Here is an 88,235-nt window from a genome sequence, read left to right as displayed (position 1 = left end):
TGCATCCATACTCACTCCAATCCTTTTTTGCGCCACATTAAAGGTATCAAAAAGAGTGAGTAGGATGTTATTTTTTTGTGCATTTTTAGAAAGTTGTCAAAGTCTTGATTCTATTGACCACACCACCACATTTAGTATAGAGCCAAAACATTTAGTATGCTATTCAAATTTTTGAATAGCTAAAGGAATTATGTAATAAGACTGTTGAAAAATAAATAAGCCGAGAAACCAATTAAGATTTCCCGGCTTAGATTATTTGCGAGTTTAATAAATCATGATAGTGCGTGTTTAGAACGTAGGGATTGTCTAGGAATGGATATTACCACTTACGTTTACGTGCAGCTTCTGATTTCTTTTTGCGTTTTACGCTAGGTTTTTCATAAAATTCGCGTTTTCTTACCTCTTGAATAGTACCACTTTTAGAAACAGTACGTTTGAAGCGGCGAAGAGCATCTTCAAGCGATTCGTTTTTTCTAACGACAGTTTTTGTCATCTCTTTTTCCCTCCCTCCGAACACACGTCAAAACAGCAACATTACTTATTTACATAATAACGTTGTGTACTAAAGAATTATAACGTATATCTAGGCTTAGGTCAATACTATTGGGCGAATTAATAGTCTGTTTTTGAAATTTGTCCTTTTATAATTTTAACTCCAGAACTTGCACCGATACGAGTAGCTCCTGCTGCTACCATAGATTCTAAGTCTTCTAAACTTCTAACACCGCCTGATGCTTTAACTCCAATTTCAGGGCCAACAGTTTTACGCATTAATGCAACATCTTCTGCTTTAGCGCCTGCTGTTGAAAATCCAGTTGAAGTTTTAACAAAATCAGCTCCTGCTTTAACAGATAATTCACATGCTTTGATCTTTTCTTCATCTGAAAGAAGGCATGTTTCGATAATAACTTTCACTAAAGTACCGTTTGCAGCTTCAACAACAGCTTTAATATCATTTTCCACTACATCATACTGTTCGCTTTTTAATGCACCAATATTAATCACCATATCAATTTCTTCTGCGCCATTTGCGATTGCATCTTTTGTTTCAAATGCTTTTGTTGCGCTTGTAGAAGCTCCTAATGGGAATCCAATTACTGTACAAACTTTAGATGTTGCATCTTTTAGCTCTGATGCAGCTAAGCTAACCCAAGTGGGGTTTACACAAACTGAAGCAAAACCATATTCTTTTGCTTCTGCACAGATCTTTTTAATTTGTTCTTCAGTTGCTTCTGGTTTTAATAATGTGTGATCAATATATGAAGCATAATTTTTTGTCATTTTGTAAAACTCCTTTAATAACTAAGATGTACGTACATCTCAAGTCTAACATGAATAGCTATATCCTTTCCATTAAAACAAATATAAATAAATGATTTTCCAAGTATAGATTGCCCTTGATATATTCCGATAGTTCTGAAAACAATAAAAAGAAAAAGTGCACAATAAGAAGAACGTTCTTGTCTTTTGTGCACTAGCTTTTACTTTGTTTTATCTAAATATTCACTAACACCATCAGAAATTGATGTCGATAACTTATCAAGATAATGGCTGTTAGATAGATTTCTGTCTTCTTGTGGATTAGAGATATAACCTAACTCTACAAGAATAACGGGTACTTTAGACCAATTAAATCCTGCCAAATCGCTACGATAAATAAGGCCATTTTGGTAGAGTACAAAATCCTTTTCTACTTGTTTAACAATGGTTTGAGCAGCTATTTTACTCTCTCGGAATACTTTCTTCGTGTAAGGATTATCCTTTCCGGGGGCTATGATTGAGAACCCATGTACATTTGGATTTTCCGCACCATCAGCATGTATTCTGATGAATAACGATGACTGACGTTTGTTTGCGATTTTAGCGCGCTCAATATTCGATAAGTCTACTTCATTTGTATACCGAGTTAAAAAAACTTTATAACCCTTTTTCTGTAGTTTTTTTTGCAGCATTTTAGAAGCATCTAAAGTAATCGCATACTCACTCTTTTTTGTTATGGCACCTCTTGAACCGACAGTCGCTTTAAATTTGGTCATTTTAGATTTTGGTGCAACAGGTTCTTGTCCCAAATTTGCTTTTTCTTGATGACCTGGATCAATGGTAACCACAATATCCTTTTTAACCTTTTTGGGTCGTACTTGCTTTTTCTCTTTTATGTTAACTTTTGGTGCTTCTTTTGTTGTTCCCTTGGTTAAATCTTTCGATGGCTTTGTAGAAACAGTTGAATTCATATAATTACGATTACTATTTTTTAATAATCCTTGGTCTGTTTGATGATTGACGATTAACACAGCACTTGAGACAACGAGTGTCATAATGATTAATATAAGTGCCAACTTTTTCATCTGCATCGCCTCAATTCATTTTTCTACATTCAATAATATAACTATAACAAAAAAGCCCAGCTTTGGTCGCTAGGCTTTTTGACATATTCTAAAATTAGGCTTCAACAGTGTCCAATACGCGAACGAATTGTGCATGTGAATGTGGATATCCTGCCTTGTCAATTTTGACTTTGACTAGTTTACCAATCATATCTTCAGTGCCTTCAAATACAATTTTCAAATAGTTCGGAGTATAACCAGTCACTAATCCAGCTTCTTCGCCTTCTTTAATCACTTCTTCTGGAATGATTTCAAGAACTTCACCTTCAAATTTTGAAGCGTATTCTTTAGCTAATTGATCATTTAAAGTTAACAAACGATGTACACGTTCATTTTTAACTTCTTCATCAACTTGGTCTTCCATTCGAGCAGCAGGAGTACCTGTACGTTTTGAGAATGGGAATACATGAAGTTCTGCAAATTTATGTTTTGCGATGAAGTTATAAGTTTCCATAAATTCTTCTTCAGTTTCACCAGGGAAACCTACAATGACGTCTGAAGTTACAGCTAAGTCTGGTAATACTTCACGTAAGCGATCTAAACGTTCTCCGAAAAATTCCATCGTGTATTTACGACGCATCCGTTTTAAAACTGTGTCAGAACCAGATTGGATAGGAATGTGTAAATGATTGACAACAATTTTAGAATCACGTAACACTTCAATTACTTCATCTGTTAATTGACTTGCTTCAATTGAACTGATTCGTAGACGTTTTAAACCTTTAACATTTGCTTCAATATCTCGTAGAAGTTGTGCCAAATTATAGTCTTTTAAGTCTTGTCCATAACCACCTGTATGGATACCTGTTAAAACGATTTCTAAATAGCCAGCATCCACAAGTTGTTGTGCTTGACGTACAACTTCTTTTGGATCACGAGAACGCATTAAACCGCGTGCCCATGGGATAATACAGAAAGTACAGAAGTTATTGCACCCTTCTTGAATTTTCAAAGAAGCGCGTGTACGGTCAGTGAAATAAGGTACATCCAATTCTTCATATACTCTGTTTTTCATAATATTTTTTACTGCATTGATAGGTTGTCGTTCTTGCTTGTATTGTTCAATATATCCAAGCATTTTCGTACGGTCTTGTGTTCCGACTACTATATCAACACCTGGAATAGCCATAATCTCTGCAGGTGAAGTTTGTGCATAGCATCCTGTTACACAAATTACTGCATCTGGATTTTGACGTATCGCACGGCGAATGACTTGACGACTTTTTTTGTCCCCTGTATTCGTAACTGTACATGTATTAATCACATATACATCCGCTTGATGATCAAATTCTTTACGTTCATAACCTTCATCTTTGAACAGTTGCCAAATTGCTTCTGTTTCATAGTGATTCACTTTACATCCAAGTGTGTGAAAAGCCACTGAAGACAAGGCTGCTCACCTCTTTCATTCAAATTCATAAGAAATAGCAGAAAGCACATAGAAAGGTGCTGTTTCTGCTCGTAATATTCTAGGTCCTAGTGATATGCACTGACATCCTAATTGTTGTAGAGCTTGTGCCTCTTCGCGGGCAATTCCACCTTCTGGACCGAAGATAACAAGCATTGATTTATAATCATACACCTTTTTTAGTTGTTCGGCAAATCTCGTACGTACTTCTTGTTTCGCATCTTCTTCATCCGCAAGAAAGACTACATCATAGTTTTCTACTTCTTGTAAAAGTTTTTTAAAACTAATAGGTTCTTCAATTGTCGGAATATGTGTACGATGCGATTGTTCAGCTGCTTCTTTTGCAATCTTTTGCAAACGTTCTTGTTTCTTTTTGCCTTTTTTATAATCCCATTTTACAATTGAGCGTTCCGCCTCAAAAGGTATAAAAGAGTACATTCCAAGCTCTGTTGACTTTTGAACAATTAAATCTAGCTTATCACCTTTAGGTAAACCACAAGCAATCGTTACATGAATCGGAAGTTCTGGAGAACGGAGTGTACGTGTTGTTTTTTTCACATGCACTCCTTCTTCAGTTAGATTTGCAATTTCACAAATGGTTGCTTCACCATTATGTACGACGATAATTTCATCGCCAGCACGCATTCGCATGACTTTCGTTATATGGTGAGCGTCATCCCCGACGATGATGGCTAATTCATTGTCAAATGATTCGTTGATAAAATATCTTTGCATAAGTACACTCCATTAAATTTCAGCTTTGCGTGAAACAATTGTAACCCAGTCTTCCATCATCATAACCTCTTCAATCAAAAAGCCCGCTTTTTCAAGAGATGCTTTCACATCTTCTTTTTTTGCTTCGATAATACCTGATGTGATGAAATATCCACCTGGTTTAACAACCGTATATGCATCATCAGTAAAAGTCATAATAATTTCCGCTAATATGTTCGCGACAACAATTTCAGCAGGTTCTTTTACCGTATTCAATAAATTCCCTTGTACTACATCAATATGGTCTTGAACTTTGTTTAGCTTAACATTTAATTTAGCGGATTTCACAGCTACTTCATCCAAGTCAAGTGCATGAATATGTTTTGCACCTAACATAGCTGCTCCAATTGCTAACACACCAGAGCCAGTCCCTACATCAATAACTGTAGAATCTTTTGTAATATATTTTTCAAGTGCTTGCAAACTCATAACTGTAGTAGGATGAGTCCCTGTACCAAATGCCATTCCGGGATCTAATTCAATGATTAGTTCATCACTATCAACCGGTTCATACATTTCCCATGTCGGAACGATTGTAAAGCGATTGGAGATTTTCACTGGGTGGTAATATTTCTTCCAAGCAGTTGCCCATTCTTCTTCGTTCACTTCACTAATAGAAACTTCATTGGCACCTATATTAATATCAAAATTAATCAGATTAGTGATTGCAAGTTTGATTTCTTCTACTGTTTCTCCTAAAAAGCTTGTGACAGGTAAGTACGCCTTTATAATTACTCCATCTACTGGGAAATCGGATGGATCTAAATCATATATTTCACCAAATTCATTTTCATGAACTTTGATAAGATCTTCTGAATCTTCAATTACAACTCCACTTGCACCGGCCTCATGCAATATATTTGAGATAGGTTCAACAGCTTCATTTGTAGTATGGATGGATAATTCCGACCATTTCACTTACAATCACTCCTCTAATTATTCACCTTTAAATTTTTTCTTTAACTTATCAATTAATGAGCTACTTTGTTCCTCAGGAATATCACCTGAAACATTAGCGAACTCACGTAGTAATTCTTTTTGTTTTTCCGTAAGTTTTTTCGGAGTTTTAATTTGAACAATGACATGTTGGTCACCTGTACCATAACCATGAACGTTTTTGACACCCTTACCTTTCAAACGGAAACGATCACCTGATTGTGTACCTGCAGGTATTTTCATTTTCACTTTGCCATTGATTGTCGGCACTTCAATTTCATCACCAAGGGCAGCTTGAGGGAATGTGATTGGTAATTCTAAATAGATATCATCACCATCACGTTCAAATTTATCGCTAGCTCGGACATGGAATACAATGTATAAATCCCCTGCTGGACCACCGTTTATACCTGCTTCACCTTGACCACTTAAACGTAATTGTTGGCCGTCATCCACACCTGCTGGAATGTTGACTTTAATCTTCTTACGTTTTTTAACAGTACCTGCACCATGACATGTTGAACATTTATCTTTAATGATTTGACCTGTACCTTGACAGTGGCTACATGTGCGACGGTTAACCATTTGACCAAATGGTGTGTTAACTGTTTCTGATGTTTGACCAGATCCATTACAGTATGAACATGTTTCTTTTGAAGTTCCTGGTTTAGCACCAGTACCATGACAAGTTTCACAAGTTTCTTCTCGAGGAATTTCAATTTCTTTTTCTTTACCAAAGACAGCTTCTTCAAAGCTAATTGTCATTCGGTATTGAAGATCGTCGCCTTTACGTGGTGCATTCGGATCGCGGCGAGTTCTTCCGCCACCACCAAAGAATGAACTAAAGATATCTTCAAAGCCTCCAAAGCCTTCAGAACCACTAAAGCCTCCGAAACCTCCGAAGCCTTGATTTGGATCTTGATGTCCAAATTGATCATATCGAGCACGTTTTTGATCATCACTCAATACTTCATAGGCTTCTGCAATTTCTTTGAATTTTTCTTCTGCCCCTGGTTCCTTGTTTAAATCAGGATGGTATTTTTTTGATAGTTTACGATATGCTTTTTTAATTTCATCTTTAGATGCTGTTTTTGCAATACCTAAGACTTCGTAGTAATCGCGTTTTTCCATCTTCCACACTCCGCTCTATTCACATAATTATTATTGTATCATGTATCGATAATATGGCAAAAGTAATATTTTGCGAGTATCTTTTATTTTCTCATATTCGATTTTTCTAGAAGAACTTTAATTTAAAAAGCCAAAGCCCGAGAGCGGTCTTTGGCTTTTCAATATTTCTTTATTACGATGAATAGTCAGGCTTTCAGCACTCTTATTTGTCGTTTACTTCTGTGAAGTCTGCGTCAACTACACCATCGTCTTTTTTATCTGTTGCTTGGCCTTCAGCACCTGCTTGAGCTTGTTGAGCTTCTGCAGCTTTTTGGTAAACTTTCATCACTAATGGTTGAAGAACGCCTTCTAATTTTTCTTTAGCTGATTTAATTGTTTCGATTTCACCAGCTTCAAGAGCTTTTTGTAATTCTTCTTTTGCATCAGTTACTGATTTCTTTTCATCTTCAGTAATTTGATCTCCTAGGTCAGTGATTGTTTTGTCTACTTGGAAGACTAATTGATCTGCTTCGTTTTTAAGATCTACTTCTTCTTTACGTTTTTTATCAGCTTCAGCATTTGCTTCTGCTTCTTTAACCATACGTTCGATGTCTTCTTCTGATAGACCTGAATCAGATTGGATAGTAATATTTTGTTCTTTTTGTGTACCTAGATCTTTTGCTTTTACATTAACGATACCATTTTTATCAATATCGAATGTTACTTCGATTTGAGGTACACCACGTGGAGCTGGTGGAATATCAGTTAATTGGAAGCGACCTAAAGTTTTGTTATCAGCAGCCATTGAACGTTCACCTTGTAATACGTGAATGTCTACTGCAGGTTGGTTATCAGCAGCTGTTGAGAATACTTGAGATTTAGATGTTGGGATTGTTGTGTTACGATCGATTAATTTTGTGAACACACCACCCATTGTTTCAATACCAAGTGATAATGGAGTTACGTCAAGAAGTACTACATCTTTAACATCACCAGTTAGTACACCACCTTGAACAGCAGCACCCATTGCTACTACTTCATCAGGGTTTACACCTTTATGAGGTTCTTTACCTGTTGCTTTTTTAACTGCTTCTTGAACTGCAGGAATACGAGTTGAACCACCAACAAGAATTACTTGGTCAATATCTGAAGCAGAAAGGTTAGCATCTGATAATGCTTGACGAGTTGGAACCATTGTACGTTCTACTAAATCTGAAGTAATTTCGTTAAATTTAGCACGTGATAGAGATACTTCTAAGTGTAATGGACCAGCTTCACCAGCAGTGATGAATGGAAGTGAAATTTGTGTAGTTGTTACACCAGATAATTCTTTTTTCGCTTTTTCAGCTGCATCTTTTAAACGTTGTAGAGCCATTTTATCTTGTGATAAATCAATACCGTTTTCTTTTTTGAATTCTGCTACTAAATAGTCAATGATTTTTTGGTCAAAGTCATCGCCACCAAGACGGTTATCACCAGCAGTAGCTAATACTTCGAATACACCATCACCAAGTTCAAGGATTGATACGTCGAAAGTACCGCCACCAAGGTCAAATACTAAAACTTTTTGATCTTGATCCATTTTTTCTAAACCATATGCTAGTGCTGCAGCTGTTGGTTCGTTAATAATACGTTCAACTTCAAGTCCAGCAATTTTACCAGCATCTTTAGTAGCTTGACGTTGAGCATCATTGAAGTAAGCAGGAACAGTGATAACTGCTTTTGATACTTTTTCACCTAGATAATCTTCAGCGTATTCTTTTAAGTGTGTAAGAATCATTGCTGAAACTTCTTGAGGAGTGTATTCTTTATCTTCAACTTTAACTTTATAGTCAGTACCCATGTGACGTTTAATAGAGATAATAGTATTTGGGTTTGTAATTGATTGACGTTTAGCTACTTCACCAACTTGGCGTTCACCATTTTTGAATGCTACAACTGATGGAGTTGTACGAGCGCCTTCTTTGTTTGCGATTACTACAGGTTCGCCACCTTCTAATACAGATACGCAAGAGTTAGTTGTACCTAAGTCAATACCAATAATTTTACTCATTTGAATTTCCTCCTAGATTTCTATTCATCAAATTATGATGTGATTTATTCATTAACTTTAACCATTGCTGGTCGGAGTACACGATCTTTTAGCATATAACCTTTTTGCAATTCTTGTAACACAATTCCTGATTCTTTTGAGTCATCTTTTTCTTGCATTACTGCATGATGAATATTCGGATCAAATTGTGCATTTTCTGTTGCAACTGGTTCTAAGCCTTCTTTTTTTGTAGCTTCTATTAATGAACGGTAAACCATTTCGATTCCTTGTTTCATCGATTTGGCATCTTCCGTTGTTGCCTCTACTTGTAACGCACGTTCAAAATTATCTAGCACTGGTAATAAATCAGTTAATAAATTTTGAGCACGATACTTTTCTTGTGCTACACGGTCAATTTGGTTACGACGTTTTAAATTGTCGAAATCGGCGCGTAGACGTATATAACGCTCTTCTTCTTGTGCTAGCTTTTCTTTTAACAGCGCTAGTTCATCTGGTTGTTCTTGGGATACATTTTCTTCCGTTGTTTCTTCAGTAGTTGTTTCTTCGTTTTCTACTGTTTCATCTAATGAAGTTTCATCAGAACTTTCTACAGTTGACTTTTCTTCATTTTCAACTAATTGTTCTTTTTCTTCTCTTGTCTGAGACAATTGTCATCCTCCTCTAATGTCGATCGTTACCGGATTCTTTTCGTAATCTCATTTGACATAAAATCCAATATTGAAACTACTCTTTTGTAATCCATCCGTGTAGGACCGATGATAGCAATAGATCCTTTTTGCTCTGTACCAATTAAATAAGACGCAGTAATAACACTACAACCTTCCATAGCTAAGTGATTATTCTCAGAGCCTATTCGAATATGAATACCTTGTTCATCTAATGGGAAAATCGTTTGAATTTGACTTGTCTTCTCCATTAGTTCCATTAACATTCGGACTTTATTTAAGTCATGGAATTCTGGCTGGTTAAGCATGTTCGTCTTTCCACCATAGTATATTTTACCTTCTCCTTGATAGTTGTTAATATCAAAGATTGACGATAGCAGGCCATCATAAGTGCCTATATGTTGTTTAATCACTGCCGCTGCCTCTTGCTCAAGCTTTTTATGAAGCTGCTCAAGCGGAACACCGACAAGTCGATCATTTAAAATGTTCACGACTTTTTCAATATCCGAAGGTGAGAAATTCTTCGGTATTGAAATCAAGCGGTTTTCAACATGACCATTGTCAGTAACAATAATAGCCACGGCTGAGTCAGCTGTTAAAGGAACAATCGAAAATTGTTTCACTTTATGAAGCTGAACATCTGGACCCAAAATAATGGAAGTATATGTCGTCAAATCCGATAAAATAGCTGCAGATTTACGAATCACCTGTTCCGTTTCCATCATCCGATCTTGAAATAAAGATTGGATGGTTTTGATATCTTGAGTAGTAATAACTTGAGGCTTTAACAAATGATCTACATAAAATCTATAGCCTTTCTCTGAAGGTACTCGTCCGGAAGAAGTATGCGTTTTTTCCAAATAACCTAGATCCTCTAAATCAGCCATCTCATTTCGAATGGTAGCTGCGCTAAAGGTCATCCCATCCTTCTTCGCAATTTGGCGAGACCCTACTGGCTGTGCTGTCGCTATGAAGTCATCTATGATTACTTGCAAAATTTGCAACTGTCGATTTGTTAGCATGATCATCACCTCTCGTTGTTAGCACTCACGATAGAGGAGTGCTAATACAATTATTAATTTATCACCTCTATATTATGATGTCAACGGAAATGCATAGGTTTATAGCAAAAATTCTTCAAATACTTCATTTCCAACAAAGCGCCCTCTCCGGGTGAGTTTTAAATGATCCCCTTCGATTGCAATAAGTTCTTTTTCCAATAGATCCTGTATCTGTTTTTCATAAACACTTTCTATTGTGCAATTGAATTTTGTATAAAAGTGGTTTTTGCTTACACCTTCTGTTTTCCGTAAACCTAAAAACAACTCTTCTTCAATACGTTCTTGCTTTGTTTCAGTATGTGTTTCATGAATCGGCTTATCCCCGTTTGAAATAGCTTCCATATATTTTTTTAGTGGACCATGATTTGAATAACGGATTCCTTTACTATACCCATGTGCTCCGGCACCAATCCCAACGTATTCATCATTATCCCAATAAATGCGATTATGAAGAGAAGAATATCCATCCTTACTAAAATTACTAATTTCATATTGATGAAGCCCATGCTGTTCCATTTGTTGCATTAACACATCATACATTTCTGCTTCTAAGTCTTCACCTGGTAATCGTAATTTTCTTTTCGCCATGAGATTATAAAAGATAGTTTTTGGTTCCACAATTAACGAATACGCTGAGTAATGTGGCAAACAAAGTGAAAATGCTATATCTAAAGTTTCTTTCCACTGCTCCATTGTTTGACCAGGTAATCCATACATCAGGTCGATACTAATATTTTTAAAACCTATTTTCTTAGCTTCTTCTATTGTTTGAAAAACATGTTTATTTGAATGTGTTCTTCCTAGTTTTCTTAATAAGTCTTCTTGAAATGCTTGTACACCTAGACTTAACCGATTGACACCACCATTAAAGAGCACTTCTAGCTTTTCTTTAGTTAGTTCGTCCGGATTTGCTTCTGATGTAAATTCTGTGACATGTTCCATAGGTATATACATATGAATTAACGTCAATAATCTTTTCAATTGTTTAGGCGATAATGATGTTGGTGTACCTCCACCTAAAAATACCGTTTCAATGCTTTGAAAATCATTTTCTGACGTCCATAGTCGTAGTTCTTCGCCTAACGATTCTATATATTCATCGACTGGCTGATTTTTAAAAAACACCTTGTTGAAATCGCAATAGTTGCAAATCTGATGGCAAAATGGAATATGAATATAAATACCTCTAGCCAATCTAAAACCCTCTTTCAAATTATCTTTCCATAAACTTTTTATCAATTGACATTATGTATAGTGTAAAGGATTATACGCTATTATCAAAATTTCCCGTATTTTTTAGGAAACAACATCATTGCACCCTAAAAACGTTATCATAAAAGCCGTATGCTGAATTCACATACGGCTTACTTATGTATTACTTTAAATATTCAAATCGATTCAAATTATAGCATTCATCACATGCAACTTCTACTTCAATTGCGTCCTTGTCAGTAAAAGTAATTTTTGCGACGTTACCAGCCATTTCTCTTGAAGCACTTACCGTTTCAGAAGTGATGGGTGGGTTAAAATATACACCTTTCCATTCAAATACACGACCACAATTAAAACATTTATGAGTGTCTTTGATCTTTTCAATATTTTTCATAGCAATCGCCTCCAGCTATATTATTTCATAATTCCATTCAAATTAACCGAAAAAAAGTGACTATTTTAGGAAATTTTTTCATACAGTAAGAGGCAAAATAGGAGCGATTATTTGACCGCTATTTATTAGAAAGGAAGCATATATCTTTTTCAAATAAAAAAAGAAGCATTTGTTTTCGCTTCAGTAATTTGGCTAAATAGCAGTTTTAAGTTGCAAATGTTGTACATCATATATGTTATCTTGCTTTTTTATTTCATCTAATTTTTTTTGCATATGATCGATATGTCCTTCAAATGCATCTAGATTATTTTCAATCGTTTTCATTAAACGCTCTAGGTAATCTACTTCTTCATTTAATACCATTTTATCATTCCTTTATTTACATTTAACAATGTATTAATAGTGTAAAACTAATGTAGTAAATGAAAAATACCCATAAATAATCACTAAGTAATTTTTCAAAATACTACTATATTTTATATTACTTATTTTGAGAATTAATATCATTTCATTTGACCTAATACTATTTTACCCATAAAACCTATTTGCGTCTAGGGTTTTGACAATTCTTTTTGAAAAACTATAAAAAAATGATAAAAACCGTTGATTAACAAATGAAGTAGCTATGAAAGAACTATATTAATTTGTTAGTTATCTATTCACCTTAATCCCTAATATTTCTACACTTTTGTCGATGAAATCAGGTCTTCCATAGATTTCGTTACTAAATAGTCCTAAGTAATTTTCTCTTGAATGATCCTTCAAACTGACTAACTCTTTAGTTTCTAATTGTTCTAAATAGTTATCCAAGGTAGGTACTTTACGAAGATAACAATAAGTTTGAGGAGCAAAAAAATTCGGTTCTATTTTTCGCGCGTCATCTAATGAAACAAAGGTATTTAGAATTTCAATTTTTTCAATTGGAATAGCATATTTAGCTCCTTCCTCTTGATGAAGTTTTAATCTATCAACTGTTTTTCAATCACTTTTAACCTTATCATCTAATAGTAATCTATTGATTTCTTCTTTTTCAGAAAAAGTTATCTTTCCAACGATAGACTTCACTGGGCTAGAAAGATAAATATAAGCTTCTATCTTTCCATTGGGGAATTGTTTTCTATACTCAAATTGTTTCAGCCCACTACATAGAGCTGGAAATACACGTGGTTGGAAGCTCAATATTATTTTCATCATCATTTTCCTCCCAAAATAAAAAAGTATCTTCTTAATGAAGATACTTTCATATTTCACGAATAAATTCAATCAATGAGGATTCCAACGTAAGCGCCATAGTTCTCTATAGACGGTTTTAGTTAGCCCCTCTCACTGATGTATTACTTTTTCGGTTGGTCGTCGTCCATTTTTAATACTGCCATAAAGGCTTCTTGCGGAACTTCAACGGAACCAACTTGTTTCATACGTTTTTTACCTTCTTTTTGTTTTTCAAGAAGTTTACGTTTACGTGAGATATCCCCACCGTAACATTTCGCCAATACATTTTTACGCATTGCTTTAATCGTAGAACGTGCGACAATTTTTTGTCCGATAGCAGCTTGTACGGGTACTTCAAATTGTTGGCGTGGGATAAGCTCTTTTAGCTTTTCAACAATGACTTTACCACGTTCATAGGCAAAATCTTTGTGTACGATAAAGCTTAATGCATCGACTTGCTCTGCATTTAATAAGATATCCATTTTCACTAGATTAGATGGTTTATAGCCAATCAATTCATAGTCAAAAGAAGCATATCCTTTTGTGCTAGATTTCAGTTGATCGAAGAAATCGTAGACAATTTCAGATAACGGAATTTCATAAAAAATATTGACACGTGTTGTATCGATGTAATCCATTGTTAAGAAATTACCACGTTTTCGTTGGCAAATTTCCATAACAGCACCAACATAATCATTTGGCACCATGATGTTTGCTTTTACATATGGCTCTTCTACACGATCTATTTTTTGTGGTTCTGGCATCATAGATGGGTTGTCCACTTTTACTTCTTCCCCATCGGTCATGTGTACATGGTAAATAACACTAGGCGCAGTAGTAATCAAATCAATATTAAATTCACGTTCAATACGTTCTTGAATAATTTCCATGTGAAGTAGACCTAGGAATCCACAACGGAAACCAAAACCTAGTGCTTGAGATGTCTCTGGTTCGTACTGTAACGCAGAGTCATTTAGCTCTAATTTTTCAAGTGCATCACGTAAATCATTGTATCTTGCTGTGTCGATTGGATATAAACCGCAATATACCATTGGATTTAGTTTTCGATAACCTGGTAAGGCTTCAGAGGCTGGATTTTCTGCAAAAGTAATCGTATCCCCTACTCGTGTATCACCAACATTTTTGATAGAAGCCGTTAAATATCCAACATCTCCGACTGTTAAAAATTCAGTTGGTGTAATTTTAGGTGTATGAACACCAACTTCGATTACTTCGAATTCAGCACCAGTTGCCATCATACGAATTTTATCTCCTGGCTTCACTGTTCCTTCAACAATTCGAATGGATGTAATAACACCTCGATATGCATCGTAAACCGAGTCAAATATCAATGCTTGTAAAGGTGCTTCAGGATCACCAGTTGGCGCAGGAACTTTTTCTACAATCTGTTCCAGTATTTCCTCTATACCAATGCCAGCTTTTGCAGATGCTAAAACAGCTTCAGAGGCATCTAATCCTATGACATCTTCAACTTCTGTTCGAACACGTTCAGGGTCAGCTGAAGGAAGGTCAATTTTGTTGATGACAGGTAGTATTTCTAGGTCATTATCTAAAGCAAGATATACGTTTGCTAAAGTCTGTGCCTCAATCCCTTGTGCTGCATCTACAACTAAAATTGCACCTTCACAGGCAGCTAAGCTTCGTGACACTTCATATGTGAAATCGACATGTCCTGGTGTGTCGATTAGATGAAAAATATACGTCTCTCCATCTTTAGCAGTGTATTTTAATTGTACTGCATTTAATTTAATGGTAATTCCACGTTCTCTTTCAAGATCCATAGAATCTAGAAGTTGTTCTTTCATTTCACGTGCAGTAAGTGCATGTGTTTTCTCTAATATACGGTCTGCTAATGTAGATTTTCCGTGGTCAATATGCGCGATAATAGAGAAATTTCGTATATGTTCTTGTCGTTTAATCAGTTCTTCTCGATTCATGCGTTCCACTCCTATTTAAACTACTAGAATTATAGCAGTGATTCGCCTTATATTGCAATGTTAGGATGATGCTGGTTCAACAAATGCTTCTTGGATCGCTCTTCCCAAAATAGCAATTGAACGATTTAACTCTTCTTCATTGTTATTAACTCCACCAAGTTCGATTAAAATAATCTGTTTGGATAGATCTTGATTATAAATTCCATTAACCCCATCACCCGTTTTTCTCAATACACCTCTTGATATTCCCGGAACAAGGCTATTTAGCTTTTTCGATAATTGTTCAGCATAGGCTTCATTTGCCTGGTATTGCTGATTCTTTCCTCCAATAACAAGAGCCATTCGAGCATATGAAGAACCTTTATAAGTTGTTGTGGTTACTTTTTTACCAGCAGAATCTCTATGAATATCCATGATTAAATCATAATCTTTTTTTCCAATTTGATTTTTCACATAGGGACGGACTGCATCGTATGCCTGATAGAATGTCATATCTTGTTTTTTCATAACTTTCATCGCATCTACATTCAATAAATCCGTATTAATATTATTTTGTTTAAAGTGTTTGACAAATAAGTTTCCTAAGGATTGGACGTTTGTCGCATCATGATAGACTGTAATGGTTTGTTGCCGTTCTTTCAACATTGGATAGTATGCTTCATGAGAGTGGGTGAAATAAATTAATGTGTTAAAACTTTTTCCTTTTTTTGTTTCAGATACTTTTGTTGGAATTGTCTTGTTGGCTGCATAAGCAATTTTAGTGTCCTGTTTTGACGATTCAATAACATGTTGCTTTTCAGCCAAAAATGGTAACTTTGCTGCAAGAATCGGTAGTGAAAAAAAGATTGCTAAGAATAATAAAATAAATTTCCATCGATGTTGTTGTCTCCGCATCCAATATCCCTCCTCCAGTTACTTTATGGAGAAAAGATATGGATTAGAACTTTATGCGACGCTTAACCATCTTGTACAAACGCTTGCAAGCATTGATACATAAGCTGAAACCCAATCATCAATATTTTTTGGCGTAACAAATAATCGTTGTTGTCCGGTTAATGCTTCCTGAAACAGTTGTAACCTTTCTTGTCTTTCCCATTTTACCCATTCACCAAAAATCGGCAATAATGCTTCCGTCAAAATTTTAGTATTTTCATCTACAGAATAGGAAGAAACGGATAAAGCTGATGAAGGTCTTTTATCTTCGTCTATTTTTGCAGAAATATATTTAAATAACGATTCGACTGCATCTGTAATTAGAACAGGACCATCAACTACTGTCGGTAATCCAATAGCAGTTACTGGACATCCCATTGTCTCTTCGGAAATTTCTTTTCTAGAATTCCCAACTCCAGCACCAGGTTGAATACCTGTATTGGTAATCTGAACGGTTTTGCAAAGTCGATCACTAGAATTAGTAGCAAGGGCATCAATAATAACGATTAAAGAAGGTTTAATATTATCAGCAAGTGCTTTAACGAATTCACTTGTTTCATACCCTGTTTGCGCGGTAACTCCAGGTGCATAAATAATACAATTATCTTGGATTACTTCCGCTTGATTATGCAGATGGTCAATTGTTAAAGGTCCAATTGCATCCGGTGTAATTGTTCGATTCCCTAGACCAATGATTAGAACTTTTTTTAAGCTTGCTTTTGAATGAATCTTTTTTAAAGATTTGATAATAGTTTCTTCGAAAATTTTAAGTCCTTCAAGGTCATAAGCTTCTAACGATGGTACTGATAATGTTATATAGGTACCTTCTTTTTTCCCTATATGTTCTTCACCTTGTTTAGATACAGTTACTTCTGTGATCTTTACGATTTCATCCCAGTTTTCTTTAATATCAATTCCGTTAGAATTTCTTAACTTCGCTCTTTCTTCTTCTGTCTTATGTTTGATGTATGCTTCTGTTTCATCAACTAAATCTGTTGTTGACCATTGAAAATTTTCCATATTCTCACCTCGTTTCTATTCTGTACATTGTGTCAAGTAAATATTCTTTGCAATTCGCTCTTGATTTTTCTATTAGGATTTTGATATAATGATGCTTGTTGTATAGACACATGAAACAGTTGAGAATTTACTCATCTCGATCCTTTTTAGGAGGTGAATGTTAATGCCAAATATTAAATCTGCTATCAAACGCGTGAAAACTGCTTCTGAAGCAAACGCACAAAACGCACAAGCAAAATCTGCTATGCGTACTGCTGTTAAAAAAGCTGACGCTGCATTAGTCGCAAAAGATGAAAACGCAAAAGAATTAGTAAAAGTTGCTGTTAAAACTTTAGATAAAGCAGCTTCTAAAGGCTTAATCCACAAAAACGCAGCTTCTCGTCAAAAAGCTCGTTTAATGAAAAAAGCTTAATCCATTTGGATTCAAAAAGACTAGAGAATTATTCTCTAGTCTTTTTTTGTATACAAGTATTATAATGGGCGCATCAAGAACAATTCCAAAAATCGTTCCCGCTTACCACTCATAGATTTTAATTGTAAATCTACTTCACTTAATCCATACAAAGCTTTGAGTAAAGATTCTTCAGATACTTTCCGTCGATCTTCTACTATTCTTTTCACACGATACGGATTTACCTTTAATTGTTTTGAAATTTGTTGTGAATGATATCCTTTAGACAATAGATAATATACATTAGACATCAAGCGAATTTGAGATGCCAATAAAGCCACAAGCATTATAGGCTCTTGCTTCTGTCTTATTAAATCATGATAAATTGAAAGTGCCTCCGCAACATCGTTTCTCATATACGCATTGAGCATCTTAAAAGCATCTTGCTCTAATGTTTTCGATACTAATTCTTCCACTAATGCAACCGTTATATTCTTATCCTCACCAAGATATAAACAGATTTTCTCAATTTCAGAGCGTAAATGTAACATATCCATTCCAACTAATTCCATTAATTTTGCAATTGCTTCTTCATCAATTGTTTTAGCAAAGGATGAAATTTCGTTTTTAACCCATACTGATAAATCATTCTCTTTTGGAGTCTCTGCTAGCATGTATACCGCATGCTCTTTCATTTGCTTCGTTACTTTTTTACGTTCATCGAGCTTTTCATACGGTGCAATAAAAATAGTGATGGATGTATCTGAAGGAAACTCTAGCCATTTTGCAAGTCTCTTCAAATCATGATCAATTTTTTCTTTTGTTTTGTCTGTTGCTTTTAAGAATGATGCATTCTTAGCAATAATCAATTTTTTGCTAGAGAAAAAAGGAATCGTATCTGATTCATCAATCACAAAGTCTACTGGCTTTTCATCCAGATCAATTGTAATTGTCTCAATTTCTCCACTTTCTTCTAGCTTAGATTTAATACGATGGATTGTTTCGTCTATAAAATAGGATTCAAGCCCTGCTAAAAGATAAACAGGTGCTAGTTTTCCTTTTTGTATATCATTCCATAATTTTGAGAACATGGTCTTCCTCCTAGCACAACACTAACTCTAGTATACATTCATTTTGAGTAAAGGGAAACTCAGCAAGTTGTAGTTCAACTTCCTTGAAATATAGTTAAGCAATAGACATTTTACTGCTTATATACTCTCTAATTATTTTTTCTAAAGCACTTCAATTTAGGTGAGAGAATCTTTCTTCTTATGAAAACGGTTGAATATGTGAGTATGTCCAAATTGTGTCAAAGCCGATAGAACTATGTAATTTCGCCATTCAATATAGCTTTTTTGAATGCGTTACCGTATAATTAATAAGAATTAGGAGGGATATTAATGAATCCATTTGAAAAAGATGTACAAAGTAAAAGAAATGACGCTATTGATTCAGGTGTAGGCTTCGGCGTATCATTCGTATTCTTCGCACTTATGTTCATTATCGCTACTGTTATCGATTACGTAAATCTATAAGCGTCTACACAAAAAAGCTTTGTCACTTTGACAAAGCTTTTTTCATTTCTACTAATTGAGATGTTGTTGTAATCTCACAGTTTTCTTTTGTCATTTTCAGTTCAATCGAACCTACTTCCGCAGTGTTTAAAGTGGGTAATCCAAGTTTTTGAAATCGCTCAACTACTTCTTTGCTTGGATGTTTGTACCGATTATTTAACCCCGTTGAAAATATCGATAGTGAAGGTTTAGTATGTTTTAAAAACGCTTCTGCACTAGATGTTTTACTTCCATGATGTCCTACTTTCAATATACTTAAATGAGTAATTTTCTGCTCATTATTTTTAACAAGTTGCATCTCCCCATCTTCCTCGAGATCACCTGTTAATAATATTTTATGCTTACCAAAGCTAACTAATAATACAAGTGAATCATTATTTCCGTCGTACTGTGTGTCCGTTGGAGATAAATATTCGAAATAAGCATCTCCCACTCTCCATTTTTCATCTGCTATTTTCTCTTTTAGCGGTATTTTTTCTTTTTTTATATGAGCGATAATATCTTCCATCACTGACTTCTCCCATGAGTTGGGACTTACATGAATTTCTTTTACTTTTATTTCTTCCATCACTTCTTCTGCACCCTCTGCATGATCCGCATCCGCATGCGTAATAATCATTGTATCTACCGCTTTTATCCCTCGGCCTTTTAAGTATGGAACAACAATTCGCCTTCCAACTTCATATTCCGTCTTCGATTGCTTCCACTTTTCCTGCTCAAAACGTAATAATCCACCCGTATCAACTACATAAACCTTTTTACGATATGGTAACTCAATTACTATGCTATCTCCTTGTCCAACACTTAAAAACGTGATACGGATATCTTTATGCATTCTAGGAGCAAGATGAATAACAAGTGCAGGTATTAAAATACATATCAAAGCCATTTTAAATTTTCTTTTCTCTATATAAACGAAAGCACATAAAACACCTAAAAACGCTAGACTACACAAAAGCACACTTGGTCTTCCGGTAACCCACATTTGATATGGGATTGACTGGCACCACATAATTACCTTTGCGACAAATCCTCGAAGTGGCTCATAGATTAAAAATAGCACTTGTGCACCTGGTTTAAATAGTAGCGTTAAAACAAATAAAACAAGGTTTACCGGCAATATTATTAATGAAAATAACGGCACAAATACAATATTAGCTATAAATGATGATAGGCTTAATTCGAAAAAGTGATAAATTAGAAGTGGATAGACAAGTAATTGGCATACGCTCGTTATATAAAAAGATTGAAAAAGCGCACTTTGAGTTGATTGTAAAATCACGTTAGAAAATACGAGTGCTACCGTTGCCAAATAGGATAATTGAAAACCTATTTGAAATATTATACTCGGTTGATACAATACAAGAGCAATAAAACTTAAAGATAACGCATCATCAATCGATAACTTCTTAGAAAGGATTTTGCTAATCATTATCATTTCTACTACCGTAACAGAGCGCCAAACAGAGGGAGCACCACCTGCTATACATGCGTATAAAGGTAAGGCAATGATAATTATAATTGTTGCATGTTCTCTTCTTATATGAAGCCTTAATAACAGTTCAAATACTAACAGAGAGACAAGGGCTACATGAAGTCCTGAAATAGCAAATAGATGTGTGATTCCTAGTTTTTGATAGGCTCTATTTAACTCTTGGTCTACATTCTCTTGTTCTCCAATAATAAGTGCTTGCGCTTCTGCTATTAAACTGTTTGGAAATGTAGCTTCAATGTGCTTCTTTACACGAAATCTCTGCTCAGCTAGTAAAGATGAAAGAGAGTTTTTCTTTTCTTTATATGTCGATTGTTCGATTTCATATATTCCTTGTGCAGCATGACTTAAAATGTAATTTTCCATTGAAAAAGCAAATTGATGTGAGGGCAATGTTGGAGGGACTAAATTACCTTTTACCAGGAAAGTGTGACCACTTAAGGAAATTTGCTCGTAGTTCTGCTTTTCATGCTCAGATTGAAAGGTTTGAACCGCGTACACTTTTGCTCCATTTTCTAAATAAGCAAATCCTCGAAGTTTTGCTCCGTTAATTGTATAAGTGTCTGTCCAAGTTAAAGTTGTTTCTTTTGGAATATCCATTTCTCTATGTTGTAGTGTTTGTGAGATATAAATAAAGGCAGAAAAAGAGATGCCAACAAGGATTACAATTATCCAAGTGTTTTCTTTTTTCCACCTTAGAAAAAGACTAAAAGGGATTAACAACCCTAATAACCAAATGTTTATATGTGCCGCAAGTGAGGCTAGTAATATTACAAGTGCTACAAAAATTAGTTTATGTCTAATGTTGATAGACCAAATAATTCTTCCACCTTCTGTTCATATGGCTCCAATTCTTCAGCTGTTGCACCATGATTACGAAGTTTCGACAATAGATCAACATATAGTGCGATTTTTTCATTACTTAAAAAGTCAATTTTCCGTTCGTCAAATGGGACATGTACGACTTCTACTCCTGCTTGTTCCAAAAGTTCTAATGCATATGGGTTATTTTTATAATCTGTTGCATAATATAAGCTTTTAATACCTGCTTGAATAATAGATTTTGTACATGGTAAACAAGGAAAATGTGTGACATATAAATCTGCACCATCAGTTGGTGTACCGTATTTCGCACATTGTAACAAAGCATTTACTTCCGCATGTACTGTTCGAACGCAATGATTGTCTATTACATAACAACCTTTATCAATACAATGGTCATCACCAGAAATTGAACCATTATACCCACCTGCAATAATTCTTTTATCTCGAACAATCGTAGCTCCGACTGATAATCTTGTGCAAGTACTTCTTAATGCTAATAAATGGCTTTGTGCCATGAAAAATTGGTTCCATGTAATACGCTCCATATGAATGCCTCCTGATTAGTTGTACTACTATTAGTTTAGTTTTAGAAACTAGCTTTTTCAACAGTCAATATTTTGCTTCAGTTTACAGTCAGATAATCTTTCAACGATTCGAAAGTCTTATCACCAATTCCAGTTACATTTTTTAATTCTTCGATAGTCTTGAAAGGGCCATTTTCTGTGCGATAAGCAATAATAGCTTGAGCTTTAGCAGGTCCAACTCCATTTAATGTTGTTAATCCTGCTTCATCGGCTGTATTAATATTCACTAAATTCGAATTTTCTCCATGTGCTGTGCTTCCTTGTGTTGACGGTGCAGATGTAGACGTTTGCTGTGATGCAATAGCCAGAACCTCTTCTGTATCTTCACCTTTTTGAGGTACATAAATGACCATTTCATCTTGTAATTTTTGCGCATGGTTAATCTGACGCGACTGTGCATTCTTCGCATAACCGCCAGCAAGTAAAATGGCGTCAATGACACGACTATCTGCATCTAACTGATAAACACCAGGATTTTTGACCGCTCCCTTAACATCTACCATGATTGAAGTAGTGGCTACAATACCTTGTTTTTGGGCGTCTTGTTGATTCTTTTTCTCCTTTGGTTCTGTTTTTTCTGTACTTGCTTGTTGATCATCCTGAATAGTTGAGAATAGCTCGTCCTGTGGGGGTGTGGACGATTGTTTGGAGATATAAAATATGACTAAACATACTAATAATACAGCAATGGGGGTGCCGTACTTTTTAGCATTTTTCTTCAAAAAAGAAGGAATTAGCTCACACATCCTTTCTTCTCAGAAGGCAATTGATATGGAACTAATTCCAATATAAATGATTTTACAATATTTGAAAAGTCTATTTTATAGCACGGAAGAAAATTCTTTCTGATTCTTCAGTAGGTGACGTATCAGTAAAGTCTGCTGTAACAAAAATTTCATGAAAGCCCGCATGACGTAACATTTCGATATATATTTCTATCGGGAAAGTTCGTTGATAATGGTATTCTTCAAACCGTTCGTATAAACCGTTTTGCTGTTGCACATAGAAAACCATATCATGATGAACGGAATGCGGTGCTTCTCCTGGTTCTGTTACCCATAAATACGTAATTTCACCATCGTCATATGTAAATGGAGAATCCATGAAGATCTCGTCCATTTTAAACAATGAATGTACATCAAAGAATAATTGTCCTCCCTGTTTTAGGGATTGATAAATACGCGAAAAAGTTTCTTGAACAGCCTCGCGCTCTTGTACATAATTTAAAGAATCTATTGCAATTGTTACAATATCCAATTCTTCAAAACCTTCGAGCTCATCCATTGACATACAATATAAAGGAACATTATAACTTTGCGCTATGAGTCGCTGAGATGCTATCATCAGCATCTCTTCAGATAAATCCAATCCACTTACTTCATAACCATTTGAAGCAAATTTTGCAGTCAGTGTCCCTGTACCACATCCTATATCTAATAACTTTTTATGTTGTGCTGAAGGTGCATATTTTTCAACCCAACGGACATAGTCGTCGTACGGAACATCTGTCATTAATGCATCATAAACTTCTGCAAATCGACCGTAGCTACTCATTCTGGCTCAACTGCTACAAATTTTTCGGGTGCATCTCCCCATAGACGTTCTAAATTGTAGTATTGTCGTTCATCCTTATGGAAAACGTGACATACTACATCACCTAGGTCTACAAGTATCCATCTAGCTGAATCAAAGCCTTCCATGCGTTTTACTTGGTATCCAGCTTTGTGTGCTGCATCTGCAATTTCACGTGCAATAGCTTGCGTTTGACGATCAGAATTACCGTGGCAAATTAAAAAATAATCTGCTAGTAAAGAAATCCCTTGCATATTTAGTATGACAATATCTTCTGCGCGTTTGTCATCTGCTGCTTTAAAGGCAATATCTAATAATGTACTTTTTGTCATTCTTTCACTTATCCTTTCTTTTGCAATAACAAATCGTTATAGCATTCAAATGAATCAGGGAATACAGGTTGATGTTTGCTAATTAAAAATGATATTGAATGCGCTAAGCATTTTATCATCAAATCGTGTAATGCCAAATCTTCAGATGCTTTTCTTAATTCATCTACACCTGGAAATTTACGATTTGGTTCAATCATATCTGCTATATAGACAATCTTTTCTAAATTGCTTTGTGCCACTCGTCCCGTAGTATGGAAACGAATCGCATTTAATACATCATCATCTGTAACATTAAATTCTGTTTTTGCAACATACGCACCTACTGGACCATGCCACAATTCATGATGATATTGAAGTAATGTCGGATCCATCTTTTGATCAATAATGGTTTGTCTCATCCAATCACGGTCAGCATATTTACATGAATCATGTAAAATAGCTGCTAACTCAGCTTTTTTAGGATCTTCTCCAAAACGTTTTGCAAGTTTTATGGCTGTATCCGTCACACCTATTGTATGGATATAACGTTTTTCCGGCATACGGTCTTTCATAGCTACTAATAGTTCATCGCGTTCCATATAGACCTTCCTCTCGTATATACTGTTCAACGGCTGTCGGCACTAAAAATGTCACAGTTCGTCCTTCTTGTAATCGATTGCGAATCATCGTTGAAGATAAATCCATAAGTGGTGCTTCTATTAGCTGTACCGGCAAATTTGTAACACCAGAAGTACCTGGTCGATGAACACCAACAAAATGAACTAACTTTGTCAGTTCTTTTATATGGTACCATTCATCCAGCATATCTATCATATCGCCACCAATGATAAAATAGAATTCTGTATCAGGCTCACGTTCTGTCAAACCTTTCAAAGTATCATAAGAATAAGATACTCCTCCACGTTCAATTTCATACAGTTCTATGTTAAAGTATGGAATCGATTGAATAGCAAGTTCCGTCATATGCAACCTGTCTTCTGTAGTGGCATCTTCCGGTTTTACTTTATGGGGTGGTACAGCATTTGGCATAAAACGGACTTCATCCAATCCAAGAACATCATAAGCCTCATTGGCCATCAATAAATGTGCCATGTGAGGAGGATTAAAAGTGCCACCTAGAAGACCAACTTTTTTCATCTCATCAAATCCTTATTTTACTTTTGGTAATTCGATTTTACGATGTTCGCGTTTTGATGCTTGTTTATATAAAACAACTGTTAAACCAATTAGTTGAACAAGTTCTGCATTTGTTCCTTCAGCTAATTGCTCAGCTACTTCATGTTTGTCGACTTCACAATTATCTAAAATACGGACTTTTAATAATTCGCGTACTTCTAATGCTTGTTTAATCTGAACAAGCATTGCTTCATTTACTCCACCTTTCCCAACTTGAAAAATGGGTTGTAAATGATGTGCTTCCGCACGTAAAAAACGTTTTTGTTTACCTGTTAACATGTGATTATTTTCCTCCTAATTGCTCAAGCAAAAGACTACGTACGACTTTTGCTTCAGGATACGAATCTGTCCAATAACTATAAGCAAGCGCACCCTGATGGATGAACATACCGAGTCCAGTTACGACAGTCGCTCCTTTTTTCTTTGCTTCAATTAAAAATGGTGTCATTAAAGGATTATACACAATATCTGCAACAATTGCAGTGCTTGATAATCGGTCCATTGAAATAGGTAATGCAAATTCACTATGATTTAATCCAGCTGATGTTGTTTGAATAAGAATTTCAAACTTGTTCAGTTGTTCAGATGCCGTTTCCAATGATAGAGCATTCGCATCAACATCTAACTCATCACAAATAGCTTCCGCTTTGGAAACAGTACGATTAGCAATCGTAATATGCGTATATCCTGTAGCAACCAAAGCAAATGCAATACCACGCGCTGCTCCACCTGCTCCAATGATTAATACCTGCTGATTACGATGATTATCTCCTATCTCATCTTCTAAAGAACGGACAAAACCTAAACCATCGGTATTATAGCCTTTATACGTACCATCTGATTGTCTAACTACAGTATTCACTGCTCCCATTTTTCGTGCCATTTCATCGAGATCATCTAAAAACGGAATAATTTTCTCTTTATGAGGAATTGTAATATTCCACCCACTGCACCCCAGTAGTTTTAAAGATGCAACAGCTTGTTCTAAATTCTCTGGCTTCACATGTAATGGAATATAACTAGCATCTCTACCTTCTTCTGCCATCCAAGCGTTGTGCATAAGTGGCGACATTGAATGTTCAATCGGGTCGCCAATTACTGAATACCATTTTCTCAAAATTAATTCCCCCTAGATTAAAGAAGGACGAACTTGAACTTCTACACCTTCTGGGGCATATGCTGCAACTACTACGTTTGGATCTTGAATTGTTATCCAGCCTAGGCCTGAGAAAACAATATCAGTTTTTGCTTCTTTAATCGAAAATTCATGACGTACTAATTCTGGTAGTTGATCAATATACTTTTCAGATGGCGGAGCAAGTAATTCGCCTTTATGATTTTTATATAGTTCATCTGCATTCTCTAATTTTGTACGATGAATATTTAAATCATTTGCAATATACACCGTGAACGCTGATCGTTTTCCTTTTATAAAGTCAAAACGTGCCAAAGCACCAACAAATAATGATTGTTCTTCATTCAGCTGGAATATTTTCGGCTTAATCTCTTTTTTAGGCATTATATATTTCAACTCTGTTGGATCAATATAATGTGCCATTTGATGGTGATTGATAATTCCTGGTGTATCATAAATCGCATGACCGTCATCCAGTGGGATTTCAATCATGTCGAGTGTTGTACCTGGGAAGTATGAAGTAGTAATAATATCGCCAGCACCGGTAGCTTGTTTAATAATTCGGTTAATGAAAGTAGATTTCCCTACATTCGTACATCCAACAACATAGACATCTTGCCCATTTCGATATTCATCGATAGCATCCATGGCTTCTTGCATACCTTTTCCTTTATGTGCACTAACTAATAAAACATCGATTGGTTTTAAACCAAGTGCTTTAGCTTCTCTCTTAATCCAATTAATCACCTTATTCTTTTTCACGGATTTAGGAAGCAAATCTGCCTTATTTGCAATTAGTAGTACAGGATTGTTTCCTACGAATCGATGTAGGCCTGGTAACCAACTTCCATTGAAATCGAATATATCTACAATTTTCACGATCAACCCTTTATGTTTTCCTAAGCCATTTAAAATACGTAAGAAATCATCATCTGTTAAAGATACTGGTTGAAGCTCATTGTAGTTTTTCAAACGGAAGCAGCGTTGGCAAATCACATCTTCTTTTTCTAAAGTAGATGCAGGTGCGTATCCTGGTGCATTTTTGTCTTCTGTTTGGATTTGTGTACCACAACCGATACAATGTGGCATTTCGTTCATTATTTTTCCTCCCAAGTTTTAATACCTTTTTTGCTTAAATATTTGTAAACACGTCTTTCGATAAAACGATTAAAACGAGTTACAAGTCCATCCGATTGAGCTACTGGTTTTACTAAGATGGTATGTAATTTTTTACGGTTTGCACCCATCATATCTGTAAGCATTTGGTCGCCCAACATTAAGACTTCTTCTGGTCTCATTTTTAATAGCTCAAGTGCTCGTTTAAACCCACTAGAAAGTGGTTTTCGTGCTTTATATATATAAGGAATTCCCAATGGATCAGCAAATTTTTTGACACGAGGTTCTTTATTGTTTGATAATATGACGATTTGAATTCCAGCATCATGCATTTTCTTGAACCACTCTATTAGTTCCTCTGTTGCATCTGCTCGATTCCATTCAATTAGTGTATTATCAAGGTCTGTAATAATCCCTCTTATGCCCGTTTTCTTTAGCTTTTCAGGCGTAATGTCAAATACTGAAAAGACAAATTCCTTTGGCATGATCAATTTATACAAATTTCTTTCTCCTATTCTTATAAGTACTTCAGTTTTTTCGCACTGCAACTAACTTCTAAAATTATAACATATGTGCGAACGCTTGACCCACCTGTATGTGCGTTCCTTGTACAACATTCTCTAAAAATTGAATGCTGTTTTCATTAAATAACATTACAACCGTTGAACCAAACCCAAAAAAACCAACTTCTTCCCCTTTATTCCATTCTTCTTTTGTATTAGTAATATGAATCGAATTGACAAACATCGCTCCAACTTTAATAAAAGCACAACGCGATCCGTTATTCGTGACCAGTTCTGTAATTTGACGATAGTTTTTTGAAATTGGTTGATTTCCATATGTTAATCCTAGACTGTTAACAGGGTACGATTTTCTCCCAAGTGTGAATTGGTTAACTACCTTTCCGTCAATTGGGCTATGGAACCGGTGGTAATCAGCCGGGCTAAGGTAAAAGACAATATATTTTCCATTTACATACTGGTCAACAATTTCTTCTTTAGCTAATAAGTCCTTTAAATCATATGATTTTCCTTTGACATAAAATATAGTGTTTTTTTGAATATCACCAAATGATTCAATTTTTGCATCTACAGGACTTGTATAAACATGCTTACCAACTTCAATAAGTCTTGCATCTTCTTTTAAATGTCTAATAAAGAATTCTTGAAGATTTTGAAATTCTTCCTTTTTTTCTGAAACCTCATCTAGTTTTATTCCGTATATATTTATGTAGGATGAAATCAATCTTTTACTAATTCTTGATGTTGTAAATCGCTTAAGTAAAAAAGATGACCATCTTCCATTCGTTAACTCGACTATTGATTGGTATATTTTTTCTCTTAACAATTCAATACCTCTTTCTGAAATAGTTTTACAGTAACACTTAAAAAGCAGTATAATATTATAATACTGAACAAATAAAGGAGTGCTGTCCATTGTTTCTTATTCATAAAGTGGATACCACAATTAAAAAAATGAAATCACATATTGCTAATTTAATTACAATCGGAAATATCTCATTTGGTGGAGCCTCAATAATGGCGACTATACATGAATCATATAATTTCGCAGTTTTATTTATTTTTATCGCTGCGTTTTTAGATCGTTATGATGGTAAAGTAGCTAGAAAATTTAACCAAGAGTCTGAACTAGGTAAACAACTGGATTCCATGAGTGATATTATATCATTTGGAGTAGCTCCTGCGATATTAATGTACGAAATGACTCTGATGCAATTTGGTACAATCGGGATGATTGTAGCTGTATTATACATCGCTTGTGGAGCATTCCGTCTCGCTAGGTTTAATATTACTGAATCGAACGGTTACTTTTGTGGTTTACCTATAACAGCAGCAGGCGCTATTTTAACGGTATCATTTTTCTTTATACCTCTATTTTCAACTGTTTTTTATATGTTTTTGTTCCCAATCTTATCTATTTTGATGATTAGTACATTTTCTTTAAAAAAAGTATAAAAATTATTTTTTAATGATCTACCAATGTAGGTCATTTTTTTGTTGTAAAAAAGAGGTTCATGTCATATGTTGTATTAAACACTTACGAAAGGATGACGATCATAAGTACCCTTTTAACAGCCATCCTACAGCTTTGGGTTGATCTCCCCGTATTACTTGGCTATTTAAAAGGGCAATCATTTCCTCAGCCCTTTACGAAGGAAGAAGAAGCAGAATGTCTTGAACGCTATTTAAATGGTGATGAATCAGCCAAAATGGAACTAATCGAAAGAAACATGCGCTTAGTCGCGCATGTAGTTAAAAAATTCCATCCAAAACATGAACAATTAGATGATTATATTTCAATAGGAACAATTGGTTTGATGAAAGCCGTTGCCAGTTTTACACCTCAGAAGAAAACCCGATTAGCCACATATGCTGCACGATGTATTGAAAATGAAATTCTTATGCATTTAAGAAGCCAAAAAAAGGTACAAAAGGATGTTTCCCTTTTTGAAACAATTGGTTCCGACAAAGATGGAAACCCTCTTGAAATCGCTGATTTTCTTCAAAGTGATGCACCCTCTACTGAACAACAAATTGAACGCCTTGAAGAAGAACAAAAACTGTATGAACACCTAGATTTACTTGATGAAAGAGAATTATCTATTATTCAACAACGGTATGGACTTGGGCAACAGGAGGCCAAAACACAAAAAGAAATTGCTCAGGAGATGAATATCTCAAGAAGTTATGTGAGTAGAATTGAGAAAAGGGCATTGATCAAACTTTATCAGCACTTTAAGCGTAAAAACTCCTGATTTATAGCTCATTAATTGTTCCGAAAGGTTCCTTACATCTTACTAATCTAAGAAGGATGAGGTTGCCAAAAATATGACGTAAAAAAGGAGTTGCCCAAATTGTCTGGGAAACTCCTTTTAACGTGTAATTTAGAACATTAGTCTAAGCAACTTCTGAAACCATAATTAGGCTTAAAATTGCAGTTATAGCCATAGAGCCAATCATGATGAATGTCATATTAACCCCTCCAAACATCCCTAGAATGTAGTAACTTATTTACCTATATCTTATCACTCTCGAGATGTCTTACTAGGGGGTGTTTTTGAACATATAAGGTCAAATAGATGACAGAATTGTGACACCTTATAACTTAGAAATAACTTTTAATACAATTTGTGTTGAATGTTTTGCAGCAACTGGTAAAAACTCATCAAAGCTTATATTTGATTGTTTACCTGCTATATCTGATAAAGCACGAATCACTACAAATGGAGTACCAAATTGATAACAAACTTGTGCAACTGCTGCTGCTTCCATCTCAACTGCTTTCATAGTTGGGAAATAACCTCTTACTTTTTCAACTCGAACTGGATCATTCATAAACGAATCACCTGTTGTGATTAAACCAACTGCAAATTGATGTTCTCCTATTTCTGCTACTGCTTCTTCTGCAAGTTTCATCAATTGCTCATCAGATTTAAAAGATGCTGGCATTTGTGGGACTTGTCCCATTTCATATCCAAAAATAGTTGCATCTACATCATGGTGACGCACTTCATCGGAAATAACGATTGCACCTACTTCTAGATTTTCATCATAACCACCAGCAGAACCAGTGTTAATCACAACATCTGGTTTATATTCGTTTAACAAGATAGATGTGGACATCGCAGCATTTACTTTACCGATACCACTTTTTAATAACACTACATCTTTTCCAGCGTATGTACCTTCTGTATATTCACTATTAGCAATAGTTTTAGTTGATGTATTTTGAAGTGTGCTTCTTAATAATTCTACTTCTTCTTCCATTGCGCCAATTACAGCAATTTTCATTTGATAAATCTTCCTCTCTTATACGGTGCTTTTCTATCAAGCTTTAGTAAAAACTTTGAATCAGTCAAGTTTTCAGTTCAAATGATCCATATAATCTATCTTCAAAATTATTGAAATACCTTCACAATAACTGATACTTTGGCGTGACAAGCAACCTTCTCTTTTTAATCTAAAGCAAAAAACGGTTATCCGTCAAGAACCGGATAACCGTCTTATATATTAATATGCACCTTTATACGTTTTAAGTACTTCTAATTTTGTTGGTTTCCAACCTTCTTCAGGAACCCATTTCAACGATACGCGATAACTTTTTTCCTTATCTTTTGATGAAACAATCCCAACAGATGTATCTGGACTGCCTCCATTTTTTACATACCATACAATCATATCTTTTTCATCTAGACCAGCTGTATTTGCAATGGTTGTAATTTTTTCGTTCCAATCGACAGATCCTTTAGTATAGCTAGATACATGGGAACTGCCCTTATCTTTTTGAGAAGTTTTTGTAGGTTTCCAATTTGAGTCAGTAACGACTTTTAATACATTAGCATCCCCAGATGTTTCAGTAGTAGCTGTTTCACTTTCTTCATAGTTATAACTACTAGAGTTGGAATTAGTTGCTGTAGAATTGCTTTCTTCATCAGTTGCTAGATTACTATTATTTTCTTCACTTGTATTTTCTGCTGCAGAATTTACATCATTCGTATCTTCTGTCTGAGTTTGATCTTGTTCATCCTTTTTCTGAGATTCCTCAGCTTGTTTAGCTTTCTCTTTTTCTAGCTCTTTTGAATTATCTTTTTCTACTATCTTTTCATCTTGCTTATCATTGTCTTGTTCAACTGTTTTTGCCACTTTATCATTTGCAGTATCTTTGCTATCTGATCCGCCAATCACGATAAAACCAGCAACTATTAATATTAGGACAACTACTACTCCGATTAAAACATTTAGAATTTTGTCCATTTTTTTCTTACCTGTATTTTTAGGCTTTTTTTCTTTTGGTTTATATCGACGTCCAATTTCAGCCATATGTACTCCCCCTGTTCATCTTTAAATTTGGTTCTAGGTTGAAGCTAACAAAGGTTGCCTATATCATAATTATCATAGCATAGAATGGAATATATCTTCTAGCAAATACCAAAAACGCAACTAATGACATCTATATGAACCATTGTTAGGAAATATTCTAACTGATGCATAATGTAATAACTTTTTTGAATGAAAGAATTCTGAAATCCATAGCTTTAAGTGAAAAAGCGAGTATGAGAAGGATTCATCCGTTCTCATACTCGCTATAAAAGTCTTTTTAGTAAATCAAAAATAAATTATTTGATTTCGATAATTTGAACGTCCATATCTCCACCAGGAGTGACGATTTTAACTTTATCGCCGACCTTGTTACCTAATAGACCTTTGGCAATTGGTGAATCATTTGAAATACGTCCTTCAAATGGGTCTGCTTCTGCTGAACCAACGATTGTATAAGTTTCTGGATCTTCATCTGGAAGCTCTTTGAATGTTACAGTACGGCCGATTGTAACAATGTCAGAAGCACTTGTACCTTCTTCAATAATCATTGCGTTACGAATCATAGTTTGAAGAAGTGTAATACGTCCTTCTACGAAACCTTGTTCGTCTTTTGCTGCATCATACTCTGAGTTTTCAGAAAGGTCACCGAAACCACGAGCTATTTTAATACGTTCTACTACTTCTTTACGTTTTGTAGTGATTAAGTATTCTAATTCTTCTTCCAATTTTTTCTTACCAGCGGCAGTCATTGGATATTGTTTTTCAGTTGACATTTACATTCACTCCTTAACTTACATCTTAGCTTAATGGCTCTGTTAATCGATATTTATATATGTGAAGAATCCGCTTTATATAGACCAAAAGAAGTAAAGCCCTTCCACTAGTGGACACTCGATTGAATCGTTTATATGCATGATATGCTCACAATAAAATTCATATGAAATAAACATAGCCTAACTTAATAAAAATACTATGTCGCGATTTCAATAAGAATGCGACATAGTTTTTAAAAAGAATATTTGTTCATCATTTACCATGATATTACACAATACTATCAGATTCAAGGATTGTTTTAATTTTTGTGACCATTAAATCAATCGCTACCTCATTTTGTCCGCCTTCTGGAATAATGATATCTGCATATCTTTTTGTTGGTTCTATGAATTGGTTATGCATTGGACGAACAACTGAAAGATATTGTTCAATAACCGAATCCATTGAACGTCCTCGTTCATTAATATCCCTTAAAATACGGCGAATAATACGTAAATCTGCATCTGTATCTACAAATAATTTAATATCCATTAAATCCCGTAGACTTGGGTCACTTAAAACAAGGATTCCTTCCAAAATAATGACATCTTGTGGATCAATATGAATCGTTTCCTTTGAACGAGTATGAAGTGCATAATCGTATACTGGTTTCTCAATTGCTTCACGATTTAAAAGACGTTTTATATCTTCAATTAATAAATCAGTATCAAATGCATCTGGATGATCGTAATTCGTTTCCAGACGTTGTTCAAACTCTAAGTGACTTTGATCTTTATAATAATAATCTTGTTCAATTACAACTACTGAATGCTCTTTAAATACATCATGGATGGCATGGGTAACACTTGTTTTACCTGAACCAGAACCTCCAGCAATTCCAATTAGGACTGGACGTTTTTTTCCCATTATCGCATCTCCTTGCGCATCATATTATGCGGATATAATTTATGTTCACATTTAAAGCGAACGATTTGTAATGGGTGTCGTGCAGCATCTAAAGATTCTCCATCTTCATCCCAAACTTCATTAATTACAACTGTAAAGTTTTCAATTTCAGGGCCAAAGAATTCTACTTCATCTCCTGGTTTGAAGTAATTACGTTGTTGTAATGTTACCATTTTTGTTTCTTCATCGTAATCTAAAACCATACCTACGAAGTCGAATTTTGTTTGTTTACCATGTACACCAAACATTTGTTGTTCGTATCCTGGTTCTCCTTCAAAGTATGAAGAAGCAGTTTCACGGTTTGCACATTTATCTAATTCTTCAAGCCATTCACGTTTAATCTTGAAGTGATCTGGGTCTGCACAATAAGCATCGATTACTTTACGATAAACGCTGACTACTGTTGCAACATAATGGATAGATTTCATACGTCCTTCAACTTTTAACGAATCGATACCTAATTCAATAATTTTCGGAATTGATTCGATAAGTTTTAAGTCTTTAGGGCTCATAGCAAATGCTTCATCACCTTTATCAAATAAAGGTTTTGACTCACCATCTTCTACTGCATACAAATCATAATCCCAACGACATGATTGACAGCAACCTCCACGGTTTGAATCACGTGCAGTCATATGATTAGATAATACGCATCGACCTGAATAAGCGATACACATTGCGCCATGAACGAAAGATTCGATTTCGATATCTACCTTTTCTTTCATCAATTTAATCTCTTCTGCACCTGTTTCTCTGGCAAGAACAACACGTTGTAAACCTTCTTCTTTCCAATATTGAACAGCTTTCCAGTTTGAAAGAGATTGTTGTGTACTTAAGTGAATTTCAAGTTTTGGTGCAACTTTTTTACTTGTTTCAATGATTAACGGGTCAGCTACAATAATTCCTGCTGCTCCAGCATTTTCAAGTGCACGTAGATAATCTTCGAGTCCATCCATATTGTCATTATGAGCAAAAATATTTGTAGTTACATAAATTCTTGCTCCATATTTTTTGGCAAACTCTACACCTTCATGAATTTCCTCGATTGAGAAATTCCCTGCATTTGAACGAAGTCCAAACTCTTGTCCACCTATAAACACTGCATCTGCGCCGTAGTGAACAGCAATTTTCAATTTTTCTAAGTTACCAGCTGGTGCTAATAACTCTGGTTTTTTGACGATAACTCTTTTACCGTCACGTATTTCACTAATATGATCATTTTGTAATAATGTCACAGGATCTCCTCCTTCCTAATAGACAGTTTCTTTAAAGAAGAAGCCGGTATCAAGTGGGCGTAGTTCAGGTTGAATTTCTTCAATTTTCGCTAATAATTCTTCTTTAATATCAAAATAAGTATCTGGTGATTCTGCATAGGCATCGATTGCTTTACGATAACATTCTGTTACTGTTACAACATATTCTTCAGATTGCAAGACACCTTCAATTTTAAAAGCGTCAATCTCTGCTTCAAATAATTCATCTAGTTCATCAATGATACACATATCATTTGGACTATATATGTGTGTTCCATTTAAATCTTCATAGATCGGATATCTACTATTACGTTCTTTATCATATAAGTACATATTTCGTGCACTTTTACGATTTTCAACTTCCATAGCTTTTCCTTCATACATGAAATAATGGCCTAGTAGTGGGCGTTTTGACTGGAACATACATGTCATACCATGTACTTGTACTTGAATTTCAACTTCAGCATTTTCTTTAATCTCAATAATTTCTTCCATGCTCAATTCACGTGCTAGTACTGCACGAGTTGCGCCACGTTTTCCCCAGTAATTTGCTTGGAACCAGTTAGTGGCAATTGTTTCAGGACTCCAATGTAATGGAATGTCCACTTCTGCTTCTCGTTTTGCAATAATTACAGCAGGATCGCCAAAGACAATCCCATCAACGCCTATTTTCGCTAATTTTCGCATATATGGCGCAAGCCCATCTACACGATCGTTATGGAAAATGGCATTCATAGCAACATAAACTTTTTTCCCTGCATCATGTATTAAAGTTGTAGCTTCTGCTACTTGTTCAATAGTAAATTCTCCTGCTAAACGCAAACCAAATTGTTGTTCACCTATTAAAAAAGCATCTGCTCCGGCTTGGATAAGTGCTTTAACGTGGGCAATAGATTGTGGTGTCACGAGTAATTCAGGTTTTTTCATCAATGGTCACCTCTTTATACAAATCAATAACCCATCACCAACTGGGAAGAATGAGGATTGATAGTCCGGATTGGCAATAATCCATTCAGCAAATTGGTGTAGATTTCGAATCATTGTTCTTTTTCGCTTTGGCACGTCTTTCATATCTAAATCTGAAAGGCCATGCATATACATATTATCGATGTATAGTATTCCGCCTTTTTTCACAAGTGGGCTATACTTTTCAAAAAACTTTTTATATTGCCCTTTTGCAGCATCAATAAAAACAGCATCAAAAGATGGATAGGTACTTTCTACATCCACTTCTAACGCGTCTCCTTCAAGTAATACAATATGATCTTTCACATCGGACTTTGATAGGAATTGCTTCGCTTGTTCAATCCTTGTTTCATCACGTTCGATTGTAACAATTTTGGCATCCTTAACGGTTTCAGCCATACGAATTGCTGAGTAACCAATAGCACTTCCGATTTCTAGAATTGTGGCGGGATTTTGTATACGAAGCATTTGAAGTAAGATTTCAATTGCTGGTAATTGCATAATAGGAACATAGTTTTCTTCTGCAAATTGTTCCATTTCCATTAGTAATGCATTACGTGGTTGAATGAAGGATTTTGTATATGCATCCGAAATAGCCATTCAACACTCACTCCTTCATTTCTGATCCAGTAGCTAAATGAGCTACTTTTGTTATTAGATTGGTTGTTTATGAATACTGTTAAATCATATGATTCGTAAAAAACACTATCATAATCAAAACCTTATTATAAAAATACACTTTATCTTATCATGAAAATAGAAGAAAAGCGAGAGTCGCCTTTCTTCTATCTGGTTATTTAATATGTTGATCGACTTTATTTAAATGCTCATTGTATGTTTTAGAGAAATGGTTGTTTCCTTTTTCATCTGCTACAAAGTATAGATAGTCGGTTTCAGCTGGATTAATAGCTGCTTCTAACGACTCTTTACCTGCATTAGAAATTGGACCTGGTGGTAATCCTGCGTTCTTATATGTGTTGTATGGATTATCGACTTCTAAATCTTTGTACAATACACGAGATTTATGTTTTCCTAAAGCATAGAGAACAGTTGGGTCTGTTTGTAATGGCATTTTTTTATCAATACGATTGTAAAATACGCTTGCAATTGTTTCACGATCTGCTTTAGCTGTAGCTTCTCGTTCGAGCAATGAGGCAAAAGTCAAAAATTTATGAACAGACATGCGTTTTTCTTTCAATTGTACTGCGTATGATCCTACAACTTCATCTGTTTGAGCAACCATTTGTTCAGCTATCTCTTCAAGTTTAGGTTTTTCTTCAAAGAATGGATATGTTGATGGGTATAAATATCCTTCTAGTGCATAACGAATATTCTTGTTGTATACAGCCTTAGTGACCGTTTTAGGATATTTTTTTCTCATATCCTTTACAAATTCTTTACTTGTCACTAAATCCATAAATTCCTTCTTAGAGTAGTCGGTACTTTTAGATACTCGTTCAGCTATTTGGTCAAGAGTCAATCCTTCAGGAACGGTTATCGTAAATTCAGGTTGGCGATAAACTTTTCCTGTTTTTAAACTTTTAATAATTTCATCAATGGTCATTGATTGTGTTAATTCATATGTACCAGCTTGAAAGGCTGATTCATTTTTGAATTTTGCATAGTATTTAAATACTTTAGCATTTTTGATAATTCCTTTTTCTTCTAAAGTTTGCGAGATTGAATCTAAAGAAGAACCAATTGGAAATTCTATTTTTACTGATTTGTTAGCACTTTCGTTTACAGGTTTCAATGCACCTTTTATATAGAAATACATACTAATCCCTACAACAAGTACTAGTGCTACAATTATAGTCGAAATGATTAATACAATTTTTCGAACAAGCTTTTTTTCTGCTTGTCTTTCTTTTAACATATTGATTTGATCTTTTTTTGATGAATTTGTACTCAATTGCAAGTCCTCCTTTGAAAAGAGTATATCTCGCTTATTGTAAACTTATCCAGCCTGATGATTGGACTCACTTTCAATAAAAAAAGCGGAATGCTAAGTACTCATTCCGCTTGGGCGATTTTACTCGTTACTCTTCACCAAATTCAGCATCAAGAGTGTTTAATACTTCTTCAACCATATCCCATTCTTCGTCTGTTTCGATAGGAACAAGTTCTCCACCTTCACCATCTTCAGCAGGGTTGATTGCAGATGCAAAAATTTCTACTTCTTCGCCTTCTTCTGCGCCTTCTTTATAATACAGTACATATGATTTACCGAAGTCGTCTGAATCGAAAGTGTATAGTACAGCGTATACTTGTTCATTTCCTTCATCGTCTACTGCAATAATATGTTCGTGATTGTGTTCGTGTTCTTGTGTCATTTCCAGTCACCTCTTCTGATTATTTGAGTTACTTATTCTTGCTCAATTCCTTCATCTAATTCTTCAATAACAGATTCAATATAATCCCATTCTTCTTCGGTTTCGATTGGTGATAATTCACCATCTGTACCATCATCAGAAGGAATAAAAGATGATGCGAAAATTTCAACAGTACCATCTTCATCTTCAGAACCAATTACAGAATAAAGGACATAAGATTTTCCAAATTCTGCGGAGTCAAATGTATGAAGCACTTCACAAAGTTGCTCATTACCATCTTCATCAACGACTGTGATATGACGTTGTTCTAATTCTTCTTCCATTTTTTCACCTCATAATTGTTTTCGGTCTAAAAATCCTTGTAGGATCATGACCGCAGCCATCTTATCAATGACTTTTTTACGATTTTTGCGTCGAACATCTGCTTCAATAAGCAATCGTTCTGCTGCCATCGTAGTTAAACGCTCGTCCCAAAGTGTGACAGGCATTGAAAAAGTATCTTCTAAAAGCTTTGCATAAGCTTGTGATGCTTCTCCTCTGGGACCAATTGTATTATTCATATTTTTCGGGAATCCAACAACGAATTCCGTTACTCCATATTGTTGGACGAGTTCACTGATTCTTTCGATACCGAATTCACCATTTTCCTCATCAATTTTAACAGTTTCAACGCCTTGAGCTGTCCACCCAAGGGCGTCGCTAACTGCTACTCCAACAGTTTTGGAGCCTACATCTAAACCCATTATTCTCATCATTTTGCTCCGTTATTCTTCTTAATATAGAACTTAACTAGTTCTTCTAAAATTTCGTCACGTTCAAGCTTACGAATTTTGTTACGAGCATCTTGATGACGAGGAATATAAGCGGGATCTCCCGATAATAGGTATCCAACTATTTGGTTAATCGGGTTGTACCCTTTTTCTTCTAGTGCTGCATGAACATGAAGCATGGTTTCTCTTACTTCTTGTTCCATAGATTCTTCTGGGAAATTAAATTTCATCGTTTGATCAAACTTACTCATGCTCAGCACCTCACTTTAAAGTTGTTGGAAATTAAAACATCTTATAATTTTTAGTATACCTGATTCTTAATGCCTTTTAAATAGATTTTACATAATTATACACAGAATCCAACGCTTCTGCCAATTTTGAGCCATCTTTTGCTCCAGCCATTGCCATGTCAGGGCGACCGCCGCCTTTACCACCGCATTGTTCTGCTACATGTTTGACGATATTACCAGCGTGATAATTTCCACCTGCTATATCTTTTGTTACACCTGCACATAACATAACTTTTTCACCAGCTGTTGCTCCAAGAACAATTATGCTGTTATCCATTTTACCTTTTAAATCATCCATTAATTGGCGTAATTGATTATTATCTTTTGCATCTACTTTTGTAGAAAGAACTGTAACATTACCAATTTGTTGAGCTGCAGAAAGAATATTAGATGCTTGAGCTCCAGCAATTTTAGCTGAAAGTGATGCATTTTCACGTTGTTGTTCTTTTAACTCATGTTGTAATCCTTCTACACGAGCAACCAAATCTTTTGGATTTGCTTTTAGAAGTCCCGCAGCTTGTTCTAGAATATGTTGTTCTTCTTTTGCGGCAATATATGCTGCTTGTCCTGTAACTGCCTCGATACGTCGAGTACCTGCCCCGATACCACCTTCGGAAATAATTTTGAAGAAGCCAATTTCAGAAGTATTTTTCACATGAATACCACCACATAATTCAATTGAGTAGTCAGATACTTGAACAACTCGAACAACATCACCATATTTTTCTCCGAACAATGCCATTGCTCCCATTGCTTTTGCGTCTGCAATCGGCATTTCTTCGATAACGACTTGAATGCCTTCCCAAACTTTTCCATTGACAATTTGTTCGATTTTTTCTAATTCTTCTTTTGTCACAGCACCAAAGTGAGAGAAGTCGAAACGTAAACGATCTGGCCCTACATATGAACCTGCTTGGTTTACATGTTCGCCAAGAGTATCTTTTAATGCGCGTTGTAAAAGGTGAGTTGCAGTATGGTTTTTCACAATTAAGTTTCGTTCAGCGCGATCGACTTTTGCGAACACTTCATCTTCTACATGCATTTCACCAGATTCAATAAGTACAGTGTGTAACGGTTGACCATTTGGTGCTTTTTGTACATCTTTGACAGATGCAGTGAATGAATCGTTTGAAATTGTACCATGGTCTGCGATTTGTCCACCCATTTCTGCATAAAATGGTGTTTCAGCTAAAATAACTAATACTTCGTCACCTTCAGATGCTGTTTTTGCTTCTTGTCCGCCAACAACCATTGCAGCAACTCTTGTATTTGTTTCTAATGTATCGTAACCAACAAAAGTACTTTCTTGTTTTAAGTTTGCTAACACTTCTGATTGTACATGCATAGAGTCAACATCTTGACGAGCATTACGAGCACGCTCACGTTGTGCTTCCATTTCAGCTTCAAAACCAGCTTCATCTACTGTCATACCTACTTCTTCAGCATATTCTTCAGTAAGTTCTACTGGGAAACCATACGTATCATACAAACGGAATGCATCAGCGCCTGGAATAACTGTTTCACCTTTTGCTTTTTGTGATTCTACAACTTCATTGAAAATAGCTAAACCATCGTGTAGTGTTTCATGGAAACGAACTTCTTCGTTTTTAATAACACGTGAAATAAATTCTGCCTTTTCTTGTACTTGTGGATAAAAATCAGCCATAATTGCACCAACAGTTGAAACTAATTCGAACATAAATGGCTTTTCAATACCAATTTGTTTTGCATAACGAACAGCACGACGCAATAAACGACGTAATACATAGCCTCGGCCTTCATTTGAAGGTAGAGCACCATCACCAATAGCAAATGCTACAGTACGAATATGGTCTGCGATTACTTTGAATGGTGTGTTTATATCTTCTTCACTACCGAAAATTTCATTGAAATCTATTTCGTTAGGGCGTTTATATTTGCGATTTGCAAATTCTTCAATTTTTTCAATGATTGGCATAAATAAATCTGTATCAAAGTTTGTAGGTACATTTTGGACAACTGAAGCCATACGTTCAAGTCCCATACCTGTATCAATATTTTGCTTTGGTAGTGGAGTGTAAGTACCATCTGGATTATGGTTGAATTGTGAGAACACAAGGTTCCAGATTTCTAGATAACGTTCATTTTCCCCACCTGGATATAATTCAGGGTCTTTTGGGTTATTGCCATATTCTTCGCCACGATCATAGAAGATTTCTGAGTTTGGACCACTTGGACCTTCACCAATATCCCAGAAGTTACCTTCTAAACGGATTAGGCGTTCTTCAGGCACACCGATTTCATCTTTCCAAATATTATATGCTTCTTGGTCTTCAGGGTGAATTGTAATGGATAATTTAGCACCATCGAATCCCATCCATTTTGGATCAGTTAAAAATTCCCAAGCAAAATGAATAGCTTCTTTTTTAAAGTAATCACCGATAGAAAAGTTACCAAGCATTTCAAAGAAAGTATGGTGTCTTGCTGTTTTACCAACATTTTCGATATCGTTTGTACGAATTGCTTTTTGAGCATTTGTTATACGTGGATTTTCAGGTATAACGGAACCATCAAAGTATTTTTTTAATGTTGCTACACCAGAGTTAATCCAAAGTAATGATGCGTCATTAATTGGAACAAGTGGCATACTTGGCTCTTGTTTATGATTTTTTTCTTCGAAGAATTGAATGAATTTACGACGAATTTCTGCAGATGTTTGCATAGAAATTATTTCCTCCTTTAATACAATAAAAAAAACCCCATCCTCTTAAAAGGGACGAAGGTTATATTCGCGGTACCACCCTAATTATAATAATTTACACTATTATCTCTTACTTTACCTTAACGCGGTTAACGACAGTTTTTAACTGCACTCAGGACGAGCTTTTCCAAATTGGAAGTTGAAGATTCTCGCAGCCAAGGAATCTCTTTCTGAACACTTTCCAATAAGTACTTTTTTCCTTCAACGATTTCTAAATATAGGGTTTAAAAATAGTACATTTGCGTTATATGACTAGTTGTATCCATTTTTTCTCTTTCTTATTTTAAAAAATGCCTGTCATTATGTCAATTCTCATTATTCATAAAGTCATATGGACTAATACCATTCATGCCGATCATGGGATGGATGCTATATACATTCTCCATAGTCAGCTTAGCAGGTTCTCCATTCGTTTCTGCTAAATCTGATTCTATAGGGGCTTCTTCTACATTTATCGTTTCTGATGATGAGTCAACATTTTCTATAGGACTTTTCACTTTTTTTTCAACAGGTGTATCACTCATTAACCGATCTGCCAGACTAGTATGCCTTTTTGAATCATCAGTTCTTTGGAAACCATAGATAAAAGTATCAGGTTCTCCACAAAGGATAAGAAAGTTTTTAGCTCTTGTAATACCCGTATAGAGTAAATTCTTCCGAAGCATTTTAGAATAGCTTCTAACAATCGGCATAATTACCATTGGAAATTCGCTACCTTGGGATTTATGAATCGAGCAACAATACGCTAGTGTTAGTTGATTTAAATCACCTTTTTGATATGTTACTTCAATACCATCGAAAGAAACTATTAATAAGTCTGTTTTTTCAACCGTTTCTTTCGCTTTTATAATGGAAATTACTTCCCCCATATCTCCATTGAATACATTATTATTTGGTTGGTTGACGAGTTGCAATACCTTATCACCAATTCGATAAATCGTATCTCCAAAAGCAATTTCTTTTGTTTTTTCGCTTTTCTTAGGATTCAAAAGTTCTTGCAACAATTTGTTCAAAGCATCAATACCAGCAGTTCCCCGATACATCGGTGCTAATACTTGTATGTCATGAATAGAAAATCCTTTTTTTATGGCACTTTTCACTACTTGACCAACTACATCTGCAATTTGCTCTTGACCAACTCGGATAAATGATCGATCACTTGTTTTAACTGTTAAGTCTTGAGGAATTTCGCCTTGTTTCATCTGATGTGCCAGTTCAATAATTGAAGAACCTTCTGATTGACGATAAACATCGGTAAGTTCAACAGTTGGAATTGACTTCGAGGCAAGTAAGTCTTTTAGTACTTGCCCTGGCCCAACTGGTGGTAGTTGGTCTTGGTCCCCAACAAAAATCACTTGGCAATCATCGTTCAATGCTTTTAATAATTGGTGAGCTAACCAAGTATCTACCATCGACATTTCATCCACGATTATAAGTCTACCCGCGACTTCGCGATCTGAATCTTCATCTTTTTCTTGACCTGTAAATCCTAATAATCGGTGAATAGTCATCGCAGGGAGTTCAGTAGATTCGCTAAGTCGTTTTGCTGCACGACCTGTTGGAGCAACTAAAACAATTGGAAAATCTTCATCTTTTTCGGCATACTCCTTTGGATTCAATGACAACCCATGCAATTCTGCATAGACATCTACAATTCCTTTGACAACAGTTGTTTTCCCAGTACCTGGACCACCTGTTAAGATCATTACAGCGGAATTAATGGCGGTTTCAATTGCTTCGATTTGCGTTTCTGCGTAACTAACACCAAACCTTTCCTCAGCATCCCCTATTCGCTTACGAATTTCTGATGCTGGAAAAGCAGAATGTTCTTTGTTTTTTTTGACTAGTTCAGTTATTTTCGATGCAATACCAATTTCCGAATAATAGAGTGAGGGCATATAGATTCTTGTTTCTTCGCCACATACTTTACCATCTTCACCTAATTCGATAATACATTTTGAGATATCATCGTATTCTATCGCACATCGTTGGCTTGTTTCTAGAAGTCGTTTAGCTTCAGGTATTATTTCACTAGCATCAAGAAAAACATGTCCTTCTGATAGTGCAGCTACATTCAAAAGATGTAAAATCGCAGCTTTAATCCGATCTGGATGGTTTCCTGTTATATGTAATCTTGCACCAAGTTCATCTGCACGTTGGAAACCAATTCCTTCAATATCTTCAATTAATCGATAAGGATTTTTTTGCAACACTTGCAATGTTTCACCTTCGTACATTTGGTAAATCTTCACTGCAATTTGTGCGCCAAATCCCCATTCATTGAGTTGAATCATAATGCGATCGAGTCCAAGATTTTGTTCCAAAACTGAACGTAGTGTTTGCTTTTTTTCTTCAGTTAATCGAGGAATTTCATCTAATGCATCTGGGTTTTCAATAATCACTTTGATAGCATTTGCCCCTAGTTTTTTGACGATAATATCAGCAGTACGACGACCGATTCCAGGGAATAAATCACTAGCTAAATATTGAACGACCCCAGTTTCAGTTGCTGGAATCTCTTTTTCAAAAGTAGCAGCTTGAAACTGTAGGCCGTATTTAGGATGTTGCTTCAGTTGACCTGTATAGCGGTATATAGCATCCTCGACAACTTTAGGAAAATAACCTGTGACGATTATTTCCTTTTCTTTATAGTCCGTATTTGTTTCTTGAATTTTCAACTTTACAATTGAAAACAAATTTTGTGCATTATGAAAAATGGTAACGACAGGTCGACCGACGATAAAAAGCTGCTCGTCTGTAAATAATGTTAAATTCCCAGTCAACTCTGTCCCCTTCTTTCAAATTAGTTCTTTTTCATCGCAAGCATGTCATGAATATATCGTGCTTGTTCAAATTCAGGTTGTAATGTATAAGCTTGTTTTAAATGATACATTGCATCATCAATTTGGTCGGTAGAAACAGCATATAATACTCCTAAATTATAGTGAGCATCTGCATTATTCCAATCTTCATCGATGACAAACTTTAGTTCTTTCTCTGCTTGTTCAAATAATTCTAATGTACATAGCATAATGCCATAAGATAGTCTTATTTGTAAATCTTGCGGTGCAAGTTCAGCTGCTCGTTGCATATAAGGCAGGCCAAGCTTATGTTGTCCTTCATGTTCAAAACTTTTACCTAACATATAATAGGCATCAGCACCTTCAATTCCATGACGAATTGATTTCTCATATAATTTTGCAGCTTCTAAATATCTTTCTGAATTATAATATAAATTCGCTAAACCGTAGTATGCTGTTGCCGTATTTTCATCTAATGTTATTGCTTTTTGGAAAAAACGTTCTGCTCGTTCTATATCATCCATTGATGCTAGTAGATTACCGAAGTTAATATAACCCACTGGATCATTAGGATTTTCGTCTATTGCTTGAGTAAATGCTTTAGCTGCATCTTCATAACGTTTTTCTTGAATAGCTTTTACGCCTTCTTCATTAAAATCCATTTCTATCACCTCTATATTACCCAACGTAAGTTAGTTTTTCGCCATTTTTAAATACTTCATCAATCGTAGCGCCACCTAGACATTCATCTCCATCGTATAAAACAACAGATTGTCCTGGTGTGATAGCACGCGTTGGTTCACTAAAGGTAACTTGCCATTTATCTTCGCCTAAAATTTCTACTTCTACAGGTACGTCCTTTTGACGATAACGGAATTTAGCTGTAGCTTTGAACTTTTTAGGCATTTCGCGATGTGTTGTAAAACTTGTTTTCACTGCAGTTAAGCTAGTAGAAAATAGTTTATCGTTATAGAAGTTTTGACCAACTAATAAGACATTTCTTTCTAAATCTTTTCCTAGTACAAACCATGGATCACCATCTCCGCCGATTCCAAGGCCATGACGTTGTCCAATTGTGTAATACATTAATCCATCGTGTTTGCCCATCACTTGACCATCAAATGTTTCCATATTGCCTGGTTGCGCAGGTAAGTATTGACTTAAGAACTCTTTGAAATTACGTTCTCCGATAAAACAGATACCTGTTGAGTCTTTTTTCTTGGCAGTTGCTAAACCTGCTTCAGCTGCGATTTCACGGACACGAGGTTTTTCTAATTCTCCAATTGGGAACATAACTTTCGACAATTGTTCTTGAGATAATTGGTTTAAGAAATACGTTTGGTCTTTGTTTTGATCGACGCCGCGTAACATTCTTGTTTCACCGTCTCGTACTTCTACTCGTGCATAATGCCCTGTTGCCACATAATCAGCACCAAGTTTTAAAGCATGTTCTAGGAATGCCTTAAATTTGATTTCTTTGTTGCACATAACATCAGGATTTGGTGTACGACCTGCTTTATATTCCTCTAAGAAATAAGTAAATACTTTATCCCAATATTGTTTTTCAAAGTTTACTGCATAATAAGGAATTCCGATTTGATTGCAAACTTTAATGACATCTTCATAATCTTCTGTAGCTGTACAAACACCATTTTCGTCTGTATCATCCCAGTTTTTCATAAAAATACCGATGACGTCATAGCCTTGTTTCTTTAATAAGTAAGCCGTCACAGAAGAATCGACTCCTCCAGACATTCCGACGACAACCCGGGTTTGTGAGGGGTCTTTCGTTACGTTCATATTGTTTCACCTTTTTCTATTATTTCACTAGACGTTTTACGATCTCGATTGTTTTAACTGCAGCTGTTTCAATGTCCTCCAGTGTTAAGCCATAGCCAAAGCTAAAGCGAATAGAGTTGCGGAGTTCATCGGCATCTTTTCCGTACATAGCAACTAGTACATGTGAAGGATCGATAGAACCAGCTGTACATGCAGAACCACTTGAAGCTGCTATACCTGCGATATCCAAATTAACTAAAAAAGATTCTACATCCATTCCTTTAAAGCTAATATTTAAAACATGAGGTAAATAGTCAACTTCATCACCATTTACATGATAAGTGATACCTGCTTGATCTAATTTATCTAAAAATGTTTTGCGGAATTGTTTAAATAATTGTTGTTTTTCTTCAAAACTATCTTGTGCAATTTTTGTAGCTTCTGCTAAACCAACAACTGCCGGTACATTTTCAGTTCCTGCACGACGTTTGCGCTCCTGTTCTCCCCCGAAAATAATTGGTTGAATTTTTGCGTTATCACGTTGATATAAAAAGCCTAAGCCTTTCGGGCCGTTCAATTTATGAGAAGAAACAGATAGTAAATCTACTTGTAATTCATTGACATCAATCTTTTGAATACCAAATGCTTGAACTGCATCCGTATGGAAACTCGCTTGATGATCCTTTAATAAGGCACCGATTTCTTTAATCGGTTGTAATGTACCGACTTCGTTGTTACCAAACATAACTGTTACCAAAATGGTATCGTCTCGAAGAGCTTTTTTTAGATCATCAAGTGAGATCATTCCTTTTTCGTTGACTGGAAGATATGTCACTTCAAAGCCTTCTCTTTCTAGTTGTTGGCAAGTATGAAGTACTGCATGATGCTCGATTTGTGTTGTAATAATATGGCGACCTTCTGCACGTCTTGCATGTGCTGTACCAGTAATCGCTAAATTATCAGCTTCACTACCACCACTGGTAAAGATGATTTCGCGGTCTTTTGCACCAATAGATTTTGCAATTACTGTTCTTGCTTCGTCCAAATATTTGCGAGCATATCGACCAATGCCATGAATACTAGAGGGATTGCCAAAAACTACTCCCATAGTTTCTGCCATCTTCTCAATTACAGCTGGATGCATAGGAGAAGTTGCAGCATGGTCAAGATAAATTTCTTTCATGATAAAAAACTCCTTTTAAATATAAAACATATAGCCATCGTCATTATGTTCTTCTGTATAAGTTGCTAAATCATCAAGTGTTGTTGTTTCAAGTACGTCTTTTACAGCATCTCGAACACGTAACCAAAGCTCTCGTTGTGGTGGAGCTTCTTCTTCAATACCTTCAACAGGTTGAATTGGACCTTCTAAAACTTTAATCACATCTGCTGAAGAGATTAAATGGGGTGCTTTTGACAGCATATAACCACCGTATGCACCACGAACACTTTTTACAAGGCCTGAGTTTCTTAAAGGAGAAACAAGTTGTTCTAAATAAGCTTCTGATAAGTTGTTCTCAGATGCAATTTGTCTAAGTGGGATTGGTCCTTGACCATATTCTTTAGCCAACTCAATCATAATAGTTAGGCCATAACGACCTTTTGTTGATATTTTCATATATACACCTCTAAAATTAGCTATTTGTCTAGATTAAAGTATAGCATATTTCCTTTCATTCTACTCGGGAATGATTTATGATTATTGTTACGAGTTATCGAAACTTGTCTAATTATCAAAACAAGTAATTTTATCTACTACTTTATCACTTATAACATAAATTTTTCTTAGTAAAGATACATTAAATTTACAACAACTTACTGGATACAAATAAATGAAGGAGGTGTCTGCATGCCGAACGAACCACTTGCTTTTCGTATGCGACCACGTAACCTTGATGAAGTTGTTGGTCATCAAGAAATTATTGGACAAAATACTACATTATATAAAATGATAAAAAATGGGCATATACCTTCTATGTTACTTTACGGTGAACCTGGTATTGGAAAAACATCGATTGCCTTTGCAATAGCTGGTTCTTCTAAATTACCATTTTTCGCCTTGAATGCTACACGTGCAGGAAAAAAAGATGTGGAGGATGTTGTAGGCGAAGCAAAATTATCAGGACAAGTCATCTTATTTTTAGATGAAATTCATCGTTTCAATAAATTGCAACAAGATACTCTACTTCCACATGTTGAAAACGGTTCAATTGTATTAATAGGGGCAACAACCGAAAATCCATTTCACGATGTCAATCCTGCCATTCGATCCCGCTGTGGAGAGATTAAGCAACTTAAGAGATTGACAGATGATGATATTGATACATTGATACTTCGAGCTTTAGAAGATAAAGAACGCGGACTAGGTCGTTATAAAATCCGCATGACAGATGATCAACGTACACTCATCGTACAAGCTGCACATGGAGATGCCCGAAAAGCACTAACTCTTTTGGAGTCTGTCTACTATTCTTCAGATGAAGAAAACGATGAGACGATTGTACAAGATTCAATCGTCAAAAATCTAGCAGAACGCATCGGAGTTTATGGGGATAAAAAAGGAAGTCACTTCTATAATCTTATTTCAGCATTACAAAAATCTATTCGTGGAAGTGATGTAAACGCAGCAATCTACTATTTAGCGAACTGTTTGGAAAATGGTGATTTGGTTGCGGTCAGTCGACGATTGCTTGTAATCAGTTATGAAGATATAGGTTTAGCTGCTCCTGAAGTAGGTTCACATGTTCTTGCAGCAGTACAGGCTGCTGAACGCCTTGGAATGCCGGAAGCACGTATTCCGCTTGCACATGCTGTTATTGAAATGTGTCTAGCAGAAAAATCCAATTCAGCTATTGCTGCTATTGATGCAGCAACAGCAGCTATTCACGCTGGTAAAACAGGAGACATCCCGATGCATTTACGAGATGCTCACTATGCAGGTGCAAAAGTACTCGGCGTAGAAGGATATCAATATCCGCATAATACACCTATTGGTACATTTGGTGGCTGGGTAGATCAGCAATATTTACCCGATGAACTAGAAGGCACGGAATTCTACAAACCAGTCATTGCAGGACAAGAAAAACGCATGGCAGGAATCTATGATCATTTGAATAGTTTAAAAAAGAATAGAAAAAAATAGCCTATTTATTAGTAATCTAAGACTATGGACGACCCTAACAAATTTAGAGTTTGTCTATAGTCTTTTTATAGTTTATTTTATCCAAATAAGTAGAACAATAATCATCTTGAATCCATTAGTTATATAAGGATATTACCGACAAACACTTTTTAAGACTATTTCGAAGAGGAATTAAGTCACGATTGGATTCAACTTTAATATAAAAACTTTTTAAGAATGTCTTACAGTTTGAATATAAAAACCAATACTGTTCTTCCTCTATCTGTTCTTTTTGATTTTTTAGTTGTATCGGTATATTTTGCACTAATGTTTCGATCTCTTTTTGCTCCAATCCTCTATTTAACATTTCTAATATGGGAATCAAAATTCTTTCGTCTTCATCATGTATATAAACACTTGTAGAAACGAAAATCTTATTCCATAGCATTTTAAGTATTTCTATAAAGGATTCCTGATTTATTTTTGGATTCTTTATAAGTTCTTCAAAAGCATCAGCTACATGAGCTATACTGTGTGCCCATCCTTTTACTGAAACATAGCCCCTTAAATCATTCTCTAAATTTATATAATCGATTAACCTGTCCTTAATTTTATAAACTGTACTTTTGGAAAGAAAATTATCTTCGTTATCTCTATAAAGAATAAGTGCCACTAAAAGTGAAGTAAAAGATCTTATGAAAACTGTATCCGTTCCATTTTCCTCAATTCCTTTAAATAACAATTCATTTATACTCAAGTCTAAGAGTTTTTTTAACATGTTATGTTCGAGAATATTTTTCTCTATTATTAATTGACAAAATGAGCCATATATCAAGTTGTCCCTTAACTCACTATCAATTGAACCGATATGGTTAATCATTGATTGAACTATAAGCGACTTATTCTTTTCATCCCAGTCGTTTTGTCCATTTTGAATATCCTTTAAAACCATTCTTAGTTCATCTTCATCTAATAAAATTGTGTTTGTAAGTAGATTCAATATTAATCACCTTTGCAGATATGTTTTTTTACAATACTTTTTACTTATCATAATTCAACTTTCGCAGTTGAAATTTCATTTGTCTCTATCCTACATATTTTTTGAATGAAATGTGGTACTTTTGATTGTTAGAAATCTGTTCTTTCTTGACAGATTTATTTATATTTATAAATTTGTATGTTGATTGGAGTGGATGGCGGTGACNTTCTTTCTTGACAGATTTATTTATATTTATAAATTTGTATGTTGATTGGAGTGGATGGCGGTGACTCCTCGAAAATGTATTCACATTTTCTTCGTGCGGTGTAAATTTCGAGGAAGCTAATTCAATGTCCTGCGGGAAAGCGAGACAGGTGAGACCCCGGAACGAAGTGAGGAGGCTCACCGCTCGCCCGCGGAAAGCGTCCGCCAGTAACGGAAATCAACAGATTATCATAGAAAAAAACAAGGCCATCAAGAGTTAAATTCTATGCACCCTGATTTTTCCATTTTAAAAGTTTGGATTTAAGATATTACGTAGTCACTTTCAACACTGTTTTAATCTTTTGAATAACCCCACCAGAACTATAAGTTAGTACGCTTCGTTTATAGAATGAAAAACTAATATAGAACAGTACGATAACTGTAACGATTAAAACAATTAATGCAATAAGTGGTTCTGCAGGTGACAAGTCCGTCGCACCTATTCGAAGCGGCATAACCATCACTGTCGTAAATGGGATAAAAGAAAAGACTTTTACAAGCAATGTATCTGGATTGGATAAACCTGATAACAATACGTAAAAACCCGCCATACCAACGAACATAGCTGGCATCATCGTTTGGCCCGCTTCCTCTACTTTAGAAACAAGTGAACCAAAGAGGGCACCCATAATTAAGAAAAGGAAAATAGATAACAATAAGTATGCAAGAGTGTATAGAACATAACTTATCGATAAATGATCAACAATATCCGCAACTTTCCCCCACTTTTCTCCTCCGTTTACTATTAACAATAGAATAATTTGTACACCAAATATCAATATGACTTGCGTAAATGCCAATAAATAAGTACCCGTAATCTTTGCCAAAAAGTGGGTTGAAGGTTTAACACTTGCAAGTAATACTTCTAACACTCGTGAACCTTTTTCGGAAGCAACATCTGTCGTAATAATAGATAAAAACGAAATAACGATTGAGTAGACTATTGAACCTACTAAAATAGAAGCTCCAATGCCTGCCGCTTTTTCATCCTCGCTCTTTCCACTTTCTTTTTCAGTATTTAAATTTTTCATATTAATCGGCGTTTCAGATTCAATAATTTGAGCTGCTTGTTCAGCCGATAAATTGAGTTGTTGCACCGAATAGATTTTTCCAGCATACTGAATCATCGAAGATAATTTCGTTTGATCATTGAATTCAAGTGGTGTATATGTGGCAATTTCAGCGTTTAACTTACCGTCTTTTTCATTTAGAAAGACTGCCGCATCTAATTTCTCATCTTTGACCTGTTTTTCAATTTTTGCTGAATCATCATTAGAAAAAGAAAATTTCAAATCGTTATCTGATTGAAATACTTCTTTAAAATCCTGTTTTGTATTGTTAATCATAGCAATCTTAAGTGGTTCTTCGGAAAAAAGAGCAGCTTTAATATCAGACCAAAATATAATCCCACTGATAATTGCAACATATAATAATGTCCCAAAAATAAATGATTTTGCTTTAATCTTTTGCTTATAAAGCTGAGTTACTAATATCCAAAATTTAGACATGCTCTCCACCTACCAAGTCTTTGAAGATTTCATCCAGCGATAAATAATCCATACTAAACTTCTCCATATATTTTCCTTTTCCAAGAGTATCAAATAATTGTTCTCCGTACGATTCATCTTCCAATAATAAGGTGAAACCATCTTTTGTTTCTTTAACATTCCCAACACCAGGAAGGGCAAATAGTTGTGATTTATCCAGATCTGTACGGATACTTAGTTTAATCTTGCCGTATTGCTCCTTTAAATCTACTAAACTACCAGTAAATAAAGACTCACCTTTTTTTAATATACAAAGATGATCACAAAGCTCTTCCACATTATCCATTTGATGACTTGAGAAAAGAATCGTTGTACCTTTTTCTTTTAGATATAAAATTGCATCCATTAATAATTGCCGATTAACAGGATCAAGACCACTAAAAGGCTCATCTAATATAAGAAACTCTGGTTGGTGAATAAAACTTGCGATTAACTGTACTTTTTGCTGATTTCCTTTTGACAGTGTTTCAGCCTTTGCTTTTCGTTTATCATCCAATTCAAATCGAGTAATCCAGTAATCTACTTCTTGTTTCAAATCCGTCCTAGTCCACCCTCGTAATACACCAAAAAAATAAAGTTGTTCTTCTACTGTCATAGTAGGGAAAATACCACGTTCTTCTGGCAAATAGCCAAGTACATCTCGATTGACTCTATTCATCGGTTGACCATTCCAAGATATATTCCCCTCAGTCGTATCCTGTAAATCTAAAATCATACGAAATGTTGTAGTTTTTCCAGCTCCATTCTGTCCTATTAATCCAAAGATTTCTCCTTTTTCAATAGTAAAAGATAGCTGGTTCACTGCTTTAAAATCATGATACCTTTTTGTAACTTGCTCGATTACTAGTGCCATAAACCTTCTCCTTTTTTAAAAATTCTGAACATAATACTTATACGTTTCTAACCACGATATGTATTCACCTTAATTGAAATTAAATAGATATGGTTATCATAAATAAAATGTTTGTCTCTTTTGTAAGACAAAATAGAAAAATCACAACAAAAGAACTTGATGCTACAGTTAAAATTATATATCAATTTAACTAATAATGGTAAAAAATAAAATTTCATATTACCATATTTAACTAATATTCCTATTACATAATAAAAACCGTATTCACAGATTAATGTGTAAATACGGTTTTGGTAAATATATATTAGCCTTGTACTCGATTAATTTTAATATCTTTCAAAATATCACGTACTACCCAGCTTGCAGCTATTAAACCTGCTGTAGAAGGGGCAAAAGCATTTGATGATGGTGGCATTTTAGCTTTTCTAATTTCAGCATCCGGTTTACCAACTGTTTCGGCAACATCTGGTCGAATAACAATTGGACTTTCATCAGAGAAAATAACAGGAACACCTTTTTTAATGCCATCCTTACGTAATTTTAAACGAATGACTTTAGCAAGTGGGTCTGTATGCGTTTTTGATATATCTGCGATTTTAAAACGAGTTGGGTCCATTTTGTTGGCAGCACCCATACTAGAGATAATTTTAATCTTTCTTTTTAGACATTCTTTAATAATATGAATTTTGTATTTCACAGTATCTGAAGCATCAATGACATAATCAGGTTGATAGCTAAAGAATTTTTCATATGTTTCTTCTGTATAGAACATATGTAAATCGATTACTTCACATTCCGGATTAATATCCGCAATTCTTTCTTTCATAACTGCTGATTTTGATTTACCGATTGTAGATATATAAGCAACTAATTGACGGTTAATATTCGTAATATCAACATCATCCTTATCTACTAAAATAATTCGACCAACACCACTTCTTGCGCATGCTTCAGCAGCAAATGAACCAACACCACCAACGCCTAGAATGGCAACGGTCGTATTTTTTAGTTTATCTAAACCTTCTTGTCCAATTGCAAGCTCATTTCTTGAAAATTGATGTAACATGAACGTCTCTCCTATTAATAAAGTAATCCTATTCTTTTACTTATATAATTGCTCCATCAAAAATATAAACCTAAAGTATGTAACAATGCAAGTAAAGTATAGAAAAAACTCTAGTTTACATCTTTCCTAAATTGACACCGCAATACTTTTGAGTTCTAACATTCAACATCAATACCCTCTGAAAAAATTACTTCGGATAATTTTGCAAGAGCTTCTTCTACATCTGATCCTTCTGCAGAAATTGTAATTTCTGCCCCTGATAGTTACTTTCCCTATTCGTTTATGTTAGTTTTTCAATTAAGCATATAATGTTGCTTCATTTTATTTCATCTAAATCAGACAATATCTTTAGATTTTGCTATTAATTACTTATAGACTGTTGTCGAATACAATTTTGCCTTGGCGAATTGTTTTTTGCACATATAATTTTTGATCAAGTAGCACAAAATCCGCATCTAATCCCTCAGCAATATGACCTTTTGACGTAATACCCATTTGTTTACATGCATTTGTAGAAGACATAGCAACTAATTCTTGGAGTGTGCAATTTGTAGCTTTTCGCATGTTTCGAACTGCTAAATCCATCGTTAATACACTTCCAGCTAAGGAGCCATTTGGTAAATATGCTCCTTTTGGTGTTAGATGAACTAGTTGTCCACCTAAATCGTAATGACCGTTTGGTTCACCTTTTGCTCTCATTGCATCCGTAATAAGAATAATATTATTTGCCCCTTTGACACGGTAAGTAAAGTCAACTGCTCTTGGATGAACATGGATAAAATCAACAATCAACTCTACCTTCACATTTTCAGATAGCAATACGCCTCCCACTACTCCTAATTCACGATGATGGAAAGGTCGCAAATTCAAAACCACCATTTACTTCTGGTGCAACTGTGATTTCTTTTATTTTATAGCCACTTAATCTTTGCCATTGTGTGAATTGATCAATAGATGGGGGAATAATATGTTCTACTGGTTGTGCGCCAGCACATTTTTTTGAAATATATGGACCTTCAACATGAATACCAATAACTTCTGCTTCATTTTCTGCACTTTCAAAGTTAGCTATATTCTTTAAAGCCGATTCAATTGCTTGTTGTTCTTGTGTCATAGTAGTAGCTAAAAAGCTAGTTGTCCCCTCTTTAACTAATGATCTTGCTATTATATGAAGTGACTCTGTTGTTGCATCCATCGTATCTTTTCCTGCTGATCCATGAATATGCATATCAATATAGCCTGGAAAAAGTATTTTGCCACTACCATCAATTTCTTTATCCGCTTTTAATCGAAGTGAAGATCCAATTTTTTTGATTTTCCCGTCTTCAACAAGAATATCTGCAATGTACTCTTTTTCGTTTGCATTAATAATCTTAACTCCAGATATAAACAGTGTTTGCACCAATATCATACCCCCTTTTTTACAGGCTATAGAAATACTTATTATCTATTTAATGTATTTTATTAATGTATTCTGACGTTATGAATTTAGCATCTAACTATATAAAACGATTTTCGTATTTTGAATAATCCGTATCCTTATATTAATAATGATGCACCAAAAAAACTCCAATCCTATTAGAATTGGAGGTTAATGGTCTCTTTAAATAGCAAATCCCAATTATGCCGTTGTTTTTACAAATCGCTTTGAACCCGCACTCTTTGCAGGTGGGTGTCGTATTTGAAACTTTAAAAGTCCCATTACAGGCATGTTTGCCATTCCAAAATGACAACTCCCAACGATATTATGTTCGGTCAAAACTGATTAAGTTTCAACAAACATATCAGGATTTGCTGTTGATTTAATACTAACATTAATGTTCAGAAAAATCAAAATAAATAATGATAATTATCTGTTAAATTTGAAAATAAATCTCCCTTTTCTATACATAAAAAGAGGATATCCCATAAGTGTGATTACACGCTTATAAAGATATCCCCTTATTTAAAAGCTTTTAGATGAGTCTAGTCTTCGTCGGCTAAAGTTTTAGTACGAATGTGTAAGTCATCTAATTGAGCGGTTGCAACAGAACTTGGAGCATCTGTTAGTAAGCAACTTGCTGAAGCTGTTTTAGGGAATGCGATTGTGTCACGTAAATTATCGCGACCAGCTAATAGCATGATGAAACGGTCAAGACCGAATGCTAAACCACCATGTGGAGGAACGCCGTATTCAAATGCATCCATTAAGAAACCAAATTGTTCTTGTGCTTGTTCTTGAGTGAAACCAAGTACTTTGAACATTTTTTCTTGTAATTCTTTTTCATAGATACGAAGTGAACCACCACCAAGTTCGTAACCATTTAATACGATATCGTATGCTTGAGCACGAACTTCGCCAGGAGCTGTTTCCATTTTATCAAGATCTTCATCAAATGGACGTGTGAATGGGTGGTGAGCTGCAGTATAGCGTCCTTCTTCTTCTGAGTATTCAAGTAATGGCCAATCAGTAATCCATAAGAATGCGAATTGTGATTCGTCAATTAAGTTTAATTCTTTACCTAGTTTTTTACGAAGTGCACCTAGAGCATCAGCAACAACAGATTTTTTATCTGCTACGAATACTAATGTATCTCCTGGTTCTGCTTTCATGCGTTCAACTAATTTTTGACCATATTCATCTTGGAAGAACTTACCGATAGGACCTGTAAGACCATCTTCAGTGACTTTAATCCATGCAAGACCTTTTGCACCATAACGGCCAACGAATTTTGTTAATTCATCTAAGTCTTTACGAGAATATTTGTCGTTTGCACCTTTAATGTTAAGACCTTTAACTTGGTTACCTGCTTCAACTGTTTGAGCAAATACTTTAAAGTTACATCCATCAACAACATCTGTTAAATCGATTAACTCTAAACCAAAACGAACATCTGGTTTATCTGAACCATAGCGAGACATTGCTTCGTCATATTTCATACGTTGGAATGGACGTGGAATATCGATTCCTTTAATTTCTTTCATCACTTTTTGGATTAAGCGTTCGTTAATATCAAGAATTTCTTCTTGTGTTAAGAAACTCATTTCCATATCGATTTGAGTGAATTCTGGTTGACGATCAGCACGTAAGTCTTCATCACGGAAACAACGAGCGATTTGGAAGTATTTTTCAAATCCAGATACCATCAATAATTGTTTAAATAATTGTGGTGATTGTGGAAGTGCATAAAATTCACCTTCGTGAACACGTGATGGAACAAGATAATCACGAGCACCTTCAGGAGTTGATTTTGTTAAGATAGGTGTTTCCACTTCTAGGAAGCCTTCATCTTGTAAGAAGTTACGTACAACTTTTGTTACGTCAGAACGTAATTTAAATGTTTTATACATTACAGGACGACGTAAATCTATATAACGGTATTTTAAACGTAAATCTTCGTTTACTTGGATACGATCTTCAATTTGGAATGGTGGTGTTTTTGATTTGTTGATTAATGTTACTTTATCAACATAAACTTCAATCATACCAGTATCTAAGTTAGGGTTAACCATATCTGGTGTACGTGGACGTACTTCACCTTCTACTTCGATAATATATTCACTACGGAATGTATCTGCAAGATCTAGTGCCTCTTGAGAGTTTTCTGGTGTGAACACAACTTGTGTTAAACCAGTACGGTCACGTAAATCGATGAAGATTAAACCACCGAAGTCACGACGATATTGTACCCAACCTTTTAATACGACGCGCTCGCCAATATTTTCAGCGCGCAAAACTCCACATTCATGTGTGCGTGTTGCCATGTATGATTCCTCCAATTAATGTGTTTGTAAATAGTTTACCAAGTCATGGAATGGTACTTTTTCTTGGTTGCCTGATTCCATATTTTTCACACTTGCAGCATTTTCTTCTAGCTCTTGTTCGCCAAGTACAATCACCCATTTAGCACCTTGACGATCAGCTGCTTTCATTTGTGCTTTCATTTTACGACCTGCGTAATCTAGTTCTGTCGCAATACCTTTTGTACGGAAAGTACTTGCAAGCTCTACAGCCTTTTCCTTTGCTGCATCGTCCATTGCGACGATGAATAGATCAAGTGAAGAATCTGTATCAAGACTCTTTTCTTCAGCTTCAAGAGCTAGTAATAAGCGTTCAATACTCATCGCAAAACCGATACCAGCCACATCAGGACCGCCAACTTCTTCAACTAGTCCGTGATAACGACCACCACCACAAAGTGTTGTAATTGAACCAAAACCTTTTGATGTACTCATAATTTCAAATGCTGTGTGGTTATAGTAGTCAAGACCACGTACAAGGTTAGGATCCACTTCATATTCGATTCCTAAAACATCTAAATAATGTTTTACTTGCTCAAAGTAAGTTGCTGATTCTTCGTTCAAGAAATCTGTTAAAGCAGACGCAGTAGCCATTAATGGGTTGTCGTGATCTACTTTACAGTCCAAAATACGAAGAGGGTTTTTCTCTAAGCGATTTTGGCAATCAGAGCAAAATTCATGAATATGCGGTTGGAAGTGATTAATAAGTGCTTCACGGTGCGCATCACGAACCTCCTTGTCACCTAGTGAGTTAATGACTAATTTTAAGTCTGTTAAACCAACAGCACGATAGACATTCATCGCTAGTGAAATAACTTCTGCATCAATAGCAGGGTCTTTACTGCCAATAGCCTCAACGCCAAACTGTACGAATTGGCGATAGCGACCTGCTTGTTGGCGCTCATAGCGGAACATTGGACCAATATAAGATAATTTAACTGGTTGGTCAGGTTGACCGAACATTTTATGTTCTACATAAGCACGAACAGCACCGGCTGTACCTTCTGGGCGAAGTGTTAAAGAACGACCACCACGGTCTTCAAATGTGTACATTTCTTTTTGAACGATATCTGTTGTATCGCCTACACCACGTTGGAATAATTCAGTAGACTCGAACATTGGCGTACGAATTTCTTCATAACGATACGTATGGCATAAATGACGAATAATTCCCTCAACTTTTTGCCATTTTTCTGATTGACCAGGCAGAATATCTTGTGTGCCTCTAGGTACTTTAAAACTCATAACAGTCTCCTTTCTATATTTAATAGCTCAACCAACTAAGCTGCCAACTCAATTTCGGATAGTTTGAATAATTGAGATTGTCTAAAATCCCAAAGAAAAATAAAAAAGCCCTCATCCCCTGCATTACGCAAGGGACGAGAGCTATTAAGCTTCCGCGGTTCCACCCTAGTTGATCTAGCTAATACTAAATCCTCTCAAATCGGATAACGGCCGATACCGTTTTCCCCTACTAGATAAATCGTTCGAAGAAAAGCCTCTCAAGTGTTTTTCACTAATCAGTACTATAGAAAAGCTTTCAGCCACGTCTTTTCCTCTCTAAAAAGTACTTTTTGATCGTTACTTTCTTGGTCATAGGCATACATTTTTTCTTAAAGATTACTTCATATGATAACATTTCAGCGAAATATGTCAACTGTTTGAAAAAACTTATAGTTTTTTATCTCTTTTCATCTTACAATGGAAGAAAGGAGGAAGAAAATGAATACTATTAAACTAAATACAGCGACTATTGTCTCAATTTGTCTAGTTTTAATCTTTTCAATGTTCGCAGTAGTTCCCAATGCAAATGCCGCTTATACGAAGTTAAAGGTTACTGCAACTTCGCTTAATATTCGAACTGCTCCTAACACTAGTTCAAAAGTCATGACGACTGTAAAGAAGAATACTACTTTGCTAAAGGTAAAGAAAAGTGGAAATTGGTATCAAGTGAAGTATAAAAACAAAACGGGTTGGGCTTCTGCCAAATATTTAAAAACTGTCAAAACAACGGTTTCAACCGCATCAACTACTTCAAAAATTGTTACTTCTAAGACGGACAACCTTAATATTCGAAAATCCAATTCCATTAACTCTAAATCATTAGGAAAATTAAACAAAGGAAAAACTGCTACATATATCCAACAAAAAAATGGTTGGGTAAAGATTAAAACTTCAAGTATTACTGGTTGGGTTAGCGCTACATATGTAACAATTTCTAACAAAGCTAAAACTACAAGTCCTAAAATCACAAATGCAAAAAAGAATTTATACTTTGTCGTTACAGCTAACTCTTTAACTGTAAGATCAAAACCAGATTCGTCTTCAAAATTTTTAGCTTATGTAAAGAAAAACGAATCTCTATTAGTTTCTCGTATTGCTAGTAATAATTGGGTTGAAGTAACATACCAAACAGGAAAAAAAGGTTGGGTTTCTGCAAAGTATGGTACTCAAAAAGTTAAAGAACCTACTACAAGTTCTATCACTGTTGTTGTACCAGAAGAAACTACCTACTATTATGTTACAGAACCAACCGGTCTAACAATAAGAGATAATTATAGTGCAAGTGCTAAATCTCTTGGACAAGAAGTACCATTTGAGACAAAGGTCCAAATTTTAAAACAAGCAAGTAACGGATGGATTTATGTCAATTACGATGATATTGAAGGTTGGATTAACGGTAGTACTTACTATGGATTTGCTTCCACAAAGAACATAACATTTACTGCTGAAAAACCATCTAAAACAAAATACTTTGTGATGAAATCTGGTACTTTAAATGTTCGCTCTTTACCAACTACTGCAGCTCCTTCTCTTGGTAAAGTTTCGAAAGGAAACTACTTTAAAGTTTTACGAGTGTCTAATAATAATTGGGTTGAAGTTCAATATACATCAAAACAAAAAGGTTGGATTTCAGCGAATACCGCAAGTAGTAATATCACTACTAAGAAACCAACAACAACCGTTTCTGACAGTGTTAAAGGCTCTCTAAAAGGGATCAAAATCGTCATTGATGCAGGCCACGGTAAACAAGATAACGGCGCTTCTGGTAATAAGGTTGTAGAAAAAACATTAAATTTAAAAGCCGCAAAAGAAATTCAGGCTGCGATTGAAAAAGTTGGCGGAACAGTGTACATGACACGTACTAATGATGATCAGTTCTTAACACTTGATCAGCGTGCTGCCTATGCAAAACAAAAAGGTGCAAATGCCTTTATTAGTGTTCATCACAATTCTGCTAGTCCATCTGCTACTGGCTATGAAAGTTATTATTCAAGTTCAGCTAAAGTAAGTAGTAAAAAATTTGCAGAAGCCATTCACAACGGTATTAAAGATGCTGTTGAAGAAGAATACCCTCATTACAACGATCGTAAATTAAGAGCAATGGACTTTTACGTTGTAAGATATAATTCTGTTGTTTCTGTACTATTAGAACTAGGCTTTGTGTCAAATTCTTCAGACGCTAAATTAGTAAATACGAATGCATATCGTGAAACTGTAGCAAAAGGTGTTGTAAACGGTCTTTTATCTTATTATGGTCGTGATTAACATCTAATGAAATGCCAACAAAAAACACCTGATTTATAATCAGGTGTTTTTTGTTTACTTAGATTCAAGAATAATTGTAACAGGTCCATCATTTGTTAGTTTTACATCCATCATTGCACCAAAGACACCTGTTTCAACATGAAGTCCCAGTGCACACAGAGTACTATTAAAGTATTCCCATAGACCAAACGCTTCTTCAGGGCGGGCTGCATCTGTAAAACTTGGCCGATTCCCTTTTCTTGTATCAGCATATAAAGTGAATTGGGAAACGGATAAAATGTCTCCCCCATGTTCTTTAATAGAGTGATTCATCTTACCTTCATCATCTTCCCAAATACGCATTTTAACAATTTTCTTTGCTAAGTAATCTGCATCATCTTTTGTATCTCCATGTGTAATTCCAACTAATAACACATATCCTTGATCAATTTTCCCTGTTACTTTTCCATCCACTGTAACAGATGCTTCTTTACTTCGTTGCAAAACGACTCTCATTAAAATATCTCCAATCTTAGTGCATTACACGTTGAACAGAATAAACATCTGGAATTTGTTTCACGCGATCTACTACTTTATATAGATGTTGAATATGTTTGATTTGCAAAGTTAGACTAATGGTAGCAATTTTATCACGATCAGTTCGGGCACTAATACCGCTAATCGAAGTTTTCGTTTCTGTAACGACTTGTATCACTTCGTTTAACAAGCCTACTCTGTCAAAGCCTGAAATTTCAATATCTACATTGAATAATTTATGTTGTTCTAAATTGTGTCCCCATTCAACATCGATTAATCGTTCACGATCTTCTGATGTTTGGATATTCGAACAATCTGCACGGTGTACAGAAACACCACGGCCTTTTGTGATAAAGCCAACTATGTTATCACCTGGTACCGGATTACAACAACGAGATAAGCGAATGAGTAAATTATCCAATCCCTTAACAATTACACCTGTTTCAGTAACCTTTTCTTTTGAAGGTGCTTTCATCTCTTTTGTAATTTTCTCTAAAGTTTCCTCTTGACTACGTTGTTTTCTGACACGCTCAGCAAGGCGATTAACGACTTGAAGAGCCGTCATACCATTAAATCCTACAGCTGCAACTAAATCATCTTCGTTGGCATAATTCATTTTCTCACATACACGTTTAAAGTTTTCAGATGTAAGAATTTCTTTTGGATCAAACCCTTGTTCAATGATTTCCTTTTCAATCATTTCTCGACCTTTGTTGACATTATCTTCACGCAATTGCTTTTTAAAGAATTGCTTAATCTTATGCTTTGCTTGTGACGATTGTGCAATATTCAACCAATCTCGGCTCGGTCCAAATGATTGTTTAGAAGTCATAATTTCTATAATGTCACCTGTTTTTAAAGGTGTATCAAGAGGCACCATTTTCCCATTTACTTTGGCACCAATTGTTTTGTTACCGATTTCTGAGTGTACACGATAAGCAAAATCAATTGGTACTGAACCTGATGGTAATTCAATAACATCACCTTTTGGAGAAAATACATAAACCATATCAGAAAACAAATCGAATTTAAGAGATTCCATAAATTCTTCTGCATTAGAAGACTCATTTTGGAATTCTAAAATTTCACGGAACCAAGTTAACTTATTATCAATATTCGATTTATTATTATCTACTGTTTTGCCTTCTTTATATGCCCAATGCGCAGCAACCCCGTATTCAGCAATTTTATGCATATCTTTAGTACGAATTTGGACTTCTAGAGGATCTCCATATGGCCCTATTACAGTTGTATGAAGTGATTGATAAAGGTTTTGCTTTGGCATTGCAATATAGTCTTTGAAACGACCCGGCATTGGCTTCCAAAGCGTATGGATAATTCCTAGTACTGCGTAGCAATCTTTAATACTATCCACAATGACTCGTACAGCTAGCAAGTCGTAGATTTCGTTAAATTGCTTGTTTTGCAATACCATTTTGCGATAAATACTATAAATATGTTTCGGACGTCCTGATAAATCCGCATTAATGCTGATATCATCTAGTTGAACATGAATTTCATCCATTACAGATTTTAAATAGTCCTCACGTTCAACTCGTTTACGTTTCATCAGATTGACAATGCGGTAATATTGCTGAGGATTTAAATAACGAAGAGCAGTATCTTCTAACTCCCACTTAATAGCTGAAATTCCTAGACGGTGAGCTAATGGAGCAAAGATTTCAAGTGTTTCTTTTGAGATACGGCGTTGTTTTTCGACTGGTAAATGTTTTAACGTTCTCATATTATGTAATCTGTCTGCTAATTTAATGAGAATGACACGTATATCTTGCGCCATTGCTACGAACATTTTGCGATGATTCTCGGCTTGTTGTTCTGCTTTTGACTTATATTTAATTTTCCCTAATTTTGTAACACCATCTACAAGCATTGCGACTTCTTCACTAAATTGTTCAACCAGGTCTTCTCGTGTGACAGGTGTATCCTCAACGACATCATGCAAAAAACCTGCTGCAACTGTTTCTGGATCCATTTGTAAATTCGCCAAAATACCTGCAACTTGTACAGGATGTAAGATATATGGCTCACCTGAACTTCTGAACTGTTCTTTATGTGCATCCTTTGCCAGTTCATATGCTTTTTTTACGAATGCAACGTGTTCTTCATTCATATATGATGTTAGAATTGAGAAAACTTCTTCTACTGTCATCACTTGATCTTTCGCCATGTTAGCCCACCCTATTTCATAATTTTTCCGATTAGGTATAAAGTTAATTGTATAAAAAAAATAGCCTATTTGTAAAGGCTATTTCCTCGAAAAAATTGATAATTCGACAAATTTCACATAGTTTTGAAGCAATATCTTCAAGGATTCACAATATGTATTAAAAATCATAAAAGAAAACCCTCATGCAAATGCAATGAGGGCTAAAAGATTAGTATTTCATAAGTGTAAAGACATCATAATTTTGAATTTTATCGCGGCCATGTAATTCTTCTAATTCGATTAAGAAAGCACATCCGACAACTTCCCCACCAAGTTGTTCAACTAAGCGAATTGCCGCATCTACTGTACCACCAGTAGCTAGTAAATCATCTACGATTAATACTTTTTGACCTGGTTTTACTGCGTCTTTATGCATTGTCAATGTATCTTTACCGTATTCAAGGCCATAATCTGCAGTAATGACTTCACGTGGTAATTTACCTGGTTTACGTACTGGTGCAAAACCTATTTCAAGTGCATAAGCAACCGGACATCCTGTGATAAATCCACGTGCTTCTGGACCTACGATCAATTCTGCTCCAACTTTTTTTGCATATTCTACAATTTGGTCGGTTGCATATTTATATGCTTTACCATTATCCATAATTGTTGTGATATCTTTAAAAGAAATACCTTCTTTAGGCCAATCTTCTACGATTGTCACATATTGTTTTAAATCCATTATTATTGTTCCTCCTCAGAAACTGATTGACCATTTAAACGAAGGTCAAACCACTCTCTTAAATCCTTATAGGGTGCATACAATAGGGTTTGTTCTAAATCCATTTGTTGCGCGCGTTGTTGATAGATTTTCGCACTTGTTAACTCTTTTTTCGGTGGATGATCTACAACTTTCGCGAGTCCATTCTCTATTGTAACAAATCCAAGTTCAAAAAACACCTGTGTCATAAAAATAAGCATATCTCGGCTCCAACCTTTATGCTTTGCCAACTCATTTAAATGTTGTCGTAATTGAAATACTTGTCTTTTTCTTAAAAAAGTATAATACCAGACAAACTGCTCTCTTGTAGGCATTCCATCAAAATAATGAGAATCTGGGATGTAAAAATGTGCATAAATTCTGCTTGGTTTTACATTTTCTAAAAGCTGCTCTAACATTTGAACATTTTGTGGCAAATCTAAAACTACAATATATTTCATACAACTTTCTTCTGATATATCATCCGAATAACTTTGAATTTTTTTAGGTATTAAAGATTCATAATAGTTTAAAGTTTCTTCCCTGAAAGCTATAAAAGTTGCACTTTCAAGTGGGATTGTTTGGAGCCACCTAGCAACTTGTCTAATTCCTCTAAGATCAAATAATTGCCATTCATCAGTATGAACATCTTGTAACATCAATTGTGGCTTCTTTTTGCCATTCCATTCATTAATTTGTAAATCGCCTGCAAAGTATACTTTGATACCATATGTTAACTCGTCAGCAAGATACCCTTTATGGAATCCTACAGCATCAAGTTCATAATTATTTGAAACTATTTGTATTTTTATATGATCTTCGTTAGCACCAATTTTTCGCATTGATTGGATTGAAGCATCTTCAATTCCATAGACAGGTTTAGCAAAGCTAGTGCCAAACGGTCCAAGCATACGTACATCTTCGATTGCATGTATATCAATTTCCTCAAGAGTAAGCGGTATATCAATATCTAAAACAGGTGTTAAATCCTCTTCTGTTAAACATTCTCTAGCTTGCTTGTCTAATCGATAGCGCAGTTCGTCAACATCTTCCATTGCGAGTGTCATCCCTGCAGCCATAGGGTGCCCCCCAAAAGCCGGTAAGATATCTCTATTTTTTGCAAGCTCTTTATACATATGGAATCCTTCTATAGAACGTGCAGAACCTTTGGCAATCCCTTTTTCCACATCAACTGAAAGTATAATAGTTGGTCTGTAATATTTTTCTACTAATCTTGATGCAACTATTCCAACTACTCCAGGGTTCCATCCTTCTTCTGCAATGACTAATACTTGTGAATTTCCAATTTCTTCATCATTTTCAACCATTGTAATAGCTTGTTCAGTTATATTTTTAACCATTTCTTGCCGTTCTTTGTTCTGCTCGTTCAAATATTCGGCCATCGACATCGCTTCAGACATATCTTGAGACATTAAGAAGTCAACACCAGGAGCTGCATCTCCCAATCTTCCTAATGCATTTAATCTTGGCGCAAAAGCAAAACCAATTGTTTCTTCATCAATTTCTTGTTGATTTACACCGGATACTTTGGCTATTGCTTTAATAGCGGGTCTCGTAGAATATTGCAGTGCTTCAATACCAGCTTTTACTAGATATCGATTTTCATCTAATAGTGGAACTAAATCGGCTACAGTCCCGATTGCCGCAATTTCCAATAAGTGCTTTGGAAATTCTCCATATAATGCGTGTGCCACTTTAAATGCAACACCTACACCAGCCAATTCTCCAAAAGGATAATGTCCATCTGGGTGTCTTGGATGGATGATAACATCTGCTGGAGGTAGTGTTTCACCTGGTTCATGGTGGTCCGTGATGATTACATCCATCCCTAACTCTTTAGCCAACTGAACTTCTTTGTTTCCAGCAATCCCATTATCCACAGTAATAATAAGTTGATAGCCTTTTTCATGTGCTTCTCTAAATAATCTTTCACTAGGCCCATAACCATCGGTAAATCTATTTGGAATCATATGTGAGACATCAGCTCCTAAATCTTGAAGCGCCGTTTTCATCACAGTTGTACTTGTAATCCCGTCAGCATCGTAATCCCCATATATTAATATTTTTTCTCTATTTTGTATGGCTTTATTTATTCGTTCAACAGCTTCTTTCATGCCGTGCATTTCAAATGGGTCATGGATAGCATGCTCATCTATCATTAAAAAAGCACGAGCTTCTTCAATTGTTGTGAAACCACGTGCTACTAAAATTTTTGCTGATATAGAAGAGATTTTAAGTCCGTCAACAAGATTTTTCACTAGTTGTTCATCTGGGCGATTAATACGCCATCTTTTTTCAGTTGCTGTCATTATGTCACTTCCTCATGAAATTCATTATACAAAATATATGCTCATTATTGAAAGTAGAATACTATTTTAAATCGAATGCGTGGATGATAGAGATAGAATAGCCAAAGAAAAGAGACATTTTCTGTTTAAGTTTGAACAAAAAGCGTCTCTTTCCATTTTGGAAAATTCGTTATTATAAATGTTTGTTATTCAGTTTCTTCTACATTACTATTGTTTCTTTAAATTATTTTAAGACATATTCAATTGCAATTGGTCTAGATAATTGTTTTCCTTTTGAAGTTTTGACACCTTTGTTATTTATGAAGATTACGTAATTTCCTTTCGCTAACGTTTTGGTTGTTGATAGTTTAATTGTTTTTCCTTTTGTATCCTTTTTAAGTTTAAAACCAGTTATTTTTTTACCAGCATGAATAATCGACACTTTACTTGTTGTTAATGTTTTAGTTTTTAAAGCTGTGCCAAATGTAATAGTTGTTGTTTTTTTTGATTTAAGACTTTTTAAGTTTGATGCTTTTACATAACTAGATGTTGAAGTAGAAGAAATAATAACTAGTTTTATCTTCTTATTATAATTAGAGAGCAATTTTTTTTGAGACTTTGATAAACCTTCTCTTATTGAATAAAGGTAGGCAAATTGTGTTTGGAACGTTAATGATTGTCCTTTTTCAACTCTAGAAATCCAACTTGTAATAGTATTTCTATATTTTTTTATGTACTGTTCCTCTACAGTTGGTTTTATCGTTGTAAAGGCAATATCTTTACCTGCTGAAGCAATATTATTAGCACTCACTGATTCAACTAAAACTTTGTAGGTAGTACCCTCTTTTAAATTAGTAAAAGTATAGTCATGTCCTGTTGTTGTAGCAATTCGTTTATTATTTATATATATATTATATTTTTCAGAAGGTATTATAGATTTTTCTTTGGGCGCAAATGAAATCATTGCTGAATTTTCTGTGATGTTATGAACTTCAAGCTTTTGGACGTCATCTGGTGTTGTTAAATTATAATTCACTAAACCATATCCATAGTATGGATCTTTTCCTTTACTTCCTAGATCAATTGTGTAATTTCTGAGAACTTTACGAAGCTTTTCGTTATTATAATCTGGATATTGCTGGGTTAGTAATGCTAAAATGCCCGTAACATGAGGAGCAGCAAAAGAAGTACCAGAACCTTTTTCGTATTTGCCATTAATTCCTAAGCTATAAATATCACTTCCTGGTGCTGTAAATTCCACCTTTGAACCGGTGTTTGAAAAATAAGAAATCTGATTGCTACGATCCACTGAAGAAACAGCAATCACACCATCATATCTTGCAGGATATTCTACATTTTTTCCGATACCATCATTTCCTGCAGCAGCGACAATTGTTAAACCAGCGTTATAAGCTGCTTGGATCGCATTTTTTAAGATTGGGTCATCATCTGGAGTTCCAAGCGACATATTAACAATATCTATCTTATTTTCAATCGACCATTCAAGTGCTTTTAATATAGATTCCATACTTGCTCCATCTTTTTCAAATACTTTTAGACTATATATCGTAGCATCCGGAGCAATCCCTACAATATTGCCGTATAATTGGCTTGAAGTTAAACTTGCAGCAATGATTCCTGAGACAAATGTGCCATGCCCATCTATATCATATGGTGAACTATCATCAATACGAGTTGTTGGATTATCATCTACAAATGAATATCGCTTCACATTAGGTAATGAGCTATTGATAGCCACACCTGTATCAATGACTGCTACCTTTACATTTTGCCCTGTTAAACCGGAAGCCCATGCTTTTTGTGCGTTAACCGCATTGATATTCCAATTTGGTGTAATTGTTGTAAGTATTGAACTAGATGTATTTTCGATTTGAAGTGTTGCTGGTTTTTTTTCAACAACTTTAATACCAGATGTCCCCTTTAAAGAATCGATTGCTTCTTTTGTAAAAGAGCCTTCAATTGTATGTAGATTTTCATATGTATGTTCCGTTTTAGTTGCCTGTTCTAAAACTTGCTTTTTACCGTCGTCATCATTATAAACAATCATCACATTTTGATATTGCTCATCTTTTGCTTGAGAAAATAATGGGGAAATCACGAAAATAATACACATTGTCAAATATGCTATAATCCATTTTTTTGTACTCATCATTTACTTCTCCATTTTCTTTTAAAATTTAGCACATCCCACCACACCAAATTTTTACGCGTCCGCAAAAGTAGTTCTAATAACCTTATTTTATTACATATTAAGTACTTTATACACTTTTATAATATCATAATTTTATGCCTATTTTAATACTTTATTAATACTATCCAGTAACATTTATACTATTTTTTTTAAAATAAAAACCAACCTACTGAAATACAATAGGTTGGTTTTTCATTTTTTAAATACTGGAGAAATAGATTACACTACAGGCTCGTCTGATCCCCATTGTTTTTTCTTTTTATCTACATCAACATGCCCTTTTTTCTTCATTTCACGTACTTTTAATACGTACCAAATTTGGGCTGCAATGTAGATAGAAGAATACATACCTGTTACTAAACCAATTAATAACGCGATTGAGAATGTGGATATAGAGCTTGCACCGAAGATTAATAGCGCTACAACTACTACAATTACGGTCATAACTGTATTAACAGAACGTCCTAAAGTTTGACGTAATGATTTATTGACAATATGCGCTAAATCGTCAGCATCTTTAATCTTCTTAACGCGATGTAAGTTTTCTCGAATACGGTCAAATGTTACGATTGTATCATTAATTGAGTAACCGACAATGGTTAATACAGCTGCGATAAAAGTAATGTCTACTTCTATACGGAATAGACTGAATATCGCTACCATAAAGAATACGTCATGAAGTAATGAGGCAATTGCACCAATACCCATTCGCCATTCGAATCGGAAAGCGACATAAATAATGATACCAAGTGCTGCCCAAACTAATGCTTTTACAGCATTTTTCGCTAATTCTGTACCGATTGTTGGTGAAACTGTACTAATACTAGGTGTATCACCATATTCTTTTTTGAACTCAGCATTTAACTTTTTAACATCATCTTTTGAAAAATCGTGTTTATATCGGATGACTGCTCGGTCATTTTTGTTTCCTGAAATGACAATATCATCTGAAGAAAAACCAATTTTATCAATATAAGATTCTACATCATCTTTCGTTAATGCATGATTAGATGTAACTTCAACACGAGAACCATGTGTGAAATCAATACCAAGGTTCAGTTTGAAAATACCTAGTATAATCATACCTGCGATGATTAAGACTGCTGATAATGCGAAGAATTTATTGCGATTGTGTACAAAGTCGAAACGATCGAAATGTGTTGATAGATCAAGTGTATCAACACCCTCTTCAATCTTATGAACACGAGATTTTTTGACACCAAATAATCCAACTTTTCCATCTAAATAACCACTATTAACAAGCAATCCTAATAGGATACGTGTACCCCATACAGCTGTTAAAAAGCTGACTAAGATTGAAATGATTAATGTTGTCGCAAAACCTTTAACGGAGCTTGTACCAAAAGCAAATAATACGCCAGCTGCAAGTAACGTTGTAATATTCGCATCAAAAATCGCAGTGAATGACGATTTTGAGCCCGAATGGAACGCAGCTTTTACAGATTTACCAACACGTAATTCTTCTTTGATACGTTCATACATAAGGATATTCGCATCAACTGCCATCCCTATCCCAAGAACTAAAGCAGCAATACCTGGTAGAGTTAAGACTACATGAATCCAGTCAAACAATACTAAAACAATAAATGTGAAAATAGTAAGTGTAATATCTGCTATTAAACCTGGTAAACGATAAACCAATAACATAAAGATAAAGATTAGCGCTACACCAATAATACTAGCAAATACTGTACTATTTAAAGCTTCATCACCGAACTGTGCACCAACAGAAGTTGAATACATTTCAGTAAGTTTAGCAGGAAGTGCACCAGCATTTAAAATACCTGCTAAATCTTTAGTTTCTTGTACTGTATAATTACCAGTGATTTGAACATCTTTTGAATTGATTGTTTGAGTAACTTGTGGATTAGATTCAAATCTAGGATTTTTTTTCAAAACTTCTTTTTTATAAGAATCTTTTCCTTCATCGAAGTCTAACCAAATTACCAATAAATTATTAGGTGATCCCATTGCAGCAATCTTGCTAGTTACTTGACCAAACTTATCAGGGTCTTTCAGTTTAAGTGTAACCATCGGACGACCTTCTTGGTCAAATGCTGCTTTTGCTCCTCCTTGTTGCAAATCATTACCGTCTAATAACACTTTGTCATTGACGTCACGGAAAGTTAGATTTGCTTGGTTTGAAAGAACTTCACGCGCTGATTCTTGGTCCTTTACACCTGCTAATTGAACACGGATACGATTTCCGCTTTCAATTTGGATGCTTGGTTCACTAACACCAAGAACATTGACACGTTTACTAATGGCCTCTGCTGTTGCTTTAACATCACTTTCCGTAATTTTCTGTCCTTTTTTCAACGGTTCTACTTGATAAAGAACTTCGAAGCCGCCTTGAAGATCTAGGCCTAAGTTAATATTACTTAGTACGCCTTTAACGGTCGTTCCCATAAGTGCGCCAATTACAACGACAATCATCAGGAACGCGACGATTCGGCTTTTTAATTTCATTAAAACTTCCTCCTCAAACAATACCGCGGTATTACTAATGACAGTAGACAATTCTTAATGTCCGTTTTGTTAGCTAGTTGTCCTGTCACTACTTTGTATAGAAGTGTTGTCCTAGTCAGTAAACTATCTTCCAATTACGAGCATGAATTGCCCTTATGAAGCGTAGAATTCTTCTAAATACATAATTCTAATTCTATTGATTCTAGCTTACATTTTATTGCATAACACGTTTATTATGAAACAGGTTTGTCTACCTGTCAAATCAATCCCATATACTATTTACAATTTTATGAAGAAATTTCTTGTGAGCTTGAGTTTCCTTTACCTATTAATAATTGAAATTCTTCTTCGTTAATAGGAGCAAACCAATTTGAACTTTTTAGTTCTTCTACTTGTGTGAAAGTCATATACTGAGCAGCAGTTAAAGAAAATATATCTTCAATTACTTTATGTAAAGCTAAATCGGATTCATCTATCTTTCTCCATTTTTTAGAAACCAAAAATCGCCAAATATCTTGTTCAGTAATATGTTTTAAACCTTCCATCTTAAAATCAGCTTTTCTAATCGATAGGACAGGTAATACTTTTTGAAACAATTGCTCATATTGAACTACCAATATACTCACGTCCTTTTCAGTATTTTGAACGTACAAGATTTATTCTTCCGATGAAATTGTATATATAGAAAGAAGGGACCTTATGACTTCATTTTTCCATGGCACATTTTTATTAATGGGAGCGGTTCTACTCTCTAAATTATTAGGATTCTTATATCGAATGCAATTTATGCGAGTTGCTGGTGAAGACGCTGTTGGAGTTTACATGACAGCATATCCAGCATTTATATTCTTTTTATCCCTTGTCCAATTAGGTATACCAACTGCCATTGCGAAAATCGTTGCAGAACTAGAGGCAAAAGGTAAAAGAGTTGAAATTAGTAAGTTAATGCGAACATCAAGACTATTAAGCTATATATCTATACTTATTTTCTTTCCACTTATACTATTATTCATCCCGTATTTAGCTGAAAATCTCTTACATGATAATCATGTGCGAATGCTTTTATATGTCTCATTGTTCACTGTTCCACTTTCAATTGCTTCTGCTCTTTTGAAAGGATTATTCCAAGGCCTTGCACGTATTGAAGAAACAGCTTGGTCCCAAACAATCGAACAAGTCATTCGAATTGCAATGATTACATGGCTTTTACCATATGGCGTTGTACAAGATAACCCAGCTATGACAGCAACCTACGCAATGGTAATTACAGGGCTCGCTGAAGCAGCTGCTCTAATCTATTTGTATTGGAAATATTTACATGCAAAACAAAAAGGACTCGTGCTATCATCGACTGGTTATTCTTCTCCAAAACCGATTTTAGATATTGCGTTACCATCAACAGGTAGTAGACTATTTGGATCTTTTACTTGGTTTTTAGAACCAATTGTATTTTTAAAAGCTTTGACTTTAGCAGGATTAACCGCTGCAGCTGCAACAAAGCAATATGGCATTATTTCAGGTGTGCATATACCATTATTGCTGTTCCCATCATTTATTCCTTTTGCTTTAGCTGTTGTACTAATTCCCGCAGTAAGTGATGCTGTCGCCCGAGGCAATCAATCATTGCTAAGAGAGAGAGTGCATATCGCTCTAAGATTATCTACAATTGTCGGTTGCTTCAGTGCTGTTTTCTTTTATCTATATGGTGATGAATTTGCAACCAAGCTTTTCCATCTATCAGAAGATAGAGGGTATATGAAATTATTAGCACCTATTTTCTTCTTTTATTATATTCAGAGCCCATTAAATTCTATCTTGCAAGCATTAGATGAAGCAAAAGCTGCTATGATGAATTCTGTATATGGCGGAGTTGGCAAACTTTTAGTAATGCTCGCTCTCGCATCTCAACCAGAAATTGCGGAAACGGGTGCTGTTATTGCAATCGGTTTTGGTGTACTCATCACTTCCTTCTTGCATATCGCAACTATTCGAAAAAAGAAATATGTCGATACCGGGTTTAAGTTATTTATCATACCTTACTGGGCTTCCATTTTAATCGTTGTTTTTCGCGAATACATTATTCCTACTTCTCAATTTAACCTATGGATAAATGGTTCGATTACTCTTGCGATCATATTTGTTGTACTAATGTTTACCAATCAAATTCGTATCAATGATTTTCGTTACTTAACGAAGACATTAAGAAAAAGACTATGATTTCAATTGGACATGGATCTTACCATCTTCAAAACAACAGTAAAAAATTTTACTATGATCGTCATGTCCAATTTTACTTAATTCACTTCTTAACCATCGTTCGCTTTTTTTGATTAATAATAGATGTCTTTTTTGAATCTCACCGTCTACTATTAATGGCAAAATTGGCGGTAAATTATCCTTCATAAATACCGACAGATTTCCGGATGGTTCTAAAAATGCATACGCTATTTTTTGTACAGAACCTATGTCTTTTTCTCTAAGCTGTTGGAACAAATCATCTAAATTATAACGCTGTCTTTTCATCTCTTTTTCTAAAAGTACACCATCACGAATAATTATTGTTGGATCACCATCTATTTTATCACGAACTTTCTTACTTTTTAAGGAAATAAATGAAATAGTTACTTGTATAACTAATAGGATGATCATTGGTAAAATGGATTCAAATAAACTTCTTTTCGGGTTATCCACTGCAAACGAAGCTACATCTGCAATTAATATAAAAATCACCAAATCCATTACGCTTAATTCCCCAACTTCACGTTTCCCCATTAACTTGAAAATAATTAAAATGACAAAGTATAGGAAGAACGTACGAAATGCGATTATTATAAAATCGTTCACATCATGACCCCTTTTTAACTTCTATCCTTTGTCTTTCCCATAAAATTATGCATTATAACAAAAGAGAAATTGCAACTATTACTAATCCACACATAAGTAATATAAAAACAATGAACCCTAATGAGCGAATCCATTTTGGTTTAGTAGGTACTCTAACACGATTGCTTCCTGAACGATTTTGAAACATACGCTGTTTTGCAGTCAAGCGTGCATGAATCGTATCATCATCAAATCCTAACTGTTCAATTTTCTTATGAATATTGTGTTGTTTTTTAGACACCGTCACTGCTTCCCTTCAGAATGGTATACTATTAACTTCTTCAAATATGGAAAAAAGCCTTTATTTCAAGAGAAATAAAGGCTTTTTAATGTATAAATAGTATTGAACTCACAATATTATTTATACGATAATAATTATTTATTAAATTATTTTGTAGCTGTTGCTCCATCTAGTACTTTCCCTATTGCAGCACGTTCAAAACGTAATTTTGAGCCATCTTCAACTTTGATCAACACTGATGAGTCATCGATTGCTTCGATTTCACCGTGTAAACCACCAATTGTAACAACCTTATTACCTTTTGCCAAACTATTTTGCATTGATTGAGTATTTTTACGTTGTTTTTGAGCTGGACGAATCAACATAAAATACATTAACGCAAAAATAATAATCATCGGTATTAGACCTTGTAAACCTTGCATTTATATCCCCCTTTCTATCTCTAGCATTTATTATACAAGAATTAGAAATTTTTTGCATTTGGTTTATTAAAACCATATTGTTCAAAGAATTCTTCACGGAAGTCACCAAGGCGATCTTCACGGATTGCTTGACGAACTTGACGCATCAAATCTTGTAAGAAGTATAGATTATGATATGAAGTTAAACGAATACCAAATGTTTCATCTGCTTTGATCAAATGACGAATATATGCACGTGAATAGTTTTTGCAAGTATAGCAATCACAGTTAGGATCAAGTGGTCCAAAGTCACGAGCATACTTAGCATTTTTCACAACTAAACGTCCTTGACTAGTCATACATGTACCATTTCGTGCAATACGAGTTGGTAAAACGCAGTCAAACATATCAATACCACGAATGGCTCCATCGATTAATGAATCTGGTGAACCTACTCCCATTAAATAACGTGGTTTGTTGGAAGGTAACAATGGTGTCGTATATTCAAGCATTCTATTCATAATATCTTTTGGTTCACCAACTGATAAACCACCAATTGCATAACCAGGGAAATCAAGAGAAACTAAATCCTTCGCAGATTGTTTACGAAGGTCTTCGAATTCCCCACCTTGTACTATCCCAAATAACCCTTGGTCTTCTGGACGAGCATGCGCTTTTAAGCAACGTTCTGCCCATCTTGAAGTTCGTTCCACAGAATTCTTCATATATTCATCCGTAGCTGGATATGGAGGGCATTCATCAAATGCCATCATAATATCTGAACCAAGAGCATTTTGAATTTCCATTGATTTTTCTGGGCTTAAGAAAAGCTTGTCTCCATTTAGATGGTTACGGAAATGAACGCCTTCTTCTTCAATACGACGAATATCGCTTAAACTAAATACTTGGAAACCGCCTGAGTCCGTTAAAATTGCTCGATCCCAGTTCATAAATTTGTGTAGCCCACCTGCTTCACGAATAATTTCGTGACCTGGACGAAGCCATAAGTGATACGTATTACTTAAAATAATGCCAGCACCCATTCCTTTTACTTCTTCTGGCGACATTGTTTTAACTGTTGCTTGTGTGCCAACTGGCATAAATGCTGGTGTTTCAAAGGAGCCGTGCGGTGTATGCACAATTCCTAACCTTGCACCTGTTTGCTTATCTGTTTTAATAAGCTCATATCGAATTGCTTGAGACATGTATTAATTTCCTTTCTTTGCTTTTGGTCGGATGAACATTGCATCACCGAAACTGAAGAAACGATATTTATTTTCTACAGCAATTTTATATGCATTTAACACATTTTCACGGCCTGCGAGTGCACTGATCATCATAACAAGCGTAGATTTTGGTAAGTGGAAGTTTGTAACCATTCCATCAATTGCTTGGTATTCAAAACCTGGGTAGATGAAAATAGTTGTCCAACCTGATTCTGCAACAATTTGGCCATCATTACGATGTGCAATTGTTTCAAGAGTACGAGTAGAAGTTGTTCCAACTGCGATGACACGTCCGCCATTTGCTTTTGTATCATTGATCACTTTTGCAGTTTCTTCAGATAGGTTATAAAATTCTGCATGCATATCGTGTTCTTCGATATTTTCAACACTTACTGGACGGAAAGTACCGATTCCGACATGTAATGTTAGGAATGCTACTTTTACACCTTTTGCACGAATTTGATCTAACAATTCTTCTGTAAAGTGAAGACCTGCTGTTGGAGCAGCTGCGGATCCAAGTTCTTTAGAGTAAACAGTTTGGTAACGTTCTTGATCTTCTAGTTGTTCATGAATATATGGTGGTAATGGCATTGTACCAAGTTTTTCAAGAATTTCGATGAAAATTCCTTCGTAATCGAATTTAAACATACGGCCACCGTGTTCTAATTCGCCAGTACATGTTGCTTTTAGTAAACCGTCACCAAAAGTGATTTCAGTACCCACTTTTACACGTTTAGCTGGTTTTACAAGTGTTTCCCATTGGTCATCACTTGTTTGTTTTAATAATAATACTTCAATATGAGCACCTGTTTCTTCTTTCACACCGATTAAACGTGCAGGTAATACTCGAGTATTATTTAGAATTAGGCAATCCCCTTCATGTAATTCATCCAAAATATCACGGAAATGATGATGGGAAACTTCACCAGTTTCACGATCTAACACCATAAGACGACTAGAAGCACGGTCTTTTAATGGTGTTTGTGCGATTAATTCTTCTGGTAAATAGTAATCAAAATCTTCTAATTTCATGTTAAACTTCCTTCTTATTATTTGGTTTGTTAATGGATTTATAGAAATATCCAATTTCACATCAAATTATGACCCTGATGGATAAGCAAAGCCAAAATGTTCATATGCAAGTGCAGTAGCTATGCGACCTCTTGGTGTTCTTTGGATAAAACCAATCTGCATTAAATATGGTTCATATACGTCTTCAATAGTCATCGATTCTTCTCCAATGCTTGCGGCAATAGTATCTAACCCTACTGGTCCCCCACGGAAGCGTTCAATCATATTCTCAATTAGTTTATGATCTATATGATCTAATCCAAGCGGATCAACTTGAAGAAGTTCTAATGCGTCTTGTGCTAATTTAAGGGTAATATCACCGTCTCCAATTACTTGAGCATAATCACGCACTCGTTTTAAAAGACGGTTGGCAATTCTCGGTGTTCCACGAGAGCGCCTTGCAATCTCTCCTGCTGCAATTTTATCGATATTCACTCCAAACAATTCAGAGCTTCTACGAACAATTTCAGTCAATGAATATTCATCATAGTAGTCTAAACGTAATAATACACCAAAACGGTCTCTAAGTGGAGCAGATAGTGCTCCAGCTCTCGTTGTTGCACCAACTAATGTAAAAGGAGGCAAATCTAGTCTTACTGAACGTGCTTGAGGTCCCTTCCCTACTACAATATCTAAACAAAAGTCTTCCATAGCAGGATATAAAACTTCTTCAATAGCTCGTGGTAATCGATGAATTTCATCGATAAATAAGACATCTCCCGGTTCAAGTGAACTGACAATAGCAGCTAAATCTCCTGGCCTTTCAATCGCTGGGCCACTTGTCATATGAATATTAACGCCCATTTCATTGGCAATAACTGCTGCCAACGTTGTTTTACCAAGTCCAGGAGGTCCATATAGCAGGACATGGTCAAGACTCTCTTCGCGCATTTTAGCAGCTTCTATGAAAATCTTCAAATTCTCTTTTACTTTATCCTGCCCTATATATTGCACAAGGTTTTGGGGACGTAACGACAATTCATACTGATCATCATCTTTTGTAGCTTCACTTGAAACGACACGGTCATCCATTGTATTACCTCCTTTCTATCTACTGTTGTTTTAACAAAAGTTTCAAAGCTTGTTTCATATACTCTTCTGTTGTGCTTAAACGATTATCTTCATCCAATTGTGGGTGAATCTTCGTAAGCTCTCTTTCAGAATAGCCAAGAGCACTAAGGGCTAAAAGCGCCTCCTCTAATTCATGCTTATTCGGATTTACACCGAACAATGGTAATTCGTCGTCAGCACTAGGTAATTCTATATCTCCAAGTAAACTATCTAACTTCCCTTTCAAATCTAAAATCATTTGTCTAGCTGTTTTCTTACCGACTCCAGGGAATTTTACTAGGAATTTTTCATCCTCTTGTTCAATAGCAGAAATTACTTGACTAGGGTTACCACTTGCTAATATTGCCAATGCACCTTTTGGTCCAATTCCTGATACTTGAATAAGTTTGCGGAATAATTCACGTTGTTCTAACGTTTTAAAAGCAAATAATAGTTGTGCATCTTCACGTACATGTAAATGAGTAAAGACCTTTATTGTTTCCTTATTCACTTGAAATGCAAATGGATTTGGCGTATATAATTGCCAGCCAATCCCTTGTTGCTCAATCACAATATATTCAGGCGTTACACGAGTAACAGTCCCCATTATGTAGTCATACATAGCAATTCTCCTTTTGTTCAACGCTATCGATTATAGCATAATTTTATATATGTCATAAAACGTCAACCTACTTTAATAGTGAAAAAAGATAGGCCAAAACCGGCCTATCCTAGAAAACTTGCTTTTATACTATTTTCACTTACCACAATCATACCACAGTTTTGGCCATGAAGAGAGCGCGACTTCCGTAAAGCTTATTAGTTCTTCTACAAATGCCTGTTGTCTTTCCGTTATTACGTTTTTTACATACATCCATTCACGTAATAACTCGTTAGGAAAACGTAATGTCTGTAAGTATGTTTCTGGTACTCTTTTAAGTGATGGTTGTTCTCTAAGTAATGCATTTAAATTGTAATTTACGTTTGGCAGTACCCGATGCATCCACATAATCAGTTCTTCCTCTGGGTGCCCATAAGAAGCCAAATCAAAATCTATTAAAATGTTTTTCCCATTCGAACTCTTTAAAAAGTTATGATGTACGATATCTCCATGAAGTAATGTCTTTTCACTTTTTAAAGGTTCTAGGTGTTTAAATCCTGCTAACGCTTCTTGAGCATATAAGATTAACTGATTACAATTGTCTGCACCAAGGTATACAGATACTTGTGTATAATGCAACATGAATTTCTGTAACCTTTCTTGCCATTTAAGTCTCAAATCATATGTTGGTAAACGAAATTCTTCTTTTGACCAATCTATTTTTTCTCCGGTTTGATGTAGCTGATGTAAAATTGCTAGAGAATTTGTACGATCCAATCTGGATTGATAATTAAATGCTCTAGCATTTTTTATCCATGGTTGTATAAGTATGTTTTTATCTTCTAACTTAACTTCTGATAACGTATGCGGAAACTGAATGTCAGCAAGACTTTCATGAATCGCTTTTACTTTTTTAGCAACCGCTAAATTATCGTACTTTTTCATAACAAATTCTTTTTTATCTAACTGACAATGCCAGACATTAGATTTAATCTTCTTTTTCACGTCGAAGTTGCTCACGTATTACCACTCATTACCTGCTTGCGGGAAATCTTGCATGTAATATGGTTGTGGTTGTGGATAATGATGAACTGGTGGATACGGTGAACAACAATGTCCATGTCCAGGCCACATCATATGTTGGTATGGCATTGGCTGATAAGACATTGGTGGTGCAAAGTTCCAAGATTCAGCATGCTGTGCATAAGGAATCGCCGGCATGTTCTGCCACGCATCTACTTGTTGCTGTTGAGTAGTTTCATATATTGATGATTCACATTCTCTTGTAGATTCTGGCATATTCCAGTTTGGCACAGCCATTGGCATTTCTTCCATTGGTGACATCATGGATTCGGACCATTGTTGAGCCATATTCTGTGTTGGCCATTGCTGCATCATTGGCGCTGGCTGCATTGCTGCGGGCCATTGCTGCATCATCTGTGCCGGCTGCATTGCTGCAGGCCATTGCTGCATCATTTGATGTCCACCACAGCCACACGGTTGTGGTTGTGCTACGATTGGTTGACATGGGATTGGCATTGGTTGGCATGGAATTGGCATTGGTTGACACGGCATTTGCACCGGTACTGGCATTGGCATTGGTGGTGGAGTAGGGATCGGGATTGGTGCTGGCATCTGGACTTCCTTTGTACATGGTTCACAGATTGGTTCCTGCTTATTTTCATGTTCCGGTTTGATAAAGAATTCCTCCTCATGTTGTTCTATTATCTCGATTCTTGCTCTGACGGGGCGGGCTTCTTCATATGGATGTATATGAGGTATTGGTTTGGGTTCTTCAATTGGTATAGGCATTTCTTTTGGAGGTGCTTTTGGTTGCTCTTTTACTTTAATCGGCTGTTCTTTTGGTCTTACAATTGGTTGCTCTTTTGGTTTTGGTAAGACTGGTTGTTCTTTCGGCTTTGAAATTGGCTGTTCTTTTGGCTTTGGTGCCACCGGCTGTTCTTTTGGTTTTGCTATCGGTTGCTCTTTTGGCTTTGCTACTGGTTGCTCCTTTGGTTTTGGTGCCACCGGTTGTTCTTTTGGTCTTACTACCGGTTGCTCCTTCGGCTGCGCTACAGAAGATTCTTCCACCTGTTTCTGAGGTAATTCCTTTTTGGGCGCATCAGGTAAAAATAATTCCATTCCTGGAACAATGTAATCAGGATTAGCTAAATGGGCGTTTAATCTTTTCATGTCCTCAAAAGGAACACCGTATTGCCTTGCGATTTTCCAGAGAGTTTCGCCCTTTTTGACAGTATGAACGCGCACGTTTTTCCTCCTTCCGTCTCTATACAATATGAAAAGCATCATTATTTGGACACTCGAATCTTATTTGTTTACGCCTTTCATGTTACACTATGAATGTAGAAGTACTATTTATGCTTGTATTTTGAGGTGTTATATATGAAAAAATTACTTGGTGAAGAGCGGAGAGCGTTTTTATTAAATTTATTAAAGACAGAAGAAACAGCCATCACTGGAACTGAATTAGCGAAAAGAGCAAGTGTTTCAAGACAAGTAATCGTCAATGATATTGCCTTGTTAAAAGCGAGAAATGAACCAATTATCGCCACTAGTCAGGGGTATCTATATTTTAATCAGCATGAAAGTGTACAAAATTACGAACGTCAAATTGTAGCTTTGCATACTTCAGAGCAAACAGAAGACGAATTAAACACTCTAGTTGATGCAGGCATTACGGTAAAAGACGTAACAGTTGAACATCCAGTATACGGTGAAATAACAGCTAATATTATGGTTAAAAATCGATTTGATGTACAACAATTTTTGAAAAAGCTTCAAGAAACTAATGCAAGTCCCTTAATGGCATTAACAGACGGCGCTCATCTCCATACCATTTCTGCTCCATCCGAAGCGCAACTAGACTTAGCTGAAAAATTATTAAAAGAAAAAGGGTATCTACTTTCGTAGAAATAAAAAAGTGTCCAAATTTATGATTTGGACACTTTTTTTATATCTTGTTTGGAATGATGCTTGTAAGTGTAATAGCTTCCTAGAGTCTTAACAGAGCAACCGAGAGCAGCAAGTTCCTCCATAGCACCATTCATCATTGGAGCATTTTCATCTTCTAACACATCTAAGATGAAGAAATAATTACCTAAACCTGTTTTTAAAGGTCTCGATTCGATTTTGCTTAAATTGATCTTACGCCATGCGAATACAGATAAAATTTGATGTAATGCACCTGAACGATCGTCTGGTAATTCAACCATAAGCGTTGTTTTAATCTGTGCCTCACGTTCTGCTAATTCAATACGGCGATTCTTTTTGGAAAGTATGACGAACCGAGTATGATTAAAATGGAAATCATGAACTCCTGGTTGCACAATTTCTAAATTATATGTTTCGGCTGCAGCTAAATTTCCAATTGCAGCGATACAATCATCTGGATGTTCAGAAACTAACTTCGCTGCTGCTGCAGTAGATGTTGTTTGATGTAAAGGAACACCTTTAAAGCGATAATATAAATATTTATGACATTGCGCTAAGGCATGAGGATGAGAATAGATACCCTGGATATTCTTCTCCCAAATTTCTACTTGCTTTTTATGTACCATTAAATGTTGCTCAATAGGTGTTAATACCTCTCCTACAACGTATAAATTAACTTCATGGTATAAATAGTCGATAGTCAACGGGACAGTACCCTCTAGAGCGTTTTCTAAAGGAACAATGGCTAATTCAACTTGTTCTTCAGCCACAGCTTCAATACATTCCGGAATAGTTTTATATGGAATCATCCATTCATTTTGAAATAGTTCTTGTGCTGCTAAATTAGTAAACGTACCTTTTGGACCTAAATAAGCTACTCTATTTTCCCATTCTCTAGCTGCCAAATCGAAATGCCTCCTTATAATGCGCCTGAACTAATTACCTCTGCTGACTCTACAAAGTCTAATTTTTTAAGACTCTGTAATAATTCATCTAACTCTACATCCATTGCTGTCACATCTAGTGATAACGTAACATTTGCTCGTCCTTGAATCGGAATCGTTTGATGTATTGTTAGCACGTTGCAATGTGTATCTGTTACGGTGGATAGTAGTCGAGCTAGCGTCCCTTTTCGGTCCTCTAGCTGTAAAAAAACTGTTAAAATACGTTCTTGTACAATAGAGTGAAAGGGGAAAACAGCATCTCGATATTTATAAAACGCACTTCTTGATAAATCGACTTGTTTAACAGCATCCCATATAGAAGTAACAGCACCTGTTTGCAACAAGTGCTTTGCTTCTAATGTTTTTTGCATGGCATCTGTTAACACATCTTCGCGTACTAAATAATAGCGTTGATCTGCAATGTTTTTCATCTTTTTCCCCCCTATAATTACTCTACAAAGTCAAACTCAAATTCTAATAAGCGAACAGTATCACCGTTTTTAGCACCGCGTTCACGTAGTGCTTCATCAACACCCATACCACGTAATTGACGTGAGAAACGACGTACTGATTCTTCACGGCTAAAGTCTGTCATTTTAAATAAGCGTTCAATTGTATAGCCTGTTAATACATAAGCTCCATCATCATCACGACTGATAACAAAATCTTCACCTTTAGCTTCATGTTTATATAGAACAGTTGCGTCTGTTTCTTCATCTTCTATTTCATGAAGTGGGAATTCAGGTGTTTCATCTAATAAATCTGCAACTGCAAATAACATCTCTTTTAATCCTTGACGAGAGACAGCGGAAATAGGGAAAATTTTTGCATCCTCAGCTAGTTGATCTTTGAATACTTTTAAGTTTTCTTCAGCATCAGGCATGTCCATTTTATTTGCAACAATAATTTGTGGACGTTCTGTTAAACGCATATTATATTGTTCTAACTCTTTGTTGATAGTCAAATAATCTTCGTATGGGTCGCGACCTTCCATACCAGACATATCAATAACATGGACGATTACTCTAGTACGTTCGATATGTCGTAGGAATTGGTGTCCTAAACCTACACCTTCAGAAGCCCCTTCAATAAGTCCTGGAAGATCGGCCATTGCGAAACTTCTTCCATCATCAATTCGTACCATTCCTAAGTTTGGTACAATTGTTGTAAAATGATAAGCTCCAATTTTCGGTTTTGCTGATGTAACAACAGATAATAATGTAGATTTCCCTACACTTGGGAATCCAACTAAACCAACATCAGCTAATACTTTTAATTCTAATATAACATTAAGTTCTTGTCCTGGCTCCCCTTTTTCAGAAAGTTCTGGCGCAGGATTTGCAGGTGTAGCAAAACGAGAGTTACCACGGCCTCCACGTCCACCTTTTGCGATGACCGCTTTTTGACCATGTTCAACTAAGTCTGCAATTACTCTACCTGTTTCTTCTTCGGTAACAACTGTACCAGGTGGGACAGAAACATATAAAGGCTCTGCTTTTTTACCATGTTGGTTTTTACTCATACCATGTTCTCCACGGTCAGCTTTGAAATGGCGTTTATAACGGAAATCCATTAATGTACGTAATCCTTCGTCTACTACGAATACTACGTCACCACCCTTACCACCATCTCCACCAGCAGGGCCACCATTTGGTACAAATTTTTCACGACGGAAGGCTACCATACCATTCCCGCCATCTCCACCTTTAACATACACTTTTACGTGGTCGACAAACATTAAAGTCTTTCCTCCTGACTCGAAATGACATATTGCCATTCCTGTTCTGAATATTGCTCATCTTCAATCGTTAGCTTTGAAGTTAACGGTTGTTTGAATACTTCTTTTTCGTTCCAATGACCTTTTGCATGAAATACAATTTCAAATTGCTGTTCTGTTGAATAAAGTTGTAACGAAAGATTTTGTTCAGTAAATGGATCTAATGATGGGTAGATATGCAAGATGGATTGTTCTAAATAATTAGAAATAGCATCATCTAATGTAGAATCTACTTCATGTTCAACTATACTCTGAATCGTAACATGGAAGCTTGGGTATCGCCATCCTAATGTATGGATCCATTCAATTGTTTTGGGAAGTCCTAATTTATTGATATTGAAAAAGGTTTTACTTTGTTCAGCAATTTCCTCTACAGCATTCTTTGCTGAATCTGTTCTACCTAGATCAAGATTCATTTTAATCAGTTGAAGTTGATTTAGAAAGTCATGGTTAGCAAAACGTAGTGCTTCATTTACGGTGAGTGTCTTAATGTTCTTCATCTTTCACTCTCCTTCGATGAGATGTTCATCTTACAGTATACCAATTTTTAAATGATTTTGCTCCTAATAAGAAAAATTCGACTTTCACAAATTATTGTAAAAGCCGAATTTGTATTGCAAATTTCATTTTTTAGAATAAATTTTTTGAATATAAAAAGGACTGCACTAATGCAGTCCTTTTGTATTCATTATGCTTCTTGAGCAACTGGGTACACGCTGACTTTACGTTTATCGCGACCAAAGCGTTCAAATTTAACAACGCCATCAACTTTTGCGAATAAAGTATCGTCTCCACCGCGACCAACGTTTTCTCCTGGATAGATTTTAGTACCGCGTTGACGGTATAAAATAGAACCAGCAGTAGCGAATTGACCATCAGCACGTTTAGCACCTAAACGTTTTGCTTCAGAGTCACGACCGTTCTTAGTAGAACCTACACCTTTTTTAGAAGAGAAGAATTGTAAATCTAAAGATACTAGTAACATATGTTCCACCTCCTAGATCATCTTATATTTTAACTCGATAAAATCTCCATAACTAGCAACCATCGTATATACTTGTGTTACCATTGTTTGAAGAATAATTTGCAGTTTTGCATCGGTTTCAGCGTCAAGATCATTTTGGTCAATTATGCAGGATAGATATCCCCCATTTTCACCTTGTTCTATGCCTGGTTGTAATTGTAGTAGTTGTCCAATTGCATTCACCGTACCAAAGGCAATGGCGGATGCGCCCGCACAAACTAAATCATGACCAGGTTCACCAGAATAGGCATGACCTGAAATTTCAAATCCATAAGATTTACGATTTTCATCGCTATGAATTCCAACAGTGATCATATTATCACCTCACTATTAAGCGTTGATAGATTCAACAACTAGTTTAGTGTAAGGTTGACGGTGACCTTGTTTACGACGGTAGTTCTTTTTAGCTTTCAATTTGAAAACAACAACTTTTTTAGCACGGCCTTGTTTTTCAACTTTAGCTGTAACTGTTGCGCCTTCAACGAAAGGAGCTCCAACTTTAACATCTTCGCCACCAACGAAAAGAACTTTGTCAAAAGTAACTGTTTCACCAGCTTCAGCGTTGATTTTTTCAACGTAGATTTCTTGGCCAGCTTCTACTTTAACTTGTTTACCACCAGTTTCAATAATTGCGTACATAACTGCACCTCCTCAAAGTCTCAGACTCGCCCTCAATAGGTGATTCACAAGGAATTCTTAAAGTAACCTTTTCAGTGCGGTTGTAGCACGGGTGCTACATAACGTTAAAATATTACCACACAAAAACTATGACGTCAACCTATTTAACACAACGTTTTCAAATGCTTGTTCATATTTTCTGTATCGAAAAGCTTGGATATTTTGAAAAAAAAGCAAAACAAGAATAAGCATAAAATAGATAGATTGCGGAAAATACCAAAGTGAAATTACAAAACAGGTGATACAAAAAGTAATTGATACTAATAAAAATGACGTTTTGGTAGCTTGTAACGACTTTTTTTCACTCCATATTATTTCTAAAATCCGACCTCCATCTAGTGGCCAAATAGGCAATAAATTGATCAACAACAAAATAATTTGTATCGATTGTAAAGGTTCACTTAAAGTTTTTGGTAAGAAAAATGCGCATATATATATGATCAATGTTGCAATTGGACCACCTAAAGCGATTAACAATTGCTGTTTTTTCGTTATTAACCATCTCGTTGCAAATTGAATTTCTCCTCCATATGGCATGATTATGCATGTTTTTATTTTGACTTTTAATATATAGGCAATGAGTAAATGGCCAAATTCATGCAAACATAGCGATATGAAAAGTAATGCATAGTTAGAGAATTGCCCAGTAATGATCAACCATACTATTAAAGGAAAGAGTGTAGGATGAAGCTTAAGCTTCCGCATCAACGAAGCCAATCCTTTAACGAATCTGGATCCAACATTGCTCCTTTTCTTTCTACTTGCAAATAGAACGTCCCTGAATCCATTGTTGCAAGAGGTTCTCCCTCTCTAATAGTCGTATATGGTAAATAGTCTAATGATTTTAATAATCCATACGTTACTCTTTCCCCTGTTTCGTATGTAATTGTCATTGTTTTACCAAGAGACTTTGTATGTCCTGTAAAAATAACAAACCCTTCATGCTTCGCATAAATAGTCAAAGG

At 35.4% G+C, this 88,235-nt stretch carries 90 protein-coding genes, 1 other RNA gene and 3 other annotated features (1 of these 94 only partly in view); of the genes, 8 read left to right on the top strand and 83 right to left on the bottom strand.

Annotated features, from left to right (window positions below; all coding sequences use genetic code 11):
• Window positions 1-319 precede the first annotated feature (319 nt).
• The 18 genes from rpsU to gpr form a co-directional block, all read right to left on the bottom strand.
• A complete protein-coding gene (gene rpsU / locus CW357_RS01905) occupies window positions 320-493 on the bottom strand; it encodes a 30S ribosomal protein S21 (protein WP_010287987.1) in 174 nt (57 codons plus the stop codon).
• Between the two features lie 119 nt (window positions 494-612).
• A complete protein-coding gene (gene deoC, locus CW357_RS01900; protein ID WP_119414818.1) occupies window positions 613-1,281 on the bottom strand; it encodes a deoxyribose-phosphate aldolase in 669 nt (222 codons plus the stop codon).
• Between the two features lie 200 nt (window positions 1,282-1,481).
• Window positions 1,482-2,345, bottom strand: coding sequence for an N-acetylmuramoyl-L-alanine amidase family protein (locus tag CW357_RS01895; protein WP_158582314.1), 864 nt, complete (start codon window positions 2,343-2,345; stop codon window positions 1,482-1,484).
• A gap of 94 nt (window positions 2,346-2,439) precedes the next feature.
• On the bottom strand, window positions 2,440-3,774 hold the full coding sequence (mtaB, locus tag CW357_RS01890; protein WP_119414816.1) for a tRNA (N(6)-L-threonylcarbamoyladenosine(37)-C(2))-methylthiotransferase MtaB: 1,335 nt from the start codon (window positions 3,772-3,774) through the stop codon (window positions 2,440-2,442).
• A 15-nt stretch (window positions 3,775-3,789) separates the two neighbouring features.
• The gene (locus tag CW357_RS01885; RefSeq protein ID WP_119414815.1) at window positions 3,790-4,527 is read right to left on the bottom strand and encodes a 16S rRNA (uracil(1498)-N(3))-methyltransferase; all 738 of its coding nucleotides are present in this window, start codon (window positions 4,525-4,527) and stop codon (window positions 3,790-3,792) included.
• 12 nt (window positions 4,528-4,539) lie between these two features.
• Complete coding sequence (gene prmA / locus CW357_RS01880) at window positions 4,540-5,484, bottom strand: 50S ribosomal protein L11 methyltransferase (RefSeq protein ID WP_119414814.1); 945 nt, start codon at window positions 5,482-5,484, stop codon at window positions 4,540-4,542.
• Between the two features lie 18 nt (window positions 5,485-5,502).
• The gene (gene dnaJ, locus CW357_RS01875) at window positions 5,503-6,633 is read right to left on the bottom strand and encodes a molecular chaperone DnaJ (RefSeq protein WP_119414813.1); all 1,131 of its coding nucleotides are present in this window, start codon (window positions 6,631-6,633) and stop codon (window positions 5,503-5,505) included.
• A gap of 202 nt (window positions 6,634-6,835) precedes the next feature.
• Window positions 6,836-8,665 carry a molecular chaperone DnaK gene (dnaK, locus tag CW357_RS01870; RefSeq protein ID WP_119414812.1) on the bottom strand — a complete coding sequence of 610 codons (1,830 nt, stop codon included), beginning with the start codon at window positions 8,663-8,665 and terminating at the stop codon, window positions 6,836-6,838.
• A gap of 44 nt (window positions 8,666-8,709) precedes the next feature.
• Entirely contained in the window at window positions 8,710-9,312 is a 603-nt protein-coding gene (gene grpE, locus CW357_RS01865) for a nucleotide exchange factor GrpE (protein ID WP_124217194.1), read from the bottom strand.
• Between the two features lie 26 nt (window positions 9,313-9,338).
• Entirely contained in the window at window positions 9,339-10,352 is a 1,014-nt protein-coding gene (gene hrcA, locus CW357_RS01860; protein ID WP_124217193.1) for a heat-inducible transcriptional repressor HrcA, read from the bottom strand.
• 99 nt (window positions 10,353-10,451) lie between these two features.
• Window positions 10,452-11,585, bottom strand: coding sequence for a radical SAM family heme chaperone HemW (hemW, locus tag CW357_RS01855; RefSeq protein ID WP_124217192.1), 1,134 nt, complete (start codon window positions 11,583-11,585; stop codon window positions 10,452-10,454).
• A gap of 181 nt (window positions 11,586-11,766) precedes the next feature.
• Window positions 11,767-11,997, bottom strand: coding sequence for a hypothetical protein (locus CW357_RS01850; RefSeq protein ID WP_119414808.1), 231 nt, complete (start codon window positions 11,995-11,997; stop codon window positions 11,767-11,769).
• A 192-nt stretch (window positions 11,998-12,189) separates the two neighbouring features.
• Window positions 12,190-12,360, bottom strand: coding sequence for a hypothetical protein (locus tag CW357_RS18150; RefSeq protein WP_158582313.1), 171 nt, complete (start codon window positions 12,358-12,360; stop codon window positions 12,190-12,192).
• Window positions 12,361-12,648: 288 nt separating this feature from the next.
• Window positions 12,649-12,807 carry a hypothetical protein gene (locus CW357_RS18145; protein ID WP_164489525.1) on the bottom strand — a complete coding sequence of 53 codons (159 nt, stop codon included), beginning with the start codon at window positions 12,805-12,807 and terminating at the stop codon, window positions 12,649-12,651.
• Window positions 12,808-12,975: 168 nt separating this feature from the next.
• Window positions 12,976-13,191: a hypothetical protein gene (locus tag CW357_RS01845; RefSeq protein ID WP_124217191.1), complete on the bottom strand. Its 216-nt coding sequence runs from the start codon at window positions 13,189-13,191 to the stop codon at window positions 12,976-12,978.
• Between the two features lie 140 nt (window positions 13,192-13,331).
• Complete coding sequence (gene lepA / locus CW357_RS01840) at window positions 13,332-15,167, bottom strand: translation elongation factor 4 (RefSeq protein ID WP_119414805.1); 1,836 nt, start codon at window positions 15,165-15,167, stop codon at window positions 13,332-13,334.
• A gap of 60 nt (window positions 15,168-15,227) precedes the next feature.
• Window positions 15,228-16,061: a stage II sporulation protein P gene (gene spoIIP, locus CW357_RS01835; RefSeq protein ID WP_119414804.1), complete on the bottom strand. Its 834-nt coding sequence runs from the start codon at window positions 16,059-16,061 to the stop codon at window positions 15,228-15,230.
• A gap of 51 nt (window positions 16,062-16,112) precedes the next feature.
• On the bottom strand, window positions 16,113-17,120 hold the full coding sequence (gene gpr, locus CW357_RS01830) for a GPR endopeptidase (RefSeq protein ID WP_119414803.1): 1,008 nt from the start codon (window positions 17,118-17,120) through the stop codon (window positions 16,113-16,115).
• Between the two features lie 163 nt (window positions 17,121-17,283).
• Here gpr and rpsT point away from each other — a divergent pair, with 163 nt between their 5' ends.
• Window positions 17,284-17,532, top strand: a complete 249-nt coding sequence (rpsT, locus tag CW357_RS01825) for a 30S ribosomal protein S20 (protein WP_119414802.1) — start codon at window positions 17,284-17,286, stop codon at window positions 17,530-17,532.
• Window positions 17,533-17,591: 59 nt separating this feature from the next.
• Here rpsT and holA read toward each other — a convergent pair whose 3' ends face one another.
• On the bottom strand, window positions 17,592-18,602 hold the full coding sequence (holA, locus tag CW357_RS01820; protein ID WP_119414801.1) for a DNA polymerase III subunit delta: 1,011 nt from the start codon (window positions 18,600-18,602) through the stop codon (window positions 17,592-17,594).
• Between the two features lie 309 nt (window positions 18,603-18,911).
• Here holA and CW357_RS01815 point away from each other — a divergent pair, with 309 nt between their 5' ends.
• Window positions 18,912-19,046, top strand: a complete 135-nt coding sequence (locus CW357_RS01815; RefSeq protein WP_119414800.1) for a YqzM family protein — start codon at window positions 18,912-18,914, stop codon at window positions 19,044-19,046.
• Window positions 19,047-19,068: 22 nt separating this feature from the next.
• Here CW357_RS01815 and CW357_RS01810 read toward each other — a convergent pair whose 3' ends face one another.
• From CW357_RS01810 to CW357_RS01755, 12 genes are all read right to left on the bottom strand, one after another.
• Entirely contained in the window at window positions 19,069-21,177 is a 2,109-nt protein-coding gene (locus CW357_RS01810) for a DNA internalization-related competence protein ComEC/Rec2 (protein ID WP_124217190.1), read from the bottom strand.
• Between the two features lie 188 nt (window positions 21,178-21,365).
• Window positions 21,366-21,947 carry a ComE operon protein 2 gene (locus CW357_RS01805; protein ID WP_124217189.1) on the bottom strand — a complete coding sequence of 194 codons (582 nt, stop codon included), beginning with the start codon at window positions 21,945-21,947 and terminating at the stop codon, window positions 21,366-21,368.
• 77 nt (window positions 21,948-22,024) lie between these two features.
• Window positions 22,025-22,732, bottom strand: coding sequence for a helix-hairpin-helix domain-containing protein (locus tag CW357_RS01800; protein WP_119414798.1), 708 nt, complete (start codon window positions 22,730-22,732; stop codon window positions 22,025-22,027).
• Between the two features lie 70 nt (window positions 22,733-22,802).
• Window positions 22,803-23,540: a class I SAM-dependent DNA methyltransferase gene (locus tag CW357_RS01795; protein ID WP_119414797.1), complete on the bottom strand. Its 738-nt coding sequence runs from the start codon at window positions 23,538-23,540 to the stop codon at window positions 22,803-22,805.
• Window positions 23,537-23,890, bottom strand: a complete 354-nt coding sequence (gene rsfS / locus CW357_RS01790; protein WP_119414796.1) for a ribosome silencing factor — start codon at window positions 23,888-23,890, stop codon at window positions 23,537-23,539. Before rsfS ends, CW357_RS01795 begins: the two co-directional genes overlap by 4 nt.
• A gap of 8 nt (window positions 23,891-23,898) precedes the next feature.
• On the bottom strand, window positions 23,899-24,468 hold the full coding sequence (yqeK, locus tag CW357_RS01785) for a bis(5'-nucleosyl)-tetraphosphatase (symmetrical) YqeK (protein WP_119414795.1): 570 nt from the start codon (window positions 24,466-24,468) through the stop codon (window positions 23,899-23,901).
• Window positions 24,455-25,027 (bottom strand): nicotinate-nucleotide adenylyltransferase, encoded by a 573-nt coding sequence (locus CW357_RS01780; protein WP_119414794.1) that lies wholly within the window; start codon window positions 25,025-25,027, stop codon window positions 24,455-24,457. The genes yqeK and CW357_RS01780 overlap by 14 nt, the downstream gene beginning before the upstream one ends.
• Window positions 25,028-25,039: 12 nt before the next feature.
• Entirely contained in the window at window positions 25,040-25,345 is a 306-nt protein-coding gene (gene yhbY / locus CW357_RS01775; RefSeq protein ID WP_119414793.1) for a ribosome assembly RNA-binding protein YhbY, read from the bottom strand.
• Window positions 25,346-25,349: 4 nt separating this feature from the next.
• The gene (aroE, locus tag CW357_RS01770) at window positions 25,350-26,183 is read right to left on the bottom strand and encodes a shikimate dehydrogenase (protein ID WP_119414792.1); all 834 of its coding nucleotides are present in this window, start codon (window positions 26,181-26,183) and stop codon (window positions 25,350-25,352) included.
• 12 nt (window positions 26,184-26,195) lie between these two features.
• A complete protein-coding gene (gene yqeH / locus CW357_RS01765; protein WP_119414791.1) occupies window positions 26,196-27,299 on the bottom strand; it encodes a ribosome biogenesis GTPase YqeH in 1,104 nt (367 codons plus the stop codon).
• The gene (locus CW357_RS01760; protein WP_199670661.1) at window positions 27,299-27,802 is read right to left on the bottom strand and encodes a YqeG family HAD IIIA-type phosphatase; all 504 of its coding nucleotides are present in this window, start codon (window positions 27,800-27,802) and stop codon (window positions 27,299-27,301) included. The genes yqeH and CW357_RS01760 overlap by 1 nt, the downstream gene beginning before the upstream one ends.
• Before the next feature lie 76 nt (window positions 27,803-27,878).
• Window positions 27,879-28,664, bottom strand: coding sequence for a phosphatidylserine decarboxylase (locus CW357_RS01755; RefSeq protein WP_233548017.1), 786 nt, complete (start codon window positions 28,662-28,664; stop codon window positions 27,879-27,881).
• Window positions 28,665-28,753: 89 nt separating this feature from the next.
• Between CW357_RS01755 and pssA the strand changes: the two genes are divergently transcribed.
• On the top strand, window positions 28,754-29,293 hold the full coding sequence (gene pssA / locus CW357_RS01750; RefSeq protein WP_119414788.1) for a CDP-diacylglycerol--serine O-phosphatidyltransferase: 540 nt from the start codon (window positions 28,754-28,756) through the stop codon (window positions 29,291-29,293).
• Between the two features lie 101 nt (window positions 29,294-29,394).
• A complete protein-coding gene (sigK, locus tag CW357_RS01745) occupies window positions 29,395-30,093 on the top strand; it encodes an RNA polymerase sporulation sigma factor SigK (RefSeq protein ID WP_119414858.1) in 699 nt (232 codons plus the stop codon).
• A gap of 343 nt (window positions 30,094-30,436) precedes the next feature.
• Here sigK and mtnN read toward each other — a convergent pair whose 3' ends face one another.
• The 18 genes from mtnN to cymR form a co-directional block, all read right to left on the bottom strand.
• Complete coding sequence (gene mtnN, locus CW357_RS01740) at window positions 30,437-31,129, bottom strand: 5'-methylthioadenosine/S-adenosylhomocysteine nucleosidase (RefSeq protein WP_119414787.1); 693 nt, start codon at window positions 31,127-31,129, stop codon at window positions 30,437-30,439.
• Between the two features lie 219 nt (window positions 31,130-31,348).
• Window positions 31,349-32,158: a YrrS family protein gene (locus CW357_RS01735; RefSeq protein WP_124217188.1), complete on the bottom strand. Its 810-nt coding sequence runs from the start codon at window positions 32,156-32,158 to the stop codon at window positions 31,349-31,351.
• Window positions 32,159-32,454: 296 nt separating this feature from the next.
• Window positions 32,455-32,931: a transcription elongation factor GreA gene (gene greA / locus CW357_RS01730; RefSeq protein ID WP_119414785.1), complete on the bottom strand. Its 477-nt coding sequence runs from the start codon at window positions 32,929-32,931 to the stop codon at window positions 32,455-32,457.
• Between the two features lie 268 nt (window positions 32,932-33,199).
• On the bottom strand, window positions 33,200-33,838 hold the full coding sequence (gene udk / locus CW357_RS01725) for a uridine kinase (protein WP_124217187.1): 639 nt from the start codon (window positions 33,836-33,838) through the stop codon (window positions 33,200-33,202).
• The gene (locus CW357_RS01720) at window positions 33,838-35,112 is read right to left on the bottom strand and encodes a peptidase U32 family protein (protein ID WP_119414783.1); all 1,275 of its coding nucleotides are present in this window, start codon (window positions 35,110-35,112) and stop codon (window positions 33,838-33,840) included. The genes udk and CW357_RS01720 overlap by 1 nt, the downstream gene beginning before the upstream one ends.
• A 15-nt stretch (window positions 35,113-35,127) precedes the next feature.
• On the bottom strand, window positions 35,128-36,057 hold the full coding sequence (locus tag CW357_RS01715; protein ID WP_119414782.1) for a peptidase U32 family protein: 930 nt from the start codon (window positions 36,055-36,057) through the stop codon (window positions 35,128-35,130).
• Between the two features lie 6 nt (window positions 36,058-36,063).
• Window positions 36,064-36,696 (bottom strand): O-methyltransferase, encoded by a 633-nt coding sequence (locus CW357_RS01710; protein ID WP_119414781.1) that lies wholly within the window; start codon window positions 36,694-36,696, stop codon window positions 36,064-36,066.
• Between the two features lie 193 nt (window positions 36,697-36,889).
• Entirely contained in the window at window positions 36,890-38,008 is a 1,119-nt protein-coding gene (gene mltG / locus CW357_RS01705) for an endolytic transglycosylase MltG (protein ID WP_119414780.1), read from the bottom strand.
• A gap of 127 nt (window positions 38,009-38,135) precedes the next feature.
• Entirely contained in the window at window positions 38,136-38,429 is a 294-nt protein-coding gene (locus CW357_RS01700) for a DUF1292 domain-containing protein (protein WP_119414779.1), read from the bottom strand.
• A gap of 32 nt (window positions 38,430-38,461) precedes the next feature.
• Window positions 38,462-38,752, bottom strand: coding sequence for a DUF1292 domain-containing protein (locus tag CW357_RS01695; RefSeq protein WP_119414778.1), 291 nt, complete (start codon window positions 38,750-38,752; stop codon window positions 38,462-38,464).
• A 9-nt stretch (window positions 38,753-38,761) separates the two neighbouring features.
• Window positions 38,762-39,181, bottom strand: a complete 420-nt coding sequence (gene ruvX, locus CW357_RS01690; protein WP_119414777.1) for a Holliday junction resolvase RuvX — start codon at window positions 39,179-39,181, stop codon at window positions 38,762-38,764.
• The gene (locus CW357_RS01685) at window positions 39,181-39,450 is read right to left on the bottom strand and encodes an IreB family regulatory phosphoprotein (protein WP_119414776.1); all 270 of its coding nucleotides are present in this window, start codon (window positions 39,448-39,450) and stop codon (window positions 39,181-39,183) included. Before CW357_RS01685 ends, ruvX begins: the two co-directional genes overlap by 1 nt.
• 76 nt (window positions 39,451-39,526) lie before the next feature.
• Window positions 39,527-42,190: an alanine--tRNA ligase gene (gene alaS / locus CW357_RS01680; RefSeq protein ID WP_124217186.1), complete on the bottom strand. Its 2,664-nt coding sequence runs from the start codon at window positions 42,188-42,190 to the stop codon at window positions 39,527-39,529.
• 47 nt (window positions 42,191-42,237) lie between these two features.
• Window positions 42,238-42,443 (bottom strand) — a binding site (T-box leader).
• A gap of 91 nt (window positions 42,444-42,534) precedes the next feature.
• Window positions 42,535-45,012 (bottom strand): SF1B family DNA helicase RecD2, encoded by a 2,478-nt coding sequence (locus CW357_RS01675; RefSeq protein WP_119414774.1) that lies wholly within the window; start codon window positions 45,010-45,012, stop codon window positions 42,535-42,537.
• A 20-nt stretch (window positions 45,013-45,032) separates the two neighbouring features.
• On the bottom strand, window positions 45,033-45,692 hold the full coding sequence (locus tag CW357_RS01670) for a tetratricopeptide repeat protein (RefSeq protein ID WP_119414773.1): 660 nt from the start codon (window positions 45,690-45,692) through the stop codon (window positions 45,033-45,035).
• Between the two features lie 16 nt (window positions 45,693-45,708).
• A complete protein-coding gene (mnmA, locus tag CW357_RS01665) occupies window positions 45,709-46,830 on the bottom strand; it encodes a tRNA 2-thiouridine(34) synthase MnmA (protein ID WP_119414772.1) in 1,122 nt (373 codons plus the stop codon).
• A 19-nt stretch (window positions 46,831-46,849) separates the two neighbouring features.
• Complete coding sequence (locus CW357_RS01660; RefSeq protein WP_199670657.1) at window positions 46,850-47,992, bottom strand: cysteine desulfurase family protein; 1,143 nt, start codon at window positions 47,990-47,992, stop codon at window positions 46,850-46,852.
• Window positions 47,993-48,007: 15 nt separating this feature from the next.
• Entirely contained in the window at window positions 48,008-48,427 is a 420-nt protein-coding gene (gene cymR, locus CW357_RS01655; RefSeq protein WP_119414770.1) for a cysteine metabolism transcriptional regulator CymR, read from the bottom strand.
• 231 nt (window positions 48,428-48,658) lie between these two features.
• On the opposite strand from cymR, the gene CW357_RS01650 reads away from it, so the two are divergent.
• Window positions 48,659-49,951 (top strand): replication-associated recombination protein A, encoded by a 1,293-nt coding sequence (locus CW357_RS01650; protein WP_119414769.1) that lies wholly within the window; start codon window positions 48,659-48,661, stop codon window positions 49,949-49,951.
• A 115-nt stretch (window positions 49,952-50,066) separates the two neighbouring features.
• Here the strand turns inward: CW357_RS01650 and CW357_RS01645 are convergent, their stop codons facing one another.
• From CW357_RS01645 to hisS, 9 genes are all read right to left on the bottom strand, one after another.
• Complete coding sequence (locus CW357_RS01645; protein WP_119414768.1) at window positions 50,067-50,930, bottom strand: DUF2785 domain-containing protein; 864 nt, start codon at window positions 50,928-50,930, stop codon at window positions 50,067-50,069.
• A gap of 512 nt (window positions 50,931-51,442) precedes the next feature.
• Window positions 51,443-52,681 carry an ABC transporter permease gene (locus tag CW357_RS01640; RefSeq protein ID WP_124217185.1) on the bottom strand — a complete coding sequence of 413 codons (1,239 nt, stop codon included), beginning with the start codon at window positions 52,679-52,681 and terminating at the stop codon, window positions 51,443-51,445.
• Window positions 52,674-53,573 (bottom strand): ABC transporter ATP-binding protein, encoded by a 900-nt coding sequence (locus CW357_RS01635; protein WP_119414766.1) that lies wholly within the window; start codon window positions 53,571-53,573, stop codon window positions 52,674-52,676. Before CW357_RS01635 ends, CW357_RS01640 begins: the two co-directional genes overlap by 8 nt.
• A 304-nt stretch (window positions 53,574-53,877) precedes the next feature.
• Window positions 53,878-54,639 (bottom strand): tRNA threonylcarbamoyladenosine dehydratase, encoded by a 762-nt coding sequence (locus CW357_RS01630; RefSeq protein WP_119414765.1) that lies wholly within the window; start codon window positions 54,637-54,639, stop codon window positions 53,878-53,880.
• Between the two features lie 369 nt (window positions 54,640-55,008).
• Window positions 55,009-55,503, bottom strand: a complete 495-nt coding sequence (locus CW357_RS18835) for an amidohydrolase family protein (RefSeq protein WP_371683578.1) — start codon at window positions 55,501-55,503, stop codon at window positions 55,009-55,011.
• Complete coding sequence (locus CW357_RS18830; protein WP_371683598.1) at window positions 55,481-56,041, bottom strand: amidohydrolase family protein; 561 nt, start codon at window positions 56,039-56,041, stop codon at window positions 55,481-55,483. Before CW357_RS18830 ends, CW357_RS18835 begins: the two co-directional genes overlap by 23 nt.
• 208 nt (window positions 56,042-56,249) lie before the next feature.
• A non-coding RNA gene (ssrS, locus tag CW357_RS01620) (6S RNA) lies at window positions 56,250-56,433 on the bottom strand.
• Between the two features lie 171 nt (window positions 56,434-56,604).
• Window positions 56,605-58,383: an aspartate--tRNA ligase gene (gene aspS, locus CW357_RS01615; RefSeq protein ID WP_119416153.1), complete on the bottom strand. Its 1,779-nt coding sequence runs from the start codon at window positions 58,381-58,383 to the stop codon at window positions 56,605-56,607.
• 15 nt (window positions 58,384-58,398) lie between these two features.
• Window positions 58,399-59,664, bottom strand: coding sequence for a histidine--tRNA ligase (hisS, locus tag CW357_RS01610; RefSeq protein ID WP_124217184.1), 1,266 nt, complete (start codon window positions 59,662-59,664; stop codon window positions 58,399-58,401).
• A 127-nt stretch (window positions 59,665-59,791) separates the two neighbouring features.
• Window positions 59,792-60,025, bottom strand: a binding site (T-box leader).
• Between the two features lie 116 nt (window positions 60,026-60,141).
• Between hisS and CW357_RS01605 the strand changes: the two genes are divergently transcribed.
• Window positions 60,142-61,968 (top strand): SH3 domain-containing protein, encoded by a 1,827-nt coding sequence (locus tag CW357_RS01605; protein ID WP_164489524.1) that lies wholly within the window; start codon window positions 60,142-60,144, stop codon window positions 61,966-61,968.
• A gap of 54 nt (window positions 61,969-62,022) precedes the next feature.
• Here the strand turns inward: CW357_RS01605 and dtd are convergent, their stop codons facing one another.
• The 7 genes from dtd to CW357_RS01570 form a co-directional block, all read right to left on the bottom strand.
• A complete protein-coding gene (gene dtd, locus CW357_RS01600) occupies window positions 62,023-62,463 on the bottom strand; it encodes a D-aminoacyl-tRNA deacylase (protein WP_119416156.1) in 441 nt (146 codons plus the stop codon).
• Between the two features lie 16 nt (window positions 62,464-62,479).
• A complete protein-coding gene (locus tag CW357_RS01595) occupies window positions 62,480-64,672 on the bottom strand; it encodes a RelA/SpoT family protein (RefSeq protein ID WP_119416157.1) in 2,193 nt (730 codons plus the stop codon).
• A gap of 208 nt (window positions 64,673-64,880) precedes the next feature.
• Entirely contained in the window at window positions 64,881-65,393 is a 513-nt protein-coding gene (locus CW357_RS01590) for an adenine phosphoribosyltransferase (RefSeq protein WP_119416158.1), read from the bottom strand.
• Between the two features lie 2 nt (window positions 65,394-65,395).
• Window positions 65,396-67,741 (bottom strand): single-stranded-DNA-specific exonuclease RecJ, encoded by a 2,346-nt coding sequence (gene recJ / locus CW357_RS01585; protein ID WP_119416159.1) that lies wholly within the window; start codon window positions 67,739-67,741, stop codon window positions 65,396-65,398.
• A gap of 223 nt (window positions 67,742-67,964) precedes the next feature.
• On the bottom strand, window positions 67,965-69,890 hold the full coding sequence (locus CW357_RS01580) for a S8 family serine peptidase (RefSeq protein WP_158582365.1): 1,926 nt from the start codon (window positions 69,888-69,890) through the stop codon (window positions 67,965-67,967).
• Window positions 69,891-70,151: 261 nt separating this feature from the next.
• On the bottom strand, window positions 70,152-72,422 hold the full coding sequence (gene secDF, locus CW357_RS01575; RefSeq protein WP_119416161.1) for a protein translocase subunit SecDF: 2,271 nt from the start codon (window positions 72,420-72,422) through the stop codon (window positions 70,152-70,154).
• Window positions 72,423-72,709: 287 nt separating this feature from the next.
• Window positions 72,710-73,039 carry a post-transcriptional regulator gene (locus CW357_RS01570; protein ID WP_158582366.1) on the bottom strand — a complete coding sequence of 110 codons (330 nt, stop codon included), beginning with the start codon at window positions 73,037-73,039 and terminating at the stop codon, window positions 72,710-72,712.
• A gap of 82 nt (window positions 73,040-73,121) precedes the next feature.
• Between CW357_RS01570 and CW357_RS01565 the strand changes: the two genes are divergently transcribed.
• Window positions 73,122-74,639, top strand: coding sequence for a putative polysaccharide biosynthesis protein (locus tag CW357_RS01565; protein WP_119416163.1), 1,518 nt, complete (start codon window positions 73,122-73,124; stop codon window positions 74,637-74,639).
• Here the strand turns inward: CW357_RS01565 and CW357_RS01560 are convergent.
• From CW357_RS01560 to CW357_RS01520, 9 genes are all read right to left on the bottom strand, one after another.
• Window positions 74,634-75,266 carry a DUF421 domain-containing protein gene (locus CW357_RS01560; RefSeq protein WP_119416164.1) on the bottom strand — a complete coding sequence of 211 codons (633 nt, stop codon included), beginning with the start codon at window positions 75,264-75,266 and terminating at the stop codon, window positions 74,634-74,636. The two genes, CW357_RS01565 and CW357_RS01560, sit on opposite strands and share 6 nt — an antisense overlap.
• A gap of 52 nt (window positions 75,267-75,318) precedes the next feature.
• The gene (locus CW357_RS01555) at window positions 75,319-75,546 is read right to left on the bottom strand and encodes a hypothetical protein (protein WP_119416165.1); all 228 of its coding nucleotides are present in this window, start codon (window positions 75,544-75,546) and stop codon (window positions 75,319-75,321) included.
• 146 nt (window positions 75,547-75,692) lie between these two features.
• Window positions 75,693-75,968 carry a preprotein translocase subunit YajC gene (gene yajC / locus CW357_RS01550; protein WP_119416166.1) on the bottom strand — a complete coding sequence of 92 codons (276 nt, stop codon included), beginning with the start codon at window positions 75,966-75,968 and terminating at the stop codon, window positions 75,693-75,695.
• A 41-nt stretch (window positions 75,969-76,009) separates the two neighbouring features.
• Window positions 76,010-77,152 (bottom strand): tRNA guanosine(34) transglycosylase Tgt, encoded by a 1,143-nt coding sequence (gene tgt / locus CW357_RS01545; protein ID WP_124217182.1) that lies wholly within the window; start codon window positions 77,150-77,152, stop codon window positions 76,010-76,012.
• A gap of 3 nt (window positions 77,153-77,155) precedes the next feature.
• A complete protein-coding gene (gene queA / locus CW357_RS01540) occupies window positions 77,156-78,205 on the bottom strand; it encodes a tRNA preQ1(34) S-adenosylmethionine ribosyltransferase-isomerase QueA (RefSeq protein ID WP_119416168.1) in 1,050 nt (349 codons plus the stop codon).
• Window positions 78,206-78,271: 66 nt separating this feature from the next.
• Window positions 78,272-79,276: a Holliday junction branch migration DNA helicase RuvB gene (gene ruvB / locus CW357_RS01535; protein ID WP_124217181.1), complete on the bottom strand. Its 1,005-nt coding sequence runs from the start codon at window positions 79,274-79,276 to the stop codon at window positions 78,272-78,274.
• A gap of 19 nt (window positions 79,277-79,295) precedes the next feature.
• On the bottom strand, window positions 79,296-79,916 hold the full coding sequence (gene ruvA, locus CW357_RS01530) for a Holliday junction branch migration protein RuvA (RefSeq protein ID WP_119416170.1): 621 nt from the start codon (window positions 79,914-79,916) through the stop codon (window positions 79,296-79,298).
• 135 nt (window positions 79,917-80,051) lie between these two features.
• Window positions 80,052-80,915: an aminoglycoside phosphotransferase family protein gene (locus tag CW357_RS01525; protein ID WP_119416171.1), complete on the bottom strand. Its 864-nt coding sequence runs from the start codon at window positions 80,913-80,915 to the stop codon at window positions 80,052-80,054.
• Window positions 80,916-80,918: 3 nt separating this feature from the next.
• The gene (locus CW357_RS01520) at window positions 80,919-82,163 is read right to left on the bottom strand and encodes a LysM peptidoglycan-binding domain-containing protein (RefSeq protein WP_158582368.1); all 1,245 of its coding nucleotides are present in this window, start codon (window positions 82,161-82,163) and stop codon (window positions 80,919-80,921) included.
• Between the two features lie 135 nt (window positions 82,164-82,298).
• On the opposite strand from CW357_RS01520, the gene CW357_RS01515 reads away from it, so the two are divergent.
• Entirely contained in the window at window positions 82,299-82,826 is a 528-nt protein-coding gene (locus CW357_RS01515; RefSeq protein ID WP_119416191.1) for a transcription repressor NadR, read from the top strand.
• Between the two features lie 20 nt (window positions 82,827-82,846).
• Here the strand turns inward: CW357_RS01515 and pheA are convergent, their stop codons facing one another.
• From pheA to CW357_RS01470, 9 genes are all read right to left on the bottom strand, one after another.
• On the bottom strand, window positions 82,847-83,752 hold the full coding sequence (gene pheA / locus CW357_RS01510; RefSeq protein WP_119416192.1) for a prephenate dehydratase: 906 nt from the start codon (window positions 83,750-83,752) through the stop codon (window positions 82,847-82,849).
• Window positions 83,753-83,766: 14 nt separating this feature from the next.
• Window positions 83,767-84,222 carry an ACT domain-containing protein gene (locus CW357_RS01505; RefSeq protein WP_119416193.1) on the bottom strand — a complete coding sequence of 152 codons (456 nt, stop codon included), beginning with the start codon at window positions 84,220-84,222 and terminating at the stop codon, window positions 83,767-83,769.
• 17 nt (window positions 84,223-84,239) lie between these two features.
• Entirely contained in the window at window positions 84,240-85,529 is a 1,290-nt protein-coding gene (obgE, locus tag CW357_RS01500) for a GTPase ObgE (protein WP_119416194.1), read from the bottom strand.
• Window positions 85,529-86,068: a Spo0B domain-containing protein gene (locus tag CW357_RS01495; protein WP_119416195.1), complete on the bottom strand. Its 540-nt coding sequence runs from the start codon at window positions 86,066-86,068 to the stop codon at window positions 85,529-85,531. Before CW357_RS01495 ends, obgE begins: the two co-directional genes overlap by 1 nt.
• Before the next feature lie 188 nt (window positions 86,069-86,256).
• Window positions 86,257-86,553 carry a 50S ribosomal protein L27 gene (gene rpmA / locus CW357_RS01490; protein WP_102691199.1) on the bottom strand — a complete coding sequence of 99 codons (297 nt, stop codon included), beginning with the start codon at window positions 86,551-86,553 and terminating at the stop codon, window positions 86,257-86,259.
• A 12-nt stretch (window positions 86,554-86,565) separates the two neighbouring features.
• Window positions 86,566-86,907, bottom strand: a complete 342-nt coding sequence (locus tag CW357_RS01485) for a ribosomal-processing cysteine protease Prp (protein ID WP_119415800.1) — start codon at window positions 86,905-86,907, stop codon at window positions 86,566-86,568.
• A 15-nt stretch (window positions 86,908-86,922) separates the two neighbouring features.
• Entirely contained in the window at window positions 86,923-87,231 is a 309-nt protein-coding gene (gene rplU / locus CW357_RS01480; protein ID WP_119415799.1) for a 50S ribosomal protein L21, read from the bottom strand.
• A gap of 12 nt (window positions 87,232-87,243) precedes the next feature.
• Window positions 87,244-87,323: a sequence feature (ribosomal protein L21 leader region), on the bottom strand.
• A 34-nt stretch (window positions 87,324-87,357) separates the two neighbouring features.
• Complete coding sequence (locus tag CW357_RS01475; RefSeq protein ID WP_119415798.1) at window positions 87,358-87,975, bottom strand: site-2 protease family protein; 618 nt, start codon at window positions 87,973-87,975, stop codon at window positions 87,358-87,360.
• Window positions 87,975-88,235: the 3' portion of a peptidoglycan DD-metalloendopeptidase family protein gene (locus tag CW357_RS01470; protein ID WP_119415797.1), read on the bottom strand. 258 nt of this gene lie beyond the right edge of the window; the window shows 261 of its 519 coding nt (coding positions 259-519); the start codon falls outside the window, past its right edge — the gene reads right to left on this strand; its stop codon occupies window positions 87,975-87,977. The genes CW357_RS01475 and CW357_RS01470 overlap by 1 nt, the downstream gene beginning before the upstream one ends.

It is taken from the genome of Rummeliibacillus sp. TYF005, assembly GCF_003844195.1.
Lineage (GTDB): Bacteria > Bacillota > Bacilli > Bacillales_A > Planococcaceae > Rummeliibacillus.
Note: the sequence above shows the minus strand (reverse complement) of the source record. Positions and strands in the feature narration are given on the sequence as shown.

Excerpts from the sequence above, each read along its gene's own strand:
- yqeH (WP_119414791.1), bottom strand. The coding sequence starts at position 27,299 with ATGAACGAAATGCCACATTGTATCGGTTGTGGTACACAAATCCAAACA.
- CW357_RS01815 (WP_119414800.1), top strand. The coding sequence starts at position 18,912 with ATGAATCCATTTGAAAAAGATGTACAAAGTAAAAGAAATGACGCTATT.
- CW357_RS01695 (WP_119414778.1), bottom strand. The coding sequence starts at position 38,752 with ATGGAAGAAGAATTAGAACAACGTCATATCACAGTCGTTGATGAAGAT.
- CW357_RS01590 (WP_119416158.1), bottom strand. The coding sequence starts at position 65,393 with ATGGATTTAAAACAATATGTGACAATCGTAGAAGATTGGCCTAAAGAA.
- alaS (WP_124217186.1), bottom strand. The coding sequence starts at position 42,190 with ATGCAAACATCTGCAGAAATTCGTCGTAAATTCATTCAATTCTTCGAA.
- spoIIP (WP_119414804.1), bottom strand. The coding sequence starts at position 16,061 with ATGCGGAGACAACAACATCGATGGAAATTTATTTTATTATTCTTAGCA.
- yqeK (WP_119414795.1), bottom strand. The coding sequence starts at position 24,468 with ATGGAACGCGATGAACTATTAGTAGCTATGAAAGACCGTATGCCGGAA.
- rpsU (WP_010287987.1), bottom strand. The coding sequence starts at position 493 with ATGACAAAAACTGTCGTTAGAAAAAACGAATCGCTTGAAGATGCTCTT.
- CW357_RS01685 (WP_119414776.1), bottom strand. The coding sequence starts at position 39,450 with ATGAGTAAGTTTGATCAAACGATGAAATTTAATTTCCCAGAAGAATCT.
- CW357_RS01605 (WP_164489524.1), top strand. The coding sequence starts at position 60,142 with ATGAATACTATTAAACTAAATACAGCGACTATTGTCTCAATTTGTCTA.
- ruvX (WP_119414777.1), bottom strand. The coding sequence starts at position 39,181 with ATGAGAATAATGGGTTTAGATGTAGGCTCCAAAACTGTTGGAGTAGCA.
- CW357_RS01795 (WP_119414797.1), bottom strand. The coding sequence starts at position 23,540 with ATGAGTAGCTACGGTCGATTTGCAGAAGTTTATGATGCATTAATGACA.
- rsfS (WP_119414796.1), bottom strand. The coding sequence starts at position 23,890 with ATGACAAAAAGTACATTATTAGATATTGCCTTTAAAGCAGCAGATGAC.
- CW357_RS01670 (WP_119414773.1), bottom strand. The coding sequence starts at position 45,692 with ATGGATTTTAATGAAGAAGGCGTAAAAGCTATTCAAGAAAAACGTTAT.
- CW357_RS01715 (WP_119414782.1), bottom strand. The coding sequence starts at position 36,057 with ATGAAAAAACCTGAATTACTCGTGACACCACAATCTATTGCCCACGTT.
- lepA (WP_119414805.1), bottom strand. The coding sequence starts at position 15,167 with ATGAATCGAGAAGAACTGATTAAACGACAAGAACATATACGAAATTTC.
- CW357_RS01710 (WP_119414781.1), bottom strand. The coding sequence starts at position 36,696 with ATGGCTATTTCGGATGCATATACAAAATCCTTCATTCAACCACGTAAT.
- dnaJ (WP_119414813.1), bottom strand. The coding sequence starts at position 6,633 with ATGGAAAAACGCGATTACTACGAAGTCTTAGGTATTGCAAAAACAGCA.
- cymR (WP_119414770.1), bottom strand. The coding sequence starts at position 48,427 with ATGAAAATATCAACAAAAGGTCGTTATGGCCTAACTATTATGATTGAG.
- dtd (WP_119416156.1), bottom strand. The coding sequence starts at position 62,463 with ATGAGAGTCGTTTTGCAACGAAGTAAAGAAGCATCTGTTACAGTGGAT.
- CW357_RS01800 (WP_119414798.1), bottom strand. The coding sequence starts at position 22,732 with ATGTGTGAGCTAATTCCTTCTTTTTTGAAGAAAAATGCTAAAAAGTAC.
- CW357_RS01805 (WP_124217189.1), bottom strand. The coding sequence starts at position 21,947 with ATGGAGCGTATTACATGGAACCAATTTTTCATGGCACAAAGCCATTTA.
- CW357_RS01475 (WP_119415798.1), bottom strand. The coding sequence starts at position 87,975 with ATGCGGAAGCTTAAGCTTCATCCTACACTCTTTCCTTTAATAGTATGG.
- tgt (WP_124217182.1), bottom strand. The coding sequence starts at position 77,152 with ATGTCTCAAGCAATTCGATATGAGCTTATTAAAACAGATAAGCAAACA.
- CW357_RS01700 (WP_119414779.1), bottom strand. The coding sequence starts at position 38,429 with ATGACACAAGAACACGAACACAATCACGAACATATTATTGCAGTAGAC.
- CW357_RS01630 (WP_119414765.1), bottom strand. The coding sequence starts at position 54,639 with ATGTTACATCAATTTTCAAGAAATGAGCTTGCAATTGGACAAGAAGGT.
- mtnN (WP_119414787.1), bottom strand. The coding sequence starts at position 31,129 with ATGAAAATTGCTGTAATTGGCGCAATGGAAGAAGAAGTAGAATTATTA.
- ruvB (WP_124217181.1), bottom strand. The coding sequence starts at position 79,276 with ATGGATGACCGTGTCGTTTCAAGTGAAGCTACAAAAGATGATGATCAG.
- gpr (WP_119414803.1), bottom strand. The coding sequence starts at position 17,120 with ATGGAAAATTTTCAATGGTCAACAACAGATTTAGTTGATGAAACAGAA.
- CW357_RS01660 (WP_199670657.1), bottom strand. The coding sequence starts at position 47,992 with ATGAAAGAAATTTATCTTGACCATGCTGCAACTTCTCCTATGCATCCA.
- obgE (WP_119416194.1), bottom strand. The coding sequence starts at position 85,529 with ATGTTTGTCGACCACGTAAAAGTGTATGTTAAAGGTGGAGATGGCGGG.
- CW357_RS01495 (WP_119416195.1), bottom strand. The coding sequence starts at position 86,068 with ATGAAGAACATTAAGACACTCACCGTAAATGAAGCACTACGTTTTGCT.
- CW357_RS01760 (WP_199670661.1), bottom strand. The coding sequence starts at position 27,802 with ATGCCAAAGGAATTTGTCTTTTCAGTATTTGACATTACGCCTGAAAAG.
- deoC (WP_119414818.1), bottom strand. The coding sequence starts at position 1,281 with ATGACAAAAAATTATGCTTCATATATTGATCACACATTATTAAAACCA.
- recJ (WP_119416159.1), bottom strand. The coding sequence starts at position 67,741 with ATGACAGCAACTGAAAAAAGATGGCGTATTAATCGCCCAGATGAACAA.
- CW357_RS01635 (WP_119414766.1), bottom strand. The coding sequence starts at position 53,573 with ATGGCACTAGTAATCGAGCAAGTTACAAAAAGGTATCATGATTTTAAA.
- rpmA (WP_102691199.1), bottom strand. The coding sequence starts at position 86,553 with ATGTTACTAGTATCTTTAGATTTACAATTCTTCTCTTCTAAAAAAGGT.
- CW357_RS01595 (WP_119416157.1), bottom strand. The coding sequence starts at position 64,672 with ATGGCGAAAGATCAAGTGATGACAGTAGAAGAAGTTTTCTCAATTCTA.
- holA (WP_119414801.1), bottom strand. The coding sequence starts at position 18,602 with ATGTTCTCAAAATTATGGAATGATATACAAAAAGGAAAACTAGCACCT.
- secDF (WP_119416161.1), bottom strand. The coding sequence starts at position 72,422 with ATGAAATTAAAAAGCCGAATCGTCGCGTTCCTGATGATTGTCGTTGTA.
- CW357_RS01780 (WP_119414794.1), bottom strand. The coding sequence starts at position 25,027 with ATGAAAAAAGTTGGTCTTCTAGGTGGCACTTTTAATCCTCCTCACATG.
- CW357_RS01885 (WP_119414815.1), bottom strand. The coding sequence starts at position 4,527 with ATGCAAAGATATTTTATCAACGAATCATTTGACAATGAATTAGCCATC.
- CW357_RS01640 (WP_124217185.1), bottom strand. The coding sequence starts at position 52,681 with ATGTCTAAATTTTGGATATTAGTAACTCAGCTTTATAAGCAAAAGATT.
- CW357_RS01810 (WP_124217190.1), bottom strand. The coding sequence starts at position 21,177 with ATGGATATTCCAAAAGAAACAACTTTAACTTGGACAGACACTTATACA.
- hisS (WP_124217184.1), bottom strand. The coding sequence starts at position 59,664 with ATGAGTTTTAAAGTACCTAGAGGCACACAAGATATTCTGCCTGGTCAA.
- ruvA (WP_119416170.1), bottom strand. The coding sequence starts at position 79,916 with ATGTATGACTACATAATGGGGACTGTTACTCGTGTAACGCCTGAATAT.
- aspS (WP_119416153.1), bottom strand. The coding sequence starts at position 58,383 with ATGGCAACACGCACACATGAATGTGGAGTTTTGCGCGCTGAAAATATT.
- CW357_RS01505 (WP_119416193.1), bottom strand. The coding sequence starts at position 84,222 with ATGAAAAACATTGCAGATCAACGCTATTATTTAGTACGCGAAGATGTG.
- mnmA (WP_119414772.1), bottom strand. The coding sequence starts at position 46,830 with ATGAACGTAACGAAAGACCCCTCACAAACCCGGGTTGTCGTCGGAATG.
- greA (WP_119414785.1), bottom strand. The coding sequence starts at position 32,931 with ATGTCAACTGAAAAACAATATCCAATGACTGCCGCTGGTAAGAAAAAA.
- CW357_RS01565 (WP_119416163.1), top strand. The coding sequence starts at position 73,122 with ATGACTTCATTTTTCCATGGCACATTTTTATTAATGGGAGCGGTTCTA.
- CW357_RS01580 (WP_158582365.1), bottom strand. The coding sequence starts at position 69,890 with ATGAGTACAAAAAAATGGATTATAGCATATTTGACAATGTGTATTATT.
- CW357_RS18150 (WP_158582313.1), bottom strand. The coding sequence starts at position 12,360 with ATGGTATTAAATGAAGAAGTAGATTACCTAGAGCGTTTAATGAAAACG.
- dnaK (WP_119414812.1), bottom strand. The coding sequence starts at position 8,665 with ATGAGTAAAATTATTGGTATTGACTTAGGTACAACTAACTCTTGCGTA.
- CW357_RS01895 (WP_158582314.1), bottom strand. The coding sequence starts at position 2,345 with ATGAAAAAGTTGGCACTTATATTAATCATTATGACACTCGTTGTCTCA.
- CW357_RS01735 (WP_124217188.1), bottom strand. The coding sequence starts at position 32,158 with ATGGCTGAAATTGGACGTCGATATAAACCAAAAGAAAAAAAGCCTAAA.
- CW357_RS01485 (WP_119415800.1), bottom strand. The coding sequence starts at position 86,907 with ATGATCACTGTTGGAATTCATAGCGATGAAAATCGTAAATCTTATGGA.
- udk (WP_124217187.1), bottom strand. The coding sequence starts at position 33,838 with ATGGGAAAAAAACGTCCAGTCCTAATTGGAATTGCTGGAGGTTCTGGT.
- CW357_RS01850 (WP_119414808.1), bottom strand. The coding sequence starts at position 11,997 with ATGAAAAATATTGAAAAGATCAAAGACACTCATAAATGTTTTAATTGT.
- hrcA (WP_124217193.1), bottom strand. The coding sequence starts at position 10,352 with ATGCTAACAAATCGACAGTTGCAAATTTTGCAAGTAATCATAGATGAC.
- CW357_RS01515 (WP_119416191.1), top strand. The coding sequence starts at position 82,299 with ATGAAAAAATTACTTGGTGAAGAGCGGAGAGCGTTTTTATTAAATTTA.
- rpsT (WP_119414802.1), top strand. The coding sequence starts at position 17,284 with ATGCCAAATATTAAATCTGCTATCAAACGCGTGAAAACTGCTTCTGAA.
- CW357_RS01845 (WP_124217191.1), bottom strand. The coding sequence starts at position 13,191 with ATGATGAAAATAATATTGAGCTTCCAACCACGTGTATTTCCAGCTCTA.
- rplU (WP_119415799.1), bottom strand. The coding sequence starts at position 87,231 with ATGTACGCAATTATTGAAACTGGTGGTAAACAAGTTAAAGTAGAAGCT.
- queA (WP_119416168.1), bottom strand. The coding sequence starts at position 78,205 with ATGAAATTAGAAGATTTTGATTACTATTTACCAGAAGAATTAATCGCA.
- yhbY (WP_119414793.1), bottom strand. The coding sequence starts at position 25,345 with ATGTTAACAGGTAAACAAAAACGTTTTTTACGTGCGGAAGCACATCAT.
- yajC (WP_119416166.1), bottom strand. The coding sequence starts at position 75,968 with ATGCAAGGTTTACAAGGTCTAATACCGATGATTATTATTTTTGCGTTA.
- CW357_RS01650 (WP_119414769.1), top strand. The coding sequence starts at position 48,659 with ATGCCGAACGAACCACTTGCTTTTCGTATGCGACCACGTAACCTTGAT.